This window comes from Mycobacterium mantenii, assembly GCF_001667865.1.
GTDB lineage: Bacteria > Actinomycetota > Actinomycetes > Mycobacteriales > Mycobacteriaceae > Mycobacterium > Mycobacterium mantenii_A.
Genome location: NZ_LZJP01000116.1, coordinates 1 through 115,343, shown reverse-complemented (window position 1 = coordinate 115,343; position 115,343 = coordinate 1). Strand labels below are relative to the sequence as shown.

Genomic DNA, 115,343 nt, shown 5'->3' with positions numbered 1-115,343 from the left:
GATCAACGAGATCCTAGGGCGCAGCCCGTGGGCGCCGATCGTGTTCGGAACGCAGGCGCCTGACACCGGCAACGCGGAGATCATCGCCCGCTTCGGAACGCAGGAGCAGAAGGATCGCTATCTGGCGGGGCTCCTGTCCGGGGAGATTTTCTCGTGCTTCTCGATGACCGAGCCGCAAGGCGGCGCGGATCCGCGGGTGTTCACCACCCGCGCCGTCCGCGACGGCAACGACTGGGTGATCACCGGGCGAAAGTACTTCTCCTCCAACGCTTCCGTCGCCTCCTTTTTCATAGTCGTCGCGATCACCGATCCCGACGCGCCGGTCCATACCGGCGCATCGACGTTCCTGATCCCGGCCGGAACCGAGGGACTGGTCCTGGAGGCCAATCACCACCTGGTCGGCGCCGATCCGCATGAGCCGGGACATTCCCTGGTGCACTACAACGACGTGCGCGTGCCGTCCGACGCCCTGCTCGGTGAGCCCGGCCAGGGTTTCCTGATATTGCAGACCCGGCTGGCCGGTGGCCGGCTGCATCACGCGATGCGCTCGATCGGCATGGCGCAACGCGCCGTCGAGATCATGTCGCGGCGAGCGAAAAGCCGCTTCACCCAGGGCAGTGTGCTCGCCGACAAGCAACTGGTCCAGGAGTTCGTCGCCGACTCGTACACCGAGCTGATCCCGTTCCGGCTAACGGTGCTGCACGCCGCGTGGCTGATCGACAATGGCGACGAACGCGGCGCGCGCGCGGAGATTGCCGCCTGCAAGATTCTGGCATCGCAGGTGCTCAAATCGATTGCCCTGCGGGCGATTCAGGTGCACGGGGCGCTGGGACTCACCGACCAGCTACCGCTGGTCAACGTCTTGCTGGGTGGCATCGCGCTGGGCCTCGCCGACGGGCCGACCGAGGCGCACAAGGTCAACCTGGCCAGGATGCTGCTCAAGGGTTACGAGGCCGAGGAAGGTGACTGGCCCAGCGAAATGCTCGATGTGCGCCGTGCGGCCGCGCGCGCCAAATACGGTGAGCTCGTTGACCTCTGACCGGGTGACCGCCGCGGTCGAGCGGGCGCTGGATGACCGCCAGCGGGAGGCCACCGAGGAGGTGGAGCGCATCCTGGCCGCCGCCGTGCGTGTCATGGAACGGGTTGCGCCCGAGCCACCCCGGGTCAGCGACATCGTCGCCGAGGCGGGCTCGTCGAACAAGGCGTTCTACCGTTACTTCGCGGGCAAGGACGATCTGATCCTTGCCGTCATGGAGCGGGGGGTGGCCATCGTGGTGTCCTACCTCGAGCACCAGATGGCCAAGGAATCCGCGCCGCGCGACAAGGTCGTGCGGTGGATCGAGGGCACGCTGGCCCAGGTGGCCGACCCGCACCTGATCAGCATGACCCGGGCGGCGGCCGGCCAGATGTCGGCCGGCACCAGTTGGCGCGCCGCGGACCAGGAGATGATGCGGCCGCTTCGCGAGCTTCTCATTGAACCCGTTGTGGCGCTTGGCAGTACCGATGTCGAACGCGACGTCCAGGCGGTGTTCGGCTGCACCGCCGCGACCATGCGCCGCTATGTGGGCTCGGTCGACCGACCCGGGCCCGACGACATCGCACACGTGGTGGGGTTCTGTTTACGTGGACTGGGAGTCAGTTGATGCGCGCAGTGATCTGTCGTTCCTATGGCACTCCCGAGGACCTGGTGATCGAGGATGTGCCCGATCCCGTTGCGGGCCCCGGTCAACTGCTGGTCCGGGTCCGTGCCGCCGCGGTCAACTTTCCCGACGTCCTGTTCATCGCGGGCAAGTACCAGGTCAAGATTCCGCCGCCGTTCATACCCGGCAACGAGATCGCCGGCGAGGTCATCGCCGCCGGGGAAGGTGCGCCGTTCAGCCCGGGACAGCGGGTTTCCGGAACCACCTTCGGCGCGTTCGCCGAGCAGTCGCTGCTCGACGCCAGCCAGGCCGAGTTGGTGCCCGAGGACGCTGATTTCGCGGCGGCTGCCGCCTTCGGCGTGACCTACCGCACGGCCTATCACGCCCTGCGTTCGACCGCCGCTGTCACACAGGGGGATTGGGTCGTGGTGCTCGGGGCCGCGGGCGGCGTGGGGTTGGCCGCGGTCGACCTGGCGGTCGCGATGGGCGCCCGGGTGCTGGCCGCGGCGTCGAGCCCCGAGAAGCTCGAGCTTTGCCGCGAGCGCGGCGCGGAGGCGGTCGTCGACTACGACCGGGAGGACCTGAAAACTCGGATCCGCGAGCTCACCGGTGACAACGCCCGGGTGGTCCTGGACCCGGTCGGCGGAGCGTATTCCGAGCCGGCACTGCGTGGCCTCGCGCGCGGCGGCACCTTTGTCACGCTGGGCTACGCGGCCGGCACCATCCCGGCCATTCCGCTCAACCTCGTTCTGCTCAAAGATATCTGCGTGCGCGGCATGGAGATCCGCACCTTCATGACCGACCGGCCCGACGACGCCGCGCGCGACCTCAAGGAGTTGGCGCAGATGTTCGCCGCGGGGACGGTGCGGCCATACATCGGCGCGCGATTCCCGCTCTCCGAGACGGCCGCGGCCTTAAGGCACGTGGCAGACCGCAAGGTGCTGGGCAAGGTGGTGATCGACGTCGCATGACCGCGACCCGATCTCACGGCGTGACGATGTTGAAGTTCTGGTCCGGCTCGTCGAGCACACCGAGGAACGCCTGCAGCGCCGACTGGTCACCTGAGATTTTCAGTCCCGGCGAGGCGAAGTCGCCCATCGCCACCAGCAGCAGCCGAAACCTGCTGTCCAGTGTGGCCGTGACGGTCGCCGTCGCGGGATCCGCGGCCACCTTGCGGTAGATCAACACGCCATTGCGCAGAGCGAGCCGGTAGTTTGTCGCCGAATCGGTGAAGGTCATGTCGATCGCGATGTCGAGGTCCCAGCTCCTGGGCCCGTCGACCCGAAGAGCGAAACTGTCGAAAATCTGCTCCGCCGTCAGCTGTTTGGCCATCGAGATCGAGGAGGCCGTGACGGCGGTGCCGAAATTGCCGGCGCGCAATTCCGTCGCCCCGCTCAGGAAGAAGTTTCGCCACACCGCATTCTCGGCGCCATAAGCCAATTGCTCCAACGTGTCGGCGTACAACGTCCGGGCCGGCGCGTGGTCGGCGTCGGTGAAGATCGCGTGGTCGAGTAAGGTTGCCGTCCAACGGAAATCGCCCGATTCGAAGGCGGTCTGGGCAAGCTCGACCACGCGGTCGATTCCGCCTATCGCCTCGACATACCGCGGCGCGAGGGCTTCCGGCGGGTGCGGCCACAGCCGGCCGGGGTTGCCGTCGAACCAACCCATGTAACGCTGGTAGATCGCCTTGACGTTGTGGTTGACCGACCCGTAGTACCCGTGGGTGTGCCACGCCCGCTCCAAAGCCGGAGGCATCTGGAACATTTCGGCGATCTCGACCCCGGTATATCCCCTATTCAGCAGGCGCAGCGTTTGGTCGTGCAAATACGCATACAAATCCCGCTGCAGCGACAGGAACTCGACGATGTTGTCTCGGCCCCACGTCGGCCAATGGTGCGACGCGAACACGACGTCGGCGCGATCGGCGAAAATGTCGATCGCTTCGGTCAGGTAACCGGACCAGGCGTGCGGGTCGCGCACCAGCGCGCCGCGCAGGGTCAGCAGGTTGTGCAGATTGTGCGTGGCATTCTCGGCCATGCATAAGGCGCGGAAACGCGGGAAGTAGAAATGCATTTCGGCGGGAGCCTCGGTGCCCGGTGCCATTTGGAACTCGATCTCGACGCCGTCGATGGTGTGCTTCTCGCCGGTCTCGCGGATGTCGACGGTGGGGACGATGACGGCCACCTCGCCGGTGGACGGCGCTTGGCCGAGCCCACACCCCACCTGGTCCAGCGGCCCGCGCGGCAGCAGGGTGCCGTACATGTAGGTCGCCCTGCGCGTCATCGCCGGACCGGCGTAGACGTTTTCCTGCACGGCATGCTCGATGAAGCCCTCCGGCGCGAGGACGGCCACCGCGCCGGCATCCACGTCGGCCTGCGAGGTGACGCCCAATACCCCGCCGAAATGGTCGACGTGGCTGTGGGTGTAGATCACCGCGACGACGCGGCGGTCACCACCCCGGTGGGTGCGGTACAGCGCCAGGGCGGCCGCGGCCACTTCGGTGGACACCAGCGGATCGATGACGATGATGCCGTTGTCGGATTCCACGAACGTGATGTTCGAGATGTCGAAACCCCGGACCTGATAGATACCCGAAACCACTTCGTAGAGGCCCTGTTTGGCGGCCAGCGTCGACTGCCGCCAGAGGCTGGGATGAACCGTTGCCGGCGCGGAACCGCCCAGGAATGAATAGGCATCGTTGTCCCACACCACGCGTCCGTCGGCCGCCTTGATCACGCATGGGGACAGGGCGGCTATGAATCCACGATCGGCGTTGACGAAGTCCGCTTCGTCATCGAAGGACAGAACCAGGTCGCGATGAGCCGACTCGATGACCGCGCTGGGAGGCTTGTGGTCCACCCTCGTAACCTTGCCATTAATGCGCCATTCCACGTAGCGCTCCGGTGCCAATATGTCTACCGACTAATGAACCCAGAAATAATTTCCTGAAGCTCTGGATCCCGGCCCAGTTAACCCGCATACTGCCCAGACGGCCCTCAATGCCGAGGACCGCAACTATCGGGCAAAGGAGAACAGGTGAAGCGTCAGTTGACGGTCGCGGTGGCCGGAGCGGCCATTCTCGCCGCGGGTATATCCGGCTGTTCGAGTAATAACAAGTCGAGCACAGGCAGTTCCTCGAGCAGCTCAAGTACCAGCGCGTCGGCCAGCTCCGGTGGAGCCGCCGGTACGAAGGTCACCATCGACGGCAAGGACCAGAACGTCACCGGCTCGGTCGTGTGCACGAACGCGGGCGGCACCATCAACATCGCCATCGGCGGTGCGGCGACCGGCATCGCGGCCGTGCTCAGCGACGGCAACCCGCCGCAGGTGAAATCGGTTGGGTTGGGCAACGTCAACGGCGTGACCCTCGGCTACACCTCGGGTACCGGCCAAGGCAACGCTTCCGCCAGCAAGGACGGCAACACCTACAAGATCAGCGGCACGGCTACCGGGGTGGACATGGCCAACCCGATGCAGCCGGTCAACAAGCCCTTCGAAATCAATGTGACCTGCAACAGCTAATTGAGTGAGGCGTCTTGGGCGCCTTGGGAATTGGATGCGGGCGGTTGCCATCCGTTGGGTGGCAACCGCACCGTGAACTCGGTACGGCCCGGAGTGCTGTCCACCGTGATCGTCCCGTTGTGCGCCCTGACAACCGCGGAGACGATCGCCAGGCCCAGCCCGGTGCTGCCGCCCTTGCGAGAACGCGAAGAGTCGCCGCGGGCGAACCGTTCGAAAACCTCGGATTGCAGCGCCGCGGGGATGCCGGGCCCGTTGTCGATGACTTGCAGCACGGTGTGCGCCGGCTCGGTGCTCAACCGTGTCGTCACGACGGTGCCCGCCCCGGTGTGGACACGGGCGTTGGCAAGCAGATTGGTCAACACCTGATGTAGCCGCGCCGCGTCCCCGGTGACGACGACCGGTTCTTCGGGCAGATCGAGTTCCCATTGATGGTCGGGTCCGGCGACGTGAGCGTCGCTGACCGCATCGACCGCCAACCGCGACAGGTCCACCGGTTCGCGTTCCAGCGGCCGGCCGGAGTCCAGCCGAGCCAGCAGCAGCAGGTCTTCGACCAGGCGCGTCATCCGCTCGGTCTCGGATGCCACCCGGCTCATCGCCTGCGCCACCGCCTCGCGGTCGTCGCCCATTCGCTGGGTCAGTTCGGTATAGCCGCGGATCGCCGCGAGGGGCGTCCGCAGTTCGTGGCTGGCGTCGGCGACGAACTGGCGGACCCGCGTCTCGCTGGCCTGCCGCGCCGACAACGCGGCCGCGATGTGGTCCAGCATCTGGTTGAGGGCCGCACCGAGTTGCCCCACCTCGGTGGAGGGGTTGGCGTCGGATTCCCGCACACGCACCGGTAGTTCGACCTCGCCGCGCGCCAGCGGCAGGCTGGCGACCTTGCTGGCGGTTTGCGCGACGCGGCGCAACGGTGCCAGCGCCCGCCTGATGATGATCACCCCGGCGGTGGTCGCGGCGACCAGCGCGATGACCGTGACGATCCCGAAAATGACCAGCATCCGCATCAGGGTGGTGTCGATGTTGGCCATCGACAGGCCGGTGACGATGACGTCCCCGCCGCTTCGGCTCGGGGCGGCGACCACCCGGTAGCGGCCCAGCCCGTCGAGGTCCAAAGTGACCGGCTTACGGCTGCCGGCGATGCCGGACAGCTGCAGCTGGGCGGCCGGCGTCAGCTCGGCCCGGTCGCCGCTACTCGTCGTGTATCCGGCGTCGACCGTGTTCCCGTGGCTGACCACCGCGGCCACCATGCCCGCGGGCTGGCCCGGGGCATCCAGGAATCGCGGACCGGGACCCGGCCGTGGATAGACGTGCTGATGCCGCCAGCCCGAGTGCGGCGGCTCGGGGTACATGAGCGCCGAGCGGTAGGAGGTCCCGGCAAGCTGCCCGTCGAGCTGGGCCACCAGGTGATGCAGCAGCGCCAGTTCGGTCGCCGCGGTGATGCCCACGCACACGATTGCCAAGACGACGATCTGTCCGACCAACAGCCGCAGCCGAAGGGACCAGACCCGCCGCGTGTCAGCGGGCCGGCTTGAGGACATAACCCGCGCCGCGCAGCGTGTGGATCATCGGTTCCCGGCCGTTGTCGATCTTCTTGCGCAGGTAGGAAATGTAGAGCTCGACGATGTTGGACCGGCCGCCGAAGTCGTAACTCCACACCCGGTCCAGGATTTGGGCTTTGCTCAACACCCGTTTCGAGTTGCGCATCATGAAGCGCAACAGCTCGAATTCGGTGGAGGTCAACGAGATTGGCTCGCCCGCACGGGTGACCTCGTGGCTGTCCTCGTCCAGCACCAAGTCCCCGACCACCAACTGCGCGCCGCTGTCCACCGTCGTCACCCCGGTGCGGCGCAGCAACGCCCGCAGGCGCAGCACGACCTCTTCGATGCTGAACGGTTTGGTGACGTAGTCGTCGCCACCGGCCGTCAGGCCGGCGATGCGGTCTTCGACGGCGTCCTTGGCGGTCAGCAGCAGCACGGGCAGTTGCGGGATCTCTTCGCGAAGCTTGTGCAGAACGTCGAGGCCGCTCATGTCGGGCAGCATCACGTCGAGGACGACCACATCGGGCCGCTGGGAACGGGCGGCCGCAATGGCCGATGCCCCGTCGCCGGCCGTGGAGATGTTCCAGCCCTCATACCGCAGTGCCATCGACACCATGTCGGCCAGGACCGATTCGTCGTCTACAACCAGAACGTTGATGGGGTTGCCGTCCGCACGGCACATGACCACCCGCTCTACCGAGGCTCGGGGCTGTGTCACAAGTTCCAGTATCCGCCCGGGGCTGAGCCAATGCTATGGCCAACCTATGCGTGGCCTGTGAAACAAATCGCGCGACTGCTGAGCAGTCGCGCGATCCGTTTCCGGCCGAAGCGGTTAATACCAGTAGCGCCTGCCGGCCACCGGGCGGCCGACCGAGCCCAGAATCCACAGGATCGCACCGATGACCAGCAGGACGATGCCCAGCGTGATCAGGATGGATACGTGGAAGAAATACCCCAATACAAGAAGGACAATTCCCAAGATAACCATGTTGACTTCCTTTTGAGTGAGCGGTTAGAGGTTGATGGATTCCATTGAACTTGGTTGCGGCAGATGGCAATCCGTGACTTTCGGATTGACACCGAAATAGTTCAGGGGTCCGGCGATCACGGTCACCGCAACCGTGCCCGCCGAGGCGCATGATGAGTTGTCATTTTTGAAGTAGTCGCGCTGCCACGCCGCGAAGACTCCGATCAGCAACCACACCAAAGCAACCGTTCCGATGATCCCGCTGCCACGCATCGTGACCTCCAATATGTTCGAGAAGAAGTTTTCTCGTGGACGTGAAGTTACCCATTCGACTCATGTCTAAACATGCAATTGGTTATGCGGCAGGGCTTGTCGGCACAGGTCGCAGCGTCAGATGTGGTCGGCGAGCCAGGTCGCGGCCCGCTTCTTCGACGCCCGGGACAACCAGGCGTCCTGGATCAGCTCAGCTAATTCGGTCCTGCTGATTTCGGCCAGCCGGCTGGCCCGCACCAGGACCGAAGGATGCCCGTCGAAATGGTCCGTGGTGAAAAACGGCGACGTGGGATCGGAGATCAACGCCAACTTGTCGCTCTCCGATTCCACCCAGAGCATGATCACGTCCGCGTAGCGCTCGCCGGTGTCCGGATCGGCCGCGTCGGGCCGGGGTGTGCGGAAGAAGACGAACGACTTTCCACCCACCTGGTAGATGGCGTTGCCCTTGGGCCCCTCCAGGCGCTGAACATGCGGCATCGCGGCGGCGATCTCATGCACGTCACCGACCCGGGCGCGTCGATCAGCCATAACGGCGAGGGTACTGGCCGTCCCGGACCCGCACCTCGCCTGCGGCGAGAGTCGCTGCGGCACTGCGAATTTGGGACTCGTGGTGATCCGCGGATCCCTTGATCAGTCCGCTCGTCGCTGCGCGGACACGTAGAGGGTGGGCGGCATCGAATCCTCGCCGCCGGCCGGAACGCTGCGGCCGTACCGCGCCATCAACTCCGCGAACGTCGCCGTCGTGACATCCCAGCCACGCTCACGCAGCCAGCCGTCGACGGGCGTGCGCTCCTCCGGGTACCAGAGGTCGTCGAAGTCGGTGATCTCGGCGTTGACCAGTTCTGCGGCCGCGGCCCGCATCCGCCGCATGTCCTCGCGCTGGCGCTGCACACGGCCGGGGTCGGTGAACCCCGAGTCGGGCACGTTGGACGCCAGCCAGCTGCCCTCGGCGCTCAGCGAATCGATCCGCTCGAACAGCAGGTCCTGGGCCTGCGCCGGCAGGTAACGGACCAGGCCCTCGGCCGACCAGACCGCTGGCCTCGAGGCGTCAAATCCGGCCTCCTGCAATGCTTTCGGCCAATCCTGACGCAGATCGATCGGAACGTTGACCAGGTGCGCCTTGGGCTCCGCCCCGTGCTCGCGCAGGGTGTTGGATTTGAACTCCAGCACCTTGGGCTGGTCGAGCTCATAGACGACGGTGCCGTCGGGCCACGGGAGGCGCCAGGTGCGCGCGTCCAGGCCGGCCGCCAGGATCACCACCTGCCGGACGCCGGCGTCCGCGGCACCGAGGAAGAACTCGTCGAAGAACGCCGTCCGGGTGGCCATGAAGTCGACCATCAGCTGGAGCCGGTCCCGCAGGTCCGGCTCGATGTCTCCCGCCTTGGCCAGCAGCGCCGGGTCGGCGTAGATGCTCCACATCCCCTCGCCCGCGGCGTCGACGAACACGCGTGCGAACGGGTCGCTGATGAGGGGGTTCTCGCTTTCGGTCTCGGCCGCGCGAGCCGCAGCGACACCCAGCGCGGTGGCGCCCACGCTTTGGGTGATCTCCCAGGAGTCGTTGTCGGTCCGCGGCATCGGCATTCCCTTCCCCAGAAAGTAAGTTATGCACACTATTCTTCCAGCCGCCGCCGCCCGAGGCCTCCCCTCGCCCCTGCCCTAGTCTTTTTCCCAGATGGTCCACAGGTTGCAAGGGAGTGCCATGGCGCCTACCGCGCGCACGCCGCAGGAGGTGTTCGCTCACCACGGCACCGCGCTGGCCGCGGGCGACCTCGATGAGATCGTCGTCGACTATGCCGAGGATTCCGTGCTGATCAGCCCCGCCGGCGTCGCCCGCGGCAAGGATGCCATCCGCAGAGTCTTCGCGGCACTGCTCGACGATCTTCCGGATGCGAACTGGGACTTGAAGACCCAGCTGTTCGACGACGACGTACTGTTCCTCGAGTGGACCGCCGATTCGGCGGTCAACCGGGTTGACGACGGCGTTGATACGTTCGTGTTCCGCGACGGCATGATCCGGGTGCAGACCGTCCGATACACGCCGCACGCGAAGGGCTGAGGAGTGGACTACGTAGATCTGGATGCCGTAGCGGAGTGGATGTCCGGGCAGGGCCTCGGCGAGGGGCCGCTGCAGGACGTTTCCAGCGTCACCGGCGGAACCCAGAACGTCATGCTGCGTTTCACCAGGGCCGGCCGGGCCTACGTGCTGCGGCGCGGGCCACGACACCTGCGTCCGCGCAGCAACAGCGTGATCTTGCGCGAGACGAAAGTCCTTGCTGCACTTGCGGGTTCCGATGTGCCCCATCCACACTTGATCGCCGCCTGCGAGGACCCCGCTGTGCTGGGCGACGCCGTCTTCTACCTGATGGACCCGGTCGACGGCTTCAATGCGGGCGAAGCCCTGCCACCGCTGCACGCCGGCGACCCCGAGGTGCGGCACGGCATGGGCCTGTCGATGGCCGACGCGCTGGCCAAGCTGGGCGCCGTCGACCACGTCGCGGTCGGTCTCGCCGACTTCGGAAGGCCCGAGGGCTTCCTGGAACGCCAGGTGCCGCGCTGGCTTTCGGAGCTGGAGTCCTACAGCGAGTACGACGGCTACCCCGGGCCCGACATTCCGGGAATCGAGGAAGTCTCGGCCTGGTTGGACCGGCACCGGCCGGCCAACTGGACGCCGGGCATCATGCACGGCGACTACCACGCCGCCAATGTGATGTTCTCCCGCACCGGCCCGGACGTGGTCGCGATCGTCGACTGGGAGATGTGCACGATCGGGGACCCGCTGCTGGACCTGGGCTGGCTGTTGGCCACCTGGCGCCAGCCCGACGGTTCCAGCGTGTTCAGCCACGCCCTGGGCGGCCAGGACGGATTGGCCAGCACCGACGAGCTCCTCGAGCGTTACGCCGCCAACACCACCCGCGACCTGTCCCACATCACCTGGTACACGGTGCTGGCCTGCTTCAAGCTTGGGATCGTGATCGAGGGGACGCTGGCCCGGGCCTGCGCCGGAAAGGCGGAGAAGGAGGTCGGGGACCAATTGCACGCGGCCACCGTGCACCTGTTCGAGCGTGCGCTGGGCCTCATCTCCGGCGAGGGCTGACCTACTAACATCTCCTCTCGTGCCGCCTTATCCCGAGGAACCGGATTACTACTCCGAGCCCACCGCGGCCGCGCGATACGGCGGCTATTACGAGCAGCAGACCCAACCACCGGAGCCGCCGACGCCGTGGTACCGCCGCCCTGCGGCGCTGGTCGCGGCCGGCGCCATCGGGGTCATCCTGCTGGCCGCGCTGGTGTTCGCGGTGGTCAAGCTCACCAGCGGATCTCCGGCACCCAGCCCCGCCACGACGACGACCCCCGTCCCGTCCACCAGCGCCCCAGCGACCACGACCACGCACGAGCCGCGGCGCCACGGGGGCGGCGGTGGCGGAGCGCCGACGGCGACGGAGACGGTGACCGAGACGGCCCCGCCGCCGAGCACCGACACACCCACGACGACGGAGCCGCCGACCACGGTCGCACCGAGCACCGAAACCAGCACCGTCACGCAAACCGTGACCGAACCACCCCGCCGGGGACCGTTCGGCGGACCCTTCCAACCGCGCCCCTAGCGCGGCGACGTGCAGGCGAGCGGCGGCCTGGTCCGCCCGGCATCGGCAGCGGATGCCGCTGCGTGCCTTGCCATTTATCGGCCGTACGTCGAGCACACGGTCATCAGTTGGGAGAACGACGTCCCGACCGAAAATGAGATGGCCGCGCGCATCGCCGCCGCCCAGGCAAGCCACGAATGGCTTGTGCTGGAACGCGATCGCCGGGTGATCGGCTTCGCCTACGGGCACGCACTCAACCGCCTTGCGACGCACCGGTGGTCGACCGAGACCGGGATCTACCTCGACGCCGACCATCGCCGCACCGGAGGCGGGCGCGCGCTCTACACGGAGCTGTTGCGCAGGCTCACCGAGCGGGGCTACCGGCAGGCGTTCGCCGGCATCACCCAGCCCAACGAGGCCAGCAACGGCTTCCACCGCTCTTTCGGGTTCACCGACGCCGGGCTATACCGGCGCGTCGAGTGGAAACACGGCGGTTGGCACGACGTCGCGTGGATGCAGCTCGAACTGCCGGCCGCTTGCGGGCCCGACGCACCACCCGGCCAGATCATCGGGCCGGGTGGGATGCGCGAGTCGGAGGCTTAGCCGCCGCCGGCGCCACCACCGAGGAAACCGCCGCCGGCGCCACCACCGACAAAGCCACCACCGGCGCCGCCACCCAGGAAACCGCCGCCGGCGCCGCCGCCGATCTGCTCAATGCTGTTGGTCATGAGCGGAAGTTATCGGCGAAAACCCTCGACGACAAGAAACTGGGTCTTAACGATTCGAATCATTTCGGGTTGCCAAACCCTGAGCCGGCGAGCGCGCCCGCAGGGAATCGAACCCCTGAACTTCCATGGTGGTCAGGTCGCGCGAGAGACACCTCCAAACGCCTGAGCGCTTGTGACATTAGCCCCTAGGTTTGCTTCAGGACTTTTTCATACGGTCGCGACAGACGCCTGATCGACACCGGCCTATCCGTGCAGCAGTGGGGGATTGACATCCGGGAACCCGGCCCCCGTGTTCGCTGCGGGGCGAGACAGGAAGTTGAACTCGTCTGCTGATTTCGGCCGAGTGTGAAAAGGGGGACTGATGTCAGCTACCGGGAGCACCGCAGCAAGCAACACAACTAGTTCAGTCCGCCGCTCTGTCCAGATCGCGAAGGCCGACTCCCGCTCGGACTGGGTGTCCGAAGCGCTCTGCCGCGTTGTCGATCCGGAGGAATTATTCGTGCCCGGCGCCGCCCAGCGCACAGCCGCAGCGATCTGCCGGCACTGCCCGGTGATCATCGAATGCGGTGCTGAGGCGCTCGATAACCGAGTCGAGTTCGGCGTCTGGGGCGGGATGACAGAACGGCGGCGCCGTGCCCTCCTCAGGCAGCATCCGGAAGTCGTGTCCTGGGGCCCGGTTCTCCGCCGCGCGGATTAGGGACCGTTACGTGATTAGCACCGCAGAGGCTGATTCAGAGGCGGCGGCGGTCAGTGAGCGCGCCCGAAGGGATTCGAACCCCTAACCTTCTGATCCGTAGTCAGATGCTCTATCCGTTGAGCTACGGGCGCCTTGTTCTTCAGTTGTCGATCCGGTGTTCCGTGTTCCCGGTAAGGATCCTGCGGAGGCGAGAGGATTTGAACCTCCGGTCCCCTTTGAGGGGGACAACTCATTAGCAGTGAGCCCCATTCGGCCGCTCTGGCACGCCTCCCTTGGACTTTCTGAGGGTACCGACCCCTTTCCGGTCTCGCGGAACCGGCCATACTGTACACAGTCGAGACATAAACTGTCGAAGTGACCGCTCGCCTTCGCAACGAACTGGCCGGACTGCCAGTGTATGTCCCCGGCAAGAACGTGCCGGGCTCCATCAAACTGGCCAGCAACGAGACCGTTTACGGGCCACTGCCCAGCGTGCACGCGGCTATCGAACGTGCGGTAGCCGTCGTCAACCGCTACCCGGACAACGCGTCCGTGGACCTCAAGGCCGCGCTGGCCATGCACCTGGGCTCCGACGTCGCCCCCGAGCACATCGCGGTCGGTAGCGGTTCGGTCACCTTGTGCCAGCAGCTGGTTCAGATCACCGCCGCGGCCGGCGACGAGGTGATGATCGGCTGGCGCAGCTTCGAGTGCTACCTGCCCATCATTCAGGTGTCGGGCGCGGCGACCGTCAAAGTGCCGTTGACCGACCACACGCACGATCTCGACGCGATGCTCGCCGCGATCACCGACCGCACCCGGCTGATTTTCGTGTGCAACCCGAACAATCCGACGTCCACCGTCGTCGACCCGGACGCACTGACGCGCTTCGTCGACGCCGTGCCGCCGCACGTGTTGATCGCCATCGACGAGGCCTACGTCGAATACATCCGCGACGGCATGCTGCCCAACAGCTTGGACCTGGCCCTGACCCGCAGCAATGTCGTTGTGCTGCGGACCTTTTCGAAGGCCTACGGGTTGGCGGGCTTGCGCGTCGGTTATGCGATCGGCCACCCCGACCTGATCACGGCGCTGGACAAGGTCGTCATGCCGTTCGCGGTGACCAATGTCGCACAGGCGGCCGCCATCGCGTCCCTCGAGGCCTCCGGCGAGCTGATGGCGCGCACCGACGCGCTGGTCGTCGAGCGCACCCGCGTCAGCGACGCTCTGCGCGATGCCGGATTCGAGCTGCCCCCGTCACAGGCCAACTTCGTCTGGCTGCCGCTGGGCGAGCGCACCATGGACTTCACCGAGCAGGCCGCCGACGCTCATCTGGTGGTGCGGCCGTTCGCGGCCGAAGGCGTCCGTGTCACGATTGGCGCGCCGGAGGAAAATGACGCCCTGCTGCATTTTGCCCGCGATTGGATTGCCCGCACCGAATCGTAAGGAGTCGCCCGTGGACCTCGCGCGGAAGAAGTTCACCGAGTTCAAAGGGCGCAGCGGCGACATCGCGGATTCCGAACTCGACGACTTCTGGGCCGAACTTCAGCCCGCGACAATCGAGGGGATGCTCGGCGAGTGGAAGGGCGGCGAATTCCAGACCGGCCACAAGATGAACGGCCAACTGGAAAAGGCCGGCTGGTACGGCAAGACCTTCAAGTCGGTCCGCGACGTGCAGCCCCTGGTCTGCCTGGACGCCGACGGCAACAAGTTCTCCAACGTGGAGATGGGCAAGGGTGAGGCCAGCCTGTGGCTGGAGGAGTTCCGCGGGGAGGTCACCGCCACCATGGTTTACGACGGCCAGCCGGTGCACGATCACTTCAAGAAGATCGACGACGACGCCGTGATGGGCATCATGAACGGCAAGGGCGTCCGGGATAACGGCAAGTACTACTACTTCTACCTGGAACGGGAGTAACTCCCGGGCCGTCGCACGGATCGGCCGTCGAGTGTGAGGCTGGCCGCACACTCGGCCACCAGCGTGCGGCTGGCCGCACCTTCGGCGACCAGCGGGCGGGTTGGCGCCGTCGCACGGATCGGCCGTCGAGTGTGAATTGATGGTTTTGAGTGTGCGTCCAGGGCGGCGACACGCCGGGCGCCCAAGCCGCGCGAGGCCGCCATGGCGCAACACTCGACGCCCGTCGCCCCGCTACCGGGCCGGATTGCGGCCGGTGAAGGCGACCAGCTGCTCGAGCGCCCCGGCGTCGGCCGGGACGTCGACCGGGTTGTCGAACCCGGCTTGACCGCGTAACTCCGGCCTGATGATGTGCCGAGCGAGCCCCAGCACGTATTCCGACAGCGGCTCGGGCGCATCGATCCGGTGACCCAGCGCGGCGGCGTAATCCCAAGCGTGGACCAGGAATTCGATCGACAGGATGGCGCACGCACTGCTTGCGGGCATCTCGCCCTTACCGAACGGCACCGTCCCGTCCAGACCGTGGCGGTGCCAGGCGTCCAGCGCCGGCCGGGCCGCGGCGACCACCTGACGCTCCACCGAATCGCCCTCATCGCGCTCCGGAATCTCCGCGCCCACCATGCCCCCGAGACCCCTGATCGAGTTCAGCAGGTGCCCGGTCAGCGCCGACACGTCGAATTCGGCGCACGGAGTCTGGCGGGACAGGTCGTCGGCCGCGATGGGATGCAGCACCCGCTGCAGCACCCCGAAGGTGTCCTCGGCGCTGTGCAGCTCGTCGGTGGGCGGTGAATGCGGTCCGGGTCGCAAGTCAGGAGCCATATTCGCCACGCTACGGTCTCGATATGGCGCAAGCATACGAATCGGTCACCGTCGAGACGAAAGACCACGTCGCCCAGGTGACGCTGATCGGGCCGGGCAAGGGCAATGCGATGGGACCGGCCTTCTGGTCGGAGATGCCGGAGCTGTTCGCGGCGTTGGACGCCGATCCCGACGTGCGGGCCATCGTGCTGACCGGCTCGGGCAAGAACTTCAGCTACGGCCTGGACGTGCCCGCGATGGGCGGTTCGTTCACCCCACTGCTGTCCGGTGATGCGCTGGCCGGCCCGCGCGCGGTGTTCCACCGCGAGGTCAAGCGCATGCAGGGCGCGATCACCGCGGTCGCGGACTGCCGCACCCCGACCATCGCCGCGGTGCACGGCTGGTGCATCGGCGGCGGCGTCGACCTGATCTCCGCGGTCGACATCCGCTACGCCAGCGCCGACGCCAAGTTCTCGGTGCGCGAGGTCAAGCTCGCCATTGTCGCCGACGTCGGCAGCCTGGCCCGCCTGCCGTACATCCTGAACGACGGGCACCTGCGCGAACTCGCGCTGACCGGCAAAGACATCGATGCCGCCCGCGCCGAGAAGATCGGTCTGGTCAACGACGTGTACACCGATGCCGACGCCACCCTGGCCGCGGCGCACGCCACGGCCGCGGAGATCGCCGCCAATCCCCCGCTGGCCGTGCACGGCATCAAGGACGTCCTCGACCAGCAGCGCACCGCCGCGGTGTCGGAAAGCCTGCGCTACGTCGCCGCCTGGAACGCCGCCTTCCTGCCGTCCAAGGACCTGACCGAGGGCATCGCGGCGACATTCGAGAAGCGCCCGCCGCAGTTCAAGGGCGAGTGATCGGACGCCACGTACCCTCGCTGAGATGACGACACGCGCTGGCGACGATGCAGAGCGCAGCGATGAGGAGGAGCGGCGCCCGTGACCCCCGACGGCAGGATCCGCGTTCCGGCCGACTTGGACGCCGTGACGACGATCGGCGCCGAAGACCACTCCGAAATCGACAGCGCCGCCGTCGACCGGATCTGGCAGGCCGCCCAGCACTGGTACCGGGCCGGCTTCCACCCCGCCATCCAGCTCTGCATCCGCCAGCACGGCCGCGTCGTGCTCAACCGCGCGATCGGCCACGGCTGGGGCAACGCCCCGAGCGATCCGCCCGATGCGGAGAAGATCCCCGTCACCCCCGACACGCCCTTCTGCGTGTATTCGGCGGCCAAGGGAATGGCGGCGACCGTGGTGCACATGCTCGTCGAGCGCGGTGTCTTCTCGCTCGACGACCGGGTGTGCGACTACATCCCCACGTTCACCAGTCACGGCAAACACCGGATCACCATCCGCCACGTCATGACCCACAGCGCCGGCCTGCCCTTCCCGACCGGGGCCAAGCCGGACGTCAAACGCGCGGACGACCACGAATACGCGCAGCAGAAGCTGGGCGAGCTGCGCCCGCTCTACCGGCCCGGGCTGGTGCACATCTACCACGCGCTGACCTGGGGCCCGCTGGTGCGCGAGCTCGTTTACGCGGCCACCGGCAAGGAGATTCGCGAGATCCTGGCCACCGAGATCCTCGACCCGCTGGGTTTCCGGTGGACCAACTTCGGCGTCGCCGAGGAAGACCTGCCGTTGGTCGCGCCGAGTCACGCCACCGGCCGCCCGTTGCCGCCGGTGATCGCCCAGATCTTCCGCAAGGCGATCGGCGGCACCGTGCACGAGATGATCCCGATTACCAACACCCCGCTGTTCCTCAACACCATCATCCCGTCGTCCAACACCGTGTCGACCGCGCAGGAGATGTCGCGGTTCGCCGAAATCTGGCGTCGCGGAGGCGAACTCGACGGCGTGCGGGTGATCAGCCCGGAGACCATGTACGGCGCGATAACCGAATGCCGAAGGCTACGACCGGATTTCGCGGTCGGGCTGCATCCGGCCCGCTGGGGCACCGGGTACATCCTCGGCACCAACCGGTGGGGGCCGTTCGGGCGCAACGCGCCACACGCGTTCGGGAACCTGGGCCTGGTCAACATCGCGATCTGGGCCGACCCCGCGCGCGGACTGTCGGCCGGCGTGGTGAGCAGCGGTAAACCCGGGCGGGATCCCGAGGCCAAGCGGTATACGGACCTGCTGGACACGATCACCGCCGAAATCCCGACCGGTTGACCACGGCGGGCTGTGGGAACACTGCCCGCATGGCTACCTATCGAGTGCTCGATCCGAAGGGCGACGTCGTCGCCACCAAAGACATCGAAAGTGCCGACGACGCACACGCGTGGTTCGTCGACAACAAGGCCGACAACAGCGAGCTCGGCTGGCGCATGGAAGTCCAGCAGGACGGCGACTGGCACTTCTTCGACGACAGCGAGGGCGACCGAAGCTAGGTGTTTGTCCCCCGGCTCGGGGGGCAACCAACAAGGCATGGACTCGCAACGCTTCCGCAAACTGCTGGACGCACCGGGGCCGTTCGCTTCGGTGTATTTCGACGACTCACACGACACGCACGACGCCGAGGCTCAACTCGAGCTGAAGTGGCGGGCGATCCGAGAAGAGCTGGACCGGCACGGCGCCGGCGCGACGGTCATCGACCAGATCGAGGACGCGGTGATGAACCTGCGTCCGCCTATCGGGCGCAGTGGACGCGCGGTGGTCGCCAGCGCCGACGGTGTGGTGATCAACGAGCACCTGGCGCGGCCCGCGGCCACCGATGTCGTGCGGGTCTCCGAATTGCCTTATCTGGTACCGATTCTCGAGCAGAGCTTCGATCATCCCGACTATGTGCTGGTGGTCGTCGACCACAGTGGTGCCGACATCACCACGCACATCGGCGGAACGCTGCGCACCGAGACCGTCGACGGCGGTGGCCATCCGGTGCACAAATCCGCCGGTGCCGAGTCCGCGGGCTACGGCGACCCCCAGTTGCGGACCGAAGAGGCGGGCCGCAAGAACTTGCGGGCCGTCGCCGACCGCGTCGCGGAGCTCGCCGACGACAAGGCGATCGAGGTGATCTTCGTGGTCGGTGAGGTGCGCTCGCGTTCCGATCTGCTCGCCGAGCTACCCGAGCGGTTGCAGGAGCGCGCGGTGGCGCTCGAGGTGGGCGCACGCCACAGCGGTCACGACTTCAGCGAGATCGAGCACGCCATCGAAAGCGAATTCGTCAAACGCCAGCTGCGCACGATCGACGATGCGGCGCAGCGCTTTACCGCCGAGATCGGGCGGCAGTCCGGGCTGGCGGCCGAGGGACTCGGCGCGGTCTGCTCGGCGCTGCGGCAAGGCGCGGTGGAGACACTGATCATCGGAGACATCGGCGATGCGACCGTCGTCGCCGACGAGGGTTTGACGACGCTTGCCCCCGACGAAAACGTGTTGTCCGAGCAGGGCGCCGCTCCCGCCAAGACGCTGCGGGCCGACGAGGCGCTACCGGTATCGGCGATCTCGGTGGGCGCCGCCCTGGTGCGCACCGACGAGCGGATCGCCCCGGCCGACGGTGTGGGTGCGGTGCTGCGCTACGCGCCGACGCTGCACCAGAGCGTCGACTCGTGAGAGCGGTGGCGGAGGGATTTGAACCCCCGGACGGTTTTAGCCGTCTCTCGCTTTCAAGGCGAGTGCATTAGGCCGCTCTGCCACGCCACCACGAGTAAGGGTAACGGGGGTCGGTAGCGTGGCCACCATGCGCGCCATCGTCGCCGAATCACCCGATCAGCTCTCCTGGCAGGAAGTGCCCGACGTTTCCGCCGCGCCGGGCGAGGTGTTGGTCAAGGTCGCCGCTGCCGGCGTGAACCGCGCCGATCTGCTGCAGGCCGCCGGCAAATATCCGCCCCCACCCGGGGCGAGCGAGATCATCGGCATGGAAGTGTCCGGCGTCATCGCCGACCTCGGCTCCGGTGTCGCCGAATGGTCTGTCGGACAACAGGTTTGCGCACTGCTCGCCGGGGGTGGATACGCTGAGTACGTCGCCGTTCCCGCCGGCCAGCTGCTGCCCATTCCGGACGGCGTCGACCTGATCGACGCCGCCGGGTTGCCCGAGGTGGCCTGCACCGTGTGGTCGAACCTGGTGCTGACCGCCCACCTGGGCAAGGGCCAGCTGCTGCTGATGCACGGCGGGGCCAGCGGCATCGGAACGCACGCGATCCAGATCGCCCGGGCGTTGGGTGCCCGGGTGGCCGTCACGGCCGGGTCGGCGGAGAAGCTGGAATTCTGCCGCGAGCTGGGCGCCGAAATCACCATCAACTATCGCGACGAGGACTTCGTCCAGCGGCTGCAGGAGGCCGGCGGTGCCGATGTGATCTTTGACATCATGGGTGCCTCCTATCTGGACCGCAATATCGACGCCCTGGCCACCGACGGGCAGCTGGTCATCATCGGCATGCAGGGCGGCATCAAGGGTGAGCTCAACATCGGCAAGCTGCTGGCCAAGCGCGCCCGCGTCATCGGCACCACACTGCGGGCCCGCCCGGTCACCGGGCCCAACAGCAAGAGCGAGATCGTGCAGGCCGTGACGGCCAAGGTGTGGCCCATGATCGCCGAGGGCAGCGTCCGGCCGATCATCGGCGCGCGCATACCCATTCAGCAGGCCGGCGAGGCGCATCAACGACTGACGTCAAGCACGGTGACCGGGAAGGTCGTGCTGACGGTATAGCGGGCCGGCCCGGCGTCAACCCAGGGAAGCCAGCGCGCGTACCAGCTGGTCGACTTCGGCCGTCGTCGAGTAATGCGCCAGGCCGACGGTGACCGCGCCGCCGATGTCGTTGACGCCCAACACATCGAGCGCGCGGGAACTTTCGTTGGTGACGGCGAGAATCCCGTTGTCCGCCAACCGCTGCACGACGCGCTCGGCGGGCACGCCGTTCAACGCGAAACTGACCACCGGGATGCGCACCTCGGGGCGGCCGATCACCATGACCAACGGCAGCGAGCGCAACGACACCATCAGGTAGTCGTAGATCCGGTTCAGATACGAGGTGGCCGATTGCATCGACACGGCCAACCGTTCGCGCCGGGTGCCGCGCGCGGATTCGTCGAGCGACGCCAGGTACTCGATGCTGGCCACCACCCCGGCCAGCAGGCCGAACTGGTGCGCGCCGATCTCGAGGCGCGCCGGCCCGGTGGCCTTGGGGTCCGGCGAGATGGAACTGAACGAGTTGAGCAGCGCCGGATCGCGGAACACGATCGCCCCGATCGGCGGACCGCCCCACGCCGCCGCGTTCACCGCCACCACGTCGGCGTCGGTCTCCTTCACGTCGAGCAGCCGGTAGGGCGCCGCGGCGGAGTGGTCGACCACGACCAGGCCGCCCACGTCGTGCACCAGCTTGGTCATCGCCCGCAGATCGGTGACCGTGCCCAGCGTCGCGGAGGCCGAGGCGACCGCGACCAGCCTGGTCGACTTCCCGATCAGGCCCTCCCACTGCCAGGTCGGGAGCTCGCCGGTCTCGATGTCGATCTCGGCCCACTTGACCTTCGCGCCGTACCGGTGCGCCGCGCGCAGCCACGGGGCGATGTTGGCTTCGTCGTCCAGGCGGCTGACGACCACTTCATAGCCCAGGCCGGCCCGCGACGACGACGCCTCGGCCAGCGCGGACAGCAGGATAGCCCGATCGGCGCCCAGCACGACACCCGCGGGTTCGGCGTTGAACAGATCGGCCACCGCCGCCCGTGCCGCGTCCAAAACAGCGGCACTGCGCTGCGCGGATGGGTGTGCGCCCACGGTGGTGGGGCCGGACCTGCGGAAGGCCGTCGACACCGTGGTCGCGACCGAATCGGGGATCAGCATCCCGGCCGGGGCGTCGAAGTGCACCCACCCGTCACCCAGCGACGGATGCAGTCCGCGCACCCGGGCGACGTCATATGCCATGTGGGCCACCTTAGAGCTTCCGCTTTTTTGCGAAACTGTGACGGTAGCGGGTGCCACACACGTTCCGGCCAGTTGGTGGCTTCCCGAGCCAGGGCACCCGGCCAGCCATACTAGTCGAGTGGGGCTCTGGTTCGGAACGCTCATTGCATTGTTTTTGCTGATAGCGCCCGGGGCGATCATCGCACGCATCAGTCAGTTGTCTTGGCCGGTCGCGGTCGCGGTCGGCCCGGCGCTGACCTACGGCGTGGTCGCGCTGGCCATTATTCCGTTCGGCGCCATCGGAATTCCGTGGAACGGGTGGACCGCGCTGGCCGCGCTGGTCGTGGTCTGCCTACTGATGACCGGCTTGCAGCTGCTGCTCGCCCGCTACCGGGACCGCGACGCCGAGGGCCGCGCGGTCGGCCGCTGGCCGGCCATCACGGTGGGGGCGGGCGTGCTGCTGGGTGCCCTGCTCATCATGTGGGCCGCCTATCGCGGCCTGGCCGCCCATTGGCAGACCATCCCGAGCACCTGGGACGCCGTCTGGCACGCCAACGAGGTGCGGTTCATCCTGGACACCGGCCAGGCGTCATCGACGCACATGGGCGAGCTGCGCAATGTCGAGACCCATAAGACGCTGTACTACCCGTCGGTGTTCCACGCGCTGATCGCCGTGTTCTGCCAGCTGACCGGGGCGGCGCCCACCACCGGTTACACGCTGAGTTCGGTCGCGGCGTCGGTCTGGCTGTTCCCCACCAGCGCGGCGATGTTCACCTGGCATCTGCTGCGGCCGCGCACCACGCAGTGGTGCTGCGCCGGGGCGGCGGCCACCGCGGCCGCGCTGTCGGCGTCGTTCACCGCGCTGCCCTACGTCGAATTCGGCGTCGCCGCGATGCCCAACCTGGCCGCCTACGGGGTCGCGGTCCCGGCGTTCGTGCTGATCACCACCACGCTGCGGCACCGCGACCGCATTCCGGCGGCCGTGCTGGCGTGGGTGGGCGTCATGTCCGTACACATCACCGGCGGGGTGATCGTGTTGCTGTTCCTGCTGGCCTGGTGGCTCATGGCGGCGTTGTGGCAGCCGGTGCGCGGCAGGCTGGCCGACTTCCTGGCCCTGGCCTGCGTCGCCGTGATCACCGGATTGATCCTGCTGCCGCAATTCATCAGCGTGCAGGGGCAGGAAGACATCATCGCCGGACACTCGTTTCTCACCCACCTCAGCAAGAAGCGGGGCGTCTTCGACGCGGTCTTCCAGCACTCCCGCCACCTCAACGACTTTCCGGTCCAGTACGGGCTGATCGCGGTCACCGCCATCGGCGGGGTCATTTTCCTGGTCAAGAAGATCTGGTGGCCGCTGGCCGTGTGGCTGCTGCTCGTCGTGGTGGACATCGACGCCGGTAATCCACTGGGCGGCCCGATCGGTGCGGTCGCCGGAATGTTCGGCGAGTTCTTCTACAAAGATCCCCGCCGCATCTCGGCGGCCATCACTCTGTTGTTGGAGCCGATGGCCGGTGTCGCGCTGTTCGCGATCGTGCTGGCGGCGGTGGCGGGGGCGAAGCGGGTCACCTCCCGTTTCAGACCGTTGGCCACCCCGGTCTGGATCGCGGCCACCGCGGTTCTGCTGGTGGCGGCCACCGTGCTCACCGGCCGCCATTACTTCTACCGGCACCTGGTGTTATTCGGCGACAAATACGACTCGGTGATGGTTGACCAGCGCGACCTGATGGCCATGGCCTATCTGGCCAAGCTGCCCGGTGCGCACGACACCCTGATCGGGAACTCGAATGTCGACGGCACCGCGTGGATGTACGCGGTCGCCGACCTGCACCCGCTGTGGACCCACTATGACTTCCCGCAGCAGACCGGCCCGGGCTATTACCGGTACATCTTCTGGACCTCGGCCCGCAAAGGTGACTCCGATCCACGGGTCCTCGAAGCGATCAAAGCGCTCAATATTCGGTACATCTACACCAGCACGCCGACTGTCCGGGGGTTCGCCGTACCCGAAGGACTAGTGTCACTGGATAAGTCGAAGTCGTGGGCGTTGATCTACGACAATGGCGGTGCCCGAATTTATGAATGGCGCGGAAACGGCACGACGCCACACTCTTAGTCCACAAAGGATGGTGACGGATTGAGTACCCCCAACGACGACGACGGCGTCGAAGTCATCGGCGGCGTCGACCCGCGGATGATGGCGATCGCCGACGACGCCGACGCCGACGAGCGTTCCCTGACCGACCTGGTTGAGCAGCCGGCCAAGGTGATGCGCATCGGCACCATGATCAAGCAACTGCTCGAGGAGGTGCGCGCCGCACCGCTGGACGAGGCCAGCCGTAACCGGCTGCGCGAGATCCACGCGACCAGCATCCGGGAACTGGAAGAGGGTTTGGCACCGGAACTGCGTGAGGAGCTCGACCGCCTCACCCTGCCCTTCAACGAGGACAGCGCGCCGTCCGACGCCGAATTGCGGATCGCCCAAGCACAGTTGGTCGGCTGGCTGGAGGGACTGTTTCACGGCATCCAGACCGCTCTGTTCGCCCAGCAGATGGCCGCCCGCGCGCAGCTGGAAAAGATGCGCCAAGGCGCGCTCCCCCCTGGCATGGGTAAGCCGGGCGGCGCGCCCGGACACGGTCAGTACCTGTAAGCAGACGCGGCACCAATGGCACCGGCTTCGGGTCCTCACATCGAGACGCACAACGCGTGGGTGGAATTTCCCATCTTCGACGCCAAGTCGCGCTCGTTGAAGAAGGCCTTCTTGGGCAAGGCCGGCGGCACGATCGGCCGCAACAGCTCCAACGTGGTGGTGATCGAGGCGTTGCGCGACATCACCATGTCCCTCGAGCTGGGCGACCGGGTCGGCCTGGTGGGCCACAACGGTGCGGGCAAATCGACTCTGCTGCGCCTACTTTCGGGAATCTACGAACCCACCCGGGGCTGGGCCACGGTGACCGGCAGGGTCGCGCCGGTCTTCGATCTCGGCGTCGGCATGGACCCCGAGATCTCCGGTTACGAGAACATCATCATCCGCGGCCTGTTCCTGGGTCAGACCCGAAAACAGATGCTGTCCAAGGTCGACGAAATCGCCGAGTTCACCGAGCTGGGCGACTACCTGTCGATGCCGCTGCGCACCTATTCCACCGGCATGCGGGTGCGGCTGGCGATGGGTGTTGTCACCAGCATCGACCCCGAAATCCTGCTGCTCGATGAAGGCATCGGCGCGGTGGACGCCGACTTTTTGAAGAAGGCGCAGTCGCGGCTGCAGAGCTTGGTCGAGCGCTCCGGAATCCTGGTGTTCGCCAGCCATTCCAACGAATTCCTGGCCCGGTTGTGCAAGACGGCGATGTGGATCGACCACGGCGTCATCCGCATGTCCGGCGGCATCGAAGACGTGGTGCGCGCGTACGAGGGGGAGGACGCGGCCCGGCACGTCCGCGAGGTGCTGGCCGAGACCGAGGAAGCGAATCGGGTCGACACACCCCTGGCCCAAAGAGCATCCGGGGATGAGTGAGACCGTCTTCGCCGTCGTCGTCACCCACCGGCGCCCCGACGAGCTGGCCAAGTCGCTCGATGTGCTGAGCACCCAGACCCGGCTGCCCGATCACCTCATCGTGGTCGACAACGATTTTTCCGGCGAAGGCCCGGGCTCCGGCCGGATCCGCGATCTGGTAGCCGGACAACCGATCCCGACCACCTATCTGGGATCGCGCCGAAACCTCGGCGGCGCAGGGGGTTTCGCGCTGGGCATGCTGCACGCGCTGGCCCAGGGCGCCGATTGGGTGTGGCTGGCCGACGACGACGGTCGCCCGCAGGACTCCGGCGTGCTCGCCACCTTGCTGGCCTGCGCCGAAAAGCACGGTCTGGCAGAGGTCTCGCCGACGGTCTGCAATATGGACGACCCGGAACGGCTGGCGTTTCCGTTGCGGCGTGGCCTGGTATGGCGCAGGCGCGCAAGCGAATTGCGCACCGAGGCGGGACAAGACCTGCTGCCCGGGATTGCGTCGCTGTTCAACGGCGCGCTGTTCCGGGCCGCCACCCTGGACGCGGTCGGCGTCCCGGACCTGCGGCTGTTCATCCGCGGCGACGAGGTGGAATTGCACCGCCGGCTGGTGCGGTCCGGGCTGCCGTTCGGTACCTGCCTGAACACGATCTACCTGCACCCCTGCGGATCCGATGAGTTCCGCCCGATCCTGGGTGGACGGATGCACACCCAGTATCCCGACAACCCCACCAAGCGGTTCTACACCTACCGCAACCGCGGCTACCTGCTGTCGCAGCCCGGTCTGCGCAAGCTGCTGGTCCAGGAGTGGGTCCGATTCGGCTGGTTCTTCTTGGTCACCCGCCGCGACCCCCGCGGCCTGCTGGAATGGATCCGGTTGCGGCGCTTGGGACGTCGTGAGCAGTTCGGTCAGGCCGGGAGGCTTACATGACATTCGTCGACGCGGCCGCACAGTCGCGCACCCTCACCCGCGCCCGCGGCGATCTCGCCGATGGCTTCCGTCGCCACGAGCTCTGGCTGCACCTGGGCTGGCAGGACATCAAGCAGCGCTACCGCCGCTCGGTGCTGGGACCGTTCTGGATCACCATCGCGACGGGAACCACGGCCGTCGCGATGGGCGGCCTGTACTCCAAGCTGTTTCACCTCGAGCTGTCGGTGCACCTGCCGTATGTGACGCTGGGGCTGATCATCTGGAACCTGATCAACGCGGCCATCCTGGAGGGCGCCGACGTCTTCGTCGCCAACGAGGGGCTGATCAAGCAGTTGCCGACGCCGCTGTCCGTGCACGTCTACCGGTTGGTGTGGCGGCAGATGATCCTGTTCGCGCACAACATCGTCATCTACGTCGTCATCGCGATGATCTATCCCAAGCCGTGGTCGTGGGCGGACCTGTCGGTCGTCCCGGCGCTGGGGCTGATCGTGCTCAACTGCATCTGGGTGTCACTGTGTTTCGGCATCCTGGCGACCCGTTATCGCGATATCGGCCCGTTGCTCTTTTCGATCGTGCAGTTGCTGTTCTTCATGACGCCGATCATCTGGAACGACGACACCCTGCGCCAGCAGGGCGCCGGGCGCTGGTCGAGCATCGTCGAACTCAACCCCCTGCTGCACTATCTCGATATCGTTCGGGCGCCGCTGCTGGGGTCGCATCAGGAACTGCGGCACTGGGCCGTGGTGCTGGTGCTGACGGCCATCGGCTGGATCCTGGCCGCCTTCGCGATGCGCCAGTACCGCGCCCGGGTGCCCTACTGGGTGTAGCGGTTCCGGCGGAGAAGCATGCGTGCCCTTCCACTCGGCCCCGCACATCCGGCCGACCTCATGCCGCAATGCCGGTGCCACGGACCCTGAAGCCGCTACCGGTCCGTGCTTAGCTGATCGCGGGCAGAACACCCATCTGAATCAGCACGGTGGCCATATCGAAGTAGACCTTCTCGCACAAGAGCCGATCGCCGTCGAATTCGAAAATCCCGACTATCGGAATCTCGATGCGGCGTCCGGTCGGCGGGATGCCCGCCCATTCGCCGTTGTGGGTCCCAGTGATCAGCCCTTCGCCGAATACTGCGTCGTCGGCATGGCGCATCTTGCCGAGCTCGGCGTGCAGGTCGGGAAGGCCGATCATTAAGCCTTGCAGCAGCTCTCGAACGGCCTCCGCACCCTCGCTCGGGGCGCCGTTCACCTCGTAGCGTGGCTGGGCGAAGGTGGCGATGGTCGCCTCGATATCGTGCCGGTTTTCCGCCTCAACGTGCTGATTGACGATCGCCTCGCGGCGCTGGCGGAGGCTGGTGATGTCGTCGACGGCGGTCATATACGGGGCCTCCTCGATGTCTCGACGACCCCCCTGATAGGCGTCACTCTAGAACACCCGCCCGATGCTTGGGTGGCTTTGCTGATAGCAGGCTCACCGCGCTAACTCAGAGTGTTCGTCGCTCAGCGGTACGACTGCCGCGTCAACCGTTCAGCCATGCTGCCGCCGCGCGGCCGGCCGAAGCGGTTCCGGCGAAGACCGGTGTCGGCGTGGTTGCCCGGGGCTCGTTTTGGGTGGACAGTCGTGCTCAAGCCTCGATTGCGATGGAGAGCGCCGATGGAAATCGTGCCGTTGGGCCCGGGCTTTGCCGCCGAATTGCGCGGAGTGACCATCCACGACGTGGCCGCGGCCGACGCCGCCTACGCGGCGGTGCGCGCGGCGTTCGAGGAGCACTCGGTGCTGGTCCTTCGCGACCAGGACGTCACCGATGAAGCACAACTCGCCTTCTCGCGTCGCTTCGGCCCGCTCGAGGTCACCAAGCCCGGTTCGGTGGGACACGGCACCAACCTCGTGGAACTCAAGACCCTCGACGAGCAGGGCAACGTAGTGCCGGAAGATCACCGGCTCGCCCTGGAAAACAAGGCCAACCAGCTTTGGCACACCGACAGTTCGTTCAAGCGGGTACCGGCGCTCGCTTCGGTGCTGTCGTCGCGCATCGTTCCGGCGCGGGGCGGTGAGACCGAGTACGTCTCCACCCGGCTAGCGTTCGAGCGCCTCGATCCGACATTGCAGGGGAAGTTGGAAGAGTGCTTCGCCTGGCACGAATACGCCTTTTCACGCGCCAAGATCGCGCCCGACCTTGTCGGACCTGCGGAGCGGGCGGCGCTGCCGCCACAGTGTTGGCGTCTTGTCTGGAGGAACCCGGTCAATGGGCGCAAGGCGCTGTACATGGCGTCGCACACCTACGCGATCGAGGGCATGGAGCGGAAAGCGGCGCAAGAATTGCTTGCCGAACTGACGGAGGTGGCGACCGCCCCCGGTGCGAGCTATCTGCACTCATGGCGCGAGGGCGACGTGGTGATGTGGGACAACCGCGCGATCATGCATCGGGGCCGGCCGTGGCCGGCGCGAGAGCCGCGCCACATGGTGCGAAGCACGATTGCTGCGACGGCCGTGGACGGGCTCGACGCGATGCATGCGCCGACGCGCCGGGCGGCGGACTAGACCGTCCGGGCGACGAGAAGTCGCGCGGCCGGCGGCTCGCCGAACGGCCGGAGGCGTGCGGCGCCACTCGGTCACGGCGACGTGCCACTCCAACGGACCACACGGCTTGCCCAATATGGTGGCGGCCGCCTGGTCGTGGTGTCACACTGAAACGCCACCTGAGCAACCGGGGGAAAGGTCCACCGACGTGAGCAAAAAAGTCCCATCAGCAGCGGACGCCGCGCGGAACAACCTCGAAGCGGAGCTGGACCGGCTAAGGCAACGGCGCGACCGCCTCGAGGCCGAAGTCAAGAACGACCGCGGGATGGTGGGCGATCACGGGGACGCGGCCGAGGCGATCCAGCGCGCCGAGGAACTGGTTGTCCTCACCGACCGGATCAACGAGTTGGACCGGCGGTTGCGCACCGGCCCGTCGGACGCCGAGGCATCGGAGGAGACGCTGCCCGGCGGCACCGAGGTGACGCTGCGGTTCGCCGACGGCGAAGTGGTCACGATGCACGTCATCTCCATCGTCGAGGAGACACCCGTCGGCCGGGAGGCCGAGACGCTGACCGCCCGCAGCCCGCTGGCCCAGGCCCTTGCCGGGCGCAAGCCCGGCGACACGGTGACCTATTCGACCCCGCAGGGCGAGAACCAGGTGGAGCTGATCGCGGTCAAGCTGCCCAAATAGCGCTTCCCGGGAGCGCCCGGCCGTCCCGTTAGACTCCCCTCGATGGTTGCCCCGCTTCCGGATTCCGCGTCTGAGGACGCGCGCCCGCACCTGGATCTGACCACACAGGTCATCCGGTTCGTCGTCACCGGCGGGCTGGCCGGAATCGTGGACTTCGGGCTCTACCTGCTGCTGTGGAAGGTCGCGGGTGTCCAGGTCGACCTATCCAAGGCCACTAGCTTCATCGTCGGCACCATCACGGCCTACCTGATCAATCGCCGTTGGACGTTCCAGGCGACTCCCAGCACCGCCCGGTTCGTCGCGGTCATGGTCCTCTACGCCATCACGTTCGCCGTGCAGGTCGGGCTCAACCACCTGTGTCTGGCATTGCTGCACTACCGCGGGTGGGCGCCGCTCGTCGCGTTCGTGATCGCGCAGGGCACCGCCACGGTGATCAACTTCGTCGTGCAGCGGGCCGTAATCTTCCGCATCCGCTGAGCCGCGCTCGGCAAGCGGTACCCTCTTTGACGATGTCGAGCACCGATCCCCTGATTAGGCCCGCCCAGCTGATGGGCTTTGGGCGCACCGCGCCGTCGGTGGCCCAGGTGCTCTCCACCCGCGATCCCGAGGTGATCGCCAAGGCGGTAGCCCGGGTTGCCGACTCGGGCGATCCCAAAGGCCGGGGTGTGATCGCCCGCGGGCTGGGCCGGTCCTACGGCGACAACGCCCAAAACGGCGGCGGCCTGGTGATCGACATGACCGGGCTTAATCGCATCCACTCGATCAGCGCCGACACCCGGCTGGTCGACGTCGACGCCGGCGTCAGCCTGGACCAGTTGATGAAGGCCGCGCTACCGTTCGGGCTCTGGGTTCCGGTGCTGCCGGGAACGCGCCAGGTCACCGTCGGCGGCGCGATCGCCTGCGACATCCACGGCAAGAACCACCACAGCGCGGGCAGCTTCGGCAACCACGTCCGCTCGATGGACCTCCTGATGGCCGACGGCACGGTCCGCGCCATCACCCCCGACGGGGAGGACGCCGAGCTGTTCTGGGCCACCGTCGGCGGCAACGGCCTGACCGGGATCGTGCTGCGCGCCACCATCGCCATGACGCCCACCGAGACGGCGTACTTCATCGCCGACGGCGTCGCCACCAAAGACCTCGACGAAACGGTCGCCGTCCACCTCGACGGCAGCGAGGCCAACTACACCTACTCCAGCGCCTGGTTCGACCTGATCAGTCCGCCACCGAAGCTGGGCCGGGCCGCGGTCAGCCGGGGCAGCCTGGCCAAGCTCGACCAACTGCCGAAGAAGCTGGCCAAGAACCCGCTGAAATTTGATGCGCCGCAGCTGTTGACGGTGCCGGATGTGTTTCCGGTGAGCGCGATGAACAAGCTGTCGTTCATGGCGATCGGCGAGGTGTATTACCGGCTGGGCGGAACCTACAGCGGCAAGATCCAGAACCTGTCCCAGTTCTACCACATGCTCGACCTAGTCAGCGGCTGGAATAATGCTTACGGCCCAAGGGGTTTCGCCCAACACCAGTTCCTGGTTCCGCCGGACGCGATGAACGAATTCAAGGCCATCATCCGCTGGATCCAGACCAGCGGCCACTACTCGGCGCTGAACGTGTTCAAGCTTTTCGGCCCGGGCAACCGCGCACCCTTGAGTTTCCCGATGGCCGGCTGGAACGTCGCCATGGACTTCCCCAACAAGCCGGGGATCAACGAGTTCCTCAACGAACTCGACAGGCGCGTCCTGGAATTCGGCGGACGGGTCTACACCGCCAAGGATTCCCGGGTAAGCGCCGAAACCTTCCACGCCATGTATCCGCGCATCGACGAATGGATCGCGGTACGCCGCAAGGCCGACCCTCTGCGGGTCTTCGCCTCCGACATGGCCCGACGTTTGGAGCTGCTCTAAATGGTGCTCGATGCCGTAGGTAATCCGCAGACCATCCTGCTGCTCGGCGGCACCTCCGAGATCGGCCTGGCCATCTGCGAACGCTACCTGCGAAACGCACACGCGCGGATTGTGTTGGCCGCCATGCCCAATGACCCGGGCCGGGATGCGGCGGTGGCGCAGATGCAGGCCGCGGGCGCGCGCTCGGTCGAGCTGATCGACTTCGAAGCCACCGATTCCGACACCCATCCGAAGATGATCGAGGTGGCATTCGCCCACGGCGATGTCGACGTGGCCATTGTGGCCTTCGGCATCCTCGGCGATGCCGAAGAGCTGTGGCAAGACCAGCGCAAGGCGGTACTGGCCGCCGAAATCAACTACACCGCAGCAGTTTCGGTTGGCGTCCTGCTGGGCGAGAAGATGCGGGCCCAGGGTTTCGGCCAGATCATCGCGATGAGCTCGGCGGCCGGGGAGCGCGTGCGTCGGTCCAACTTCGTCTACGGCTCCACCAAGGCCGGATTAGACGGGTTCTACCTGGGGCTCGGAGAGGCGTTGCGCGAGTTCGGTGTTCGCGTCCTGGTGATCCGCCCCGGCCAGGTGCGCACCCGGATGAGCGCGCACGTCAAGGAAGCCCCGCTCACCGTCGACAAGGAGTACGTCGCCAACCTCGCGGTGACCGCGGCCGCCAAAGGTAAGGAATTGGTTTGGGCACCAGCAGCATTCCGTTACGTGATGATGGTGTTGCGACACGTCCCGCGTCCCATCTTCCGCAAGCTTCCCATCTGACCATGCGTAACGCGCTGGCCACCCTCGGCCAGATGGCTTTGGCGGTGCTGGTCGCGGTCGCCGTCGCGGTGGTATCGCTGATCGCCATCTCCAGGGTGCAGTGGCCGGCCTTTCCGTCCTCCAATCAACTGCACGCGCTGACCACCGTCGGGCAGGTCGGCTGCCTGGCCGGACTGGTTGCCGTCGGCTGGGTGTGGCGGCGCTGCTCGCGCCCCCGCGGCCGGCTGTTGACCCAACTGGCCGGGCTGGTCTTCGTTTCCGCGTTCACCGTCGTGACGCTGGGCATGCCGCTGGGGGCGACCAAGCTGTATCTGTTCGGCATCTCCGTCGATCAGCAGTTCCGCACCGAGTACCTGACGCGCCTCGCCGACAGCCCCGCCCTGCGCGACATGACCTACATCGGGCTGCCGCCGTATTACCCGCCCGGCTGGTTCTGGATCGGCGGCCGCGCCGCGGCGCTCAGCGGAACACCGGCCTGGGAGATCTTCAAGCCGTGGGCCATCACCTCGATCACGATCGCGGTCGCGGTCGCGCTGGTGCTCTGGTCGCGGATGGTCCGGTTCGAATACGCGCTGATCGTCACTACCGCGACGGCCGCGGTGACACTGGCTTACGGCTCTCCGGAGCCGTACTCGGCGATGATCACCGTCTTGCTGCCGCCGATGCTGGTGCTGACCTGGTCGGGTCTGCGCGCCGGTGACCGCCCGGACGCCCCGGCCGGCGCGGGCTGGGGGGCGGTGATCGCCGCCGGGATATTCCTGGGCTGGACGGCCACCTGGTACACCCTGCTGTTCGGGTTCAGCGCGTTCGCGGTCGGACTGATGGCCCTGTGGCTGGCCGGCGTGCGCTGGCTCAGCAACAGGACAGACGGCGGCGGCAGGGCCGCCCTCGATCCGCTGCGGCGGTTGGCCGTCATCGCCGGCATCGCCGTGGTGATCGCGTGCACGACCTGGCTTCCGTTCGTCGTGCGTGCGGTCCACAGCCCGGTCAGCAACTCGGGGAGCGCCATGCACTACCTGCCGGCCGACGGCGCCCAGTTGACCTTCCCGATGCTGCAGTTCACGCTGCTGGGCGTCGTCTGCCTGATCGGCACCCTGTGGCTGGTGGTGCGGGCCGGCTCCTCGGTGCGGGCGGGCGGCCTGGCCATCGGCGTGCTGGCGATCTACCTGTGGTCGCTGCTGTCGATGCTCACCACGCTGGCGCGCACCACCTTGTTGTCGTTTCGGCTGCAGCCGACCCTGAGCGTGTTGCTGGTCGCCGCCGGGGCGTTCGGCTTCGTCGAGGTGGTGCGGGCGTTGTCCGCCCGGGGGCGGGCGGTGCTCCCGGTGGCCGGGGCCGTCGGCCTGGCCGCCGCGATCGCGTTCAGTCAGGACATCCCCGACGTGCTGCGGCCCGACCTCACCATCGCCTACACCGACACCGACGGTCACGGGCAGCGCGGCGACCGGCGACCGCCCAGCGCCGAGAAGTTCTACACCACGATCGATCACGCGATCACGCAGGTAACGGGCAAGCCCCGGGATCAGACAGTCGTGATGACGGCCGACTACAGCTTCCTGTCCTTCTATCCGTACTGGGGATTTCAGGGGCTCACGTCGCACTACGCCAACCCGCTCGCACAGTTCGACCTGCGCGCCGCGCAGATCAACAAGTGGTCCAACCTCAAGACCGCCGACGAGCTGATCCACGCCCTGGACACCTGCCCCTGGCCGCCGCCGACGGTCTTCCTCATGCGCCGCGGCGCAAACGGCAACTACACCCTGCGGCTGGCCGAGGACGTGTACCCCAACCAGCCCAACGTGCGGCGGTATACCGTCGATCTGCGCGGCGCCCTGTTCGACAATCCGCGTTTCGTCGTCCAAAGCGTCGGCCCATTTGTGCTGGCCATCCGCAAGCCCGGGACCTAACTGCTGATGAGCACCGACACCAAGCCTCAAACGGGGCCTCAAACGGCCGAAGAACTACCATCTAGCTCCGTGAACGACACGGGAGCGAATCACCGGATCGCCCGGCTGGTCGCTTCCGTCGCCGGGCTGCTCGGGGTGCTGCTGGCGATCGCCACCCCACTGCTTCCGGTCGACCAGACCACCGCCCAACTGAACTGGCCGCAGAACGGCACCTTCGGCAGCGTCGACGCACCGCTGATCGGCTATGTCGCCACCGATCTGACCATCACCGTCCCGTGCCAGGCCGCCGCCGGATTGACCGGAGGAGGCAACGCCGGCAAGACGGTGCTGTTGTCGACCGTGCCCAAACAGGCTCCGAAGGCCGTCGACCGGGGACTGCTGATCGTGCGCGCCAACAACGACCTGGTGCTGGTGGTGCGCAACGTCCCGGTGGTCACCGCCCCGTTGAACCAGGTGCTCAGTCCGGCCTGCCAGCGGTTGACCTTCACCGCGCACGCGGACCGGGTCACCGCCGAGTTCGTCGGACTCACTCAGGGACCCAACGCCGAGCATCCCGGCGCGCCGCTGCGCGGCGAGAAGAGCGGCTACGACTTCCGGCCCCAGATCGTCGGCGTCTTCACCGATCTCAGCGGACCGGCCCCGTCCGGCCTGAGCTTCTCGGCGACCATCGACACCCGCTACAGCAGCAGCCCCACCCCGCTGAAGATGGCCGCGATGATCCTCGGGCTGGTGATGACCGCCGCCGCCCTGATCGCGCTGCACATCCTCGACACCGCCGACGGAACCCGGCACCGCCGCTTCCTGCCCGCCCGCTGGTGGTCGATCGGCGGCCTGGACGCCCTGGTCATCGGCGTGCTGGTGTGGTGGCACTTCGTCGGCGCCAACACCTCCGACGACGGCTACATCCTGACCATGGCCCGCGTGTCCGAGCACGCCGGCTACATGGCCAACTACTACCGCTGGTTCGGCACGCCGGAGGCGCCGTTCGGCTGGTACTACGACCTGCTGGCGCTGTGGGCCCACGTGAGCACCACCAGCGTCTGGATGCGGCTGCCCACCCTGGTGATGGCGCTGACGTGCTGGTGGGTGATCAGCCGGGAGGTCATGCCGCGGCTGGGGCATGCGGTCAAACAGAACCGCGCCGCGGCCTGGACCGCGGCCGGCATGTTCCTGGCCGTCTGGCTACCGCTGGACAACGGCCTGCGTCCCGAGCCGATCATCGCCCTGGGCATCCTGCTCACCTGGTGCTCGGTGGAACGCGCGGTGGCCACCAGCCGGCTGCTTCCGGTGGCCATCGCCTGCATCATCGGTGCGCTGACCCTGTTCTCCGGGCCGACGGGCATCGCCTCGATCGGCGCGCTGCTGGTCGCGATCGGGCCGCTGCGGACCATCCTGCACCGCCGCTCCAAACGCTTCGGGGCGCTGCCGCTGATCGCGCCCCTGCTGGCCGCCGTCACCGTCACCGCGATCCTGATCTTCCGCGACCAGACGCTGGCCGGTGAGATCCAGGCCACCATGCTCAAACGCGCCGTGGGGCCCAGCCTCAGTTGGTTCGACGAACACATCCGCTACGAGCGGCTGTTCATGGCCAGCCCCGACGGGTCGGTCGCCCGTCGCTTCGCCGTGCTGGCGCTGGTTCTCGCGCTCGCGGTCACGGTCGCAATGTCGTTGCGCAAGGGCCGGATTCCGGGCACCGCCGCCGGGCCGAGCCGGCGCATCGTCGGGATCACCATCATCTCCTTCGTCGCGATGATGTTCACGCCCACCAAATGGACCCACCACTTCGGGGTGTTCGCCGGACTGGCCGGCCCGCTGGGTGCGCTGGCCGCGGTGGCGGTGACCTCCGTGGCGATGCGATCCCGGCGCAATCGCACCGTGTACGCCGCCGTGGTGCTGTTTTTGGTGGCATTGTCGTTCGCCAGTGTCAACGGCTGGTGGTACGTATCGAATTTCGGTGTGCCGTGGTCGAATCAGTTCCCGGCCTGGCATTACGCCTTCGCCACCGCGCTGCTCGGTGCGACGGTGGTGGTGCTGCTGCTGGCGGCCTGGTTCCACTTCGTCGCCCCGGACAACGGGCCGCCCAGGACCCGACTGGGAGCCCGGGCGGCCGGAATCGTGCAGTCCCCCTTGGCAATCGCGACCTGGGTGCTGGTGGTGTTCGAGGTGGCGTCGCTGACCCTGGCGATGACCGACCAGTACCCGGGGTGGTCGGTGGGCCGCTCCAACCTGCAGGCCCTGACCGGAAAGTCGTGCGGACTGGCCGAGGACGTGCTGGTGGAGCAGGATCCCAACGCCGGAATGCTGACGCCGGTGAGCGCGTCGGCGGGCCCTGAAGTAGCCCAAGCCCTGGGCGCGGGCTTATCAGAAGCCTTCACGCCCAACGGGATTCCTGCCGACGTGCGGGCCGACCCGGTGATGGAACGTCCGGGTGATCGCAGCTTCGTCAACGACGAGGAGAAGACCGGCAGCAACCAGGCCGGCACCGAGGGCGGCACCACACCCGCGCCGGGGATCAACGGTTCGTCGGCCCAGCTGCCCTTCGGTCTCGACCCCGCACGCACACCGGTGCTCGGCAGCTGGCGCTCCGGTATCCAGGTGCCCGCGCACCTGCGGTCCAGCTGGTACCGACTGCCCGCCCGCGACAAGGCGGGGCCACTGCTGGTCGTGAGTGCGGCCGGGCGTTTCGACCCCCGCGAGGTCCAGGTGCAGTGGGCCACCGACGAGCAGGCGGCCGGCGGGCACGCGAGCGGTTCGTTCCAATTCGCGGACGTGGGGGCATCCCCGGCCTGGCGCAACCTGCGGTTGCCGATGTCGGCAATTCCTAACTCCGCCACCCAGATTCGGTTGGTCGCCGATGACGAGGACCTGGCCCCGCAGCACTGGATCGCGCTGACCCCGCCGCGGATGCCGCAGCTGCGCACGCTGCAGGACGTGGTCGGCTCCGCCGATCCGGTGTTCTTGGACTGGCTCGTCGGGCTGGCCTTCCCCTGCCAGCGACCGTTCGGTCATCAGAACGGGCTCGACGAGACCCCACGCTGGCGCATCCTGCCCGACCGCTTCGGTGCCGAGGCCAACTCGCCGGTGATGGACAACAACGGCGGTGGGCCGCTGGGTGTCACCGAGTTGCTGGTGAAGGCGACCACCGTGGCCACCTACCTCAAGGACGACTGGTCGCGCGATTGGGGTTCGCTGCAACGGTTGACGCCCTACTACCCCGACGCCGAACCCGCCCGCCTGCTGCTGGGGACGGCGACGCGCAGCGGGCTGTGGAATCCGGCACCGTTGCGTAAAACCTAGGCGCACAACGCGTTCTGGTCCACTTCCGACCGGCGTCAGATCACGGCGGGGCGGCGTTGAACGGGTGCGTCAGGGTCCGGCCCCGGTTCAGGAAGTTGGCGGTGTGGATTCTCGCGGCACCGGGTCGCCCCGCGAAGCAACCCTTGAGGCCCGACGTCGATCGGGCTAAATTACGGTTCGTGGGGGCATCCGACCTGATGACCATGGCGCGCGACGAGCGGGCCGACCTCGCGGAATTCCTGGCCACCCTGACACCGCAGGACTGGGAGGCGTCCACCCTGTGCACCCGGTGGAACGTGAAAGACGTTGTCGCGCATGTGATCAGCTATGAGGAGCTTGGTGCGCTGGGGCTGCTGAAGCGGTTCGCCAAGGGCTGGATCGTGCGGGCCAACCAGGTGGGTGTCAACGAATTCGCGGCCCTGACCCCGCAGCAGCTACTGGAATTGCTGCGCAGCCATCTCCAACCACGTGGATTGACAGCAGGTTTCGGCGGCATGATCGCGCTCATCGACGGCACGATCCATCACCAGGACATCCGCCGCGCGCTGGGCCGGCCACGTGAGGTGCCGTCCGATCGACTCGAGCGCATCCTTCCCCTGGTGCCCAGTAATCCCCGGCTCGGTGCGGGGCGCCGGATCAGGGGTTTGCGGCTGCGCGCCACCGACGTCGAGTGGACACACGGCGACGGGCCCGAGGTGACCGGCCCCGGCGAGGCGCTGCTTTTGGCGATGACCGGACGTCCGGCCGCCCTGGCCGACCTCGATGGCCCGGGGCTCGACACCCTGGCGGCTCGGGTCCGCAACTAGCGTTCAAGCGGGCGCGGATTTTCAAGTCGAACTCGGAACCGCCCGCTTGCCCGGCCGTTCGGGTTGTCCGGGGCTCAGCGGCTCTTGGTGCAGGATGCGTTGCTGCAGCGCGTTGACCGTGGGCCCGACTCGTCTTCGGGCCCGCTGCGCGGCCCCGCGTCCTTAGCGGACTAAGCCGCGTCGCTTACGATCGAGCCTCGTGCCCCACGACGGTAAAGAGCGATCGCAGCGGATCCCCCGGTCGGTGGCCGCCATCGCGGGCATCGTGGGTCTCCTGCTGTGCCTGTCTGTCCCGCTGCTTCCGGTCAAGCAGACCACCGCGACGGTGCTGTGGCCCCAAGGCAGCACGGACGGGCACGTCAGCCAGATCACCGCGCCCCTGGTGTCGGGGGCGCCCCGCGCGCTGGACATCTCCATTCCCTGCCCGGCCATCGCCACCCTGCCCGCCGGCGGCGGCCTGGTGGTCTCCACCCTGCCGCCCGGCGGCATGGACGCCGGGAAGAACGGGCTCTTCGTGCGGGCCAACCAGGACGTGGTCGTCGTCGCGTTCCGGGACACCGTGGCCGCGGTCGCACAACGCGCGGCCGTCGCCGCCGGGGCCTGCAGCGTGCTGCACGTCTGGGCCAACGCGGGCGCGACCGGCGCCGACTTCGTCGGCATACCCGGCGCCTCCGGTGTCCTGTCGCCGGAAAAGAAGCCGCAGGTCGGCGGCGTCTTCACCGACTTGAAGGTACCCGCGGGGCCGGGGCTGTCGGCCCGCATCGACATCGACACCCGATTCATCACCGCGCCCACGGTCATCAAGGAGATCGTGATGGTCCTGGGCGCCCTGGCCGTCCTGACGGCCATCGTTGCGCTCGCGGTGCTGGACCGCCGGAGCCGGGGCGGCAGCACGCTGCTCAACTGGCGCTCCCCCATCGCCTGGCTGTCCCGGTACCGCCCCGGCACGCACCTGGCCAACTGGCGCCGGGTCGGTGTCGCGACGTGGATCGCCGACGCCGGGGTGATCGCCACCCTGCTGCTGTGGCACGTCATCGGCGCCACCTCGTCGGACGACGGCTACAACCTGACCATCGCCCGCGTCGCCCCCGGCGCGGGCTACATCGCCGACTACTACCGCTACTTCGGCACCACGGACGCACCCTTCGACTGGTATCTGGGGCTGCTGGCCAAGATGGCCTCGGTGAGCACAGCCGGCGTGTGGATGCGACTGCCCGCCACGATCGCCGCAATCGCGTGCTGGCTGATCATCAGCCATTGGGTGCTGCGCCGGCTGGGGCCGGGCCGCGGCGGCCTGGCGGCCAACCGGGTAGCGGTCTTCACCGCGGGCGCGGTGTTCGTGGCGGCGTGGCTGCCGTTCAACAACGGGTTGCGACCCGAGCCGCTGATCGCGCTCGGCGTGCTGGTCACCTGGATGCTGGTCGAGCGGGCGATCGCGCTGCGGCGGCTGGCCCCGGCGGCGGTGGCCATCATCGTGGCGCTGCTCAGCGCGACCCTGGCACCGCAGGGGCTGATCGCCGTCGCCGCGCTGCTGACCGGCGCGCGGGCCGTCGCCCAGACGATCCGGCGCCGCCGGGCGACCGACGGGCTGTCCCCCGCAAGCGGGAGGTACCCCCAGGCACCAGAGCTGGCGGTGCTGGCCGCCTCGGCGTCGCTGATCCTCGTGGTGGTGTTCCGCAGCCAGACCCTGGCCACGGTCGGCGAGTCCGCCCGGATCAAGTACAAGGTCGGCCCGACCATCGCCTGGTACCAGGATTGGCTGCGCTACTACTTCCTCACCGTGGAATCCAACCCCGACGGATCGATGGCGCGGCGATTCGCCGTGCTGGTGCTGCTGCTGTGCATGTTCGGGATGCTGGTCACCCTGCTGCGCCGCGGCCGGATCCCGGGCGTGGCCAGCGGCCCGGCCTGGCGGTTGATCGGCACCACCGCGGTCGGCCTGCTGCTGTTGACGTTCACGCCGACGAAGTGGGCGGTCCAGTTCGGCGCGTTCGCCGGGCTCGCCGGGGCGCTGGGCGCGGTCACCGCGTTCGCCCTGTCCCGGATCGGCCTGCACAACCGCCGCAACCTGACGCTGTACGTCACGGCCCTGCTGTTCGTGCTGGCGGTGGCGACCTCCGGCGTCAACGGCTGGTTCTACGTCGGCAACTACGGGGTGCCGTGGTACGACATCCAGCCGGTCATCGCCAGCCACCCGGTGACCTCGATGTTCTTGGCGCTGTCGATCGTCACCGGCCTGCTGGCCGCTTGGCAGCACTTCCGGATGGACTACGCCGGGCACACCGAGGTCAAGGACAACCGGCGCAACCGGGTGCTGGCGTCGACGCCGCTGCTGGTGGTCGCGACCATCATGGTCGTCGGCGAAGTGGCCTCGCTGACCAAGGGCGCGGTGTTCCGCTACCCGCTCTACACGACCGGCAAGGCCAACCTCGCCGCCATCAGTTCGGGACTGTCGCCCACCAGCTGCGCCATGGCCGATGACGTGCTGACCGAGCCCGACCCCAACGCGGGGATGCTGCAGCCGGCGCCCGGGCAGACGTTCGGCCCGGACGGCCCGCTGGGCGGCAACAACCCGGTCGGGTTCAAACCCGACGGCGTCGGCGACGACCTGAGGTCGTACCCGGTGGTCACCAAGCCGGGCGTGGTGAATTCCGACGCGTCGCCGAACAAGCCCAACGCCGCCATGAGTGACTCCGCGGGCACGGCCGGGGGTAAGGGCCCCGTCGGCATCAACGGCTCGAACATCGCGCTGCCGTTCGGGCTCGACCCGGCCCGGACCCCGGTGATGGGCAGCTACGGCGAAAACTCGCTGGCCGCCACCGCCACCTCGGCCTGGTACCAGCTGCCGCCGCGCACCGGCGACCGACCGATCGTCGTCGTGTCGGCGTCCGGCGCCATCTGGTCTTACAAAGAGGACGGCACCTTCACCTACGGCCAGTCGCTGAAGTTGCAGTGGGGCGTCACCCGCCCAGACGGCACCACCCAGCCGCTCGCGGAGGTGCAGCCGATCGACATCGGGCCGGAGCCGGCGTGGCGCAATCTGCGGTTCCCGCTGACCTGGGCGCCGCCCGAGGCGAACGTCGCGCGCATCGTCGCCTACGACCCGAACCTGAGTTCGGACCAGTGGTTCGCGTTCACGCCGCCGCGAGTTCCGGTGCTGCAGACCCTGCAGCAATTGATGGGATCGCGGACACCGGTGCTGATGGACATCGCGACCGCCGCGAACTTCCCGTGCCAGCGGCCGTTCTCCGAACACCTCGGCGTCGCCGAACTCCCGGAGTACCGGATTTTGCCCGACCACAAACAAACGGCGTCGTCGTCGAACGGGTGGCAGGCCGGCGAGGCCGGCGGGCCGTTCCTGTTCCTGCAGACGATGCTGCGCACCTCGACGGTCGCGACGTATCTGCGCGGCGACTGGTATCGCGACTGGGGATCCGTGGAGCAGTACTTCCGGTTGGTGCCGGCTGATCAGGCGCCGGACGCCGTAATCGAACAGGGTGTGATGACAGTGCACGGCTGGAGCCGGCAGGGACCGATTCGGGCACTCCCATGAGCGATCGCAAGGGCGGCGAAGCCGGGCGCAGCGGGTCGCGAACCGACCAGCAAATGAGCGTCACGACCGTCGACAGCCGCGAAGACAAGGCGACCCCCCGTCAGAACGTGCGCGCGACGCGGTGGGTCGCGACGATCGCCGGGCTGATCGGCTTCATCCTGTCGGTCGCGACGCCGCTGCTGCCCGTCGTGCAGACCACCGCGACGCTGAATTGGCCGCAGAATGGCCAGCTGAACAGCGTTACCGCGCCGCTGATTTCGCTGACCCCGGTCGACGTGCACGTGACGGTGCCGTGCTCGGTGGTGCGTGCCCTGCCACCGGAGGGCGGGGTCGTGCTCAGCACCGCACCCAAGAAGGGCAAGGACGCCGCGCTCAACGCGTTGTTCGTGGTCGTCAACGGCAAGCGCGTCGACGTCACCGACCGCAACGTGGTGATCGCCAGCGCGGCGCGGGATCAGGTGGCAGGCCCGCAATGTCAGCGCATCGACATCACCTCGACCAAGGGGGGCGCCTACGCCACCTTCGTCGGACTGAACGATCCGGCGGGCAAACCGCTCGGCGGCGGTTTCCCCGATCCGAACCTGCGGCCGCAGATCGTGGGGGTGTTCACCGACCTCAGCGGGCCGGCCCCGGCGGATTTGAAGTTGTCGGCGACCATCGACACCCGGTTCTCCACCACACCGACGACGCTGAAGCTGGTCGCGATGGTGCTGGCGATCGTGTCCACCATCGTCGCGCTGGTCGCGCTGTGGCGCCTCGACCAGTTGGACGGCCACCGGATGCGCCGGCTGATCCCGGCGAACTGGCGCACCTTCACCCTGGCCGACGTCACGGTGATCTCCGGATTCGTGCTGTGGCACGTGATCGGGGCGAACTCCTCGGACGACGGCTACATCCTGGGCATGGCCCGGGTCGCCGACCGCGCCGGCTACATGTCGAACTACTTCCGCTGGTTCGGTAGCCCCGAAGACCCCTTCGGCTGGTACTACAACCTGCTGGCGCTGATGACCCATGTCACCGACGCCAGCCTGTGGATGCGGTTGCCGGACTTGATCGCCGGGATCGTGTGCTGGTTGCTGCTCTCGCGCGAGGTGCTGCCCCGGCTGGGGCCCGCGGTCGCGCGCAGCAAGGCGGCGAATTGGGCGGCGGGCATGGTCCTGCTGACCGCCTGGATGCCGTTCGACAACGGCCTGCGCCCCGAACCGATCATCGCCGTCGGCTCGCTGATCACCTACGTGCTGATCGAGCGCTCCATGCGCTACAGCCGGCTGACGCCCGCGGCGCTGGCGGTCATCACCGCGGCCTTCACGCTCGGCGTCCAGCCCACCGGGCTGATCGCCGTCGCCGCATTGATCGCCGGTGGACGCCCGATCCTGCGCATCCTGGTCCGCCGGCACCGCCTGGTCGGCACCTGGCCGCTGGTGGCACCGATGCTGGCCGCCGGCACGGTGATCCTGACCGTGGTGTTCGCCGATCAGACGCTGTCAACGGTGTTGGAAGCCACCAGGATTCGCACCTCGATCGGCCCCAGTCAGGCCTGGTACACCGAGAACCTGCGCTACTACTACCTGATTCTTCCCACCGTCGACGGGTCGCTGTCGCGCCGCTTCGGCTTCCTGCTCACCGCGCTGTGCCTCTTCACGGCCGTCTTCATCATGCTGCGGCGCAAGCGGGTTCCCGGTGTGGCGCGCGGGCCGGCCTGGCGGCTGATGGGTGTCATCTTCGGCACCATGTTCTTCCTGATGTTCACCCCCACCAAGTGGGTGCACCACTTCGGCCTGTTCGCCGCGGTGGGCGCGGCGATGGCCGCGCTGACGACGGTGCTGGTGTCGCACGAGATCTTGCGCTGGTCGCGCAACCGCATGGCGTTCCTGGCGGCGTTGTTCTTCGTGCTGGCGCTGTGTTTCGCCACCACGAACGGCTGGTGGTACGTCTCCAGTTACGGCGTTCCGTTCAACAGCTCAATGCCGAAAATCGGCGGAATCACCATCAGCACAATCTTTTTCGCGTTCTTCGCGATTACCGCGCTGTGGGCGGTGTATCTGCACTTCGCGTCCAGGTCCCGCGGCGAAGGACGGCTGGCGCGGGTGCTGACGGCGGCTCCCATCCCCGTTGCGGCCGGCTTCATGGCGCTCGTGTTCATCGCGTCGATGGTGGCCGGCATCGTTCGCCAGTACCCCACCTACTCGAATGCCTGGGACAACCTGCGAGAGTTCAGCGGCGGTTGCGGGCTGGCCGACGACGTGCTCGTCGAGCCGGACAGCAACGTCGGCTTTATGGCGCCCCTGCCGGACAACTTCGGCGCCCTGGGCCCGTTGGGCGGCGTCAACCCGACGGGATTCACGCCCAACGGCGTACCGGATCGCACGCTGGCCGAGTCGGTCAAGGAGACGGCGGTACCTCAGCCCGGCACCGACTACGACTGGGACGCCCCGCTCAAGCTGACGACGCCGGGCGTCAACGGGTCGACGGTGCCGTTGCCCTACGGCCTGGACCCCGCGCGGGTCCCGCTGGCCGGCAGCTACACCACCGGTGCGCAACAGCAGAGCCGGCTGACGTCGGCCTGGTATCAGCTGCCGAAGCCCGACGCCGGGCATCCGCTGGTGGTGGTGACCGCCGCGGGCACGATCGCCGGCAACAGCATCCTGCACCACCACACCAATGGGCAGACCGTGGAACTGGAATTCGGCAGGCCCGGACCCGACGGCTCCATGCGGCCGGCCGGCCGGCTGGCGCCCTACGACCTGTACGGCGAGCAACCCAAGGTGTGGCGGAACCTGCGCTTCGCCCGCTCGGCGATGCCCACCGACGCGGTCGCGGTGCGGGTGGTCGCCGAGGACCTGTCGCTGACACCGGACGACTGGATCGCGCTGACCCCGCCGCGGGTGCCTGAGCTGCGCTCCCTGCAGGAGTACATCGGTTCCAAGCGGCCGGTGCTGATGGACTGGGCGGTCGGGCTGGCGTTCCCCTGCCAACAGCCGATGCTGCACGTCAACGGCGTCACCGAGATCCCGCAGTTCCGCATCACCCCGGATTACAACGCCAAGAAGCAGGACACCGACACCTGGCAGGACGGCGTCAACGGCGGCCTGCTGGGCATCACCGACCTGTTGCTGCGGGCCCACGTGATGTCGACGTACCTGTCCCACGACTGGGGCCGCGACTGGGGATCACTGCGCAAGTTCGACACCATCGCCGACGCGCAGCCGGCGCAGCTCGACCTGGGCACCGCCACCCGCACCGGATGGTGGTCGCCCGGGCCGATCCGCATCAAGCCTTAGGCGATAAACACGGCGTCGCGAAATGGAATTGCGCCGTCATTATTCACCGGTCGAATAACGCAATGAATTAACGGTGGAGTAATTACCTGTCAGAGGTTTAATTCCGCCAATTTCGGGTCAATACTCTTTTCGCTGTGATCCAGTTCACACGACGGAAAAGGGTGGCCCCATGCACACGCTGACACGCCTGGGAACCTGCACGGCCGCGATCACGGTGCTGATCGCCCCGGCCGCGACTTCGGCCATCGGCACGGCCGCCGCCGAGGGTGGCGGCACCACCGTCGTCTTCGACAACTACTTGCGGCGTTGCGATTTCAGCAAGGTCAGCATCGCGCCCAAGGTGCCCAGCCCGATGCTCGGCACCGGTTCGGCCGTCGTGCGCACGAGCGGATCCCGGGCCGTCGCCGACGTGCATCTGGTCGACGGGCCCGAGCCGGGCATGCATTTCGACGTCGGCCTCATCGAAGAACCGCGCCCCTCGTCGTCGACCTGTGGGCCCGGGGATCCGGGAACCGCGTTTACCGGCATGGTCCTCGACGGCGCCGGAAACGGAACTGCGACCGTGGCCGACGCCATTGCGCCGGGCACGACCGGTGTTTGGGTGATTATCGAACGGGCGAATGCAAACTCGCAGAATCCGGCGGAGTTCTATACCTCTGAGTTCGTGGTACCCGTCAAGTCCTGACCCCCCGCCCGCACGCCGCCGCCGCCCGCTGCGGACAAAGCGGGGACTTCCGGCCCTGTTTTGGCGCTCGCGTCGGATGATGCGATGGGTTTCTCGGAAGAACGTGAAGGGCAGCAGTGTCGGTACCACAGAGGAACACAAGCCAGCAGCGAGCCGCGGCGGATGATGCCACCGGCGATATCGAGTCGCTGCGTGCCGATGCCCGCGATGAAATCGACACAACGTCGGCCGTAGCCGAAGCCGCTGCGACGCTGACCCGCGGCTCGGCCATGCTCGTGGTGAAGCGGGGTCCCAACGTCGGGGCGACATTCGTGTTGAACCAGCCGGTCATGAACGCTGGGCGGCATCCCGCCAGCGACATCTTCCTCGACGACATCACGGTCAGCCGCAGGCACGCCGAATTCCGCACCGAGAACGGCGAATTCCGCGTCGTCGATCGCGGCAGCCTGAACGGCACCTACGTCAATCGCGCCGCCGTCGACTCCGCGGTGCTGGCCAACGGCGACGTAGTCCAGATCGGCAATTTCCGGCTGGTTTTCCTCACCGCCCAAGCGCCCTGACCGAGGGGGATTCGTGACCACTGCATCCGGCCGCGGCGCGGACGACGTTCAGGTACGCACCGCCGAATTCGGGTCCGGCGAAACGATTTTCACGCAGGGCGACCCCGGTGATCGCGTGTATCTGATCGTCGAAGGTGCGGTGAAGATCAGTTATCGGGGGTCCGCCGGCCGCAGCAGCCTGCGGGCGATCATCGGCCCCGGGGAGGTTTTCGGCGAGCTGGCGGTGTTCGATCCCGGTCCCCGCGCGTGCACGGCCACGGCGATCACCGATGTGCGGGCGATGTGGCTGGACCGCGCCGCACTGCGCGCACTGATGGCACAACAGCCGGCCGTCGCCGAGCAGCTGCTGCGCACGATGACCCGGCAGGTGCAGCACATCGAACGGCAACTCGTCGAACTGGTTTCCAGCGATGTCACCGCGCGCGTTGCCCGTCAGCTGCTGGTGCTGGGTGAGCGGTTCGGCACCCGCGAGGGCGATGCGCTGCGGCTCGCGCTCGAGCTCAGCCAGGATGAGATGGCCCAACTCGTGGGCGCGGACCGGGTTTCGGTGAACAGGGCGTTGCGCAATTTCGCCACGCGGGGCTGGATCCTGTTGGAAGGCAAGACCGTTGTGATCATCAGCCCCGCGGCGCTGGCCCGGCGCGCCGAGGCGAGCGCCCGATCCGGGCCGGGCCCGAATCGCCGGCGCCGCCCGCTGCGGGCTACTGCCTGACGATCGGCTCGGCGCGTAGCGTCTCACCCATGAGCGACTACGCCGCAGAGGCGGTGGACCGGCTGCCGTTTTCCACCGACGAGAAATCGCAGCGCTACGCGACGGAGAACTACCGCGGAGCCGTCGGGCTCAACTGGTACCTGATCGATCCCACGCTGCAGTTCACCATGGCGTATTACCTGAAGCCCGAGGAACTGCAGCTGGCCGAACGCCACTTGACGCGCATCGGCGAATTGATGGGCGGGCCGGTGGCGCGGTGGGCCGAGGAGACGGATCGCAACCCGCCCCGGCTGCAGCGCTACGACCGGTGGGGTCATGACATCAGCGAGGTGGTCATGCCGACCTCCTTCACGCAATCCAAGCGCGCGGTCCTGGATGCCCAACAGGCGCTGCGCACCGAGGCACGCGAGGCGAAGATGAGCTCGTCGCTCACCATGTTCGCCTCGAATTATCTGCTCAACCAAGCCGATATCGGGATGGGTTGCGCATTGGGCACCGGCGGCGGCATGGTCCAGTCGCTGGTGGCCGCGTACGCACCGCCGGATGTGGCCGAGCATGTGCTGGCCAAATTCGCCTCCGGGGAGTGGGCCGGCGAGACGGCGCAGCTGTTGACCGAGCGCACGGGCGGCTCCGATCTGGGAGCGCTGGAGACCACAGCCACGCGGCATGGTGACGCGTGGTTGTTGAACGGCTTCAAGTGGTTTGCGTCCAACTGCGCCGGGGAGGCGTTCGTCGTCCTGGCCAAACCCGAAGGCGCACCGGACTCTTCGCGGGGCGTCGCCAACTTTTTGGTGCTGCGCACCCGCCGCGACGGCTCGCGCAACGGGGTGCGGGTCCGGCGGCTCAAGGACAAGCTCGGCACCCGCTCGGTGGCCTCGGGCGAGGTCGAATTCGTCGACGCCGAGGCGTTTCTGCTGTCCGGCGAGCCCACCGACGCCGCCGCGGGACCGTCGGACGGCAAGGGGCTGGGACGCATGATGGAGCTGACCAACGCCGCGCGCCTGGGCATCGCCTTGTTCGCGCTCGGCAATGCGCGTCGCGCGCTGGTCGAATCGGTGTGTTATGCCCGCCAACGCCGGGCCTTCGGCGGCGCGCTCATCGACAAACCTCTGATGCGGCGCAAACTCGCCGAGATGATCGTCGACGTCGAGGCCGCCGCGGCGTTGGTGTTCGACGGCACCGGCGCCACCAACCATCGCCAGCCGCGCGGCATGCGGCAACGCATCGCCGTGCCCGTCACCAAACTCAGGGTGTGCCGGCTGGGGATCACCGCGGCCTCGGATGCGATCGAAATCCACGGCGGCAACGGCTATATCGAGACGTGGCCGGTGGCGCGGCTGCTGCGCGACGCGCAGGTGAACACGATCTGGGAGGGGCCGGACAACATTCTGTGCCTGGATGTGCGACGCGGCATCGAGCAGACCCGCGCGCACGAGTCGCTGCTGGCGCGGTTGCGCGACGCGGTGTCGGTCGCCGACGACGACGAAGCCACCCGGCTGGTCGCCGGCCGGATCGAGGATCTGGAGGCTGCGGTCACGGCGTGGACCAAGCTGGACAGGGAGACGGCCGAGGCGCGGCTGTTCCCGCTGGCGCAATTCATGGGCGACGTCTACGCCGGTGCGCTACTCATCGAGCAGGCCGCCTGGGAGCGGGCCACCCGTGGCGGTGAACGCAAGGGACTCGTCGCCCGGCTGCACGCGCAGCGCTATCTCGCCGATCGAGGGGCGCTGCGCGGCATCGACGCCGACTCCGACGAGGCGCTGGAGCGCTTCGACGAACTGCTCGACGGTGCGCTGCGACTCTAGTCAATTGTGTTGTCCGCGAAAGCGATAGCGGATGCGCTAGCGCTTTGCGAAGTCACCCATTGCCCCGACGGTCGCGACCGCCGCCCGGCACGGCCGACTAGATCGGGATGAGCCCGTGCTTGCGTGCCGTGCGGAACCACAACTGCTTGTCCCGCAACAGCTTCATGGACTTGCGCAGCAGCAGCCGGGTCTCGTGCGGGTCGATGACCGCGTCGATGAATCCGCGTTCGGCGGCGGTCCACGGGATCGCCATGTTGAGGTTGTAGCCCTCGATGAAGTCCTTCTTGATCTGCTGCGCCTCGGGCGTGGTCGGGTCGGGGAACCGCTTCATCAGCAGCTGCGCGGCCCCCTCGGCGCCGATCACCGCGATGCGCGCGGTCGGCCAGGCGAAGTTGAAGTCGGCGGTCAGCTGCCGCGAGCCCATCACCGCGTAGGCGCCGCCGTACGACTTGCGGACCGTGATGGTCACCTTCGGCACGTCGGCCTCGACCACCGAGTAAAGGAACCGGCCGCCGCGCTTGATGATCCCGTTCTTCTCCTGCTCGGCGCCCGGCAGGAAGCCCGGCGTGTCCACCACGAAGACCAGCGGGACGTTGAACGCGTCGCAGAACCGGATGAACCGGGCCGCCTTGTCGGAGGCCTCGTTGTCGATCGACCCGGACAAGTACATGGGCTGGTTGGCGATCACGCCCACCGGGCGTCCGTCGACCCGGGCGAATCCGGTGATGATGGCCGGCCCGTGTTGCGCGGCGACGTCGAGGAAGTCGCCGTCGTCGAAGATCCGCAGCAGGATCTCGTGCATGTCGTAGGCCATGTTGTCCGAGTCCGGCACGATCGAGTCGAGCTCCAGATCGGTCGGGGTGGTCTCCGGCTCGAGGCCGGGGTTGACGATCGGCGGCTCGCTGACCGCGCTCGACGGCAGGAACGACAGGAAGTCGCGCACGTACTGGAACGCCTCGGCCTCGGAGTCGACCACCTGGTGGATGTTGCCGTTGCGGGCCTGGGCGTCGGAGCCGCCGAGCTCGTCGAGGGTGACGTCTTCGCCGGTAACCTCTCGGATCACATCGGGCCCGGTGACGAAGAAGTACCCCTGGTCACGCACCGAGACCAGCAGGTCGTCCTGGATCGGCGAATACACCGCTCCCCCAGCGCATTTCCCGAAGATAAGGGAGATCTGCGGCACCAGCCCGGACAGCGCCTCGTGGCGGCGGCCCAGCTCGGCGTACCACGCCAGCGAGGTAACCGCGTCCTGGATGCGGGCACCACCGGAGTCCTGGATGCCGATGATCGGGCAGCCGACCATGGCGCACCATTCCATCAGCCTGGCCACCTTGCGGCCGAACATCTCACCGACGGTGCCCTGGAACACCGTCTGGTCGTGGGAGAACACCCCGACCGGCCGGCCGTCGATCATGGCGTGGCCGGTGACGCACCCGTCGCCGTAGAGCGCGTTCGGGTCGTTCGGCGTCTTGGCCAGCGCCCCGGTCTCCAGGAAGGTGCCCGGATCGACCAGCGCGTGCACCCGGGCGCGCGCGCTCGGGATGCCCTTCTTGTCGCGCTTGGCGACGGCCTTCTCGCCGCCGGGCTCTTTGGCCAGTTCCAGGCGAGCGTAGAGCTCGGCCAGCTTCTCGGCGGTGGTGTGCTGAATGGGAGCTGCCCCCGAAGCTGGCACGGTCTCCGTCACTACTTGCCCACCTCACTCGTCTGACTGGTTTCCGCCTCCACCTTATTCAGCACGTCCGCGAGGTGAGCACCCACCTTGCCGATGATCGGTTCGTCGATGGCCTGGATGTGCTCGCCACCGATCGGCACCACCTCGAGGTCGGCCACGTACTCGCCCCAGCCGCCGTCGGGCTTGCGGACCGCATACCGCGGCTCGAACTCGATGACGTCGTCGTGGTAGCGGTCGGCCATGTAAAGGGTGACGTGGCCGTCGTACGGCTCGATCTGGACGGTCTCGAGCGCCCGGTTGTCCAGGTAGGACGTCCGCTGGTGCTCGACGATGCCACCCGGAATCTGCACACCGCTCTGCTGGACGATGTCCAGCACGAACTTGACCTGCCCCTCGTCGTCGAGCTCTTCGAGCTGCTCGTAGGGGATCGCGGGGATCTCGACGTTGAAGGTGCGCTCGGCGAACTTCGCGTACCGGTCCCAGCGCTTGCGGGTCTCCTCCTGGGTCTGCGGAATTTCCTCGCCGGCGCGCACGGTGTCGATCATCCCGACGAAGCGCACATCCGCGCCGACCCGCTTCAGCCCGATCGCGCACGCGTACGCCAGCGCGCCGCCGAGCGACCAGCCGGCCAGGATGAACGGCTTGCCCTCGTTCATCTCCAGCAGCTTCGGCACGTACTGGGCGGCCCGCTCCTGAACGGTGCCCTCCACGCGCTCGAACCCGTACATCGGCGTGTCCGCGGGCAACCGGTTCAACAGCGGCTCGTAGACCACCGTCGAACCGCCGGCCGGATGGAACACGAACACGGGTATCTGCGACTCGTTCTGCGGGGCCCGCAGGGTGCGGACGAAGCCGTCGATCTGACCCGCCTCGAGGTACTGGCGGACCTTTTCGGCCAGCTCCTCGATGGTCTCCGACGACAGGACGTCCTCGGCGCTGATGTCGCCCTCGGCGCGTTCGGCGAGCCGCTGCGCCATCTTGGCCGCGGTGTTCCCGTCGAGCTTGGGCAGCGGGTTGAAGATGCCGCCCGGCGACTTGCCCGTGACGATCGCCCAGGTGGCGAAAGTGACCCGCTCGGCCGCATCACGCGGCGGCACATCGGAGTTCAGCGCCTTGGCCACCGCTTCGGAGCTGAGCGCGCCCGCGAGATCCGGCTTCGCGCCGTTGGTCGCCGCGCCCTTCGGGCCGGACGGATCCGTCGGCGGCGGCGGGATCGGCGCGTCCGACGACGGCGGCGGGGCCGGCTGAGTCTCGGGCTCGGCCTGCGGGTCCGGTGCGGGCGCGGCGGCCGAGGTCGGCGTCGCCCCGCTGAGCAGCTGGGCCTGCTCCCGGGCGATCTCCTCGGGCGTCATTGTCTTCTGGTGCTCGTGCAGCTGTTCGACCTCGTCGCGGTGCTCGACCGCGTACTCGATCAGCTTCTCGACGGCGTACAGGTTGGCGTCGCGCACGGCCGTCAGTTGGATCGGCGGCATGTCGAAGTCGTATTCGACGCGGTTCTTGATCCGCACCGCCATCAGCGAGTCCAGGCCGAGCTCGATCAGCGGCACCTCCCACGGCAGGTCCTCGGGCTCGTAACCCATTGCCGCCGAGACGATCAGGCCCAGCCGCTCGCCGATGGTCTCGCCGGAATCCGGTGTCCACCGGCCCACGCTGGACGGCAGGTAGCGGTTGGTCAGGCTGTCCGACAGCGTCTCGGCGTCGGCCTCCTCGGCCGGCGCCTGGGGAGCCTCGACCGCGGCGGTCGCGGCCGGGGCGGTGATCGTCGCGCCGGCGCCCACCGCGGCCGGCAGTGCGGCGACACTCGAACCGGCCCGCGACACCAGTGCGTCGTACACCAGGGTGAAGGACTCGTCGATGCGGGCGTGCACCTGCACCGAGGCGCCGCCCGGGTGCCGGGTCATCGTCGTCACCAGCCGGGCGCCCGCGCCGGGCACCGCGCGCTGCTCGGACGCCGCCAGCTGTGCATCCGGAAGCACTTGTGTCGCAGCGGATCTCACCAACGCGGCCAAGTCCGTGTCGCCGTTGCGCGGCGCGAACTCCCAGACGTGGCGACCGTCGGGCAGCGCGACGTGGGTGCCCGGCATGATCACCGAGCCGTCGCCGGAGAAGTGCACGTCCAGCCAGTGCTCTTTGCGCTTGAACCGGGTCGGCGGGATGTTCGCAAAATCTTCAGGACCCTGGGCCCGACTGAACAGCGTCCGGATGTCCAGGTCGTGACCGTGGACGTAGAGCTGGGCCATGGCCGAGATCATCGACTCGACGTCGTCCTGCTTGCGGGCCAGCGTCGGAATCAGTTGGGCGTCATGAAGACCCGCGGCGGCGGTGGTGAGGCCGATCTGCATCAGCGCCACCGGGTTGGGCGCGAGCTCCAAGAAGGTGGTGTGCCCGCTGTCGACCGCGTTGCGGACGCCGTGGGTGAAGTACACCGAATGCCGCATGCCCTTGACCCAGTAGGCGACATCGTGGATCGGCTCGCCGCCGGGCTTGATATAGGTGCCCTCGTGCACGGTCGAGAAGATGCCGACGTTCGGGCTCAGCGGGTGGATCCCCTGCAGCTCGGCGGAGAACTCACCGAGCAGCGGATCCATCTGCGAGGTGTGGCCGGCGCCCTTGGTCTGCAGCTTGCGGGCGAACCGGCCCTCCGCCTCCGCCCGGGCGACGATCGCATCGATCTGCTCGGGGGGGCCGCCGATAACGGTCTGGCTGGGTGCGGCGTAGACGCACACCTCCAGGCCGGGGAAGTCGGCGAACACGGTGTTGAGCTCGTCGGCGGAGTACTCGACGAGCGCCATGAACCGGATGTACTCGCCGAACAACATCGCCTCGCCCTCGCCCATCAGGTGCGAGCGTGAGGCGATCACGCGGGCCGCATCCGCCAGCGACAGGCCTCCGGCGAAGTAGGCCGATGCGGGCTCGCCGAGCGACTGGCCAACCACCGCAGCGGGTTTGGCGCCGTGGTGTTTGAGCAACTCGCCCAGGGCGATCTGGATCGCGAAGATGACGACGTTGCTGGTCTCGATGCCGTAGTCCTGCGAGTCGTCGAGGATCAGCTCGAGAATCGAGTAGCCCCGCTCGTCCTGGATCAGCGCGTCGACCTTCTCGATCCACTCGGCGAAGACCTCGTTGCGCAGGTACAGGCTCTTGCCCATTTTGCGGTGCTGCGCACCGAATCCGGCCATCGCCCAGACCGGCCCGCTGGTCACCGGCCCGTCGGTGCTGAATACGCCTGCCCGCTGCTTGCCCTCTGCGATCGCCCGCAGACCCTTGACGGCCTCGTCGTGGTCGTGGGCCAGCACCACCGCGCGCGAACGGCCGTGGTTGCGCCGCGACAGCGCCCGGCCGATCGACTCCAGCGACGACGCCTGGCCTTCCGGACTTTCCATCCAGTCCGCGAGCTCGGCGGCCGCGGCCCTCTTGCGCGACGTCAGGAACGCCGACACCGCGAGCGGGATCAGCGGCTTGGTCGGCTCCGACTCCTCTTGCGCGGCAAGCTCTTCCAGCGCGATCTCCTTGAGGCGCAGCGCCTCGTCGGTCACGCCCGGCAGCTCGTATTCTTCCTCCTCCACCTCGGAGGCGTCGGGGATGATGTTGCCGAAGTCGTCGAATCGCAGCGAATGGCTTTCCAGCGTGGGGGCCTCGGCCGCTTCGGCGGCCGGCGCGGCGGCGACAGGCTGCGGCTCGGCTTCGCGCTCGATGACGTCGCGCGGCAGGGTCTCCCGCACCACCAGGTGCGCGTTGGCCCCACCGAAGCCGAAGCTGGACACCCCGGCCAGCGCGTAGCCGCCGTAGCGCGGCCAATCGCTTGCGCTGTCAATGACTTTCAAGCGCATGCCGTCGAAGTCGATGTAGGGGCTCGGGCCGGCGAAGTTGATCGACGGTGGCAGCTTGTCGTGCTGCAGCGCGAGCACGACCTTGGCCAGGCTCGCCGCTCCGGCGGCCGACTCCAGGTGTCCCACATTCGTTTTCACCGCACCCAGCAACGCCGGACGATCGGCGGGCCGGCCGCGGCCGACGACCCGGCCCAGCGCCTCGGCCTCGATCGGGTCACCCAGGACGGTGCCGGTGCCGTGCGCCTCGATGTAGTCCACCGTGCGCGGATCGATGCCGGCGTCCTTGTAGGCCCGGCGCAGCACCTCGGCCTGGGCGTCCTGGTTGGGGGCGATCAGCCCGTTGGACCGGCCGTCGTGGTTGACCGCGCTGCCGGCGATGACGGCCAGGATCTGGTCGCCGTCGCGGCGGGCGTCGTCGACCCGCTTGAGCACGAACATGCCGCCGCCCTCGGAGCGGGTGTAGCCGTCGGCGTCCGACGAGAACGACTTGATGCGGCCGTCGGGGGACAGCACCGCGCCGATCTCGTCGAAACCGAGCGTCACCAGCGGGGTGAGCAGCGCGTTGACACCACCGGCCACCGCCACGTCGCATTCGCCATTGCGCAGCGCCTGCACCGCCTGGTGCGTCGCCACCAGCGAACTCGAGCAGGCGGTGTCCAGCGCCACCGACGGGCCGCGGAAGTCGTAGAAGTAGGACACCCGGTTGGCGATGATCGAGCTGGCGGTGCCGGTGATCGCGTAGGGGTGCGCGACCGTCGGGTCGGACACCGCCAGGAATTGGTAGTCGTTGTTGGAGAAGCCGACATACACGCCGACGGCCTCGCCGCGCAGGCTCGACGCCGGGATCCGGGCGTGCTCGAGCGCCTCCCAGGTCAGCTCGAGCGCCATCCGCTGCTGCGGGTCGATGTTGTCGGCCTCGGTCTTGGCGACCGCGAAGAACTCGGAGTCGAAACCCTTGATGTCCTTCAGGTAGCCGCCGCGGGTGCGGGCGGTGCCGACGCGTTGGGCGATGCGCGGCTCCTCGAGGAATTCCGACCACCGGCCCTCGGGCAGATCGGTGATGGCGTCGCGGCCCTCCATCAGCGCCGCCCAGGTCTCGTCCGGGGAATTCATGTCGCCGGGAAGGCGGGTCGACAGGCCCACGATCGCGATGTCGACGCGCTCGGCCGGGCCGGTGCGGGTCCAGTCGGCCCCGTCGAGCTCGTCATCGGCGACCTCGGGCTCACCCTCGATGATGCGGGTCGCCAGCGATTCGATGGTCGGGTGCTGGAAGGCGACCGCGACCGACAGGGTCACACCGGTCATGTCCTCGATGTCGGCGGCCATCGCCACGGCATCCCGCGACGCCAGGCCCAGTTCGACCATCGGCACCGACTCGTCGATGTCGTCGGGTGATTTACCGACGGCCCGGCCGACCCAGTTGCGCAGCCACTGGCGCATCTCGGGGACGGTTGTTGGGCGCCGCTTCTCCTCATCGCTGCGCTCTGCATCGTCGCCGGCGCGCATGTCCGTTTTCTTGGCGGGCACCTCCCCGTCAGGGCCCGGGGTGTCGTTTTCGGGATGCTCAGTGTCAGCCATGGTCCTAAGGGATTCAGTCGGTGGCGCTGGCGAAGGCCGTCGGGGAACCGACGCCGCTTCGCAGACTGCCGTCGAGGTAGGCGGCGCGGCAGGCGCGGTGCCCGATCTTGCCGCTGGATGTGCGCGGGATGGTCCCCGACTGCACCAGCAGCAAGTCGCGGACCGTCACGCCGTGGCGCACCGCGATCGCGGCCCGGATGTCGTCGGCGATCGGCTGGTAGTCCAGCTTGTGCGAGCCGGCCGCGCGTTCGGCGACGATCACCAGCTGCTCGGAGCCGTCGTCGGGGTCGTACTTGATGCCGGCGTGCGGGTTGTCGAACACTTCCTTGGGCAGCTGGTTGGCCGGCACCGAGAAGGCGGCGACGTAACCGGTGCGCAGCGCCTTGCTGGCTTCCTGCGCCGAGTACTCGAGGTCCTGCGGGTAGTGGTTGCGGCCGTCGATGATGACCAGGTCCTTGATGCGGCCCGCGATGTAGAGGTGGCCCTTGTGGTAAGTGCCGTAATCGCCGGTCTTGACCCACATGCCGTCGTCGGGGGCACCCTCTGCGTGCGACTGGCTGATCCGCGACTTGAGGATGTTGCGGAAGATGTCGTTGGTCTCTTCTTCCTTGCCCCAGTAGCCGGTGCCCAGGTTGTTTCCGTGCAGCCAGATCTCGCCGATCTGACCGTCGGGCAGCTCGCTGGCGGTCTCCGGGTCGACGATGACGGCCCACTCGTCGACGCCGATGATGCCGGCGGAAACCTGAGGGACGGCCTTGGGTGAATCGGCGGGCACCTCGACGAAGCGCTGCTTGTTCAGCTCGTCACGGTCGACGTGGATGACCGTGGGCGCCTCGTCCATCGGCGTGGTGGAGACGAACAGGGTCGCCTCGGCCAGACCGTAGGAGGGCTTGATCGCGGTCTCCCGCAGACCGTAGGGCGAGAACGCCTCGTAGAACTTGCGCATCGACGCCGGGGACACCGGCTCGCTGCCGTTCAGGATCGCCTTGACGTTGCTCAGATCCAGCGGCGGCTCACCCTCCTTGGGCACGCCGCGGACCGCGGCATGCTCGAACGCGAAGTTCGGCGCCACGGTGATGACCTCGCAGTCCGGGGCGTCCTCGGGCTTGCGCGCCATCTCGCGGATCCACCGGCCGGGCCGGCGCACGAAGGCGGCCGGCGTCATGAAGGTGAAGTTGTGGCCGATCACCGGTGACAGCAGCGCGGTGATCAGCCCCATGTCGTGGAAGAACGGCAGCCAGGACAGCCCGCGGTCGGCCTCTTTACCCTCGAGCCCGTTGAGCACCTGCAGCACGTTGGTGGGCAGGTTGAGGTGGGTGATCTGCACGCCGGTCGGGGTGCGGGTGGACCCGGAGGTGTACTGCAGGTAGGCGATGGTGTTCTCGTCGGCCTCGGGCGGCACCCAGGTGGACGCGACCTCGTTGGGCACCGCGTCGACGGCGATGATGCGGGGACGTTCCTTGGCCGCCCGGGCGCGGATGAACTTGCGGACGCCCTCGGCGGCCTCGGTGGTGGTCAGGATCGTCGACGGGGTGCAGTCGTCGAGCACGGCGTGCAGGCGACCGACGTGGCCCGGCTCGCTCGGGTCGAACAGCGGCACCGCGATCCGGCCGGCGTACAGCGCGCCGAAGAGCGCCACGAGGTAATCCAGGTTCTGCGGGCACAGCACCGCGATGCGGTCCTCGGGCTGGGTGACTTGCTGCAGGCGGGCACCCACGGCGCGGTTGCGGGCGCTGAACTCCGACCAGGAGATGTCGCAGGCGACGCCGTCGCGTTCGGTGGAGAAGTCCAGGAACCGGTAGGCGAGCTTGTCGCCGCGAACCCTCGCCCATTTCTCAACGTGCTTGACCAAGTTCGTGTTGTCCGGGAACTTGATCTTTCCATTCACGATGAACGGGTTGTGGTACACCATGCCGCTCTCCTGTCGCACCTGTTTTGGGTCGGCCCGGCCGACGCCTTGTTCCTAGGCCGGCTCCGCCGACGGCTTCGTTCTCTAGCCGGCTATGCCGACGGTTACATGTCTACGCGCACACCGGACCTCGCACGGCACCCGCTGGGGTAAGCCGGCCATGTGCCAGTCCCCGCCGACCCGACGGGTGCGCGACAAAGGTCCGATAGCTCTTAAATTCCTCTTAATGTTACGGGGCTGCCTACGGCAGACCAAATCACAAGGTACCGCCGATCGACGTCGGCAACCGCCACCTGACGCTTGTGTCCCACCGCCGTAGATCATCCGTGTTTCGGTTGTGGCGCATTCGCGATAAGACCGTGAGCCCAGTTCAACGTCCAGTCGGTCGCCGGCGCCCCGTCGATGCTCCAGCACTGCGTCGTGGCGTAGAGGGCGTGGACGGGCTGACCCGCGCCGCCGGCCAAGGTGTTCAGCGTCGTCGGCAGGTTGGCGATGCTGAACGCCTCTTCCGGCGCGGCGCAGATGAGGTCGCCCGGCGCGCAGATCTCATTGGTCCTGGCGTTGAGATCCCCGAAACCCCCCGGGCGCGCACCGGTCATGGTCAGACCCATCCCAGACAGAATGGGCACCTCGTGCAGCGTGACCTCGGCGCCCTGCCCCGGCGGGTTGGGCCCGATGTCGTTGCCGACTCCCATCTGACGGCGGCCGTCAGCGATCAACGTCACACCCAACACCAGGTCCTCGTCGACGGGTCCGCGGCCGTTGCCGATGTCGCTGGCGATATCGCCCGCGATCACCGCTCCCTGCGAAAAGCCCATCAGCACGTAACTGGTCAGCGGGCACTTGGTGTTCATGTCGGTCATCGCCTGGACCGTCGCGCGGGTGCCCTCGGCCCGGCTGGCGTTGTAGGACATCTGCGTGTCGCCGCTCAACGGATTGTGGAATTGCGCGGTGTACGGGGTGGTGTACTCCTGCACCCGCGACGACGGGAACTGCTGGGTAATGCTCGTGGTCACCTTGTGCAGCAGCGCGTTGGGAAATTGGACGGGGTTGACGGGGTCGTCCTGCACCGCGGACTCCCACGTGCCGGGAACGTTGACCAGCAGCACGTCGGGGCACGAGGCGTCTTGCGAAGCGGGTCGCGGCTTGTGCGGGTGCGTCGTGGTCGATGACGGCGGCAGCACCCCGGACGGCACCGCGCTGGGCTGCGACTGGTGGCCGCGCAGCAGGGTGACCGCGGCCAAGATGCCCAGGAAGACGACGGCGGCGACGGACACTGCGGCGATCCAAGCGAGGGTGCGTTGGCGCTTACGCCGCGCGCTGTTAGCCATGTTCTCCTGCCAGCAGAGTCGGTGGATCGCAGCTACGCGGTCCTCCCGACCCCTGCTGCACCCCCTACACGCTACCGGCTCGGCCGGCTGGGTCAGTCAGGCAGCGAGCCGCTAGCGGATGGCGCCGACCCGCTGCGCCCGGCTTCGCCGCACTGGCGATCGCCGCTAGCGGATGGCGCCGACGATATCGCCCGACATCGCCCCGAGTTGCCCCGACCACGAGCCCCAGCCGTTGTCGCCGCCGCCGGGGAAGTCGAAGTGACCGTTGTGCCCGCCGTTGCTGCGGTACTGCTGATAGAACTCGCGGGAACTGCCCATCGCCGCGCCGGCCTGGCCGATCATCGCGGCGTCGTCGCCGCCCATGTTGGTCGGGCTCCACACCCACACCCGGGTGTTGTTCTGCGCCAGCAGCGAGGCGTGCACGTACGGGTCGTGCCACTTCCACCGGCCCAGCTGCGGGGCGCCCCACATGCCGTTGCCGTCGACGCCGCCGAACTGCTGCAGGCCGGCCAGGATGGCGCCGTTGTAGTTGGTGCTCGACGGGTAGAGGAACCCCGACAGCGACCCGGCGAAGCCGAAGCGGTCGGGGTGGAAGGCGGCCAGCGCCATCGCGCCGTAGCCGCCCTGCGAGGCACCGACGGCGGCGTGCCCGCCGGGCGCCAGGCCCTTGTTGGCGGCCAGCCAATCGGGCAGCTCGCTGGACAGGAACGTGTCCCACTGCTTGCTGCCGTCCTGTTCCCAGTTGGTGTACATGCTCCACGCGCCGCCGGCCGGGGCCACCACCGAGACGCCCTTGCCGCCCAGCGTGTTCATCGCGTTGCCGGCGGTGACCCAGTTGCTCACATCCGGGGCCGCGTTGAAGGCGTCGAGCAGGTAGACCGCGTGCGGACCACCGCCCATGAAGGCCACCGGGATGTCGCGGCCCATGGCCGCCGACGGAACCATCAGGCTTTCGTAGCCCGCCGCCCGGGCCTTTCCGACGGTTGCAGCGGTCTGCAGCGCGAAGGCCACCCCGACCGCTAGCACGGCTACGCAGAACACCCGCAGAAGCGCTGACACACCCCGCACGACCGTCATGTCCACCCTCCATCGTCTAGTCGCTGACAGCAGATTAGCCAGCGCCGTAGTTCCCCCGACCGCCGGGTAGTGAAACACGTCACACGGGCCGCAAACGACTGGCGGCGGAAACCCCTCGGGGTTTCCGCCGCTGGTCGTCATGCGTGGTGTGGTTAGGTGCCCTGGCCGTTACCCGCGTTGGCGGTGGCGGCCGTGGCCGGACCCGCGCCCGGGGTGGCGCCCAGCACCGACTGCAGGTCAGGCTTCATCGCCTGCAGCTGCGCGCCCCAGTAGGGCCAGTCGTGGGTGCCGTTGGCGTCGAAGTTCCACACGGCGTTGTTGCCGCCGGCGGCCTTGTACGCGTCCTGGAACTTCAGGTTGCTGGTCCGCACGAAGCCCTCCAGGAACTTCGCGGGCAGGTTGTCGCCACCGAGGTCGGACGGCTTGCCGTTACCGCAGTACACCCAGATGCGGGTGTTGTTGGCGACCAGCTTGCCGACCTGCAGCGACGGGTCGTTGCGCGCCCACGCCGGGTCCTCCTTCGGACCCCACATGTCGGCGGTCTTGTAACCACCGGCGTCACCCATGGCCAGGCCGATCAGCGACGGACCCATGCCCTGCGACGGGTCCAGCAGCGCCGACAGCGAGCCGGCGTAGACGAACTGCTGCGGGTGGTAGGCGGCCAGGATCAGCGCCGACGATCCGGCCATCGACAGACCGACGACGGCGCTGCCGGTCGGCTTGACCTGCTTCTCGCTGTTCAGGTACGCCGGCAGCTCGCTGGTCAGGAAGGTTTCCCACTTGTAGGTGGTGCAGCCGGCCTTACCGCAGGCGGGCTTGTACCAGTCGGAGTAGAAGCTGGACTGGCCACCGACGGGCATGGCGACCGAGATGCCGGACTGGTTGTACCACTCGAACGCCGGGGTGTTGATGTCCCAGCCGTTGAAGTCGTCCTGCGCACGCATACCGTCGAGCAGGTACAACGCGGGCGAGTTCGGGCCACCGCTCTGGAACTGAACCTTGATGTCGCGGCCCATTCCCGCGGACGGAACCTGCAGGTACTCCACCGGCAGACCCGGGCGCGAGAAGGCCCCGGCGGTCGCCGAGCCTCCGACGGCGCCAATCAGGCCCGAGAGCAGCGCCGCACCTGCGGCCGCCACGACGAGCCGGCGCGGCATTCCCGCCACGGCGCCGCGCAATCTGTCGACAAGCGTCATCCTTGCTTCCTCATCCTTCTTGCGGCCTTTCGGCGCAGTTCACCGATCGGGCGCTTTCTTGATTGGGTCGAACTGCCTGCGCGCAAGCGCGGCAGTGCCCGTGTAGTCAACCACACCTTGCATCGTTCGGCCGCATCGAGGCGACGGCGCCCACCGTCGAGCGGCCCTCCTACCCAGCGGTTTTCAAGTCAAACATGTGTCTAAAAGGCGGTGTTTTCGCATGTGCTTAACCGCCATTGGTACCTGGTGAGAGGCCAATTGTGATGTTGCTGCCATTTTTTCGCGGCGCGCGGAAGGTGATTCGTCCGCAATCTGCCGAAAATTCTTCTGCGCGACGCTTACTCGTGCGGCGGGGGCGGTGGCCCCGGCGGCACGGGCAGGCCGCACCGGGCCAGTTCGTAGCGCGGCACCCGGTCGATCCGGTAACCGGTGAACTGGAAGGAGTTCACCAGGTTGGACACGAATCGGTGCGGGGTCATCGGCGCGCGCACCGAGCTGAGCACCGCCTTCGTCTCGGGGCATTGCAGCGCCGCGACGGCCTGGGCGACCCACTGGGCGTCCAGATAGCCCGGAATCCCCGGAGGCAGCTTCACCCAGGGGCCGTCGGCGATCACCCAGTCCGGGAAGAGGTTCTTGTCGTGCCCAATGCGGCCGTGCTTGAGCCGTTCGGTGTGCTGCGCAAGCGGATTCGCCAAACCGATCTGATCGATCACCCTGACGTCGAGCCCGACGTTCATGCCGACCATGCCGAGGTTGGTGAAAAACACTGCGTGCTGCGGCTTTTGCGGAGACTTGTCGCCCGGCGCCGGCGGGGCCTGCGGCACCAGGTCCCACTGGATGTAGTTGCCGGACGGCAGCAGCAACGCGCCTTCGGGCGTGTTGTCCAGCGCGGTCAGGATGGCCGCCATGCGCGGATAACCCAGGTAGTCGGCGGCGGTCAGCGGATGCGCGTGACCGGTGGCCTGGGCATAGAAGCGGCGTTCGTCGACGATCCCGGTGTAGGTGACGTGGGTGGCGTCGTCACCCATCCCGGGTGAATTCGCCGCCCACAGCGCCCATCCGGCCACGCCCAGCCACAACGCGCCGGCGGCGCCGGCCACCCAGTTACCCGTCTCGCGTGAATAGTCCTGGCCGTCGGGGATGGCCACCGGGATGACGGCCACCGGGGCCAGTAGACAGAACAGCGGCGCCAGCAGCACCCGGGCGTGCATGAAGTCGCCGCCCTGCCGAATCCAGTAGAGGGCCTGCAGCAAACCGCTGAACAGCACCCACGCCACCACCGCGGGCGGGCTGTGCACCGCCCGGGCCAGCCGCCCGTAGTCGGGGGCCAGCGCGGGACGCAGGAAGGACGGCCGTCGGCGGGCCGCGAACAGCAGCACGCCCAGCGGCACGAGCAGCACCAGGGGGATCCACACCGCGTAGGGCGCGTTGAAGTTCGACAGGTAGATCATCCCCTGCGACCACTTGTCCCCGGCCGCGTCCTTAGCCAGGGCGGTCCCCGGGACGAGCAGGCCGTAATAGCCCATCCGGAAGATCTCGTAGGCCACCGGCAGGAAACCCCCGGCCACCACCACCAGCACCCGGCGGCGCCAGGTCCGGGCCGCGATCAGCATCATGATCAGCGCCAGCCCACCCATCAGCGCCAAGTCGGGCCGGACCAGGACGCTGAACCCGGCCACGAACGCCAGCGCGCCGGCGAACACGTTCTTATCGGCGCGATTGCGCACCGGCTGCGCCCAGCAGACCATCATCCACCAGAGCAGTCCGAGATAGGCCAGCGTCAAACCGCTCTCCAGCCCGGACGTGGCGAAGTCCCGCGCCGGCGGCAGAGCGACGTACACCAGCGCCCCGGCGGGCAACATGATCGCCTTGCGGCCCCGCAGGCTCGGCGCGTACAACCGCGCTGCGCCCAGCATCAGCAGCGCCACGCCCACCACCGAGAGCGTCAGGGCGAGCGCGAGCGCGACGTACTCCATGCGCAGCGCGCCGCCGACCCAGCTGCCGGCATACATCAGGTAGGTCCAGGCCGTGGAGGTGTTGGCCTCCACCCGCTCGCCCTGGTTGAACACGGGTCCGTTGCCGGCGAGCAGATTGCGCACGGTGCGCAACACGATCAGCCCGTCATCGGCGATCCACCGCCGCTGCCAACTCCCCCAGCCGAACAGGACGGCCACCACCGCCAGGCCGATCCACAGGCTGACCCGCACCATCGTGGTGTACGGAAAGATGGGCCACCCGGCCCGCCTGGTCACCGGCCGGCTCCGCATCATGCGCGCTTTGAGGGCCTGCAGTTCGGGGCTAACCGAAGGCAACGGCGGCTCCAAGCGTCGCTATCCACGCCACGAAAAGCAGCTGCAGCACCCGGTCGCGCAGCGCGATGTCTTCGGGTTCGCCGGCCAGCCCGCCGTCCACGTCGACGGCGTAGCGCAGGATCGCGATGGTGAACGGGACCATCGACACCGCGAACCACGACCCCGAGTGGCGGTCACGCTCGAACGCCCACAGCCCGTAGCAGAGCACCACCGCGGTGGCCGACATGGTCCAGACGAACCGCAGATAGGTGCTGGTGTAGCTCTCCAGGGACTTGCGGATGGCGGCGCCGGTGCGCTCGGCGACCTGCAGCTCGGCGTAGCGCTTGCCCGCCACCATGAACAGCGACGCGAACGCCGCCGTCAGCAAGAACCATTGCGACAGCGGGATGCCGGTGGCGGCGCCGCCCGCGATGGCGCGCAGCAGGTACGCCGACGACACGATGCAGATGTCCATCACCGCTTGGTGTTTAAGACCGAAGCAGTAGGCAAGCTGCATGCCGAGGTAGACGGCCATCACCACCGCCAGGTCCGGCGTCAGCCACCAGGCGATCCCCAGCGAGCCCGCCCCGAGAACCACTGCGAGGGTGTAGGCCAGCCACTCCGGCACTACACCCGCAGCGATCGGGCGGAATCTTTTGGTGGGGTGCTCGCGGTCGGCATCGACGTCGCGCACGTCGTTGACCAGATAGATCGACGAGGCCGCCAGGCAGAACACCACGAACGCCACCGACACCTTGGTCAGCACGTCAGCGTAGTTGTAGTGCACCGGGCCGCCCAACGCTGCCACCGGCGCCGCCAGCACCAGGACGTTCTTCACCCACTGCCGCGGGCGGATCGCCTTGATCACGCCGGCCACCACGTTGCCCGAGGGGCCGGTCACCACGTCCTCACTCATTCGCCCAGACCTTCCGCGCCCGGCCTTCAAGCCGCACGGCGACTCGCGCGACGGTGGCACCGAGGGCGATGCCGCAGGCCACGTCGCTGGGATAGTGCACCCCCAGCAGCATCCGCGACAACGCCATCGGGGGAATCAAGAGGGCGGGCAGCGGCAGACCGGTGACCCGCCCCATCAGGATCGCCGCGGCCGTCGTCGAGGTGGCATGCGCCGACGGGAAACTCAGCCGGCTCGGCGTGCCGACGTTCACGACGACGGCAGGGTCATGCGGCCGCTTGCGCCGCACGATCCGCTTGACGACGACGGCGGCGACGTGGGCGGCGAACGCACCGGCCCCGGCCATCAGCCACTCGAAGCGACGCTTCGGTGACAGCACCGCACCGATTGCGGCGACGGCCACCCAGCCGATGCTGTGCTCGCCGAAGTGCGACAGTGCGCGCGCCACCGGTAGCGCCCCGGGCTGATCGCCCAGTGCCGCCTGGACGGCGACCAGCGCGGCCACTTCGCCGCGCGGAGCCTCTGCAGAGGAGACCTCAGGCATGTTCCGCAGCTGGCAGCAACGCCGTCTCCCACTTCTGCTTGCTGGACAACACGGGCAGCGCGTCGCGATACACCCGGCGCATCTCGTCGAACCGGGCGAGCAACTGACGCTGCCGGCGCACCGATTTGAACAACAGCGAGAACATCTTTCGCCGGTCCCGCTGCCGGTAGACCACGCCGCAGCCGTCGGCCGTCGTGACCGTCACGCCGTCGACCGTGCACAGCCGGAACCAGCGCGCATCCTGGGTGGGCACGTTGAACTCGGGCCGGCTGTGGGATTCCGTGTCGGCCTTGGTCATGTTGTGCAGGATGCCGCGGGCCAGCCGGTAGCTGATCGACACCGGGTTCACCGGCGGCTTCATCGCCTTGCTCTGGTACAGCGGCTTGGGCAGCTCGCTGGCCGCCGGCAGCACGACGGCGTCCGGGTATTCCTTGCGCAACCGGTGCACTTCGGGCAGCGCCGATTCCAGGATCGAGAAGATGTGCTCCGGGCCGGCGAGGAAGTCGTCGATGGCCCTGTTCTGGATGGCGACCGTCGAATATTCCAGGCACGCAAGGTGTTTCAGCGTCGCCTTGAGGTGGCTGCGGACCAGGCCGGTGATATCGCCATCCCAGTGCAGCGCGGCGACCACCAGCCGGTTGCGCAGGTGGAAGTACGCCTGCCAGTCGATGGCGTCGTCCTTGTCGCTCCAGGCCATGTGCCAGATCGCGGCGCCCGGCAGGGTGACCGTCGGGTAGCCGTGTTCGCCGGCGCGCAGACCGTATTCGGCGTCGTCCCACTTGATGAACAGCGGCAGCGGCTGACCCAGTTCTTCGGCGACCTGCCGCGGGATCATGCACGTCCACCAGCCGTTGAAGTCGACGTCGATGCGGCGGTGCAGCAGCGCGCTGCGATCGTTCTTGTCGTTCAACGGGAATTCGGCGAAGTTGTGATCGTATTCGGCGTGCGGCGCGGCGGTCCACATGAAGTTCGACTGGTTGACGACCTCGCCCATGATGTGCAGGTGTGACGGCTCCTGCAGGTTGAGCATCTGGCCGCCGATCAGGGTCGGCTTCTTGGCGAAGCGATTCATCGCCAACACCCGCAGGATCGTGTCCGGCTCGATGCGGATGTCGTCGTCCATGAACAAAATCTGTTGGCAGTCAGTGTTTTTCAGCGCCTCGTACATCACCCGGCTGTAGCCGCCGGACCCGCCGAGGTTGGGCTGGTCGTGAATGGAAAGCCGATCGCCCAGGCCCGCCGACGCTGCCGCGAAATCCGGGTGATCGCGCACCTTGCGGACGCCCTGATCCGGCACGATGACCGCGCCGATCACCTCGTCCACCAACGGATCTGCGGTCAGGTCGGCGAGCGCGTTGACGCAGTCGGCGGGGCGGTTGAACGTGGGGATGCCGACGGCGATGTTGGCCACGCCCGGAGCGGGCTCCGTCGCATACCAGCCGCCACTGCGCAGGGTGACCGCGGTGTCGGTGGTGATGTCGAACCAGATCCAGCCGCCGTCCTCGAACGGCTTGAGCGGCACCTCGATCTCGACGACGGCCGGCTGATCCTCGGTGCCGACGAATTGGCGGCCCTCCACCGAGATTCGCACCCCGGTGGCTTTGGTCCGGTACATGTCGACGCGTCCGGTCCCGGTCAGCTCCACCCGCAGCGCCACCGACGTGCAGGTCGTCCAGCGACGCCAGTAGCTGGCCGGGAACGCGTTGAAGTAGGTGGCGAACGACACCTCGGACTCTTTGCCGATCTCCAGCGAGGTGCGGCTGGTCGCATGCGCGCGCCGGGCGTTGGTCGTCGACTCCTCGAGGTACAGCTTGCGGACGTCGAGCGGTTCGCCCGGCCGCGGCAGGATGATTCGGGACAGCAGGCTCACGGCACTCATTTAGGCGCCACTCCTTCTCATCGCGTCGTCCCCCTCGCCGCTGCGCGGCTGGGGGTGCCCCCACTGCATCGTCGTGGCGCGCATCAGCGCGCGCCTTCCTCTTTGTTCTGGGCTTCGGTCAGGGATGCGCCGTCACGCAGGTGCGGCGCCAGGACGTTGTCGTACATGTTCAACGCGCTGGCGATGGCCATGTGCATATCCAGGTACTGGTAGGTGCCCAGCCGCCCGCCGAACAGGACCTTCGACGACGCGGTTTCCGCCTTCGCCCTGGCCCGATACGCGGCCAGCAGGGCGCGGTCGGCCTCGGTGTTGATCGGATAGTAGGGCTCGTCGTCGTCTTCGGCGAAGCGCGAGTACTCCCGCATGATCACGGTCTTGTCGGTCGGATAGTCGCGCTCGGTGTGGAAGTGACGGAACTCGTGGATGCGGGTGTAGGGCACGTCGGGGTCGTTGTAGTTCATCACCGGCGTGCCCTGGAAATCCCCGATGGGCAGCACTTCGAGTTCGAAGTCGAGGGTGCGCCAGCCCAGCCGGCCCTCGGCGTAGTCGAAGTAGCGGTCCAGCGGTCCGGTGTACACGACCGGCGCCTCGGGGCTGTCCGCGCGCAGCTGGTCGCGCACGTCGAACCAGTCCGTGTCCAGCCGGACCTCGATGCGGTCGTCGGCGGCCATGTTGCGCAGCCAGGCGGTGTAGCCGTCGACGGGCAGGCCCTCGTAGGTGTCGCTGAAGTAGCGGTTGTCGAAGGTGTAGCGGACCGGGAGCCGGGTGATGTTGGCGGCCGGCAGCTCCTTGGGGTCGGTCTGCCACTGCTTGGCCGTGTACCCCTTGACGAAGGCCTCGTAGAGCGGCCGGCCGATCAGCGAGATCGCCTTCTCCTCGAGGTTCTGCGCGTCGGCAGTGTCGATCTCGGCGGCCTGCTCGGCAATGAGCTTGCGGGCTTCGGCCGGGGTGAAGTACTTGCCGAAGAATTGCGACACCAGGCCCAGTCCCATCGGGAACTGGTAGGCCTGCCCGTTGTGCATCGCGAAGACGCGGTGCCGGTAGTCGGTGAAGTCGGTGAACTGCCGCACGTAGTCCCAGACCCTCTTGTTGGAGGTGTGGAACAGGTGGGCCCCGTACTTGTGCACCTCGATGCCGGTGTGGGGCTCGGCTTCTGAGTAGGCGTTGCCACCGATGTGCGGGCGGCGGTCCACGACGAGGACGCGCTTCCCGAGCTGGGTAGCCACGCGCTCGGCAATGGTCAGTCCGAAGAATCCAGAGCCGACGACGAAAAGATCGAAACGAGCGGTCATCGGTTGCTTAGGGTATCCGACCGCGTGGCCCTAACTCATTTGGCGAGGCCATGCCGCGGCGTCGGCCCTGTGACGACGGGCGTTGGGGCGCCTGGGATCCGCGATCACAGTCCGGGTCGCAATTGTCTCACGATTCAATATCACCACTCTAGTAACAGGGTCACCACTCGTACCATCGACTTTGTGTGATTCCCACCAGGAAGGAGCGGTGGGACGAGCCGACACAACACATAGTCAGATAGAGGAGACTTCCGTGCCGAACCGACGCCGACGCAAGCTCTCAACAGCCATGAGCGCGGTTGCCGCCCTGGCAGTGGCGAGTCCTTGCGCATACTTCCTTGTCTACGAATCGACCGCCGGCACCAAGGCGCCCGAGCATCACGAGTTCAAACAGGCCGCGGTCATGAGCGACCTGCCCGGTGAGCTGATGGGGGCGCTGTCGCAGGGGTTGTCGCAGTTCGGGATCAACATGCCCCCGGTGCCCGCCTTGACCGGGGGTGCGACCAGCACGCCGGGTCTCGGCGCTCCCGGCCTGGGCACCCCGGGCCTCGGAACGCCCGGGCTGGGGACGACGGGCCTGACCAATCCGGGTGTGACGAGCCCCGGCCTGGCCAGCCCCGGTTTGACCAGCCCCGGCTTGGCGAGCCCGGGCCTGACCAGCCCCGGTATGGCGCCCATGACGCCGGGACTCACCGCGCCCGGCGCGTTGCCGACCACCCCCGGTGGCGGCGTCGCGACCCCGGGTGCCGGCCTCAACCCCGCGCTCTCCAACCCCGGGCTGACCAGCCCGGCCGGGGTCACCCCGGGCCTGGGCGGCCCGGCGTTGTCGCCGAGCGAGGTGCCGATCGACTCCGGGGCCGGGTTGGACCCCGGCGCCGGCGGCACGTACCCGATCCTGGGCGACCCGTCGACCTTCGGTAACGCGTCGCCGATCGGCGGCGGCGGTACAGGCCTGGGTGGCGGTTCGAGCTCCGGCGGCAGCGGCGGTCTGGTCAACGACGTGATGCAGGCCGCCAACCAGCTGGGCGCGGGCCAGGCGATCGACCTGCTCAAGGGCTTGGTCATGCCGGCCATCACGCAGGGCATGCACGGCGGCGCGGGTGCCGCGGGCGCCCTGCCGGGTGCCGCCGGTGCGCTCCCGGGTGCCGCCGCGGGTGCCCTTCCGGGCGCGGCGGGTGCGCTGCCGGGTGCCGCTGGCGCCCTGCCGGGTGCGGCCGCGGGCGCTCTTCCCGCCGCCGCGGGTGCGGCCGGTGCGTTGCCGGCGGCCGCCGGTGCGGTACCGGCACTGCCTCCGGTCTAGTCCCCTACAAACCCTCCACAAGACGGCACCGCAGGATCTCTGCGGTGCCGTCGATTTTGTGGAGATTCGCCCGGGCTCAGTTCGTGTCGTCTCACAGATAACATTAGAAACACACGTAACATCAGCTGGTGTCCCGCAGTCGTGCGCCAACGATGTTGCTCACCGCTATGGCGGCGACCGTCGTCCTCGTCTCGTGGGTGGCGGACACCACACGCGAATTGCGCACTGCCAACCCGCCGCCGTCCCGCGGCACCCAACTCGCCGAGCAGCCGCTGGTCGGGTTGGGGGCCGGCGTCACGGTTCGCGAGATCAGTCAGGACGCCCCGTTCTCTCTGGTCGCCTTGACCGGCGACTTGGCCGGCACGTCCACCCGCGTGCGCGCGAAACGGTCCGACGGTTCGTGGGGCCCCTGGTATCAGACCGAATACGAGACCGCGGCGCCCGACGGGGCGACGACGGCCGGGTCGCTCGAGGGACCCCGCGGCACGGATCCGGTGTTCGTCGGCACCACGACGACCGTCCAGATCGCGGTCACCCGCCCGCTCGACGCGCCGGTGACGCAACCGCCGCCGGCGCCGCCGAGCGAGAAGACCGACCTGGGCTACAAGCCGGCATCCAGGGAACAACCCTTCGGCCAGAACATCTCGGCCGTCCTCATCTCCCCGCCGCAGGCGCCGGCCGAAACGCATTGGACACCACCGGCCGGGGTCCTGATGCCCGGCCAGGCTCCCCCCATCATCAGCCGTGCGCAATGGGGCGCCGACGAGTCGCTGCGATGCGGTACCCCGCAGTACGACAACGGGATTCGCGCGGCCGTCGTTCACCACACCGCGGGCAGCAACGACTATTCACCGCTCGAATCGGCCGGGATCGTCAAGGCCATTTACACCTACCACAGCAAGACGCTGGGCTGGTGCGACATCGCCTACAACGCACTGGTGGACAAGTACGGCCAGGTGTTCGAGGGCAGCGCCGGCGGTCTCACCAAAGCGGTCGAGGCCTTCCACACCGGCGGATTCAACCGCAACACCTGGGGTGTGGCGATGATCGGCAACTTCGACGACGTGCCCCCCACGCCGATCCAGCTCAGGACCGTCGGCCGGCTGCTCGGCTGGCGGCTGGGCCTGGACGGCGTCGACCCCAAGGGCACGGTGCAACTGGAGTCGGCCGGCAGCCACTACACCACCTTTCCCGCCGGCTCCGTCGCGACGTTGCCGACCATCTTCACCCACCGCGACGTCGGGAACACGGATTGCCCGGGCAACGCCGCCTACGCGCTGATGGACGAAATGCGGGATATCGCATCGCATGTCAACGATCCGCCGGAGGAACTGCTCAAGGCATTGGAGGGCGGCGCGATCTATGACCACTGGCAGGCGATCGGCGGGATGAGCAGCGTGCTGGGCGCGCCGACGTCGCCGGAAGACAGCGCGGAAGGCGACGCCCGCTTCGTCACGTTCGTTCGGGGTGCGATGTACTGGTCACCCGAGACCGGGGCGCAGCCGGTCACCGGCGCCATCTATGACGCCTGGGGCTCGCAGAGCTATGAACGTGGGCCGCTCGGGTTGCCGACCAGCGCGGAAATACAAGAGCCGCTGCAGATTACGCAGAACTTTCAGCATGGCACGCTGAACTACGAGCGGTTGACCGGAAACGTCACCGAGGTCGTCGACGGGATCACGACTCCGCTGACGACCGAATCCCCCAGCGGCCCAACGGTTCCGGCTGAGCACTTCTCGCTGCCGTCGCACCCCACACCCACGTAGGATTGCGCCGCTACGGCCGATTGCGTCGCGCCGCTAAAGCCACCAGCGTTCCAGCACCCGGCCCACCCCGTCGTCGTTGTTGGCGGCGGTGACCTCGTCGGCGGCCGCCTGCACCTCGGGATGGGCATTGCCCATCGCCACGCCATGCCCGGCCCACCGCAGCATCGGCAGGTCGTTGGGCATGTCGCCGAACGCCACCACCTCCTCGGAAGCGATCTCCAACGGCCGTGCGATCTCGTCGATTCCGGTGGCCTTGCTGATCCCCAGCGGGACGATCTCGATCAGGCCGTTATCGGTGGAGTAGGTGATGTCGCCCTCGATGCCGACGTGCTTGGCCAGTTTGGCCGCCATGTCGGCGCTGCGCGCTCCGGTTTTGCGGATGAGCAGCTTGATCGCCGGGGCGCTGAGCAGATCCTGGATCGAAACCTCGGTGTTGTCCGGGTTCAGCCAGGCATGCTCGTAACCCGGCGAGCTGACGAACTGCGGTGTCGCCGTGTCGTGCGCGCTGTCGCCGATCCGCTCGACGGCCAGCCCCGCGCCGGGGATGACGCGGGTCGCCAGCTCCGCCAGCTCGGCCAGCGTGTCGACGCCCAGCGTGCGGGTCGACACCACCCGGTCGGTCGCGGCGTCATAGATCACGGCGCCGTTGGCGCACACCGAGATTGGTGCGAAACCCAGCGCGTCGACGACGGGACGTATCCAGCGCGGCGGGCGGCCGGTCGCCACCACGAACCGCGCACCCCCGGCTATGGCGGCGTGGATCGCATCGCGGGTGCGCGGCAAGATCTTCTCGTCGTCGTCGAACAGGGTGCCGTCGACGTCGCAGGCGATGAGCGCCGGCAGGGTCATCGAAACCGCCCGCCCTCGCGGCTGACCGAACCGCTCAATGCAGCCCGCTCTGGCTCTGCCCCGGTCGCGTGACGCCGTCGGTCCCGTACCTCTGCATCCGCTCCTGCAACTCCGACAACCGGATGGCCCGGGAATCCTCCTGGGTGGGCGCGCTGCCGCCCAGCCGCCGCGGCACCCAGAATTCGTCTTTCGGGTGCGGGTATTCCTCCTGCACCCGGTACAGCAGGTCGTTCATCGCCGAACGCAACATCATGTTGAGTTCCTCGGGCGTGCCCCGCGGCGGCAACGGCTGCCCGGCCGCCACCGTGATCGGAACCTTGTTGCGGAACACCTTCTTGGGATGGTCCTTGGGCCAGATCCGGTGAGCGCCCCACACGACGATCGGAACGATCGGCACCCGAGCGTCCAGCGCCATGCGCGCCGCCCCCGTCTTGAACTCCCGCAGTTCGAAACTGCGGCTGATGGTGGCCTCGGGATGCATCCCGATCAGCTCGCCCTCGCGCATGCGCTGCACGGCCACATCGAGGGCGTCGTGTCCCGACCTGCGATCCACCGGGATCAGCCGGGCGTGATTGATGACGTAGTTGACCGCCTTCACGTCGGCCATCTCCGCCTTGATCATGAAGTACGCGCGCCGGTGGCACTCGCGGACGGCCATCAGCGTCGGAAGCCAGTCCAGGTAGCTGGTGTGGTTCTGGGCCAGCAGGGCGCCGCCCCGCGCGGGAATGTTCTCCAGGCCGTGATAGGTGAACTTGGTCCCCTGCATCGCGACCATCGGCGGAACAATCCATTCCGCCAACCGGTAGAACCCCTCGGGCATGTCCTCTCCTTCGCCTACTGCGGCGGGCGCTCGGCCCTTTTGGCCGACCGGGCCGCCGCCTCGGTGGCCTCAATGCGAGCGGCCTCCGCCGGGGTGGGCGCACCGCCGCCCAGCCGGTGCGGCATCCAATACGCTCCGGGCTCGCCCGGCTCGTGCTGTTGCGCCCGGTGCAGCAGCGTGGTCATCACGTCGCGCAGGGCGGCGTCGGTCTGCGCGATGTCTTCGCGCGCCGATAACGGCGCGCCCACCTGCACAGTAATGGGTATCTTGGCGCGGCCCACATTCCGCGGGTGATCCTTGGTCCAGATTCGTTGCGCTCCCCAGACGATCACGGGCACGATCGGGACTTCCGCCTCGGTGGCCATCCGCGCGGCACCGCTCTTGAACTCCTTGAGCTCGAAGCTGCGGCTGATCGTGGCTTCGGGATATACCCCGACCAGCTCGCCTTCGCGCAGCCGCTGCACCGCGACCGCGTAGGCACCCGCCCCGGCGCCGCGGTCCACCGGGATGGTCCGGGTGTGCTTGATCAGGAAATTGACGGGCTTGACCTGCTGCATCTCGGCTTTGATCATGAACCGCAGCCGGCGTCCCCGGCGGTATACGGCCAGCGCGGCCGGTAGGAAATCGACATAGCTGGTGTGGTTGATCGCCACCACGGCGCCGCCCCGCTCGGGGATCTGCTCCTCACCGCTGTAGGTGATCCTGGTGCCGGTGGCCTTCACCGCCAAATGGGCCAGCAGTTCCAAAGCGCGGAAGGTCGGCTCCACCATCGATCACTACTCCGGCGCCCCTGCGGACCGTGCCCGCCGAGCCGCCCGGGCCGCCGCCTCCTCGGCCTCCAGCCGGGCCGCGTCCGCCAGGGACGGGGCTCCCCCGCCCAGCCGGTGTGGCACCCAGAACTCCCCGGCGGGGTGAGGCCCGTACATTTCCTGCGCGCGTTCCAGCAGATGCTGCATGCGCGAGTGCAGCAGCCCCTTCAGTTCCTCGATGGCCAGGGTGGGCGCGATCGGTTCGCCGACCAGCACAATGATCGGAACCTTGGGACGCCACAGCTTTTTCGGATGATCCTTGGTCCAAATCCGCTGGGCACCCCAGACGATCACGGGCACGATCGGCACCCCGGCCTCGACCGCCATCCGCGCGGCACCCGACTTGAATTCCTTGATCTCGAAGCTGCGGCTGATCGTGGCTTCGGGGTAGACGCCGACCAACTCGCCGTCCTTCAGGTTCCGGACGGCGGCTTCGAAGGAGGCGGCGCCGTCCTGCCGATTCACCGAGATGTGCCGCAGGCTGCGCATGATCGGGCCGGTGATCTTGTTGTCGAAAACCTCCTGCTTGGCCATGAACCGCACCTTGCGGCCCAGGCCCTGCTTGTAGGCCGGCAGTCCCGCGAAGGTGAAGTCCAGGTAGCCGGTGTGGTTGATCGCAATGACCGCACCACCGCTTTTCGGCAGGTTCTCCACACCGGTGACGGTGATTTTCAGCCCCTGGAGACGCCACACCAGGCGGGCAAGCTGAATGACAGTCCCGTAAACCGGCTCCACAGCACTTCAGCCTAATGCTCCCCGCCGCGCGCCGCCCCCACAGCCGGAGATCCCGCCGCGCGCCCGCATTTCTTCCGGACGCGGGCGACGGGCCGACGGGGTCGGCCCGCGCTAAGCTCGGGGGCTGAAAAAGCCGTCACCCCCGGCCCAGGCCGCCGAAGCCTTTCGAAGGCCTTCTACCCGGCCCCAGGAAGGTATCAGTGCAGGTCACCAGCGTCGGCCACGCCGGATTTCTGATCCAGACCCAAGCGGGCAGCATTCTTTGCGACCCGTGGGTCAATCCCGCCTACTTCGCGTCCTGGTTCCCGTTCCCGGACAACAGCGCGTTGGACTGGGACGAGCTCGGTGCCTGCGACTACCTGTACGTGTCGCACCTGCACAAGGACCATTTCGACGCGCAGAATCTGGCCGAGCACGTGAATAAGGACGCGGTGGTGCTGCTGCCGGACTTCCCGGTGCCCGACCTGCGAAATGAGTTGCAGAAGCTCGGTTTTCACCGCTTCTTCGAAACCAGCAACTCGGTCAAGCATCGGCTCGGTGGCCCAAAGGGCGATCTCGACGTCATGATCATCGCCCTGCGGGCGCCGGCCGACGGCCCGATCGGCGATTCCGCGCTGGTGGTTTCCGACGGCGCGACAACGGTTTTCAACATGAACGACGCCCGGCCGGTGGATCTGGACGTGCTGGCCTCCGAGTTCGGCCACATCGATGTGCACCTGCTGCAGTATTCCGGAGCCATCTGGTACCCGATGGTCTACGACATGCCGGCCCGCGCCAAGGAGTCGTTCGGCGTCCAGAAGCGGCAACGGCAGATGGACCGCGCCCGCCAGTACCTCGCCCAGGTCGGGGCGACGTGGGTGGTCCCGTCGGCGGGCCCGCCCTGCTTCCTGGATCCGGAGTTACGCCACCTCAACGACGACCACGCGGATCCGGCCAACATCTTCCCCGACCAGATGGTCTTCCTGGATCAGATGCGCAGCCACGGCAACGACGGCGGCCTGCTGATGATCCCCGGCTCGACCGCCGATTTCACCGGCTCCACCCTGCATTCGCTGACCCACCCGTTGCCCACCGACCAGGTCGAGGCCATCTTCACCACGGGCAAGGCCGACTACATCGCCGAGTACGCCGAGCGGATGGCGCCGGTGGTCGCCGCGCAGCGGGCGGGCTGGGCCCCCGCGACCGGCGAGCCGCTGCTGGAGCCGCTGCGCGCCCTGTTCGAGCCGATCATGTCGCAAAGCGACGAGATCTGCGATGGCATCGGTTACCCCGTCGAACTGGTGCTCGGGCCGGAGACCGTGATCCTGGACTTCCCCAAACGGGCGGTGCGGGAACGGATTCCGGATGAACGGGTTCGGTACGGATTCGCGATCGCACCGGAGCTGGTTCGCACCGTGTTGCGCGATCGCGAACCGGACTGGGTCAACACCATCTTCTTGTCGACCCGATTCAGGGCCTGGCGGGTCGGCGGCTACAACGAGTACCTCTACACGTTCTTCAAGTGTCTGACCGACGAACGGATCGCGTACGCCGACGGCTGGTTCGCCGAGACCCACGACGACTCGGCGTCGGTCACGCTGGACGGCTGGGAGATGCAGCGCCGCTGCCCGCATCTCAAAGCCGACCTGTCGAAATTCGGTGTGGTCGAAGGGAACACACTGACCTGCAACCTGCACGGGTGGCAGTGGCGGCTGGACGACGGGCGGTGCCTGACCGCGAAGGGCCATCAACTGCGGAGTTCACGGGCGTGAACGCATCCTACGATGACGGACTGGTCCAACTGGATCGTGCGGCGATCACGTTGCGCCGCTACCACTTCCCTTCGGGCACGTCGAAGGTGATCGCGCTCGACGCGATCCGCGGATACAAAGCCGAGGGGTTGGGCTTGTTCACCCAACGATTCCGGATCTGGGGCAGCTCGGACTTTCGTCGCTGGCTGCCGCTGGACATCAGCCGGCCGCTCAAATCGACGTTGATCACCTTAGACGTGCCCGGCGTCCGGCCCAGCCCGGCCTTCACGCCGTCGCGACCGGACGAGTTCACCGCCCTGCTGGACGACCTGCTCAGCCGGCGCGGTTAGGAAGCGCGCGACTGGGCGAACGGGCGGCTGCTGCGTCTGCCGTTGGCCACGCGGGCATAGGTGGATTTCATGGCCGCGAGGTAGGCGGTAATGGACTCGCCGGCGATCGCGTTGTCCGGGAACAACACCGTAACCTTGGTTTCCCGCTGGAGCCGGGTCACCCACATCGACACCTGATGGGACACCCGTCCCTCGTCATAGATGCGGAAGTTCAAGTCGGAGTTGGCAACACACGACAACGGGGCGATGCTGGCATCCAGGAACGACATGACGAAGTTGCCGGGCCGCGGCCTGCCCAGGCCCACCTCCGGCGGCGCCAATTCCAGGACGCGGTCAAACGGCACGGTCGCCAGCTCGATGCCGGAATCGAAGGACGCTTGCGCGCAGCGCGCCGCATCGTCGAAATGTCCTGCGGCGTCGGGGACGCTCACGGGGACCAAGCCGGTGAACCAGCCCGTCGTCATCAGTTCGGTCGGCGTCCTGCGGGTGTCGGTCGTCGTGACGACGGAAAACCCTTCGGCACCTGTCAATTGGTGTTGGGTGAGGGCCGCGCAGCCGAACACCCCTCCGCTGAAACGCGCACCGGCCGCGACGCAGGCGTCCTCGAAGCGGTCGGTCTCGCGCTCGTCCAACAGCGTCTCGGTGACAAGCCGGCCGGCATAGGGGACCGACAGGTCACCCAGCGGCAACGGGAAGTGCGGCAGGGTCCCCTCGTTGTCGGCGGCGAAGTCGATCCATCCCTTTACCTCCGGGGAGTCCAGCGTCAGGGCGCTCATCTCCACGCGCTGACGCTCGCAGTAGTCGCCGTAGCGCCCCGCTTCCGGCAGCTCGATGGGTGCGTCGCCGCCCACCAGGGCCGCGTACATCAAATGGATCTCGCTGAACAGCACGCCCACGATCATCGGGTCGACGCAAAGATGAGCGATGCTCGCATAAAAGGTGAAATGGTCGCCGCCCTGAACAACGCCGAACAAGAAGCAGTCCCACTGCAGCGGGTGCGGCGTCGAGATGTGATCGCGTAGATCTCTCGGCGTCATGTCGCCGTGCTCGATCGGAGCAAGCTCGATATCGGCCGGGTCGGCCATGGTGTGGCGCACGATCTGCTCGGCATCTTCACACTCGAACCAGCTGTGGTACGTGTCGTGCCGGCGAACGTGCGCGTTGATCGCGTAATTCATGGCGCGGACGTCGCAGCGACCGGGGACGTCCCAGGTGAAGATCATCAGCCGCGACATGTCCAGGCCGCGCGCGCGGTGATCGCTGTACCGGCGCAGGTGTTGAGCTTGCTGGTAGCTGGGTGGCACGGAACTGACTGGCGCTTCGCGCGCTTTGGCGTTTGCCGCGGGTGTTGCGTGCCAACAGATCACGGGGCCGGGGTCGGGAATCCAGTCGCGGAGCGTCGTTATGCCAAACATCGAATGCGTCTGCACCTCCGCGCTGTTCGGCCAGGTCGCCCGCCACCAAACCTACCTTGCGACCAGCCGCGGTCGCATTGCACGAAATCCGTTGCGGGGAAGTCGGTAACGACGGACCAAATCGGCACGCCCCGCTGTCCCGGAATGGTCAGCATAACGGATGGGGTGGGCGTGCGCACCACCAAAACGCCCGGCCCGTGCATTGCGCGGAAATGAACGAGACATTACGAAATCCTGGTTCTTTACCGTGCTTTCGGTGAATCGGCGGCGGTCGTCACCGCGTCTGCGTCGGTAACGACCCGGATGCGCCGGGGTGGAGTACGGTTGCCCAGCATGTGGCTCACCGTGCTGATACTGGCGGGCTCGGTGATTCTTGAGCCGGTCCGGCTCAGCTTGGCGGTACTGCTGCTGGGCAGGAGACGCCCGCTCCTGCAGCTGCTTGTGTTCCTTTGCGGCGGACTCACAATCGGTTCGGGTGTCGGGCTGGTCGTGCTGTTCGTTCTGCGGTCCGCACCGATGGTCGAACGGGTCAGCGTGGCGCAGGTGCAGGTCGCCGCCGGCCTGGCGGCTGTGCTGGTCGCCGCCACACTCGCCACAGACTCGCTGCGGCGCAAGCCCGTCCGCCGGGCTGGGGCGACCACCGGATTCAACGGCGGCGGAACTGTTCTGCTGGACCGGACACCGCCTCATGGCCTGGCGAAACTTGCCGGCCGTGCCCGCGTTTTCCTGCGGGGCGACTCACTTCGCGTGGCGTGGGTCAGCGGGATCGGGGCCGCGCTGCCGTCGGCCAACTACATGGCGGCGCTGGCCGCCATTCTCGCTTCCCACGCCGGCGCCGTCAGTCAGGTTCAGGCCGTTGTGGCGTACAACCTGGTGGCGTTCACGGTGGTGGAGATCCCACTTGTCGGCTACCTGCTCGCGCCCCGGCGGACCCGCGCCTTGATGGTTGCGCTGCAAACCTGGCTGCGTTCCCGTACCCAGCGCGACATCGCCGCGTTGATCGCGGCCGGCGGCGTCGCCATGCTCGCGCTTGGGTTGACCGGCGGTTAGGTCGCGGTAAGCTTCTCCCCTGAGCTGCCATCAACTCCAATCTGTCGACCAAGGCAGGTGGCGCGAATTGTTTTGCCGCACGGCCGTCTTACCGAACAAGCTGATCGCCGCAGGCGTTGCAGCGGGAATGCTCACCGTTTCAATGACTTTCGGCGACGACGTCGCGTCCGCCGATACCGCACTGATCGTTCCGGGCACAGCGCCCTCCCCGTATGGTCCGCTGCGGTCGCTGTATCACTTCAATCCCGCGATGCAGCCGCAGATCGACGCGAACTACTACAGCCCCGACGCGACTCGCCGCGTCATCTCCTACCCGGGCAGCTTCTGGCCGATCACCGGGTTGAATTCGCCGACGGTCGACAGCTCGGTGAACACCGGAACCAACAACCTCGACGCGGCGATCCGCAGCACCGGTGGGCCCATATCGGTGGCCGGCCTGTCGCAGGGCACGCTGGCGCTCGACCGCGAACAGGCCCGGTTGGCGCATGATCCCGGCGCACCGCCACCTGACCAATTGACCTTCATCAAAGCCGGTGACCCCAACAACCTGCTCGCCAAGGCGTTCGGGCCGGGGGCCCACGTGCCGATCATCGACTACACCGTGCCGCATCCGGTGGAGAGCCAATACCGCACGATCAACATCGTCGGCCAGTACGACCCGTTCTCCGACCCGCCCAACCACCCGGGCAACCTGCTCGCCGACCTGAACGCGATTTGCGCGGGCGGGTATTACGGTCACAGCGCCACCGCGTTCTCCGACCCGTCCCGCGTCGCCCCCTGGGACATCAGGCACGAAGCCAACGCCCTGGGCGGCACCACGACGACCTACTTCATCCGGAACTCGCAGCTGCCGCTGGCGCGCGCACTGGTGGACGGCGCCGGCCTGCCGCAGGAGGCAGTCGGCCCGATCGACGCGGCGCTGCGCCCGCTCATCGACCGGGCGTACGACCCGGGCCCGGCGCACGATCCGGTGCAGATGATCAACGGAATCGCCCATATCCCCACCATTTTCACCGCGATCAACGTTCCCCTTAGGGTCACCTCGTGGGCCCTCGACGCGGGATCCGCGGCCGGCATCGCCGGCGTGGCCCGCGACCTCGGCACGCTCGCCCCGGTCGTGCCGCGGGTCGGGCCCAAGCTGGGTCCGAAACTCATCAAGGGCAAGGGCCTGCTGCCGACGGCCGCCCGCCTGCTGCTCAGGAGCAGCAAGTAGGGCAGGACGGGCTCTTTAGAGCCTCAGCCCGTCGTGCGGCGAAAAGCCGACCAGATCCTCGAGCGCCCAGCGCGGCGACTTTTCCCACTCGGGTAACAGTGGTTTGCGGTTGCGCGAGCGCGCGCCCCGGTTGCGCCGCAACGGCCACCAACTCATCGGTCGCCAGCCCGTGGGGCGCCACCAATTCGCTTGTCCGACAAGCACCGCGATGGCGGGCACCGTGATGGTGCGCAGCAGGAACGTGTCCAGCAGCAGCCCGGCGCCCAGCACGAAGCCGCTCTGAACGACGTTGGTGAGGCTGGCGAACACCAGCCCGAACATCGAGGCGGCCATGATCAGCCCGGCCGCGGTGATCACACCGCCGGTCGATCCGACGGTGCGGATGACGCCGGACCGCATACCGCGTTTCGACTCGTCGCGCATCCGCGAAATCAGCAGCATGTTGTAGTCGGCGCCCACCGCGACCAGGATGACAAAGGTCAATCCCGGCACGCTCCAATGCATTTCCTCACCGAGGATGAATTGGAAGACGATGACGCCTATCCCGAGCGCCGACAGGTAGGAGACGATCACCGAACCGATCAGGTACAGCGGCGCGACGATCGCGCGCAGCAACGCGATCAAAATGAGCAGCACCACACCCACGGTCATCGCGATGATGAATCGCAGATCGCGTCCGTAGTAGTCGCGCGTCTCCTTGACGAAGACGGGTAATCCGACCGTCGACACCGTGGCGTCGGCCAGCGTGGTGTTCGGTTGCGCCCCTGCGGCGGCCGCCATCATCGCGTCGACCTGATCCATCGCCGCGCTGCTGAACGGATTGAAGTGGGTCTGGATCAGGTAGCGCACCGCGTGCCCGTCGGGTGAGACGAAGGCGGAGGCGAACCTCTTGAGTTGGTCGGTGTTCATCCCGCCGAGCAGGTCCTGCATCTCGCCCGGCAGCGCGGTGGGCTTGGCGTCCGCGCCGGTCGCGTACGACAACGCTTGCGCGGGAATGTAAAAGCCCGACATCGCCGGCGTGGTGGCGTCGTTTTTCATGCCCATCAGGAACGCCGACGCCTCGCCCAGCCCGAAGCCCATCTTCTTGACCTGGTCGACCAGTTGCGCAACGCCGTCGGCCAGCTGCCGGCTGCCGTCAGCCAGCGTGTTGGTGCCCTGCTGCAGGAAGTTGATCTTGGCCCGCATGCCGCCGGGGCCGCCCATGCCCAGCGAGCTCATGGCGCCGATGGCTGTGGACAGCGCGCGGCGCAATCCGGACACGGTGGTGGCCAGGCTTTGCACTGCCTGGGTCGCCTGCAGCTGCCGGGCCAGCTCCGAGATCTTGCCGAGCGTTCCGTCGTCGCGCGCCGCGACCAGTCGCTGCAATTCGGTCCGGGCGTCGACGCAGGCGGGTTCCGCGCTGCACATCGGGCTGTTGTCGAGTGCCCCCAGCACCGGGGTGGCCCATTCGGAGTTGTTGGCGACGAAGCGGGAATTCGCCCCGATCGCCTCGCCGAGCGAGCGCATGCCGGTGACGAGTCGCTCGGCCCCGTCGAGTTCGGCGAGCGCGCGATTCCCGCCGAAGGCGTTCTGCAGGAAGCCGAGTGCGTCGACCAGGCCGCTGACGGCGGACACCGCCTGATTGACCTGCGTGCGAACGTCGGACAGCTTGCCGGCCATCAGGTTGGCGCCGCCCGCGAGCTTGTCGAGATCGCCGGTGTGATCGGCGATCTGCTTGGAGCCCCGGTCCAGCTTGTCGCCGACCTCGCCGGCCTGCCAGGACGTCCTGGCTTGCTCCAGCGATTGTCCGGTGGGTCGGGTGATGCCGCGGACGCTCGCCACCCCGGGCACCTGGCTCACCCGCTGCGCCATCTGCTCGAGGTCTGCCAGCGCCCTGGGCGTGCGCAGGTCGTGCGGCGATTGGATGACGAGGTATTCCGGAATGATCAGGTTGGGCGGGAAATGCCGGTCGAGGGCGGCGTATCCGACCGAGCTGTCGGCGGCGGCCGGCAGCGCCTGGCGTTCGTCGTAGTTGTAGTGCGCCAGTCCCGCGCAGCCGGCCAAGATGACCAGCACCAGCACGCTGGCCAGCAGGTGGGCCCTGGGCTTGCGCACGATCTGGATGCCCGAACGCCGCCACATGCGGCGGCTGAGGTCGCGGCGCGGCGCGATCCAGCCGCGGCGTCCGGCGAGCACCAACAGCGCCGGCAGCAGGGTCACCGCGGCGGTGAAGACGACCGCCACCGAAATCCCCAGCACCGGCCCGGCGCTTTTGAGAATCCCCAACTGGGCGAAGATCATTCCGAAAAACGTGACCGCCACGGTGGCCGCCGAGGCGGCGATCACCCTGCCGATCGACCCAAGGGCCTTGATGACGGCTTCATCCGAATCCAGGCCCTCCCGCAGATAGTCGTGATACCGACTGATCAGAAAGACCGCGTAATCCGTTCCGGCGCCGACCATCATGCCACTCATGAAGATGGTGGTCTGGTTGGCGATCCCGAAGCCGGCCAATCCGACTATCGCCACCAGCCGCTGGGCCACCACCACGGACATGCCGATCATGATCAACGGCAACACCATGGTCACCGGATTGCGGTAGATGACCAGCAGAATGACGAACAGCAGGACGATGATCGCCAGCTCGATCCGCGTTCTGTCCCGCTGCCCGGTCAGATTCATGTCGGCCACGGTGGCCGCGGGCCCAGTCATGTTGGCCGTCAACGTCGTTCCCGCGACGGTGTGGTCGACGACGCCGGTCACCCGCGCGTATGCCTGCTTGGACTGCGGCGAGCTGAGCTCGCCGGGCAGACCGACCGGCAGGATCCAGGCCTGGTGGTCCTTGCTGGTCATCAGCTCGCGCAGCGGCGGTGTCGTGATGAAATCCTGCAGCATCACCACATCGCGGGTGTCGCCGCGCAGAGCGTCCACGAGTCTTTTGTAGGTGCCCTCGTCGGCGGGGCTCAGTCCCGCGGTGTCGCTGAGCACCACTACCGCGATGCTTTCCGACTCGGGTTCGTGGAAGGCTTTCGTCATGTTGTCGGTCGCGACGAGCACCGGGGCGTTGTTCGGCAAGATGTCCACCGGATGCCGCTGCGAGATCTCTTCCAGAGACGGCAACGTCAGTGACAGCACACCGGCGAGCGCAAGCCAGATTCCAATCACCAACCACGGCCACCGTGCGATGCACCGGCCCAGCCGCGGAAAGGTGCCCACCCGACGCTATCCTTCGAGCGTCAGTACGCGGCCCGACGCGAAACTCTGCGCGACGGGGCGTTGTCGTTCGGCCGCCCCGCCATCGGCGATGCGGACACACGCGGATTTGAGGGCCGTCAGGTACCGGCCGACCGATTCGCGGGCAATCGCGTTGCCCGGCAACAACACACTGGCCGCGGTCTCGTCGTAGCGGCCCACCATGGTGCTGAGCGGATAGGTGACCCGCCCGTCGCTGTGCGCCCCGACGGTCATGCCATCGAGCAATTTGGTCATCATGGAAAGCGGACTCGCCTGGGCGTCAAAGAAGTTCACCAGCGAAAAGAGTGGCGGCGGCGCGCACAGCGACGGCACCAATTCCACAACGCGTTCGAAGGGCACCTTCGCCAGCTCGGCACCGGCGTCGAAAGACGCCTGCGCGCTTCGCGCCATGTCGTTGAAGGACAGTCCGGCGACGGGCACGGTGACCGGGATCTGACCGGTGAACCAGCCCTGCGTGGTCAGGTCGGCTGGCGTGCCGCGGGTGTCTTTCGGCGTGATGCCGTAATAGGTTGCGGTGCCGGATAACTCGTTAACGGCCAGCGCAATGCAGGCGAACATACCGCCGACGAAACGCGCGCCCGCGTCGATACAGGCGGTTTCGAATCGCTCGGTTTGCCCCACGCCCATCAGTGTGAGGCTCATCAGGTCACCGCCGTACGGGAGCGACTGATCCCCCAACGGCAGCGGGAATTTGGGGAAGGTGCCGTCGTTGCGTTCGGCGAAGTCGACCCAGGCACGCACCTGTGGGGAGTCCGCGGTGAGCGCGGCGGTGTACTCGCGCTGCCGGATGCAGAAGTCGTCATAGCTGCCCGCCGGCGCCAGGTCGACGGGCGGGTTTCCCGTGACCAACTCGGCGTACATCGCCTGGAACTCCAGGAGTCCCATCCCGACGAACTGGCCGTCGGCATGCAGGTGATCGATGCTGGCGAAGAACGTGAAGCCCTCGGCGCGCTGGATGATCCCGAAGCCGAAGCAATCCCAGTGCAGGGAGTCCGGGATGGCCACGATGTGGTCGCACAACGCAGCACTGCCGAGCTCGCCGTGTTCGGTCAGGACGAATTCGATGTCCGCCGGGTCGGCGATGGTGTGCCGGACAAAGTGGTCGGGCGAATCGGGTTGGTACTCAAACCAATTGCGGTATGTGTCGTGCCGGCGCAGGTGTGCGTTGATGACGTAGCTCATGGCGCGCAGATCGCAGCGGCCGGTAACCTCGACCGAGGCGATGAGCAGCCGCGAGTGGTCGAGCCCGCGGGTCGCCTGCCCGCGCAGGCTACGCAGATGGCGGGCTTGGACATAGCTGGGCGGCACGGCGCTGACCGGCGCCTCGAGGGCCTTGGCACGAGACGACGGTGAGGGGCCCCAGGAGAACAACGCGCCCGGCGTGGGCTGCCATTCGTTGACCGTGGAGACCCTCAGTGCCCCAATCCGCACCACTACCTCCTGCCGCCGCGCACGGGCCATCCTCAACCCACACGACGTTGGTTCCCCGGTAGCGTAGCCCCCGTTTCGCGCCGCCGCCTGCCGATTGCGCTTCGGCGCTGACGGCCCCGCGTGGCACCGGCGAATGCTACCCGGCCGCGCGGTCCGCGAGCGCTTGTTGCGCCGCGTTGTAGCCGGGGACGAACGTGATTCCCGGGCCGCCGTGGCAACCCGCGCTGCCCAGATACAGCCCGTCGATCGGGATCGGCTGGCCGAGGAAGCCGCGCGGACCGGGGCGGTTGGGACCGACCTGGTTGGCATTCAGCAGGCCGTGGCAGTAGTCGCCGCCGGGAGCGCCGAACATCACGCCCATGTGCTTGGGCGTGAACGTGGTGTGCCGGATGATGCTGCGTTCGAAATTCGGGGCGAGCCGGGTGATCTTGTCGATCACCCGCTGACCCATCTCGACCTTGGCCTGCCCGTAGTCCACGTCGCCCTCGATCGGGAAGAACAGCGCGAACGCCGACGCGGCGTGCTTGCCCTCGGGCGCCAGCCCCGGGTCGTTCTGCGACGGGATCTGCAGCACCACCGTCGGGTCGGCCGGGACGATTCCGCGCCGCGCGTCCTCCCACTGCTGCTGGACTTCCTCCGGCGTGCAGAACAGGCCGATCGAGGCCTGCATGGCCGGCGCGTTGAGGGCTTCGTAGGGCGCGGCGAAGACGGGGGCCTCCTCGAGCGCGAAGTGCATCTGCAGATAGCTGCCGCGGTGGTCGATGCGTGCATAGCGTTCCCGGATGTCGGCGGGCAGCGCGGCGGGATCGATCATCTCGTTGAGCGTGACGTCGGGCGCGATGCCGGAGACGACGATCGGGGCGTTCAGCGTCTCGCCCGCCTCGGTGCGCACCCCGGTCACCCGGCCGTCGGCGACCAGAATCTCGGTCACCTTGGTACGCAACCGAACTTCACCGCCGTGGCCGGTCAGCACGTCGCACAGATGGGAGGTGAGCGCGCCGATGCCACCGCGCAGCTTCTTCATCTGCATGGTGTCGCCGTCGGGAACGCCGAGCCCGAAGGCGAGCGCCGCCGCGCTACCGGGCGTGGACGGGCCCCGGTAGAGCGTGTTGACGGCCAGCACGGTCATCGAGCCGCGCAGCGCGCCGTGCTTCTCGCGGTCGGGTAGGTAGCGGTCCAACACGTCGGTGACCGATCCGAACAGCATGTCGTCGATCGCCGCGCGTTCGAATTCATTTGTGGCACAGGCATACATCTCGTCGATGCTCTTGGGCGGCGTTCCGGCTTCGAACCGGCCCAGCGCGCGCGTCGGCCCTTGGCTCCAGGCCATCAGCCCCGCCATGCCGTTGACGGCGTCCGCCCCGTGCACCTCGTTGAGGTGGGTGAACAGCTTGATGGGGTCGCTGTACTGCACCAGCGGGTCGTCGCCGACGCCGCGCACCGCCACCGACATCACGTCCAGGTCGATCGTCGGGATGGTGTCCAGGCCGAGCTCGTCGACCACCACCTGGGACGTCGGGAATTGCACCGAACCGGCGATCTCGAACTGGTATCCGTCGAAAAGCTCGACGGTGGAGGCCATGCCGCCCGCGTAGAGCTTGGCATCCAGGCACACCGTCCGTAGTCCGGCCTTCTGCAGCAGTACGGCCGCGGTCAGGCCGTTGTGTCCCGCACCGATAACTATCGCGTCGTAATCAGTCATATCGCCCTCCGGAATGGAGGCTGGCACGGCGCGAAAGTTTTGTCAATTATGACGAAACTTCGCGGGTTGCGGCCGTGATCCAGGAGTCGGTGATCCCCGCCCGCAGCGACTCCAGCGCCGCATGACATAGCCGTGCGAGCTCGCCGAGGGACCGGTCGTCGCCGACCATCCAGACCTCCATCGCGCCGAACACCGCGGCCGCAATGCATCTCGCGGTGACCGCGGTGCGCACCCGTTGGTCCGCCGTCGGATCCGCGCCGCCGTTGACCCCGCGGCTGCGCCGCTGCAACTGCGCGCCGATGGCGTCGGCGAAGTCGGCCTGGACCTCCCGGATGTGCCGGACGATGCGGCCGGGGTCGAGCTCGTCCTGGCGCAGCGCGGCGATTTTGGTCACGGCGTCGACGTCATACGGGAACGAGAAGATGGCGGCCTGCACCGAATCGATGATCGGTTCGGCCGCCGGCCTGGCATCCAGGGCAGAGCGAAACCAATGCAGCCCGGTGTAGTCGGCGAACAGCAGATCGTGCTTGGAGCTGAAGTGACGGTAGAAGGTCCGTAGCGACACCCCGGCGTCGGCGGCGATCTGCTCGGCCGACGTGTCTTCCACGCCCTGGGCCAGAAACCGCACCAGGGCGGCCTGCCGCAACGCTTCGCGCGTGCGCTCGCTGCGCGCCGTTTGCGCCGGTCTGACCATGCAAGCAAGGTACCAAGACACCGGCGTGGCGAGCCCGTTTGTTGTGTCAATATTGACAAAACTTCGGGGGCGGGGCGAGACTGCGCCCATGGTCTCGCTACTCACTCACGCGGTACTCGGGCTGGCGGTCATCACCTGGATCGTCAGAGCCAACTCGCAGGTGTTCGCCCGGCCGGCCGGCGGCCCGCTCTTCTCGCCCATGGAAATCGTGTACTACGTCGTCGGCATCGCCTCGGTCGCGCTCGGCTGGTATTTCAACGTCACCTTCGTGCAGGAGTATGCGCACGGGTCCACCAACCCGCTGTGGGGCGAACACGGCAGCTGGGTCGAATACATCAAGCTGATGTTCACCAACCCGGCCGCCAGCTCGGCCAGCCAGGACTATACGATCGCCAATGTTGTTCTGCTGCCGATCTTTACGATCGTGGACGGCTACCGACGCGGTCTGCGCCACCCGTGGCTGTACTTCGTGTCCAGCCTGTTCACCAGCTTCGCGTTCGCGTTCGCGTTCTATTTCGCCACGATGGAACGCCAGCGCCGGCACGAGCGGTCCCGCACGACGGTAAACGCTTAGGGCTCAAGCACTTCGGCGCCGACGAACGGCACCAGCGCGCCGGGAACGCGCACGCTGCCGTCGGGCTGCTGGTGGTTCTCCAGGATCGCCACCAGCCACCGCGTGGTGCCCAGCGTGCCGTTGAGCGTGGCCGCGGTCCGCGGTTTGCCCGCCTCGTCACGATACCGCGTGGCCAGGCGGCGGGCCTGAAACGTGGTGCAGTTCGACGTGGACGTCAGCTCGCGGTAGGCGCCCTGCGTGGGAACCCAAGCCTCGCAATCGAATTTGCGCGCGGCCGACGAGCCGAGATCGCCCGCGGCCACGTCGATCACCCGGTACGGCACCTCGATGCGCGCCAGCATCTCGCGCTGCCAGCCCAGCAGCCGCTGGTGTTCCGCCTCGGCCTCGGCCGGGGCGCAGTAGACGAAGCCCTCGACCTTGTCGAACTGATGCACCCGGATGATGCCGCGCGTGTCCTTGCCGTAGCTGCCGGCCTCGCGGCGGAAGCACGACGACCATCCCGCATAGCGCAGCGGTCCGCAGGACAGGTCCAGGATCTCATCGGCGTGGTAGCCGGCCAGCGGCACCTCCGAGGTGCCCACCAGGTAGAGGTCGTCGGCCTCGACCCGGTAGACCTCGTCGGCGTGCGCGCCGAGGAATCCGGTGCCGGCCATCACCTCCGGGCGCACCAGCACCGGCGGGATCATCGGGGTGAAGCCGTTGTCGACGGCCAGCCGCAGGGCCAGCTGCAACAGGCCTAGCTGCAGCAGCGCGCCCTTGCCGGTCAGGAAGTAGAACCGCGAACCGGACACCTTGGCCCCGCGCTGCATGTCGATGAGCCCGAGCGATTCGCCGAGCTCGAGGTGGTCCTTCGGGTTGTCGATCGCCGCGGGCTCGCCGACCACGTCGAGGACGGCGAAGTCCTCCTCCCCACCGGCGGGCACCCCGTCGATGACGACGTTGGAGATCGCCATGTGCGCTGCGGTGAACGCCGTCTCCGCGTCGGCCTGGGCGGCTTCGGCGGCCTTGACCTGCTCGGCCAGCTCCTTCGCGCGGGCCAGCTTGGCCGGACGCTCCTCGGGGGACGCCGCGCCCACGCTCTTGCTGGCGGACTTCTGCTCGGCCCGCAGGCCGTCGGCCGACGAGATCGCGGCCCGGCGGTTGGCGTCGGCGGTCAACAGGGCGTCTACCAGCGACGGGTCCTCGCCACGATTGAGTTGGGAGCGGCGCACGGCGTCGGGGTCTTCCCGGAGCTGCTTCAGGTCGATCACGGCCCTGAGACTACTTTCACCGCTTGCGGCCGACCGGCGGAGCACCACCATGGCCGTCTCAGGACTCACATCCGTAACTTTTGTCACGCGCCTCAGGTGGTCCTGTCAGAATGGAGCGGATGTCGCAAGCGCCCGAGAAGGAACTTTCGGACGGCCGGGAAGGCCGGGTGGTCGAGTCGCCCGTCGGCTCGGCCGATGAGTCGTCCGACGAACACCCGTCCGCCTTCCTGTGGCCGCGCAGCCTGCAAGCCCGGGCGACCCGGCGCGCGCTGCTGCTGACCGCGCTCGGCGGCCTGCTGATCGCCGGGCTGGTCACCGCGATCCCGGTCGGTGGGCCCGGGTCGGGGCGGTTCCTGGACAGCAGCCCGGTGCGCAGCACCGGCACCAAGAGCGACGCCGCCTTCAACCGGGCCGCCACCGGGGAATGCCTGATGTGGCCGGACACCACCCCGGAGTCGGCGAAGATCGTCAACTGCGGCGACGACCACAAGTTCGAGGTCGCCGAATCCATCGACATGCGGACGTTCCCGGGGTCCGAGTACGGGCCCAGCGCCGCGCCCCCGACGCCCGCCCGCATCCAGCAGATCACCCAGGAGCAGTGCGAGGCCGCCGTCCGCAACTACCTCGGTCCCAAGTTCGATCCGAACAGCAGGTTCACCGTCAGCCTGCTGTGGCCCGGCGACCGGGCCTGGCGCCAGTCCGGCGATCGCCGCATGCTGTGCGGCCTGCAGCTGCCCGGCATGAACAATCAGCAGCAGGCGTTCAAGGGCAAGGTCGGCGACGTCGACCAGTCCAAGGTGTGGCCGGCCGGAACCTGTCTGGGTATCGACTCGGCGACCAACCAGCCGACCGATGCGCCGGTTGACTGCGCGGCACCGCACGCGATGGAGGTGACCGGCACGGTCAATTTGGCCGAGAAGTTCCCCGGCGCCCTGCCGGCCGAGCCCGACCAGGACGGCTTCATCAAGGACTCGTGCACCAAGATGACGGACGCGTACCTGGCGCCGGTCAAGCTGCGCACCACCACCCTGACGCTGATCTACCCGACCGTTCCGCTGGCCAGTTGGTCGGCGGGCAGCCGCGAGGTGGCCTGCAGCATCGGCGCCACGCTGGGCAACGGCGGCTGGGCCACCCTGCTCAACAGCGCCAAGGGCCAGCTGCTGATCAACGGTCAGCCGCCGGTACCGCCGCCCGACATTCCCGAAGAGCGGCTCACCATGCCGCCGATTCCCCTTCAGCCCCCGGCGCAGCCGCCGTCGAGCCAGTCCGGCCAGGGCTCGGCCCCGGAGATCCCGCCGAACAACCAGCACCTGCCCGGGCAGCAGCCGGCTCAGCAACCCCAGCAGGCCCCGGCCCAGCAGGCGCCGCCGCCGGCGAATCCGGCACCGGAGGCACCCCCCGCCGAGCCCCCGCCGGGAGGCTAGGCGGGTGTCGGTGCGGATGGACCCGCAGCGCTTCGACGAGCTGGTCTCCGACGCCCTCGACCTGATCCCGCCCGGGCTGGCGGCCGCCATGGACAACGTCGTCGTCCTGGTCGAAGACCGCCATCCTGAGGACGCCGAACTGCTCGGGCTCTACGAGGGGGTGGCGTTGACCGAACGCGACTCCGACTACTTCGGATCGCTGCCGGATGCCATCACGATCTACCGCGAAGCGCTGCTGGACGTGTGCGAATCCGAGGACGAGGTGGTCGAGGAAGTGGCCGTCACGGTGATCCACGAAATCGCTCACCATTTCGGGATTGACGACGACCGGTTGCACGAGCTGGGCTGGGGTTGACGACTTCGCACCCCCGCCGGATTCCCGGGCGCGGCATCCCGAATTTGTCCGCGACGGGTGCTATGAACTCACCTATGAGCATCGACTGCCGCGACTGCCGGGCAGGCTTGGATCACTGTCACGGCACCATCATTCGCCATGCGCTGCACCGGTCGGAATGCACGGAGCCGGATTGCTTCACCCCCGAGTTGTTGCCGCACGCCTTCATCATCGACTGCGACGCCGTGGGCTGCGCCTGCACCGAAGTGATCGCGGTGGCGGTCTGAGGAACCGGTCAGCCCATCGGGTCGGTGCCTGACCGCACCGCGTCCGCGACCGGGGTCGCCTCTTCCTCCGGGTAGAACGGCGGCGTCAACGTCCCCCAGCGCACGCAGCTCCAGCGCCCGTCGGTGATCGGGGTCAAAGCCACCGATTGGGTGTTGTCCAGGTGGTTGTCCAGCGCGAATGCGGCTTCCACGCCGGCCAGCACCGCGGCGGCCAGCCGGATCGCCGCGCCATGGCTGACGACGACGATGTCGCCGTGGAAGTCGCGGTCGTCGAGATAGCGCAGCCGCAGGTCGGTGAGCACCGGGAGATACCGGTCCAGCACGTCGTTGCCGGTTTCGCCGCCGGGAAGTGCGACGTCGAGCTCGCCGTGATGCCATCGCTCGTAGATCGCGTTGAACTCGGCGACCGCGTCGTCGTCGTTGCGGTTTTCCAGCCGCCCGACCTGTACCTCGTGGATGTCGGCCATCTCGATGGGCGGCATCTCGAGCTGGCCGCCGATCACCGCGGCGGTCTGCGACGCCCGGGTGGCCACCGAGTGCGCCAGCATCGCCGGCCGCGACGAACCGCGGGCGACCGCCCGGGCCTGGTCGCGGCCCAACGGGGTCAGCTCCGCCCCGGGCGGGCGGGTGTCGAGCCGGCGCTCGACGTTTCCGAACGACTGGCCGTGCCGCATCAGGATCAATCGACCGCTCACTGTTGCGGCCCCCGATCGGCGGGCTTTCCGTCGCGCAGCCGCGCCAGCCAGCACGCGTCATCGGCGGCGGGCGGCGGCAGTGCCCCGGCCGGCGAGCCGGTGGGCCAGGATCCTAGGTATCGCACGTCAGCACAACGACGGTGCAGCGCTTTGAGTGCCTCGGCGACGGCGTCGTCGTCGATGTGGCCCACGCAATCGGCGAAGAACCGGTAGGTGCCGAGCCCGGTTCTGGTCGGCCGGGACTCGATGCGGGTCAGGTCGATGCCACGGACCGCGAATTCGGCGAGCGCGGCCAGCAACGCGCCCGGAGCGTTGTCGATGCGCAGCACCACCGAGGTGCGGTCGGCTCCGGTGCGGGCGGGCGGCGGCCCCGGCCGCCCGACCAGAAGGAAGCGGGTGCGGGCGTTGGGTTCGTCGACGACACCCTCGGCCAGCGTGGCCAGGCCCCAGCGAACGGCGGCCAGCGGTGAGGTCACCGCCGCGTCGACGCGGCCCTCGGACACCTGCTGGGCGGCGTCGGCATTGGAATACGCGGGCCGCAGTTCGGCGCCGGCCAGATTGGCGGCCACCCACTGCCGCACCTGGGCCGCCGCCACACCGAAGGCCGCCAGCGTCCGCACGTCCGCCGCGCCGCGGCCGGGTTTGACGACGATGCTGAACGCGACGTCCAGCGTGGTTTCGGCGAAGACCTGCAGGGGTGAGCCGATGGCCAGGCTGTCCAAGGTGGGGGTCACCGAACCGTCGATCGAGTTTTCGATCGGGACGCAGGCGTAGTCGGCGGCGCCGTCGCGCACGGCGTCCAGCGCGGCCGAGGTGCTCTCCACCGGCGTGGGTTGCACTTCGGCCGGATCTTGGTCGGGGACCAGGCCCGCGGCGGTGATCTGTTGCAGCGCCGCCTCAGTGAACGTCCCCTCCGGACCGAGGTAAGCGATGCGGGCCACGTCCCAACCCTAGCGGCGTGCGGGCCGGAAAACCCTTGCGACGCCGCCCAGCGTAAGTTAACTTAGGCTTACCTAATCGAAGGATGAGAATGGTGTTACCGCTGACCTGTCCCGCCCCGACCACCGCCGAACGGATTCGCAGCGCCTGCGTCCGCGCCGGCGGCGCGCTGCTCGCCATCGAACACGACGACCCGGTTCCCACCCCCGTGCATCACCTGATGGACGACGGATCGGTTGCGCTCGCCCTGCCCGTCGAGCGGGAACGCGAGCTCAGGCACCCGATTTCGGGATCCCAGGCGCTGCTGGAACTGACCGATTACGCACCGCTTCCGCTGCGCGAACCCGTCCGGTCGCTGGTATGGGTGCGCGGTCGCTTGCATGAGGTGCACCCGACGCAGATCTTGGCAACGCTCGACCAAATCGCCGCCGAGTGCCCGCATCCGGCCCTGCTGAGCATCGACACGCCGCGCTGCGTCCCCGCCGACGGCGAAGAGCCGCGGTACACGCTGTTGCGGCTCGAGATCGCCTCGGTCGTCGTCACCGATGCCACCGGTGCGGAGCCGGTCAGCGTGGATGACCTGCTGGACGCCCGGCCCGACCCGTTCTGCGCGCTCGAGTCGAGCCTGCTGCGGCACTTGGACACCGCGCACGGCGACGTTCTGGCACGACTGGTGTCCCGGCTGCCGGCCCCCCTGCGGCGCGGGCATGTCCGACCCCTGGGCCTGGATCGATACGGCGTCCGATTCCGCGTCGAGGGCGAGGACCGCGACCACGACGTCCGGCTGCCGTTCCACAAACCGGTGGACGACATGACCGGCCTGAGCCAGGCCATCCGGGTGCTGATGGGTTGCCCGTTCATCAACGGGCTGCGGGCGCGCGGCTAGCCGAAATCGCGGCGCACCAGCGCGGCGGACCGCTGGGCACGTACGTTAACCAGGTGAACGGCGACCGCTCCCCACAGCGTCGGCGGCCCCCGGGATGGAGCCCGCCCGGGCCACCGCGCCCCGAACCGCCGCAGGTGATCCGCCGGCGGGCGGCCCCGCCACCTTCTCCGACGGCGGAGACCCAGCCGCTGCCGTCCGCCGCTCCACCGGTGCCGTCCGCCTCTCCACCGGTGCCGCCGCCACGGCCGCAGGCACCGAGCATCTCCCGGAAGCGCCGCAAGCGCCGCTGGCTCCGCACGGCGGTGTCGGTCCTTCTGGTGGGGTCGCTGCTGATCGGCGCGGGCGTCATCGCCGGCGCGTTCTGGTTCGACAACAAACTGCATCGCGAGCAGGTGCTCGCCGACTACGCCGACCGGCCCGCAACCGGTCGCGGCACCAACTGGCTGATCGTCGGGTCGGACAGCCGCCAGGGGCTCAGCGCCCAACAGCAACAGGATCTGGCTACCGGCGGCGACATTGGTAACGGTCGTACCGACACGATCCTGCTGGTTCACATTCCGGGCGTCGGGTCCGGGGTGCGGACCACCATGGTGTCGATACCGCGCGACTCCTTTGTGCCGATCCCGGGCCACGGGAAGGACAAGATCAACGCCGCGTTCGCGATGGGTGGTGCGCAGCTGCTGGTCCGGACGGTGGAACAGGCCACCGGGTTGCGCCTCGATCATTACGCCGAGATCGGGTTCGGCGGCTTCGCCGCGGTGGTGGATGCGCTCGGCGGGGTGACGGTGTGCCCGAAAACGGCTTTCGACGACCCGTTGGCCGGCATCGACCTGGCGGCCGGCTGCCACACGGTCAACGGCCGGACCGCGCTCGGATACGTCCGGTCACGCGATACGCCGCGGGCCGACCTGGACCGGATGGTCAACCAACGCCAATTCGTGTCGGCGCTGCTGCATCGGGCCACCAGCCCCGCGGTATGGCTCAACCCCTGGCGCTGGTATTCGGTGCCGCGTGCGGCCGCCGGCGCCCTGACCGTCGACCGGGGCGACCACGTCTGGGACCTGGCCCGGCTCGGCTGGGCGCTGAACGGGTCGACCACCACCATGACCGTCCCGATCGGGGAGTTCACCAGCGGCGACGCCGGGTCGGTGGTGGTGTGGAATCACGACGAGGCCGCCCGTTTGTTCGAGGCGTTGGCCACCGATGCGTCGCTACCCGCCGTCACGACAGACGACCAGCAATAGCGGCCTAACCGCTGTTTTCCCCCGCGCGGTGACGCTGCAGATACGCCTTGGTGCGGCCCGGGTGGTGCGTGGCGAGCCAGGCCACGCCGACGTCGCGGCAGAAATCGATGTCTTCGTATTCGTCGACGTTCCAGCAGTAGACCGCCCTGCCCTGGGCGATGGCGCGGTCCGCGAGTTGGGGATATTCCTTCAGCGTCGACAGCGACGGCCCGACTGCGGTCGCGCCGATGGCGGTGGGTGCACCGCTGGTCAGGTAACGCGCGGTCTTGCCGAGCAGCACCGTGGGCAGTAACGGCGCGGCGCGACGGATCCGCCAGACCGCCGACGCCGAGAACGACATCACCACCGCGCGGGACCGGTCCGCCGAGGCGGGCGCGGCTATGCCGAAACGATGCAGCGACGCGAGCAGCTTGGTTTCCACCAGTGAGCCGTACCGGACCGGGTGTTTGGTCTCGATGAACAGCTTCACCGGCCGTCGCCAATCCAACACCAGTGAAACCAGCGCGTCCAGCGTCAACAAACTGGTATCACCGTGCGTGCCGTCTTCCCGCCAGCTGTCGTGCCACGCGCCGTACTCGAGCTCGCGCAGTTCGGCGAGGGTCATGGTGCTGACCAGGCCGGCCCCGGTGGAGGTCCGGTCCAGCCGGCGATCGTGCACGCAGACCAGGTGGCCATCGCGCGTCAACCGCACGTCGCATTCCACGCCGTCGGCGCCCTCTTTGAGCGCGAGGTCGTAGGCGGCCAGCGTGTGCTCGGGCCGCGCGGCCGACGCGCCGCGGTGGGCGACGACATAGGGATGCCCGGCGAGCACCTCGTCGGCCCACGTCATACCCCTATGCTGCCGGTTCCTTGCCATCCAACTCAACTGGGACGGCCGATGCCGGCGCGGCGGGCCGGTCATCGGGAACCGCGACCCAGCGATGTGCGGGCCGGGCGACGGGTTTGCGCTGGAATCCCTCGAAAACCCGGGTGGCGGCCGCCAGCGTGGCGGCCGCGAACAGGTACCCGAAGACCATCAGGACGGTGTTGTTGGCGATGCCCTGGGCGTCGGAAACGAAGCTCGTCGCGATGGCGGCGATGGACACCGCATAGCTGCAGATCCACGCTCCCCACCACTGCAGGATGGTGCCGCGCAGCCGGGCATAGTGCTCTTCGAGCAGCGCCAACTCGATGACGTACACCGGGGCCCACAGCAGGTTGGCCAGCGGCACGACGCAGCCCGCCCAAAGCGCCCGCGTGGAGCGCTGCTCGGGCAGGCCGTGGTGGGCGAACACGGCAGCGCGGCGGGCGATCATCCAGCGGATCAGCAGCACGCCGGAGGCGATCACCGCGGCTGCCGCGCCCAAGCTGGCCAGCACGCCGAGCCAGTCGGCGCCGATGGCCACCCAGGAGTTCAGCAGGGTGTTCCGGTTTATCACCAACAGCACGTACCGCACGACGTAGACCAGGGCGGCGATGCTGAGCACCAGCACGCTGACGAACGCGGTGGTGCGGACGATCTCCGCCGACGGCCCCGGTTGCGCCGATGCCTCGGCGGTCGCGGGCGCCTGTTCGACGCGGTCGGCCAAACCCCAGCGCGGTATGACGCTGTAGCGCGGCGTCGGTCCCAGCGGTCGGCGGCCGCGCCGCGTCGGCGGCGCCGCACCGGGCCGCACCGCTATCCAGCGGTAGCCGGGCGGCAGCCGCGGCGGCGTGCGCTGCCACCCCGGCGCTGCCGAGGGGCGGGCCGGTGTCGGGGTTCCGGGCGCACCCCATCGCGGGTCGGCAGGCGGGGCGTCGGGTGCGGGCGCCATCAGGGCGCCGCGGCAGCGGGGACACCACTCGCGTTGTCGGTCGCGCACGTTCCAGCGGGTGCCGCACTGGGAGCACACCTGGATCACCGGACCAGACTAACGCCGTCCCGGCGCACGCCGAGGAACGCGGGCCGCCGGCCGCGCGAGGTCCGCCGTCGACGGCCGTCCGAGCGGCGCCCGGCAACCGCCCGGGACGCCGAAAGCTATCCACAGTTTGCACAGGTTTATCCACACGTGCCCAGGGGGTATAGAAGGCCATTACTACAGCCTCTGGCGGCTGACCGTGGTGTAACTGTGGATAACACCGCGGCTTTGGCGGCATGCCATCGACAGCCCACGACCGGTCGTTGAGCGAAATGGATTGTCTTACTAAGAACCCGTACGGACACCGCGTCCGGCGGCCTTTCTCGCCGCCGGCACCGGCACCCCTGCCCGGCCGTCTCGCCGTGGCCAACCCCCAGCTCAGCGCGTTATTTTTCAAGCACGTCGCAAAGCGCTATGATCGCGTTCGCGAAAGGTGTTTGTGACTCACCTCACTGACGCGAGGTGACCGGGGGGTGAAAGGCGATTGATGGCCACGCATTCGTTCGGTCCGGGTTCACCGGGCCCGTCGAAGTCGTATTGCGGCTCGCCGGCGTGGAATCACAGCTATAGCGTCGCCGCGCTGCGCGCCGGGTTGATCGCCCTGGTGTTGCTCGCGGTGCTCGCGATCATCGTCTTGTCTTGAATTGCCGCTGAGCGGGTATCCGCGTTCCGGCTCACAAGGGTCGTTCTTGCGGAGCGCGCGGTCATGGAGCAGGGTTGTTAACGGCTGGCCGCCGTGAGGCGGCGCCGCGCGACTGAGCGTCAAGACGATAATCGAAGAAAGGAACGCCGTGGCTGAATACACCCTGCCCGACCTGGACTGGGACTATGCAGCGTTGGAACCGCACATCTCGGGGCAGATCAACGAAATCCACCACAGTAAGCACCACGCCACCTATGTCAAAGGCGTGAACGACGCTCTGTCCAAGCTCGAAGAGGCTCGCGCCAACGAGGACCACGCTGCGATCTTCCTGAACGAAAAGAACCTCGCCTTCCACTTGGGTGGCCACGTCAACCACTCGATCTGGTGGAAGAACCTGTCGCCGGAAGGCGGCGACAAGCCGACCGGCGAATTGGCCGCCGCGATCGACGACGCGTTCGGGTCGTTCGACCGATTCCGCGCACAGTTCAGCGCGGCCGCCAACGGCCTGCAGGGTTCGGGGTGGGCGGTCCTGGGCTATGACACCCTCGGCAGCCGGCTGCTGACCTTCCAGCTCTACGACCAGCAGGCCAACGTTCCGCTCGGCATCATCCCCTTGCTTCAGGTGGACATGTGGGAACACGCGTTCTACCTGCAGTACAAGAACGTCAAGGCGGATTACGTCAAGGCGTTCTGGAATGTCGTCAACTGGGCGGACGTGCAGAAGCGGTACGCGGCCGCTACCTCGAAAACCCAGGGACTGATCTTCGGCTGACTTTGTTTCGATCGGCGGGGGCGTCGCGCGGTTGCGCGGCGCCCCAGTCGTTTGTCTGACCCATTTCGATTGCGTGACAACGTCTGCGCCGCTCACCGTGTCGTGTTGCACGGCGCCTGAGCCGCGGGCATGCTTGATGATTCGGACTTACCAGTGTGGTTATTCCAGGTGGAGGCGTCGCGCGGAGGTCGAAATGGAAACTGGGTCAGATCGGCCTATCGGGGTTTCCCCGTTCCATTCCCGTGGCGCCTTGAAAGGTTTCGTGATCTCCGGGCGGTGGCCCGATTCGACGAAAGAATGGGCCCAGCTGCTCATGGTCGCGGTCAGGATCGCGTCGTTGCCCGGATTGCTCTCCACCACAACGGTCTTCGGCGCCCGCGAGGAATTGCCGGACGAACCCGAACCGGGCACGGTTGGCCTGGTGCTGGCCGAGGGCACGGTATTTGGTGAGTCGGCCATTCAACCAGGCTATTTCGCAGAACATCAGCCGCCGGCTCTACTCATGCTGCACCCGCCCTCGGAGACCACGCCGTCGCTACCCGAATGCACCGGGGCGGCGTCGGGATGCGTATTGCTGCCCGGCTTGCCTTACCTCGGACTCGAGCATCGGGCGGCGTGGGTGGAGGCAGAGGCCGACGGCACCATCACTTCGATGGTGAGCCGGGTCGGCGTCGACCCGATCAGTCACCCCGATACGGCCATATTGGCGATGCTGCTCGCGGCGTAACGACGCGTCCGGACACAGTTCGGGGCCACGCCGCGAGTGTGCGAACCGCGATTCGCCTTCCTGACCGTGGCCCTGGTCCAGGGTGGCGGGGACGATGTGGCGCGGCATACTCGTCGCCCTCGTCGAGGGCGCGACCACCGGATCCGCGGGTAAGTTAACGGCGCCTCGACAACCGGTGACCGGCAGCCGTCAACCGGGCAGCGCCGCAATTTCCGGCTCCGTTTCGCGCTCGGCAGCAAAGGGTGCGCTAAATCGCCCCGGCTTGCAGACCCGTTGCGGTGCGATTGCCGAGCACGTCCTGGCATATTATCGCGCCCGTCAGCAGTTCGTCCGCCCGCCACTTCGGAACGGACGTCCAATTCTGCGGATAACCTGTGAGTTTTATGGATTTAGTGGACACCCCAGCGAATCAGTTAGACGCTCGTCAAGTGGGGAGGTCGCCGGCGTCAGCTATGCCGATCGGTAATCCCCCGGTGTTTGCACCTGGTTAGGGTCACCAAGCCTCGCTACCATGATCAGCAAATACACCTAGGTAATAGTTCACTTCTACAGCCCAGTGGAGGTCATATCTAATGAGCACGACGTTCGCTGCTCGCCTGAACCGCCTGTTCGACACGGTGTATCCGCCGGGACGCGGGCCGCACACGTCCGCGGAAGTCATCGCGGCGCTCAAGGCGGAGGGCATAACGATGTCGGCTCCCTACCTCTCCCAGTTGCGTTCCGGCAACCGCACCAACCCGTCGACGGCGACCATGGCCGCTTTGGCCAACTTCTTCCGCATCAAGTCGGCCTACTTCACCGACGACGAGTACTACGAGAAGCTCGACAGCGAATTGTCGTGGCTGGCCACGACGCGCGACGACAACGTGCGCCGCATCGCGGTGCGCACGGCCGAGCTGTCCCCCGAAGCGCAGCGTGAGGTCATGGAGCGGGTCAACGAGCTGCGCCGGGCCGAGCACCTAGACGCCTGACGCCCACGCCCCGCACCGGCCGTCGGGCCTGCCCTGGAGGGCTGCCGCCCGCCCATTCCGATTAGGGTTGGCTCAGCGGATCGCGCAACCGCGAGAGCGCTGGTCCACGAGATGATCGGGAGGCGGCCGGGAATGGCCTTGTTCCGCAAGCGAAAAAGCCGCGCGACGCGTCGCGCCGAAGTCCGCGCGATCAAGACCCGCGCGAAGCTCGAGGCCAAACTGGCGGCGAAGAACGAGGTTCGCCGTGCCAAATCCGCGCAACGGGCGGAGGCCAGGGCGCTGCGAGCGCAGATCAAGGCGCAACGAGACAGCGACCGTAACGCGCTGAAGGTCGCCGAGGCCGAACTCAAAGCCGCACGGGAGGGCAAGATCTTCTCGCCGACACGGATTCGCCGGGTGCTGACGGTGTCTCGGCTGCTCGCGCCGATCCTCACCCCGCTCATCTACCGGGCGGCCGTCGCGGCCCGCGCGCTGGTCGATCAGCGTCGGGCGGATCAGCTCGGCATTCCGCTGGCGCAGATCGGTCAGTTCTCCGGTCACGGCGCCCAGTTGTCGGCCCGCATCGCCGGCGCGGAAAAGTCGCTGCGAATGGTGCAGGACAAGAAGCCCAAGGACGCCGAGACCAAGCAGTTCGTGTCTGCCATCGCCGAACGCCTCACCGATCTGTCGGCGGCGGTCACCGCCGCGGAGAACATGCCGGCCGCGCGGCGCCGGGCGGCGCACGCCGCGATCGCGTCGCAGCTCGACGGGATCGAGGCGGACCTGATGGCCCGGCTCGGGCTGAGCTGACCGCGACACGGAAGGCAGCGCCCCCGGCATGACAATCATCGGCAGCTGGATCTCGCGCACCCTGATCGCGGTGACCGCGGCCGTCGCCCTATACGTCGGAGCCGCGGCCCACACCCCCGCCGCGTGGGCACACGTGCATGCCAGCAGCGACAACGCCGTGCGTGGCGGCATGGCGATCGTCACGTTCCAGGTGCCCAACGAATCGAACACGGGCGCGCTCACCACCGCGCTGACCATCACGCTGCCCAACGTGGCGTCCGCGCGCACCGAGAGCTTGCCGGGCTGGACGGCCAGGCTCGACCGTGACGCGGCGTCGGGCACCGTGCGCTCGGTCACGTGGACGGCCGCCCTCACCGGCGGAATCGGGGTAGACCAATTCGCCCTGTTTCGGCTGTCGGTCAAGCTGCCCGACACCGACACCGTCAGCTTCCCGGCCGCGCAGACCTACTCCGATGGGACGGTGGTGAACTGGGATCAGCCCCCGCGGCCCGACGGGAGCGAGCCGGAGCACCCGGTACCCACGCTCACCCTCACCGGCGGGCCGGCGGGCCCACACCAACACCACGATTCACCCGACTCCGCGCCCGCGCGGCCGGATGCCGCCGACAACACCGCGCGGCTACTGGGCGGCGGCGCTCTGGTGCTCGCCGCTGCGGGCGTCGCGATCGCACTGATCCGCCGGCGGGCATGAAGCGCCTGGCGGTTGGTGTGTGCGTCGGCGTCATGCTCGTGATCGCCACCCTGGTCGCGCCGGCCGCGTCGGCGCATGCCACCCGCGTATCCACCGATCCCGCGGCCGATGCGGCGCTGGCGAGCGGTCCCCAGCGGGTGAGCGCCACCTTCAACGAGCAGCTGCAAACCACGTTCGCCGCCATGACCGTGATCGGGCCCGACGGCAACGTGTGGTCCACCGGGGAACCGACCGTGCAGGGCGCGGTGGTCGGCATCGCCGTGCGCGCGCTCGGGCCGGCGGGGACGTACACGGTGAACTACCGGGTGACGTCCGCCGATGGCCACGTGGTGTCCGGATCCTGGTCGTTTCGGCTCACGGTGCCCGGCACCGGCACGCCCGGGCCACCGGCGGCACGCCCCGACGGCCGCGGCGCGCTGCCGGTCTGGCCATTCGTGGCGGTCGCGGTGGCACTCGTCGCCTTCGGCGCATGGTGGGCGGCGCGGGGCCGTCGGTGAGAACGGTGGGCGGCGACCGGTGACCGAAGGGCCGCGACGCGTCCTGGCATGATGGGACCTTGAACCCGGTGAGCCAGGGGAATCACGACCGAGGATGCTCAAGGAGCGGCCGCATGGCAGACCCGCAGGACCCAACCAACAGCGCACCCGACGGCGCCGGCACCCCGCCGGAGAAGAAACCGCCCGCCAAGGCGGCGAAAAAGACCGCGAAAGCGCCGGCCAAGAAGGCACCTGCGAAGAAGGCGCCCGCTAAAAAAGCACCCGCCAAGAAAGCACCCGTCAAGAAGGCGCCGGCGAAGAACGCCGAACCCGCGCCGCCCAAGCCTCCCGAGCGGCCGGCCGAGCAGCCGCCGCTGGACGTGCAGCAGCGGGTAGAAACCAACGGCGACCTCACCGCCGCCGCCAAAGACGCTGCCGCCCAGGCGAAGTCCACCGTGGAGGCGGCCAACAACCCCGTCTCTCGCGAGGTCGCGGACTCCGCGGCCGGCCAGTTTCCGTTGCCGCTGATCGTCGCCCTGGCCGTCAGCCTGCTGGCCATCCTGCTCATTCGCCAGCTGCGACGCCGCTGAGCCGCCGGGTACATGTCAGAAGTAACGGTGTCGTTCCGGCCGACGGCCGACCTCGTCGACAGCATCGGTCCCGACGTAAGCAGCTGCGACGTGCAATTCCGCCAGATGGGCGGTCGGGCCGAATTCGCCGGGCCGATCAGCACCGTGCGATGTTTTCAGGACAACGCACTGCTCAAATCGGTGCTCTCGGAGCCGGGCCGGGGCGGGGTATTGGTCATCGACGGCGGCGGCTCCCTGCACACCGCGCTGGTCGGCGACGTCATCGCCGAGTTGGCCCGCTCCAACGGCTGGGCGGGGCTCATCGTCAACGGCGCGGTACGCGATTCCGCCACGTTGCGGGGCATCGACATCGGCATCAAGGCGTTGGGCACCAACCCCCGTAAGAGCACCAAGACCGGCGCTGGCGAGCGCGACGTCGAGGTCACCCTGGGCGGGGTGACATTCGTGCCGGGCCAGATCGCCTACAGCGACGACGACGCTCTCGTCGTCGTCGCCGCAGGAGAGTAAACCGTTAAACCCCTACCGGGGCGCGCTTTTTCGCGAACTTCAAGCCCTCTTCGTCGACCTTGCCGCGCCGGATCGTGCGCATGTCGATGAAGTAGTTCTGCTTGAGCCGCCACGGCGCCCGGGACCCCGACTTGGGCAGCAGGTGCATCGAGCGCCGGAAGTAGCCCGGAGTGAAGTCCATGAACGGCAGCTCGTCGACGTCGTTGCCGGGCTGCTGCGGCTCCACGAAGTCAAACCCGTTGGCGTCCATATAGTTCAGCACGCGGCAGACGAATTCGGAGACCAGGTCGGCCTTCAGCGTCCATGACGCGTTCGTGTAGCCGAATGTGATGGCGAAGTTCGGCACACCGGAGAACATCAGGCCCTTGTAGGTCATCAACGAGGTCAGGTCGATGTCCTCGCCGTTGCGGGTGGGCTTCACCCCACCCAGCAACTGCATGTTCAATCCCGTTGCGGTGACGATGATGTCGGCGGCCAACTCTTCACCCGAGGCGAGCTTGATGCCGGTCTTGGTGAACCGCTCGATGGTGTCGGTGACGACGTCGGCCTTGCCGTGCCGGATGGTCCGGAAGAAGTCGCCGTCGGGCGCCAGGCACAACCGCTCGTCCCAAACGTTGTAGCGCGGGCCGAAGTGCTTTTCGACGTCGTAGCCCTCCGGCAGACGCCGCTGCGCCATCGTCATCAAGGTCTTGCGCATGTAGGCAGGCGCCTTGCGGGACAGCTGATATTGGAAGGTGCTGAACGCGATGGCTTTCCAGCGGTTGGCCATGTGGGCGAGGCGGTCGGGCAACAGTCGGTTGGCCTTCTCGGCAAACGGATCGACGCCGGGCAGCGAGCCGATATAGGTCGGCGAGCGCTGCAGCATCGTCACGTGACCCGCGCCCGAGTTCACCAAGGCGGGAATCAGGGTGATCGCGGTGGCACCGGATCCGATGACGACGATCCGCTTGCCCGCGTAGTCGAGGTCCTCGGGCCAGTGCTGCGGATGGACGATGGTGCCCCCGAAGTCGTCCTCGCCCGGGAAGGTCGGCGAGAAGCCCTCGTCGTAGTTGTAGTAGCCGGTGCAGGCGAACAGGAACGAACACGTCATCTCGCTCTGCCGACCGTCGTTCTCGACGATCAGGTTCCAGCGGTTGTCGGTGTCGGACCAGTCGGCGGCCACCACCCGGTGGCGGTAGCGGATCTTCGGCTCGATCCGGTTCTCGACCGCGGCCTCCTTGATGTAGGCCTTGATCGAGGCGCCGTCGGCGATCGACTTCGCCGAGCGCCAGGGCTTGAACCGGAAGCCCAGCGTGAACATGTCCGAGTCCGACCGGATGCCCGGGTACTTGAACAGGTCCCAGGTTCCGCCCAGGTCGGCGCGGCGTTCCAGGATGGCGTAGCTCTTCGTGGGGCAGCGGTCCTGCAGGTGCCAGGCCGCGCTGATGCCGGAGATACCGGCGCCCACGATGAGGACGTCAAGGTGCTCAGTCATGAGACCAACGTTATCAACGCGGTGTTGAGCCAGTCAACACCGTGTCGAAACTTTCAACAACGTGTAAAGTAGCGACCGTGTCTACCCTCGGTTCCGCCCGCGCCCATCGGGGCAGGCGTTCGGCGCGCCCGTCCGGCGACGATCGCGAACTGGCCATTCTGGCCACCGCGGAACAGTTGCTGCGCGAGCGCCCGCTCGCCGACATCTCCGTCGACGACCTGGCCAAGGGGGCCGGCCTGTCCCGCCCGACGTTCTACTTCTACTTCCCGTCCAAGGACGCGGTGCTGCTGACCCTGTTCGAGCGCGTGATCGTGGAGGCCGACTCCGCACTGGAGGCCATGGTCGCCGATCCGCCGGCGGACCTGAAAGCGTTGTGGCGCATCGGGATCAACGTGTTCGTCGAGACGTTCGGCGCACATCGCGCGGTGTCACTGGCCGCCGACGCCGCGCGCATCAACAAGGACGTCGATGTCCTGTGGTCGCGGTTCATGCAGAAATGGGTCGACCACACCACCACCGTGATCGAGGCCGAACGCGCCCGCGGCGCCGCGCCGGTGACACTGCCGGCGCGCAACCTGTCGGCGGCGCTGAACCTGCTCAACGAGAAGGTCATGCTCAGTTCGTTCGCCGACGGGCGGCCGTCGGTGCCCAGCGAGCAATTGCTCGACACGCTGGTGCACATCTGGGTCAGCAGCGTCTACGGCGACGCCTGCTGAACCCGGCCTGTCGGCCCCCTATGCGAACATATGTTCGTGCGGAGCGATGCGTCCATCCTGCACGCGGACCTCGATTCCTTCTACGCGTCCGTCGAACAGCGTGACGACCCGACGTTGCGCGGCCGCCCGGTGATCGTGGGCGGCGGCGTGGTGCTGGCCGCGAGCTACGAGGCCAAGGCCTACGGCGTGCGCACGGCCATGGGCGGGTCGCAGGCGCGACGGCTGTGTCCGCACGCCGTCGTGGTGCCCCCGCGGATGAGCGCCTATTCGCGCGCCAGTGAGGCCGTCTTCGAGGTGTTCCGGGACTGCTCCCCGATCGTCGAGGCGCTGTCGGTGGACGAAGCCTTCCTCGACGTCGGCGGGCTGCGCCGGGTCAGCGGCACGCCGGTGGCGATCGCCGAGCGGCTGCGCGCGGACGTGCGTAACCGCGTCGGGCTGCCGATCACCGTCGGCGTCGCCCGGACGAAATTCCTCGCCAAGGTGGCCAGCCAGGAGGCCAAGCCCGACGGCTTGCTGCTGGTGCCGCCCGATCAGGAGCTCACCTTCCTGCGGCCGCTGCCGGTGCGCCGGCTCTGGGGCGTGGGCGCGGTGACCGCCGAGAAGCTGCGCGCGCACGGCGTGGTGACCGTCGCCGACGTCGCCGAGCTCAGCGAGTCGGCGCTGGGCTCCATGGTGGGCGGGGCAATGGGCCGCCAGTTGTACGCGCTGTCCCGCAACATCGACCGCCGCCGGGTGACCACCGGCGTCCGTCGCCGCTCAGTCGGCGCCCAGCGGGCGCTCGGGCGCGCCGGAAACACCATGTCGGCTAACGAGATCGACGCCGTGGTGGTCAACCTGATCGACCGCATCACCGGGCGCATGCGCGCCGCCGGGCGCACCGGTCGCACGGTCGTGCTGCGGCTGCGATTCGACGATTTCACCCGGGCAACCCGATCGCATACGTTGCCGTGGTCCACGTCCGCCACGGTGCCGCTGCTGGCCGCCGCCCGCCAACTGGTCGCCGCGGCGACACCGCTCATCGCGCAGCGCGGCCTGACGTTGGTCGGCTTCGCGGTGTCGGGCGTCGACCACAGCGGCTCCCAGCAACTGATGCTGCCGTTCGCCGACGACGAGAACAGGCTCGCAATCGACGCGGCGATCGACCGGGTGCGAGATCGGTATGGCAAATCCGCCCTCACACCCGCGGTTTTGGTCGGCCGCGACGCGGGCTTCGAGATGCCGCACCTGCCCGACTAGCTGGAGCCCGCCCACTCCAGCAGCCGCTCGGCCGGCCAGGTGTTCACGATCCGCTCGACGGGAACGCCCGCGTCCAACGCGCGCTGGGCGCCGTAGCCGAGAAAATCGAGCTGGCCGGGCGCGTGCGCGTCGGTGTCGATGGTGAACACGCAACCGATCTCCAGCGCCAGGTTCAGCAGCCGGCTCGGCGGATCGCGCCGCTCGGGCCGCGAGTTGATCTCCACCGCGGTGCCGTGATCGCGGCATGCGGTGAACACCGCCTCGGCGTCGAACTTGGATTCCGGCCGGATGCCGCGATTCCCGGACACCAGCCGGCCGGTGCAGTGACCCAGCACGTCGGCGTGCGGGTTTTCGACCGCGCGCAGCATGCGCCGGGTCATCGCGGCGGTGTCCATCGACAACTTGGAATGCACGCTGGCCACCACCACGTCGAGGCGTTCTAGGAGCTCGGGCTCCTGATCGAGGCTGCCGTCGTCGAGGATGTCGACCTCGATTCCGGTCAGGATGCGCATCGGCGCGAACTTCTCTTGGAGCCCCTCGATCACGTCGAGCTGCTTGCGTAACCGCTCCGGTGAGAGGCCGTTGGCGATGGTCAGCCGGGGTGAATGGTCGGTGAGCGCGCAGTACTCGTGGCCCAGCGCCGCCGCCGAGGCCATCATTTCCTCGATCGGCGCCGAGCCGTCGGACCAGTTGGAGTGCAGGTGCAGGTCACCGCGGAGCGCTGCACGGATGTCGCCGCCGCCGAGATCTTCTGCGGTGGAACGGAGTTCGACCAGCAGGTCGGGCTCGCGGCCCGACCACGCCTGGTCGATGACCTTGGCGGTCTTGGGGCCGATCCCCGGCAGCGACTGCCAGCTGTTGGCCTGGCCGTGCCGCTCGCGGGCCGCGTCGTCCAGGCCCTCGATGATGTCGGCCGCGTTGCGATAGGCCATTACGCGTCGGGGATCGTGGCGGCTGCGGTCCTTGAAGTAGGCGATCTGCCGTAACGCCGCTACCGGATCCATGACTCCAGTGTGCCCGCCTCGATCAGATGAGCTGGCCGGCGACGAATCCGGCGAGCAGCACGCAGAACCCGCCGATCTCCCCGGCGATCAGTAACGCCATCGCCAGTGCGATTCGCCCGTCGGCGTTTTCGAATTGGTTGACGGTGTCGCGCCGCGCGCCGTGGCTGATGTAGGCGAGGATGGCGCCGACGAAGAAGAAGATGACCACGCCTGCCGCGGTCAGGTTCACCCATACCGGCCAGTCGCTCAGCTGCACGAAGACCGCGAGCAGCAGCGTCGCGAACGAATACAGCAGCGCCGCGCGGTGCGCGATGTCGACGTAGGGATGGGCGAGGTGGGTCTCCGAGACCATCATCTCGCGGTATTTCCACACGCCCAGGACGAGCGCGAGCAGGAAGATCAGGCCCGCCGCCAGCAGGGTGATCTTGGTGTCTATTCCGAGGGAGCCACAAGTCATCGCGGCTTGAGTTTAGTTGCCCTTCATAAAGACCGGCTAACGTCGAGGGCATGCGATTCGCGTTCAAGACTTCTCCGCAAAACACCACCTGGGTTCAGATGCTGGCCGTCTGGCAAGCGGCCGACGACATCGAGGTCTACGAATCCGGGTGGACGTTCGACCACTTCTATCCGATCTTTTCCGACAGCAGCGGGCCCTGCCTGGAGGGCTGGACAACATTGACCGCACTCGCGCAGGCCACCAAGCGGCTGCGGGTGGGCACCCTGGTCACCGGGATCCACTACCGCCACCCCGCGGTGCTGGCCAACATGGCGGCCGCCCTCGACATCATCTCGAACGGACGGCTCGAGCTGGGCATCGGCGCCGGCTGGAACGAGGAGGAGTCCGGCGCCTACGGCATCGAGCTGGGCAGCATCAAGGAACGCTTCGACCGCTTCGAGGAGGCGTGCGAGGTGCTGACCAACCTGCTCAGCCGGGACACCACCGACTTCGACGGCAAGTTCTACCAGCTCAAGGGGGCGCGCAACGAGCCCAAGGGCCCGCAGCGGCCGCACCCGCCGATCTGCATCGGCGGCAGCGGCGAAAAGCGCACGCTGCGGATCACCGCCCGCTACGCCCAGCACTGGAATTTCGTGGGCGGTCCGCCCGACGTCTTCGCCCACAAGCGTGACGTCCTGGCCTCGCACTGCGCGGACATCGGCCGCGATCCCAAGGAAATCACGCTCTCGGCGCACCTGCGCCTGGAGCCGGACCTCAACTACGGGAAGGTCATCGAGGACGCCGCCAAGCTGGCCGCCGAGGGCTTGGATCTGGGCATCGTCTACCTTCCCCCGCCGCACGACCCGGCCGTGCTCGAGCCGCTCGCCGAGGCGATCCGCGACTCGGGTCTATGGACGCGGTGACGCCGTTTTCACGGCGCATTCGGGGTCGTCCGGCGAAAAACCCGCCGGGTGCACTTTGAGCAAACCCACAGCGCCCGAGCGGGGGCGCCGATCGGGCGATCACGCACCGAACAGCAGCAAATCCTGAGCGGTCACCAGACGCTCGTGCTTGGCGGGAAACTCACGACTTTTCACCGGGTGGCGCAACCATGACCAGGCGATTCGCCCCATCCGTGACTGAGGTAATGGGTGGATATGCACAAGAATCTCTCCTGCGATCGGTCTGTCCAACCGTTGAACCGGTATGACCCCCATGTGAGCGGGCTCACAACGACCTATTAGACACCCGCCGTCTGGCAAACAGTGGGAGACTCGCCGGGCGAAGCCGGTCGTGTTTCTGGTGTGACTGGTGTTACTACTGAAGCGGTACCGCGGTGGGCTTGACCGGCGCCGGCAGCGCGGTCGACCCCATCAGGAACCGGTCCGCCGCGGCCGCGGCGGCCCTGCCCTCAGCTATCGCCCAGACGATCAGCGACTGGCCACGACCCATGTCACCGGCGACGAAGACGCCCGGAACCGACGTGTCGAAATCGGCGCCGCGGGCGACGTTGCCGCGCTCGGTGAATTTCACCCCGAGGTCGGTGAGCAGGCCCTCCTTCTCGGGGCCGACGAATCCCATCGCCAGCAACACCAAGTCCGCCTCGAGTTCGAACTCCGAGCCCTCCACCTTGACGAACTTGCCGTCTTCCATGGTCACCTCGTGCGCCTTGAGCGCCGTCACGCGACCGTCCTCGCCGACGAATTGCTCGGTGTTGACCGAGAACACCCGCTCGCCGCCCTCTTCGTGCGCCGAGGACACCCGGTACATCAGCGGGTAGGTCGGCCACGGGGTGGACGGCGCACGCGTCTCCGGCGGACGCGGCATGATCTCGAACTGGTGGATGAGGCTCGCGCCCTGGCGGTGCGCGGTGCCCAGGCAGTCGGCCCCGGTGTCACCGCCACCGATGATGACGACCTTCTTGTCCTTGGCGGTGATCGGCGGCTGCCCATCGGGACCCAGCACGTCGTCGCCCTCCTGCACGCGGTTACCCCACGGCAGGTATTCCATCGCCTGGTGAATACCGTCCAGTTCGCGGCCGGGGATGGGCAGATCACGCCCCGCGGTGGCACCGCCGGCCAGCACCACGGCGTCGAAGTCGGCGCGTAATTGCTCGGCGGTGACGTCGACCCCGACGTTGACACCGGGCTGGAATTCGGTGCCCTCCGCCCGCATCTGGTCCAGCCGGCGGTCGAGGACACGCTTTTCCATCTTGAATTCCGGGATTCCGTAGCGCAGCAGCCCGCCGATTCGATCGGCCCGCTCGAAGACGGTGACGGCGTGGCCGGCGCGGGTCAACTGCTGGGCGGCGGCCAAACCCGCGGGCCCGGAACCGACCACGGCGACCTTTTTGCCGGTCTTCTTGTCCGGCGGCAACGGCTGCACCCAGCCCTCGTCGAAGGCCTTGTCGATGATCTCCAGCTCGATCTGCTTGATCGTCACCGGGTCCTGATTGATGCCGAGCACACAGGCCGGCTCGCAGGGCGCCGGGCACAGCCGCCCGGTGAAGTCCGGGAAGTTGTTGGTGGCGTGCAGCCGTTCGATGGCGTCACGCCACCGGTCCCTGCGCACCAGGTCGTTCCACTCCGGGATCAGGTTGCCCAGCGGGCAACCGTTGTGGCAGAAGGGGATACCGCAATCCATGCAACGGGTCGCCTGCTCGCGCAGGGTCTCGTTGTCGAATTCCTCGTAGACCTCGTGCCAGTCGCGCAACCGCAGCGGGACAGGCCTACGCTTCGGCAATTCCCGATGCGTGTATTTCAGGAAGCCGCTCGGATCAGCCATGCGCGGCCGCCATGATCGCCTTGTCGACATCCACGCCGTCGCGCTCCGCTTCGGCGATGGCCTGCAGCACCCGCTTGTAGTCCTGCGGCATCACCTTGGTGAAATGCCACCGCTCTTGCTGCCAATCACCCAGAATGCGTTGGCCAACAGCGGAATCGGTGGCATCCACGTGTGCCTGAATCATGCCGTGCAACCACTCGTAATCATCTTCATCCAAGCTTTCGAGCTCGACCATCTCCGCGTTGAGATTGGCGGGGAATTCTTCCTGCGGATCGTAAATGTAGGCCACGCCACCGGACATGCCCGCCGCGAAGTTACGGCCGGTGCGACCGAGGACGACGACCTTGCCGCCGGTCATGTACTCGCAGCCGTGATCCCCGACGCCCTCGACGACGGCGTGCGCCCCAGAGTTACGGACCGCGAATCGTTCGCCGACCACGCCGCGCAGGTACGCCTCGCCGCTGGTCGCGCCGAACAGGATCACGTTGCCGCCGATGATGTTGTCCTCGGCGACGTAGTCCTGGGGTGCGTTGTCCGACGGCCGAACCACGATCCGGCCACCGGACAGGCCTTTGCCGACATAGTCGTTGGCGTCGCCATAGACGCGCAGCGTGATGCCCCGCGGCACAAACGCACCGAAGCTGTTGCCCGCCGACCCGTCGAAGGTGATGTCGATCGTTCCGTCCGGCAATCCTTCAGCGCCATAGGCTTTGGTGACCTCGTGGCCGAGCATGGTGCCCACCGTGCGGTTGACGTTGCCGATCGTCGTGGAGAACCGCACCGGCTTTCCGGAGTCCAGCGCCTCGCGGCTCATCACGATCAACTGCTGGTCCAGCGCCTTGTCCAGACCGTGGTCCTGGCGCGAGCTGCAGTACAGGTCCTGGTTCATGAACGCCGATTCCGGCTCGTGCAGGACCGGGGCCAGATCCAGCCGGTGCGCCTTCCAATGGGCCCGCGCCAGCGTCATATCGAGGGATTTCACCTGACCGACGGCCTCGTTGAGGGTGCGGAATCCCAACTGCGCCATGTATTCGCGGACCTCTTCGGCGATGAACATGAAGAAGTTCTCGACGAACTCGGGCTTGCCGGTGAAGCGTTCGCGCAGCACCGGGTTCTGGGTGGCCACCCCGACCGGGCAGGTGTCCAGGTGGCAGACCCGCATCATGATGCAGCCGGAGACCACCAGCGGCGCAGTGGCGAAGCCGAATTCCTCGGCGCCGAGCAGCGCCGCGATCATCACGTCGCGGCCGGTCTTGAGCTGGCCGTCGACCTGCACCACGATCCGGTCGCGTAATCCGTTGAGCAGCAACGTCTGCTGCGTCTCGGCCAGCCCCAGCTCCCACGGCGCCCCGGCGTGCTTCATCGAGGTCAGCGGGGTCGCGCCGGTGCCGCCGTCGTGCCCGGAGATCAGCACCACGTCGGCGTGGGCCTTGGACACCCCCGCGGCCACCGTGCCGACGCCGTTCTCGGAGACCAGCTTGACGTGCACGCGCGCGGACGGGTTGGCGTTCTTCAGGTCGTGGATCAGCTGTGCCAGGTCCTCGATCGAGTAGATGTCGTGGTGCGGCGGCGGCGAAATCAGACCGACGCCGGGGGTGGAGTACCGCACCTGGGCAACCCACGGGTATACCTTGTGCCCCGGAAGCTGGCCGCCCTCACCGGGTTTCGCGCCCTGGGCCATCTTGATCTGGATGTCGGTGCAGTTCGTCAGGTAGTGCGACGTGACGCCGAACCGTCCGGAGGCGACCTGTTTGATCGAGCTACGGCGCCAGTCCCCGTTGGGATCACGGTCGAACCGCTTGACGTCTTCGCCGCCCTCACCGCTGTTGGACCGGCCGCCCAGCCGGTTCATCGCGATGGCCAGCGTCTCGTGCGCCTCGGCGGAGATCGAGCCGTAGCTCATCGCCCCGGTCGAGAAGCGCTTGACGATTTCACTGGCGGGCTCGACCTCGTCCAGTGGAATCGGCTGGTTGATCCCGGCCCGGAACTTGAGCAGGCCGCGCAGGGACGCCATCCGCTCACTCTGGTCGTCGACCAGCCGGGTGTAGTCCTTGAACACCTTGTACTGGCCGGTGCGCGTCGCGTGCTGCAGCTTGAAGACGGTCTCGGGGTTGAACAGGTGGTACTCGCCTTCGCGGCGCCACTGGTATTCCCCGCCCACCTCGAGTTCGCGGTGGGCCCGTTCGTCCGGGCGGTCCAGATATGCCAGGGCGTGCCGGGCGGCGACGTCGGCGGCGATATCGTCCAGGGTGATACCGCCGATGGGACAGCTCAGCCCGGTGAAGTACTCGCTGAGCACGTCCTCGGAAATGCCGACCGCCTGGAACAACTGCGCACCGGTGTAGGACGCCAGCGTCGAAATGCCCATCTTGGACATCACTTTCAGCACACCCTTGCCGGCGGCCTTGATGTAGTTGTTCAGCGCAGTCTTGCGATCGATGCCTTCGATGACACCGCGGTCGAGCATGTCCTCGATGGACTCGAACGCCATGTACGGGTTGATCGCCGCGGCACCGAAGCCGACCAGAACGGCCATGTGGTGAACCTCGCGGGCGTCACCGGTTTCCACCACCAGCCCGACGTGGGTCCGGGTCCGGTCGCGCACCAGGTGATGGTGCACGCCCGCGACCGCCAACAGCGACGGAATGGGCGCCATCTGTTCGTCGGATTCGCGGTCCGACAGGATGATCACCCGCGCGCCGTCAGCGATCGCCGCCGACGCCTGCGCGCGCACCTCCTCGAGCGCGGCGGCCAGTCCGGCGCCGCCCTCGGCGACCGGGTACAGGCAGCGAATCACCTTGGACCGCATGCCATGCGGGCGGCCATTGACCTCGGCGTCCGGGTCGAGGTTGATCAGCTTCGCCAGCTCGCGGTTACGCAGAATCGGCTGCGACAGCGCGATCTGGTGACACGAACGCTCGGTCGGCGTGAGCAGGTCGCGCTCACCGCCGGTGGTGCCCTGCAGGCTGGTCACCACCTCCTCGCGGATGGCATCCAGGGGCGGGTTGGTCACCTGCGCGAAAAGCTGCTGGAAGTAGTCGTAGAGCATCCGGGGGCGTTGCGAGAGCACCGCGACCGGAGTGTCGGTACCCATCGACCCGATAGGTTCTGCACCGGTGCGCACCATCGGTGCGACCAAGAGGTTGAGTTCCTCATAGGTGTAGCCAAATGTCTGCTGCCGCTTGACAAGTCGGTCGTGGGGCATCCGCTTGTAGTTGCCCTGCGGCAGGTCGTCGAGCGGGATCAGGTTGGTGTCCAACCACTCCTGGTAGGGGTGCTCGGCGGCCAGCTCGGCCTTGATCTCCTCATCGGAGACGATGCGGCCCTGCGCGGTGTCCACCAGGAACATGCGGCCGGGCTGCAACCGCATCCTGCGGACCACCTTGGCTGGGTCCAGGTCCAGCACGCCGGCCTCGGAGGCCATGACCACCAGACCGTCTTCGGTGACCCAAATTCGCGAGGGGCGCAGGCCATTACGGTCGAGCACCGCGCCGATGATGGTTCCATCGGTGAACGTAATCGACGCGGGGCCGTCCCACGGCTCCATCAACGAGGCGTGGTACTGGTAGAACGCCCGCCGGGCGGGGTCCATCGAGTCGTTGCGCTCCCAGGCCTCGGGGATCATCATCAGCACCGCGTGGGCCAGGCTGCGACCGCCCAGGTGCAGCAGTTCGAGCACCTCGTCGAACCGCGCGGTGTCGGATGCCCCCGGGGTACAGATCGGGAACAACTTCTCGACGTCGGATTCGGCACCGAAAACGTCGGTCTTGATCAGCGCCTCGCGGGCCCGCATCCAGTTCTCGTTTCCGGTGACGGTGTTGATCTCACCGTTGTGCGCGACGCGGCGGAACGGATGAGCCAGCGGCCACGACGGGAAGGTGTTGGTGGAGAACCGGGAGTGCACGATACCCAGCGCGCTGGTCAACCGATCGTCTTGCAGGTCAAGGTAAAACGCCTTGAGCTGGGGCGTGGTCAGCATGCCCTTGTAGACGAATGTCTGACCGGAAAGGCTTGGGAAGTAGACGGTTTCGCGGCCGGGCCCGTCTTGGCCGGGGCCCTTGGTGCCCAGTTCGTGCTCGGCGCGCTTGCGCACCACGTAGGCGCGGCGCTCGAGCGTCATCCCGGATGCGCCCGCCATGAACACCTGCCGGAAGGTGGGCATCGCGTCGCGGGACAAAGCGCCCAGCGACGAGTCGTCGATAGGCACGTTGCGCCAGCCCAGCACCGTCAGGCCCTCGGCTTCGGCGATCTTCTCCACCGCGGCACAGGCCGTCGCGGCATCCTTGGACGACTGCGGCAGGAACGCGATGCCGGTGGCGTAGCTGCCTTCGGGCGGCAATTCGAAATCCACTACCTCACGCAGGAAGGCGTCCGGGACCTGGAGCATGATGCCGGCCCCGTCACCGCTGCGCGGCTCGGCGCCCTGGGCACCCCGGTGTTCGAGGTTCAGCAGCGCAGTGATTGCCTTGTCCACGATGTCGCGGCTACGACGGCCGTGCATATCGACGACCAAAGCAACCCCGCACGCGTCGTGCTCGAACGCGGGGTTGTATAACCCGACGCGCTTGGGCGTCATATGCACCTGACCCTTCACCTGAACGTTCTGCGCGGCCCTTAGCAGCGGCCCCGACGGGGTCGCACCCGCGAGGTTGCGGGCTAAAACCCCTTTCGGTCTTGTCTCGATGGGCTGTGCCCCAGGCGGAGATGATCCTGGTAGGGATGTCCGTGCAGCTCTGAACGGTGGCCTGGAACCGGTCTCGACAAGTCGTAAAACGATATGACAATACCCGCCTGACATGCCAACTTCGTCAAGTCTAACCGCCAGCTGGCAGGGTCGTAAATTTCGCTGCCACCGGTGGTCCCCAATTCCACCAAGCCCCTGCTGGGGGCCGTTGATTCTTGGCATGACCGTGCCCATCACCGACAGTCCCCAGCGACCGCGGTCGGCCACGGAAAGTTTGCTGATATGCGGGCCCGGGCGTGCTGGCGACGTTGCTGCGCGTGTTATGGGC

The 115,343-nt window shown here is 67.7% G+C and carries 99 protein-coding genes, 3 tRNA genes and 1 pseudogene (1 of these 103 running past the window's edge); 59 read left to right on the top strand and 44 right to left on the bottom strand.

Annotation, left to right across the window (positions count from 1 at the left end; genetic code table 11):
• The 3 genes in view from A5688_RS22980 to A5688_RS22970 are tightly spaced (each overlapping or abutting the next) and all read left to right on the top strand, a layout consistent with a single transcriptional unit that may run on beyond the window.
• Positions 1–1,039, top strand: partial view of an acyl-CoA dehydrogenase family protein gene (locus A5688_RS22980; RefSeq protein ID WP_067913142.1) — the 3' portion only. It extends 245 nt beyond the left edge of the window; only the last 1,039 of its 1,284 coding nucleotides appear in the window; its start codon lies beyond the left edge, outside the window; its stop codon occupies positions 1,037–1,039.
• A complete protein-coding gene (locus tag A5688_RS22975; RefSeq protein ID WP_067836335.1) occupies positions 1,020–1,643 on the top strand; it encodes a TetR/AcrR family transcriptional regulator in 624 nt (207 codons plus the stop codon). Before A5688_RS22980 ends, A5688_RS22975 begins: the two co-directional genes overlap by 20 nt.
• A complete protein-coding gene (locus A5688_RS22970; protein WP_067913139.1) occupies positions 1,643–2,611 on the top strand; it encodes an NADPH:quinone oxidoreductase family protein in 969 nt (322 codons plus the stop codon). The genes A5688_RS22975 and A5688_RS22970 overlap by 1 nt, the downstream gene beginning before the upstream one ends.
• A 13-nt stretch (positions 2,612–2,624) precedes the next feature.
• Here A5688_RS22970 and A5688_RS22965 read toward each other — a convergent pair whose 3' ends face one another.
• On the bottom strand, positions 2,625–4,499 hold the full coding sequence (locus A5688_RS22965; RefSeq protein WP_067913136.1) for an alkyl/aryl-sulfatase: 1,875 nt from the start codon (positions 4,497–4,499) through the stop codon (positions 2,625–2,627).
• A gap of 177 nt (positions 4,500–4,676) precedes the next feature.
• Here A5688_RS22965 and A5688_RS22960 point away from each other — a divergent pair, with 177 nt between their 5' ends.
• Complete coding sequence (locus A5688_RS22960; RefSeq protein WP_067836343.1) at positions 4,677–5,162, top strand: lipoprotein LpqH; 486 nt, start codon at positions 4,677–4,679, stop codon at positions 5,160–5,162.
• Here the strand turns inward: A5688_RS22960 and A5688_RS22955 are convergent.
• From A5688_RS22955 to A5688_RS22935, 6 genes are all read right to left on the bottom strand, one after another.
• A complete protein-coding gene (locus A5688_RS22955) occupies positions 5,159–6,697 on the bottom strand; it encodes a sensor histidine kinase (RefSeq protein ID WP_067836346.1) in 1,539 nt (512 codons plus the stop codon). The two genes, A5688_RS22960 and A5688_RS22955, sit on opposite strands and share 4 nt — an antisense overlap.
• Positions 6,675–7,379 carry a response regulator transcription factor gene (locus tag A5688_RS22950; RefSeq protein ID WP_067913133.1) on the bottom strand — a complete coding sequence of 235 codons (705 nt, stop codon included), beginning with the start codon at positions 7,377–7,379 and terminating at the stop codon, positions 6,675–6,677. Before A5688_RS22950 ends, A5688_RS22955 begins: the two co-directional genes overlap by 23 nt.
• A gap of 150 nt (positions 7,380–7,529) precedes the next feature.
• Positions 7,530–7,685: a DUF6131 family protein gene (locus tag A5688_RS27835; RefSeq protein WP_165606956.1), complete on the bottom strand. Its 156-nt coding sequence runs from the start codon at positions 7,683–7,685 to the stop codon at positions 7,530–7,532.
• Between the two features lie 24 nt (positions 7,686–7,709).
• Positions 7,710–7,949, bottom strand: a complete 240-nt coding sequence (locus A5688_RS22945) for a hypothetical protein (protein ID WP_067836350.1) — start codon at positions 7,947–7,949, stop codon at positions 7,710–7,712.
• 105 nt (positions 7,950–8,054) lie between these two features.
• Complete coding sequence (locus A5688_RS22940) at positions 8,055–8,465, bottom strand: MmcQ/YjbR family DNA-binding protein (protein WP_067836353.1); 411 nt, start codon at positions 8,463–8,465, stop codon at positions 8,055–8,057.
• A gap of 102 nt (positions 8,466–8,567) precedes the next feature.
• Positions 8,568–9,512 (bottom strand): class I SAM-dependent methyltransferase, encoded by a 945-nt coding sequence (locus tag A5688_RS22935; protein WP_067913161.1) that lies wholly within the window; start codon positions 9,510–9,512, stop codon positions 8,568–8,570.
• 124 nt (positions 9,513–9,636) lie between these two features.
• Here A5688_RS22935 and A5688_RS22930 point away from each other — a divergent pair, with 124 nt between their 5' ends.
• Genes A5688_RS22930 through A5688_RS22915 form a run of 4 tightly spaced genes read left to right on the top strand, consistent with a single transcriptional unit; the run spans position 9,637 to position 12,124 of the window.
• Positions 9,637–9,993 (top strand): nuclear transport factor 2 family protein, encoded by a 357-nt coding sequence (locus A5688_RS22930; RefSeq protein WP_067913130.1) that lies wholly within the window; start codon positions 9,637–9,639, stop codon positions 9,991–9,993.
• A 39-nt stretch (positions 9,994–10,032) separates the two neighbouring features.
• Positions 10,033–11,031, top strand: coding sequence for a phosphotransferase family protein (locus A5688_RS22925; RefSeq protein ID WP_067913160.1), 999 nt, complete (start codon positions 10,033–10,035; stop codon positions 11,029–11,031).
• A 19-nt stretch (positions 11,032–11,050) separates the two neighbouring features.
• The gene (locus A5688_RS22920) at positions 11,051–11,542 is read left to right on the top strand and encodes a hypothetical protein (RefSeq protein WP_067836359.1); all 492 of its coding nucleotides are present in this window, start codon (positions 11,051–11,053) and stop codon (positions 11,540–11,542) included.
• A gap of 9 nt (positions 11,543–11,551) precedes the next feature.
• The gene (locus A5688_RS22915; RefSeq protein WP_242660352.1) at positions 11,552–12,124 is read left to right on the top strand and encodes a GNAT family N-acetyltransferase; all 573 of its coding nucleotides are present in this window, start codon (positions 11,552–11,554) and stop codon (positions 12,122–12,124) included.
• On the opposite strand, the gene A5688_RS28365 is transcribed toward A5688_RS22915, so the two are convergent.
• On the bottom strand, positions 12,121–12,249 hold the full coding sequence (locus A5688_RS28365) for a hypothetical protein (protein WP_269199091.1): 129 nt from the start codon (positions 12,247–12,249) through the stop codon (positions 12,121–12,123). The two genes, A5688_RS22915 and A5688_RS28365, sit on opposite strands and share 4 nt — an antisense overlap.
• A 361-nt stretch (positions 12,250–12,610) precedes the next feature.
• On the opposite strand from A5688_RS28365, the gene A5688_RS27110 reads away from it, so the two are divergent.
• Entirely contained in the window at positions 12,611–12,946 is a 336-nt protein-coding gene (locus tag A5688_RS27110; protein ID WP_082955165.1) for a WhiB family transcriptional regulator, read from the top strand.
• Positions 12,947–13,004: 58 nt separating this feature from the next.
• Here the strand turns inward: A5688_RS27110 and A5688_RS22910 are convergent.
• A tRNA-Arg gene (locus A5688_RS22910) sits at positions 13,005–13,077 on the bottom strand.
• A 51-nt stretch (positions 13,078–13,128) separates the two neighbouring features.
• Positions 13,129–13,217: transfer RNA gene (locus A5688_RS22905), tRNA-Ser, on the bottom strand.
• 83 nt (positions 13,218–13,300) lie between these two features.
• Here A5688_RS22905 and hisC point away from each other — a divergent pair.
• On the top strand, positions 13,301–14,368 hold the full coding sequence (gene hisC / locus A5688_RS22900) for a histidinol-phosphate transaminase (RefSeq protein ID WP_067836361.1): 1,068 nt from the start codon (positions 13,301–13,303) through the stop codon (positions 14,366–14,368).
• A gap of 10 nt (positions 14,369–14,378) precedes the next feature.
• Complete coding sequence (locus A5688_RS22895; protein WP_067913128.1) at positions 14,379–14,840, top strand: DUF4334 domain-containing protein; 462 nt, start codon at positions 14,379–14,381, stop codon at positions 14,838–14,840.
• Between the two features lie 231 nt (positions 14,841–15,071).
• Here the strand turns inward: A5688_RS22895 and A5688_RS22890 are convergent, their stop codons facing one another.
• Complete coding sequence (locus A5688_RS22890; RefSeq protein WP_207546726.1) at positions 15,072–15,656, bottom strand: TIGR03086 family metal-binding protein; 585 nt, start codon at positions 15,654–15,656, stop codon at positions 15,072–15,074.
• Positions 15,657–15,679: 23 nt separating this feature from the next.
• Here A5688_RS22890 and A5688_RS22885 point away from each other — a divergent pair, with 23 nt between their 5' ends.
• The 4 genes from A5688_RS22885 to A5688_RS22870 all read left to right on the top strand — a co-directional run bounded on the left by A5688_RS22885 (position 15,680) and on the right by A5688_RS22870 (position 19,198).
• Positions 15,680–16,504 carry a crotonase/enoyl-CoA hydratase family protein gene (locus A5688_RS22885; RefSeq protein WP_067836368.1) on the top strand — a complete coding sequence of 275 codons (825 nt, stop codon included), beginning with the start codon at positions 15,680–15,682 and terminating at the stop codon, positions 16,502–16,504.
• Positions 16,505–16,585: 81 nt separating this feature from the next.
• Positions 16,586–17,821 carry a lipase LipE gene (gene lipE, locus A5688_RS22880; protein ID WP_067913122.1) on the top strand — a complete coding sequence of 412 codons (1,236 nt, stop codon included), beginning with the start codon at positions 16,586–16,588 and terminating at the stop codon, positions 17,819–17,821.
• A gap of 29 nt (positions 17,822–17,850) precedes the next feature.
• Positions 17,851–18,039 (top strand): hypothetical protein, encoded by a 189-nt coding sequence (locus A5688_RS22875; protein ID WP_067836373.1) that lies wholly within the window; start codon positions 17,851–17,853, stop codon positions 18,037–18,039.
• Between the two features lie 37 nt (positions 18,040–18,076).
• Positions 18,077–19,198 (top strand): hypothetical protein, encoded by a 1,122-nt coding sequence (locus tag A5688_RS22870; RefSeq protein WP_067913119.1) that lies wholly within the window; start codon positions 18,077–18,079, stop codon positions 19,196–19,198.
• A 3-nt stretch (positions 19,199–19,201) separates the two neighbouring features.
• Here the strand turns inward: A5688_RS22870 and A5688_RS22865 are convergent.
• Positions 19,202–19,288 (bottom strand) — tRNA-Ser (locus A5688_RS22865).
• Positions 19,289–19,325: 37 nt separating this feature from the next.
• On the opposite strand from A5688_RS22865, the gene A5688_RS22860 reads away from it, so the two are divergent.
• Positions 19,326–20,294 carry an NAD(P)H-quinone oxidoreductase gene (locus A5688_RS22860; protein WP_067836504.1) on the top strand — a complete coding sequence of 323 codons (969 nt, stop codon included), beginning with the start codon at positions 19,326–19,328 and terminating at the stop codon, positions 20,292–20,294.
• 15 nt (positions 20,295–20,309) lie between these two features.
• Here the strand turns inward: A5688_RS22860 and A5688_RS22855 are convergent, their stop codons facing one another.
• Positions 20,310–21,506 carry a cysteine desulfurase-like protein gene (locus A5688_RS22855; protein ID WP_067836378.1) on the bottom strand — a complete coding sequence of 399 codons (1,197 nt, stop codon included), beginning with the start codon at positions 21,504–21,506 and terminating at the stop codon, positions 20,310–20,312.
• A gap of 118 nt (positions 21,507–21,624) precedes the next feature.
• On the opposite strand from A5688_RS22855, the gene A5688_RS22850 reads away from it, so the two are divergent.
• From A5688_RS22850 to wzm, 5 genes are all read left to right on the top strand, one after another.
• Complete coding sequence (locus tag A5688_RS22850; protein ID WP_067913116.1) at positions 21,625–23,598, top strand: DUF6541 family protein; 1,974 nt, start codon at positions 21,625–21,627, stop codon at positions 23,596–23,598.
• 78 nt (positions 23,599–23,676) lie between these two features.
• Complete coding sequence (locus A5688_RS22845) at positions 23,677–24,132, top strand: bacterial proteasome activator family protein (RefSeq protein WP_242660353.1); 456 nt, start codon at positions 23,677–23,679, stop codon at positions 24,130–24,132.
• Positions 24,133–24,147: 15 nt separating this feature from the next.
• Entirely contained in the window at positions 24,148–24,996 is an 849-nt protein-coding gene (wzt, locus tag A5688_RS22840; protein ID WP_067836388.1) for a galactan export ABC transporter ATP-binding subunit Wzt/RfbE, read from the top strand.
• On the top strand, positions 24,989–25,915 hold the full coding sequence (glfT1, locus tag A5688_RS22835) for a galactofuranosyltransferase GlfT1 (protein ID WP_067836391.1): 927 nt from the start codon (positions 24,989–24,991) through the stop codon (positions 25,913–25,915). Before wzt ends, glfT1 begins: the two co-directional genes overlap by 8 nt.
• On the top strand, positions 25,912–26,742 hold the full coding sequence (wzm, locus tag A5688_RS22830; RefSeq protein WP_067836394.1) for a galactan export ABC transporter permease subunit Wzm/RfbD: 831 nt from the start codon (positions 25,912–25,914) through the stop codon (positions 26,740–26,742). Before glfT1 ends, wzm begins: the two co-directional genes overlap by 4 nt.
• 109 nt (positions 26,743–26,851) lie before the next feature.
• On the opposite strand, the gene A5688_RS22825 is transcribed toward wzm, so the two are convergent.
• Complete coding sequence (locus A5688_RS22825) at positions 26,852–27,289, bottom strand: ester cyclase (protein WP_067836397.1); 438 nt, start codon at positions 27,287–27,289, stop codon at positions 26,852–26,854.
• A gap of 276 nt (positions 27,290–27,565) precedes the next feature.
• On the opposite strand from A5688_RS22825, the gene A5688_RS22820 reads away from it, so the two are divergent.
• From A5688_RS22820 to A5688_RS22755, 14 genes are all read left to right on the top strand, one after another.
• Positions 27,566–28,453, top strand: a complete 888-nt coding sequence (locus A5688_RS22820; protein WP_067913110.1) for a TauD/TfdA dioxygenase family protein — start codon at positions 27,566–27,568, stop codon at positions 28,451–28,453.
• A gap of 187 nt (positions 28,454–28,640) precedes the next feature.
• Positions 28,641–29,123: a GreA/GreB family elongation factor gene (locus A5688_RS22815; protein WP_067836403.1), complete on the top strand. Its 483-nt coding sequence runs from the start codon at positions 28,641–28,643 to the stop codon at positions 29,121–29,123.
• 111 nt (positions 29,124–29,234) lie between these two features.
• Positions 29,235–29,600, top strand: coding sequence for a GtrA family protein (locus tag A5688_RS22810; protein ID WP_120312405.1), 366 nt, complete (start codon positions 29,235–29,237; stop codon positions 29,598–29,600).
• A 32-nt stretch (positions 29,601–29,632) separates the two neighbouring features.
• Positions 29,633–31,024: an FAD-binding oxidoreductase gene (locus A5688_RS22805; RefSeq protein WP_067913105.1), complete on the top strand. Its 1,392-nt coding sequence runs from the start codon at positions 29,633–29,635 to the stop codon at positions 31,022–31,024.
• On the top strand, positions 31,025–31,789 hold the full coding sequence (locus A5688_RS22800) for a decaprenylphospho-beta-D-erythro-pentofuranosid-2-ulose 2-reductase (RefSeq protein ID WP_067913097.1): 765 nt from the start codon (positions 31,025–31,027) through the stop codon (positions 31,787–31,789). It begins immediately after the preceding gene.
• A 2-nt stretch (positions 31,790–31,791) separates the two neighbouring features.
• Positions 31,792–33,696: a galactan 5-O-arabinofuranosyltransferase gene (locus A5688_RS22795; protein WP_067913096.1), complete on the top strand. Its 1,905-nt coding sequence runs from the start codon at positions 31,792–31,794 to the stop codon at positions 33,694–33,696.
• A gap of 6 nt (positions 33,697–33,702) precedes the next feature.
• Positions 33,703–36,993: an arabinosyltransferase domain-containing protein gene (locus A5688_RS22790; protein WP_120312584.1), complete on the top strand. Its 3,291-nt coding sequence runs from the start codon at positions 33,703–33,705 to the stop codon at positions 36,991–36,993.
• A 197-nt stretch (positions 36,994–37,190) separates the two neighbouring features.
• Positions 37,191–37,799 (top strand): maleylpyruvate isomerase family mycothiol-dependent enzyme, encoded by a 609-nt coding sequence (locus tag A5688_RS22785; RefSeq protein WP_067913155.1) that lies wholly within the window; start codon positions 37,191–37,193, stop codon positions 37,797–37,799.
• 199 nt (positions 37,800–37,998) lie between these two features.
• The gene (locus A5688_RS22780) at positions 37,999–41,352 is read left to right on the top strand and encodes an arabinosyltransferase domain-containing protein (protein ID WP_067836422.1); all 3,354 of its coding nucleotides are present in this window, start codon (positions 37,999–38,001) and stop codon (positions 41,350–41,352) included.
• 53 nt (positions 41,353–41,405) lie between these two features.
• Positions 41,406–44,633 carry an arabinosyltransferase domain-containing protein gene (locus A5688_RS22775; RefSeq protein ID WP_067836430.1) on the top strand — a complete coding sequence of 1,076 codons (3,228 nt, stop codon included), beginning with the start codon at positions 41,406–41,408 and terminating at the stop codon, positions 44,631–44,633.
• A 169-nt stretch (positions 44,634–44,802) separates the two neighbouring features.
• Entirely contained in the window at positions 44,803–45,318 is a 516-nt protein-coding gene (locus A5688_RS22770; RefSeq protein WP_067913091.1) for a hypothetical protein, read from the top strand.
• A gap of 116 nt (positions 45,319–45,434) precedes the next feature.
• Positions 45,435–45,878 (top strand): FHA domain-containing protein, encoded by a 444-nt coding sequence (locus A5688_RS22765; RefSeq protein ID WP_067836436.1) that lies wholly within the window; start codon positions 45,435–45,437, stop codon positions 45,876–45,878.
• A 13-nt stretch (positions 45,879–45,891) separates the two neighbouring features.
• The gene (locus A5688_RS22760; RefSeq protein WP_082951268.1) at positions 45,892–46,590 is read left to right on the top strand and encodes a Crp/Fnr family transcriptional regulator; all 699 of its coding nucleotides are present in this window, start codon (positions 45,892–45,894) and stop codon (positions 46,588–46,590) included.
• A 29-nt stretch (positions 46,591–46,619) separates the two neighbouring features.
• Positions 46,620–48,395, top strand: coding sequence for an acyl-CoA dehydrogenase family protein (locus tag A5688_RS22755; RefSeq protein ID WP_067913088.1), 1,776 nt, complete (start codon positions 46,620–46,622; stop codon positions 48,393–48,395).
• Positions 48,396–48,492: 97 nt separating this feature from the next.
• Here A5688_RS22755 and A5688_RS22750 read toward each other — a convergent pair whose 3' ends face one another.
• From A5688_RS22750 to glf, 11 genes are all read right to left on the bottom strand, one after another.
• Positions 48,493–50,067 (bottom strand): acyl-CoA carboxylase subunit beta, encoded by a 1,575-nt coding sequence (locus tag A5688_RS22750; protein ID WP_120312406.1) that lies wholly within the window; start codon positions 50,065–50,067, stop codon positions 48,493–48,495.
• A gap of 11 nt (positions 50,068–50,078) precedes the next feature.
• Complete coding sequence (gene pks13, locus A5688_RS22745; protein ID WP_082955168.1) at positions 50,079–55,403, bottom strand: polyketide synthase Pks13; 5,325 nt, start codon at positions 55,401–55,403, stop codon at positions 50,079–50,081.
• Between the two features lie 85 nt (positions 55,404–55,488).
• Positions 55,489–57,387, bottom strand: a complete 1,899-nt coding sequence (gene fadD32, locus A5688_RS22740; protein ID WP_067836446.1) for a long-chain-fatty-acid--AMP ligase FadD32 — start codon at positions 57,385–57,387, stop codon at positions 55,489–55,491.
• A 317-nt stretch (positions 57,388–57,704) separates the two neighbouring features.
• Positions 57,705–58,715, bottom strand: a complete 1,011-nt coding sequence (gene culp6, locus A5688_RS22735; RefSeq protein ID WP_067836448.1) for a carboxylesterase Culp6 — start codon at positions 58,713–58,715, stop codon at positions 57,705–57,707.
• Between the two features lie 165 nt (positions 58,716–58,880).
• On the bottom strand, positions 58,881–59,783 hold the full coding sequence (locus tag A5688_RS22730; RefSeq protein WP_067836508.1) for an esterase family protein: 903 nt from the start codon (positions 59,781–59,783) through the stop codon (positions 58,881–58,883).
• Positions 59,784–59,944: 161 nt separating this feature from the next.
• Positions 59,945–60,988 (bottom strand): diacylglycerol acyltransferase/mycolyltransferase Ag85A, encoded by a 1,044-nt coding sequence (gene ag85A, locus A5688_RS22725; RefSeq protein WP_067836451.1) that lies wholly within the window; start codon positions 60,986–60,988, stop codon positions 59,945–59,947.
• A 338-nt stretch (positions 60,989–61,326) separates the two neighbouring features.
• The gene (aftB, locus tag A5688_RS22720; protein ID WP_278184220.1) at positions 61,327–63,300 is read right to left on the bottom strand and encodes a terminal beta-(1->2)-arabinofuranosyltransferase; all 1,974 of its coding nucleotides are present in this window, start codon (positions 63,298–63,300) and stop codon (positions 61,327–61,329) included.
• Positions 63,287–64,195, bottom strand: coding sequence for a decaprenyl-phosphate phosphoribosyltransferase (locus A5688_RS22715; protein WP_067836458.1), 909 nt, complete (start codon positions 64,193–64,195; stop codon positions 63,287–63,289). Before A5688_RS22715 ends, aftB begins: the two co-directional genes overlap by 14 nt.
• The gene (locus A5688_RS22710; RefSeq protein WP_082955164.1) at positions 64,188–64,736 is read right to left on the bottom strand and encodes a phosphatase PAP2 family protein; all 549 of its coding nucleotides are present in this window, start codon (positions 64,734–64,736) and stop codon (positions 64,188–64,190) included. The genes A5688_RS22715 and A5688_RS22710 overlap by 8 nt, the downstream gene beginning before the upstream one ends.
• On the bottom strand, positions 64,729–66,615 hold the full coding sequence (locus tag A5688_RS22705; protein WP_067836462.1) for a glycosyltransferase: 1,887 nt from the start codon (positions 66,613–66,615) through the stop codon (positions 64,729–64,731). The genes A5688_RS22710 and A5688_RS22705 overlap by 8 nt, the downstream gene beginning before the upstream one ends.
• 83 nt (positions 66,616–66,698) lie before the next feature.
• Complete coding sequence (gene glf / locus A5688_RS22700) at positions 66,699–67,907, bottom strand: UDP-galactopyranose mutase (RefSeq protein ID WP_067836465.1); 1,209 nt, start codon at positions 67,905–67,907, stop codon at positions 66,699–66,701.
• A 253-nt stretch (positions 67,908–68,160) separates the two neighbouring features.
• Between glf and A5688_RS27465 the strand changes: the two genes are divergently transcribed.
• Both A5688_RS27465 and A5688_RS22690 read left to right on the top strand, forming a co-directional pair.
• The gene (locus A5688_RS27465; RefSeq protein ID WP_207546725.1) at positions 68,161–69,207 is read left to right on the top strand and encodes a PirG; all 1,047 of its coding nucleotides are present in this window, start codon (positions 68,161–68,163) and stop codon (positions 69,205–69,207) included.
• A gap of 128 nt (positions 69,208–69,335) precedes the next feature.
• Complete coding sequence (locus tag A5688_RS22690) at positions 69,336–70,973, top strand: N-acetylmuramoyl-L-alanine amidase (protein WP_431739732.1); 1,638 nt, start codon at positions 69,336–69,338, stop codon at positions 70,971–70,973.
• Between the two features lie 33 nt (positions 70,974–71,006).
• Here A5688_RS22690 and A5688_RS22685 read toward each other — a convergent pair whose 3' ends face one another.
• Genes A5688_RS22685 through A5688_RS22670 form a run of 4 tightly spaced genes read right to left on the bottom strand, consistent with a single transcriptional unit; the run spans position 71,007 to position 74,186 of the window.
• Entirely contained in the window at positions 71,007–71,822 is an 816-nt protein-coding gene (locus tag A5688_RS22685) for a Cof-type HAD-IIB family hydrolase (RefSeq protein WP_067836473.1), read from the bottom strand.
• 34 nt (positions 71,823–71,856) lie between these two features.
• A complete protein-coding gene (locus A5688_RS22680; protein ID WP_067836475.1) occupies positions 71,857–72,642 on the bottom strand; it encodes a lysophospholipid acyltransferase family protein in 786 nt (261 codons plus the stop codon).
• 14 nt (positions 72,643–72,656) lie between these two features.
• Positions 72,657–73,412, bottom strand: a complete 756-nt coding sequence (locus A5688_RS22675; protein WP_067836477.1) for a lysophospholipid acyltransferase family protein — start codon at positions 73,410–73,412, stop codon at positions 72,657–72,659.
• Between the two features lie 6 nt (positions 73,413–73,418).
• Positions 73,419–74,186 carry a lysophospholipid acyltransferase family protein gene (locus tag A5688_RS22670; RefSeq protein ID WP_067836480.1) on the bottom strand — a complete coding sequence of 256 codons (768 nt, stop codon included), beginning with the start codon at positions 74,184–74,186 and terminating at the stop codon, positions 73,419–73,421.
• A gap of 200 nt (positions 74,187–74,386) precedes the next feature.
• Here A5688_RS22670 and A5688_RS22665 point away from each other — a divergent pair, with 200 nt between their 5' ends.
• On the top strand, positions 74,387–75,937 hold the full coding sequence (locus A5688_RS22665; RefSeq protein WP_067836483.1) for an MBL fold metallo-hydrolase: 1,551 nt from the start codon (positions 74,387–74,389) through the stop codon (positions 75,935–75,937).
• Entirely contained in the window at positions 75,934–76,266 is a 333-nt protein-coding gene (locus tag A5688_RS22660) for a hypothetical protein (protein ID WP_067836486.1), read from the top strand. Before A5688_RS22665 ends, A5688_RS22660 begins: the two co-directional genes overlap by 4 nt.
• On the opposite strand, the gene A5688_RS22655 is transcribed toward A5688_RS22660, so the two are convergent.
• On the bottom strand, positions 76,263–77,681 hold the full coding sequence (locus tag A5688_RS22655) for a condensation domain-containing protein (protein ID WP_067836511.1): 1,419 nt from the start codon (positions 77,679–77,681) through the stop codon (positions 76,263–76,265). The genes A5688_RS22660 and A5688_RS22655 overlap by 4 nt on opposite strands.
• Before the next feature lie 333 nt (positions 77,682–78,014).
• Between A5688_RS22655 and A5688_RS22650 the strand changes: the two genes are divergently transcribed.
• On the top strand, positions 78,015–78,731 hold the full coding sequence (locus A5688_RS22650; RefSeq protein WP_067836488.1) for a GAP family protein: 717 nt from the start codon (positions 78,015–78,017) through the stop codon (positions 78,729–78,731).
• A 127-nt stretch (positions 78,732–78,858) separates the two neighbouring features.
• Complete coding sequence (locus A5688_RS22645) at positions 78,859–79,944, top strand: PE-PPE domain-containing protein (RefSeq protein ID WP_067836491.1); 1,086 nt, start codon at positions 78,859–78,861, stop codon at positions 79,942–79,944.
• A gap of 15 nt (positions 79,945–79,959) precedes the next feature.
• Here the strand turns inward: A5688_RS22645 and A5688_RS22640 are convergent, their stop codons facing one another.
• From A5688_RS22640 to A5688_RS22625, 4 genes are all read right to left on the bottom strand, one after another.
• The gene (locus A5688_RS22640; RefSeq protein ID WP_082955163.1) at positions 79,960–83,139 is read right to left on the bottom strand and encodes an RND family transporter; all 3,180 of its coding nucleotides are present in this window, start codon (positions 83,137–83,139) and stop codon (positions 79,960–79,962) included.
• 6 nt (positions 83,140–83,145) lie between these two features.
• Positions 83,146–84,609, bottom strand: a complete 1,464-nt coding sequence (locus A5688_RS22635; RefSeq protein ID WP_067836516.1) for a condensation domain-containing protein — start codon at positions 84,607–84,609, stop codon at positions 83,146–83,148.
• 136 nt (positions 84,610–84,745) lie between these two features.
• Positions 84,746–86,311 carry a phytoene desaturase family protein gene (locus A5688_RS22630; protein WP_067913076.1) on the bottom strand — a complete coding sequence of 522 codons (1,566 nt, stop codon included), beginning with the start codon at positions 86,309–86,311 and terminating at the stop codon, positions 84,746–84,748.
• A gap of 46 nt (positions 86,312–86,357) precedes the next feature.
• Complete coding sequence (locus A5688_RS22625) at positions 86,358–87,005, bottom strand: TetR/AcrR family transcriptional regulator (protein WP_067839414.1); 648 nt, start codon at positions 87,003–87,005, stop codon at positions 86,358–86,360.
• 88 nt (positions 87,006–87,093) lie between these two features.
• Between A5688_RS22625 and A5688_RS22620 the strand changes: the two genes are divergently transcribed.
• Positions 87,094–87,579 carry a DUF2834 domain-containing protein gene (locus tag A5688_RS22620; RefSeq protein WP_067839416.1) on the top strand — a complete coding sequence of 162 codons (486 nt, stop codon included), beginning with the start codon at positions 87,094–87,096 and terminating at the stop codon, positions 87,577–87,579.
• On the opposite strand, the gene serS is transcribed toward A5688_RS22620, so the two are convergent.
• A complete protein-coding gene (gene serS / locus A5688_RS22615; protein WP_067913073.1) occupies positions 87,576–88,829 on the bottom strand; it encodes a serine--tRNA ligase in 1,254 nt (417 codons plus the stop codon). The genes A5688_RS22620 and serS overlap by 4 nt on opposite strands.
• 110 nt (positions 88,830–88,939) lie before the next feature.
• On the opposite strand from serS, the gene A5688_RS22610 reads away from it, so the two are divergent.
• The 3 genes and pseudogenes from A5688_RS22610 to A5688_RS22600 all read left to right on the top strand — a co-directional run bounded on the left by A5688_RS22610 (position 88,940) and on the right by A5688_RS22600 (position 90,874).
• Entirely contained in the window at positions 88,940–90,253 is a 1,314-nt protein-coding gene (locus tag A5688_RS22610) for a septum formation family protein (protein ID WP_068268285.1), read from the top strand.
• 4 nt (positions 90,254–90,257) lie between these two features.
• Positions 90,258–90,682 (top strand): annotated as a pseudogene (locus A5688_RS22605) (metallopeptidase family protein); the annotation flags it as partial.
• Complete coding sequence (locus tag A5688_RS22600) at positions 90,683–90,874, top strand: hypothetical protein (RefSeq protein WP_067839224.1); 192 nt, start codon at positions 90,683–90,685, stop codon at positions 90,872–90,874.
• A gap of 8 nt (positions 90,875–90,882) precedes the next feature.
• Here A5688_RS22600 and A5688_RS22595 read toward each other — a convergent pair whose 3' ends face one another.
• Together A5688_RS22595 and pheA are read right to left on the bottom strand one after the other, a co-directional pair.
• Entirely contained in the window at positions 90,883–91,569 is a 687-nt protein-coding gene (locus A5688_RS22595; RefSeq protein ID WP_067914814.1) for a histidine phosphatase family protein, read from the bottom strand.
• Positions 91,566–92,510: a prephenate dehydratase gene (gene pheA, locus A5688_RS22590; protein WP_067831819.1), complete on the bottom strand. Its 945-nt coding sequence runs from the start codon at positions 92,508–92,510 to the stop codon at positions 91,566–91,568. Before pheA ends, A5688_RS22595 begins: the two co-directional genes overlap by 4 nt.
• An 89-nt stretch (positions 92,511–92,599) precedes the next feature.
• On the opposite strand from pheA, the gene A5688_RS22585 reads away from it, so the two are divergent.
• Together A5688_RS22585 and A5688_RS22580 are read left to right on the top strand one after the other, a co-directional pair.
• The gene (locus A5688_RS22585; protein ID WP_067831821.1) at positions 92,600–93,394 is read left to right on the top strand and encodes a DUF2470 domain-containing protein; all 795 of its coding nucleotides are present in this window, start codon (positions 92,600–92,602) and stop codon (positions 93,392–93,394) included.
• A 53-nt stretch (positions 93,395–93,447) separates the two neighbouring features.
• Positions 93,448–94,638, top strand: a complete 1,191-nt coding sequence (locus tag A5688_RS22580) for an LCP family protein (RefSeq protein ID WP_067831879.1) — start codon at positions 93,448–93,450, stop codon at positions 94,636–94,638.
• 4 nt (positions 94,639–94,642) lie between these two features.
• On the opposite strand, the gene A5688_RS22575 is transcribed toward A5688_RS22580, so the two are convergent.
• Positions 94,643–95,467, bottom strand: coding sequence for a glycerophosphodiester phosphodiesterase (locus A5688_RS22575; RefSeq protein ID WP_067831823.1), 825 nt, complete (start codon positions 95,465–95,467; stop codon positions 94,643–94,645).
• A gap of 4 nt (positions 95,468–95,471) precedes the next feature.
• Positions 95,472–96,518, bottom strand: coding sequence for a DUF4328 domain-containing protein (locus A5688_RS22570; RefSeq protein ID WP_120312361.1), 1,047 nt, complete (start codon positions 96,516–96,518; stop codon positions 95,472–95,474).
• 484 nt (positions 96,519–97,002) lie between these two features.
• On the opposite strand from A5688_RS22570, the gene A5688_RS27830 reads away from it, so the two are divergent.
• The 9 genes from A5688_RS27830 to rraA all read left to right on the top strand — a co-directional run bounded on the left by A5688_RS27830 (position 97,003) and on the right by rraA (position 102,681).
• Positions 97,003–97,158, top strand: coding sequence for a hypothetical protein (locus tag A5688_RS27830; RefSeq protein WP_165606902.1), 156 nt, complete (start codon positions 97,003–97,005; stop codon positions 97,156–97,158).
• A gap of 148 nt (positions 97,159–97,306) precedes the next feature.
• Positions 97,307–97,930, top strand: coding sequence for a superoxide dismutase (locus tag A5688_RS22565; protein WP_067831826.1), 624 nt, complete (start codon positions 97,307–97,309; stop codon positions 97,928–97,930).
• A 193-nt stretch (positions 97,931–98,123) separates the two neighbouring features.
• Complete coding sequence (locus tag A5688_RS22560; RefSeq protein WP_066991901.1) at positions 98,124–98,657, top strand: peptidase; 534 nt, start codon at positions 98,124–98,126, stop codon at positions 98,655–98,657.
• 572 nt (positions 98,658–99,229) lie between these two features.
• Positions 99,230–99,628, top strand: a complete 399-nt coding sequence (locus tag A5688_RS22555; RefSeq protein ID WP_067831828.1) for a secretion protein EspR — start codon at positions 99,230–99,232, stop codon at positions 99,626–99,628.
• A 132-nt stretch (positions 99,629–99,760) separates the two neighbouring features.
• Positions 99,761–100,417 carry a DUF6474 family protein gene (locus A5688_RS22550; protein WP_067831830.1) on the top strand — a complete coding sequence of 219 codons (657 nt, stop codon included), beginning with the start codon at positions 99,761–99,763 and terminating at the stop codon, positions 100,415–100,417.
• Positions 100,418–100,445: 28 nt separating this feature from the next.
• On the top strand, positions 100,446–101,108 hold the full coding sequence (locus A5688_RS22545) for a YcnI family protein (protein ID WP_067831832.1): 663 nt from the start codon (positions 100,446–100,448) through the stop codon (positions 101,106–101,108).
• A complete protein-coding gene (locus tag A5688_RS22540) occupies positions 101,105–101,605 on the top strand; it encodes a copper resistance CopC family protein (protein ID WP_067831834.1) in 501 nt (166 codons plus the stop codon). The genes A5688_RS22545 and A5688_RS22540 overlap by 4 nt, the downstream gene beginning before the upstream one ends.
• Before the next feature lie 113 nt (positions 101,606–101,718).
• The gene (locus tag A5688_RS22535) at positions 101,719–102,174 is read left to right on the top strand and encodes an Rv3852 family protein (RefSeq protein ID WP_067831837.1); all 456 of its coding nucleotides are present in this window, start codon (positions 101,719–101,721) and stop codon (positions 102,172–102,174) included.
• Positions 102,175–102,186: 12 nt separating this feature from the next.
• Complete coding sequence (rraA, locus tag A5688_RS22530) at positions 102,187–102,681, top strand: ribonuclease E activity regulator RraA (RefSeq protein ID WP_068268283.1); 495 nt, start codon at positions 102,187–102,189, stop codon at positions 102,679–102,681.
• 4 nt (positions 102,682–102,685) lie between these two features.
• On the opposite strand, the gene A5688_RS22525 is transcribed toward rraA, so the two are convergent.
• Positions 102,686–104,155: a flavin-containing monooxygenase gene (locus tag A5688_RS22525; RefSeq protein ID WP_067831848.1), complete on the bottom strand. Its 1,470-nt coding sequence runs from the start codon at positions 104,153–104,155 to the stop codon at positions 102,686–102,688.
• Positions 104,156–104,232: 77 nt separating this feature from the next.
• On the opposite strand from A5688_RS22525, the gene A5688_RS22520 reads away from it, so the two are divergent.
• Together A5688_RS22520 and dinB are read left to right on the top strand one after the other, a co-directional pair.
• Positions 104,233–104,871, top strand: coding sequence for a TetR/AcrR family transcriptional regulator (locus tag A5688_RS22520; protein ID WP_067831852.1), 639 nt, complete (start codon positions 104,233–104,235; stop codon positions 104,869–104,871).
• Between the two features lie 30 nt (positions 104,872–104,901).
• Entirely contained in the window at positions 104,902–106,107 is a 1,206-nt protein-coding gene (dinB, locus tag A5688_RS22515; protein ID WP_067914820.1) for a DNA polymerase IV, read from the top strand.
• Here dinB and A5688_RS22510 read toward each other — a convergent pair.
• Positions 106,104–107,111: a PHP domain-containing protein gene (locus A5688_RS22510; protein WP_067831864.1), complete on the bottom strand. Its 1,008-nt coding sequence runs from the start codon at positions 107,109–107,111 to the stop codon at positions 106,104–106,106. The genes dinB and A5688_RS22510 overlap by 4 nt on opposite strands.
• A 22-nt stretch (positions 107,112–107,133) precedes the next feature.
• Complete coding sequence (locus A5688_RS22505; RefSeq protein ID WP_067831868.1) at positions 107,134–107,568, bottom strand: hypothetical protein; 435 nt, start codon at positions 107,566–107,568, stop codon at positions 107,134–107,136.
• A gap of 50 nt (positions 107,569–107,618) precedes the next feature.
• Between A5688_RS22505 and A5688_RS22500 the strand changes: the two genes are divergently transcribed.
• Positions 107,619–108,470 carry an LLM class F420-dependent oxidoreductase gene (locus tag A5688_RS22500; RefSeq protein ID WP_067831872.1) on the top strand — a complete coding sequence of 284 codons (852 nt, stop codon included), beginning with the start codon at positions 107,619–107,621 and terminating at the stop codon, positions 108,468–108,470.
• 394 nt (positions 108,471–108,864) lie between these two features.
• On the opposite strand, the gene A5688_RS22495 is transcribed toward A5688_RS22500, so the two are convergent.
• Both A5688_RS22495 and gltB read right to left on the bottom strand, forming a co-directional pair.
• A complete protein-coding gene (locus A5688_RS22495) occupies positions 108,865–110,331 on the bottom strand; it encodes a glutamate synthase subunit beta (protein WP_067831875.1) in 1,467 nt (488 codons plus the stop codon).
• Entirely contained in the window at positions 110,324–114,907 is a 4,584-nt protein-coding gene (gltB, locus tag A5688_RS22490) for a glutamate synthase large subunit (RefSeq protein WP_067831877.1), read from the bottom strand. The genes A5688_RS22495 and gltB overlap by 8 nt, the downstream gene beginning before the upstream one ends.
• Between the last annotated feature and the right edge of the window lie 436 nt (positions 114,908–115,343).

Excerpts from the sequence above, each read along its gene's own strand:
- A5688_RS22970 (WP_067913139.1), top strand. The coding sequence starts at position 1,643 with ATGCGCGCAGTGATCTGTCGTTCCTATGGCACTCCCGAGGACCTGGTG.
- A5688_RS22955 (WP_067836346.1), bottom strand. The coding sequence starts at position 6,697 with ATGTCCTCAAGCCGGCCCGCTGACACGCGGCGGGTCTGGTCCCTTCGG.
- A5688_RS22950 (WP_067913133.1), bottom strand. The coding sequence starts at position 7,379 with ATGTGCCGTGCGGACGGCAACCCCATCAACGTTCTGGTTGTAGACGAC.
- A5688_RS27835 (WP_165606956.1), bottom strand. The coding sequence starts at position 7,685 with ATGGTTATCTTGGGAATTGTCCTTCTTGTATTGGGGTATTTCTTCCAC.
- A5688_RS22940 (WP_067836353.1), bottom strand. The coding sequence starts at position 8,465 with ATGGCTGATCGACGCGCCCGGGTCGGTGACGTGCATGAGATCGCCGCC.
- A5688_RS22935 (WP_067913161.1), bottom strand. The coding sequence starts at position 9,512 with ATGCCGCGGACCGACAACGACTCCTGGGAGATCACCCAAAGCGTGGGC.
- A5688_RS22930 (WP_067913130.1), top strand. The coding sequence starts at position 9,637 with ATGGCGCCTACCGCGCGCACGCCGCAGGAGGTGTTCGCTCACCACGGC.
- A5688_RS22925 (WP_067913160.1), top strand. The coding sequence starts at position 10,033 with ATGTCCGGGCAGGGCCTCGGCGAGGGGCCGCTGCAGGACGTTTCCAGC.
- A5688_RS28365 (WP_269199091.1), bottom strand. The coding sequence starts at position 12,249 with ATGACCAACAGCATTGAGCAGATCGGCGGCGGCGCCGGCGGCGGTTTC.
- A5688_RS27110 (WP_082955165.1), top strand. The coding sequence starts at position 12,611 with ATGTCAGCTACCGGGAGCACCGCAGCAAGCAACACAACTAGTTCAGTC.
- A5688_RS22890 (WP_207546726.1), bottom strand. The coding sequence starts at position 15,656 with ATGGCTCCTGACTTGCGACCCGGACCGCATTCACCGCCCACCGACGAG.
- A5688_RS22885 (WP_067836368.1), top strand. The coding sequence starts at position 15,680 with ATGGCGCAAGCATACGAATCGGTCACCGTCGAGACGAAAGACCACGTC.
- A5688_RS22875 (WP_067836373.1), top strand. The coding sequence starts at position 17,851 with ATGGCTACCTATCGAGTGCTCGATCCGAAGGGCGACGTCGTCGCCACC.
- A5688_RS22870 (WP_067913119.1), top strand. The coding sequence starts at position 18,077 with ATGGACTCGCAACGCTTCCGCAAACTGCTGGACGCACCGGGGCCGTTC.
- A5688_RS22860 (WP_067836504.1), top strand. The coding sequence starts at position 19,326 with ATGCGCGCCATCGTCGCCGAATCACCCGATCAGCTCTCCTGGCAGGAA.
- A5688_RS22855 (WP_067836378.1), bottom strand. The coding sequence starts at position 21,506 with ATGGCATATGACGTCGCCCGGGTGCGCGGACTGCATCCGTCGCTGGGT.
- A5688_RS22845 (WP_242660353.1), top strand. The coding sequence starts at position 23,677 with ATGATGGCGATCGCCGACGACGCCGACGCCGACGAGCGTTCCCTGACC.
- wzt (WP_067836388.1), top strand. The coding sequence starts at position 24,148 with ATGGCACCGGCTTCGGGTCCTCACATCGAGACGCACAACGCGTGGGTG.
- glfT1 (WP_067836391.1), top strand. The coding sequence starts at position 24,989 with ATGAGTGAGACCGTCTTCGCCGTCGTCGTCACCCACCGGCGCCCCGAC.
- wzm (WP_067836394.1), top strand. The coding sequence starts at position 25,912 with ATGACATTCGTCGACGCGGCCGCACAGTCGCGCACCCTCACCCGCGCC.
- A5688_RS22825 (WP_067836397.1), bottom strand. The coding sequence starts at position 27,289 with ATGACCGCCGTCGACGACATCACCAGCCTCCGCCAGCGCCGCGAGGCG.
- A5688_RS22820 (WP_067913110.1), top strand. The coding sequence starts at position 27,566 with ATGGAAATCGTGCCGTTGGGCCCGGGCTTTGCCGCCGAATTGCGCGGA.
- A5688_RS22805 (WP_067913105.1), top strand. The coding sequence starts at position 29,633 with ATGTCGAGCACCGATCCCCTGATTAGGCCCGCCCAGCTGATGGGCTTT.
- A5688_RS22800 (WP_067913097.1), top strand. The coding sequence starts at position 31,025 with ATGGTGCTCGATGCCGTAGGTAATCCGCAGACCATCCTGCTGCTCGGC.
- A5688_RS22795 (WP_067913096.1), top strand. The coding sequence starts at position 31,792 with ATGCGTAACGCGCTGGCCACCCTCGGCCAGATGGCTTTGGCGGTGCTG.
- A5688_RS22790 (WP_120312584.1), top strand. The coding sequence starts at position 33,703 with ATGAGCACCGACACCAAGCCTCAAACGGGGCCTCAAACGGCCGAAGAA.
- A5688_RS22785 (WP_067913155.1), top strand. The coding sequence starts at position 37,191 with ATGACCATGGCGCGCGACGAGCGGGCCGACCTCGCGGAATTCCTGGCC.
- A5688_RS22775 (WP_067836430.1), top strand. The coding sequence starts at position 41,406 with ATGAGCGTCACGACCGTCGACAGCCGCGAAGACAAGGCGACCCCCCGT.
- A5688_RS22770 (WP_067913091.1), top strand. The coding sequence starts at position 44,803 with ATGCACACGCTGACACGCCTGGGAACCTGCACGGCCGCGATCACGGTG.
- A5688_RS22755 (WP_067913088.1), top strand. The coding sequence starts at position 46,620 with ATGAGCGACTACGCCGCAGAGGCGGTGGACCGGCTGCCGTTTTCCACC.
- pks13 (WP_082955168.1), bottom strand. The coding sequence starts at position 55,403 with ATGCGCGCCGGCGACGATGCAGAGCGCAGCGATGAGGAGAAGCGGCGC.
- fadD32 (WP_067836446.1), bottom strand. The coding sequence starts at position 57,387 with ATGGTGTACCACAACCCGTTCATCGTGAATGGAAAGATCAAGTTCCCG.
- culp6 (WP_067836448.1), bottom strand. The coding sequence starts at position 58,715 with ATGGCTAACAGCGCGCGGCGTAAGCGCCAACGCACCCTCGCTTGGATC.
- ag85A (WP_067836451.1), bottom strand. The coding sequence starts at position 60,988 with ATGACGCTTGTCGACAGATTGCGCGGCGCCGTGGCGGGAATGCCGCGC.
- A5688_RS22715 (WP_067836458.1), bottom strand. The coding sequence starts at position 64,195 with ATGAGTGAGGACGTGGTGACCGGCCCCTCGGGCAACGTGGTGGCCGGC.
- A5688_RS22710 (WP_082955164.1), bottom strand. The coding sequence starts at position 64,736 with ATGCCTGAGGTCTCCTCTGCAGAGGCTCCGCGCGGCGAAGTGGCCGCG.
- A5688_RS22705 (WP_067836462.1), bottom strand. The coding sequence starts at position 66,615 with ATGAGTGCCGTGAGCCTGCTGTCCCGAATCATCCTGCCGCGGCCGGGC.
- glf (WP_067836465.1), bottom strand. The coding sequence starts at position 67,907 with ATGACCGCTCGTTTCGATCTTTTCGTCGTCGGCTCTGGATTCTTCGGA.
- A5688_RS22685 (WP_067836473.1), bottom strand. The coding sequence starts at position 71,822 with ATGACCCTGCCGGCGCTCATCGCCTGCGACGTCGACGGCACCCTGTTC.
- A5688_RS22680 (WP_067836475.1), bottom strand. The coding sequence starts at position 72,642 with ATGCCCGAGGGGTTCTACCGGTTGGCGGAATGGATTGTTCCGCCGATG.
- A5688_RS22675 (WP_067836477.1), bottom strand. The coding sequence starts at position 73,412 with ATGGTGGAGCCGACCTTCCGCGCTTTGGAACTGCTGGCCCATTTGGCG.
- A5688_RS22655 (WP_067836511.1), bottom strand. The coding sequence starts at position 77,681 with ATGTTTGGCATAACGACGCTCCGCGACTGGATTCCCGACCCCGGCCCC.
- A5688_RS22650 (WP_067836488.1), top strand. The coding sequence starts at position 78,015 with ATGTGGCTCACCGTGCTGATACTGGCGGGCTCGGTGATTCTTGAGCCG.
- A5688_RS22645 (WP_067836491.1), top strand. The coding sequence starts at position 78,859 with ATGCTCACCGTTTCAATGACTTTCGGCGACGACGTCGCGTCCGCCGAT.
- A5688_RS22630 (WP_067913076.1), bottom strand. The coding sequence starts at position 86,311 with ATGACTGATTACGACGCGATAGTTATCGGTGCGGGACACAACGGCCTG.
- A5688_RS22625 (WP_067839414.1), bottom strand. The coding sequence starts at position 87,005 with ATGGTCAGACCGGCGCAAACGGCGCGCAGCGAGCGCACGCGCGAAGCG.
- A5688_RS22620 (WP_067839416.1), top strand. The coding sequence starts at position 87,094 with ATGGTCTCGCTACTCACTCACGCGGTACTCGGGCTGGCGGTCATCACC.
- A5688_RS22610 (WP_068268285.1), top strand. The coding sequence starts at position 88,940 with ATGGAGCGGATGTCGCAAGCGCCCGAGAAGGAACTTTCGGACGGCCGG.
- A5688_RS22600 (WP_067839224.1), top strand. The coding sequence starts at position 90,683 with ATGAGCATCGACTGCCGCGACTGCCGGGCAGGCTTGGATCACTGTCAC.
- A5688_RS22585 (WP_067831821.1), top strand. The coding sequence starts at position 92,600 with ATGGTGTTACCGCTGACCTGTCCCGCCCCGACCACCGCCGAACGGATT.
- A5688_RS22575 (WP_067831823.1), bottom strand. The coding sequence starts at position 95,467 with ATGACGTGGGCCGACGAGGTGCTCGCCGGGCATCCCTATGTCGTCGCC.
- A5688_RS27830 (WP_165606902.1), top strand. The coding sequence starts at position 97,003 with ATGGCCACGCATTCGTTCGGTCCGGGTTCACCGGGCCCGTCGAAGTCG.
- A5688_RS22560 (WP_066991901.1), top strand. The coding sequence starts at position 98,124 with ATGGAAACTGGGTCAGATCGGCCTATCGGGGTTTCCCCGTTCCATTCC.
- A5688_RS22555 (WP_067831828.1), top strand. The coding sequence starts at position 99,230 with ATGAGCACGACGTTCGCTGCTCGCCTGAACCGCCTGTTCGACACGGTG.
- A5688_RS22550 (WP_067831830.1), top strand. The coding sequence starts at position 99,761 with ATGGCCTTGTTCCGCAAGCGAAAAAGCCGCGCGACGCGTCGCGCCGAA.
- A5688_RS22545 (WP_067831832.1), top strand. The coding sequence starts at position 100,446 with ATGACAATCATCGGCAGCTGGATCTCGCGCACCCTGATCGCGGTGACC.
- A5688_RS22540 (WP_067831834.1), top strand. The coding sequence starts at position 101,105 with ATGAAGCGCCTGGCGGTTGGTGTGTGCGTCGGCGTCATGCTCGTGATC.
- A5688_RS22535 (WP_067831837.1), top strand. The coding sequence starts at position 101,719 with ATGGCAGACCCGCAGGACCCAACCAACAGCGCACCCGACGGCGCCGGC.
- rraA (WP_068268283.1), top strand. The coding sequence starts at position 102,187 with ATGTCAGAAGTAACGGTGTCGTTCCGGCCGACGGCCGACCTCGTCGAC.
- A5688_RS22525 (WP_067831848.1), bottom strand. The coding sequence starts at position 104,155 with ATGACTGAGCACCTTGACGTCCTCATCGTGGGCGCCGGTATCTCCGGC.
- dinB (WP_067914820.1), top strand. The coding sequence starts at position 104,902 with ATGTTCGTGCGGAGCGATGCGTCCATCCTGCACGCGGACCTCGATTCC.
- A5688_RS22510 (WP_067831864.1), bottom strand. The coding sequence starts at position 107,111 with ATGGATCCGGTAGCGGCGTTACGGCAGATCGCCTACTTCAAGGACCGC.
- A5688_RS22505 (WP_067831868.1), bottom strand. The coding sequence starts at position 107,568 with ATGACTTGTGGCTCCCTCGGAATAGACACCAAGATCACCCTGCTGGCG.
- A5688_RS22500 (WP_067831872.1), top strand. The coding sequence starts at position 107,619 with ATGCGATTCGCGTTCAAGACTTCTCCGCAAAACACCACCTGGGTTCAG.
- A5688_RS22495 (WP_067831875.1), bottom strand. The coding sequence starts at position 110,331 with ATGGCTGATCCGAGCGGCTTCCTGAAATACACGCATCGGGAATTGCCG.
- gltB (WP_067831877.1), bottom strand. The coding sequence starts at position 114,907 with ATGACGCCCAAGCGCGTCGGGTTATACAACCCCGCGTTCGAGCACGAC.